We start from the raw sequence: 90,015 nt of genomic DNA, 5'->3' as shown, positions 1-90,015 counted from the left end.
GTTGACTAACCTTTTTTTGTGTTTAATAATTTTTTAGATTACAACCAACAAACTATTTTAAGCTCTAACTTGAATCTCTGGAGTTGAGCTATTCATAAAGACTAAATTAAAATCATGCTTAGTAAACTATTGTATTATACTACTAAACTCTTTTGGGCAACGACTCTACTTTTAGGTATTATTTCTTGTTCAGAAGATGAGACTATTTTTAGTCTCGATGATACTTATGAATCATCAAAAATCGAACACTCTAATATTAGATTATTCACAACTAGTGGAGAAGTTATTGAAAATTCAGTGAAATTGAGCTTCATTGAAAGGTATAAAGAGTATGTTGGTGGAACAGCTTTCTTAGAAGAAGATGTATTGGATGTAGATGATACCCAATCTTCGAAAATTTCATTTCAAGATGATAAAATCAAAATGGAAACAGTGTTAACTTCTTCAAACTATACATATACAATGGAAGATGATCTCATAAGGGTTTCTACTGGCGATACACTGTCTTACATCAAAGAGAGAAATAATGAAGTTCAGGCTAATATTGAATACTATAAACCATTATATGAAGAGATGACTATAATATCTGGTGGCTTGAATTTATCAAATACTATGGTACGGTTTTCTGAAGAGAGGTACATCAATATTTATGGTGGAGTTTTAAGAGCTCCTTTATTGACTTATTTACTAGTACAGGAGTATGAAGGGTCTTTTAGTCGCAGTATATATAGAGTCACTAATCTGAATAATAAATTGAATGAAAGTGTTTATGAACACTTAGGTACTAAAGATACATTACTAGTACAGCAAAATTGGTTGATTTATGATGTACTTTGAATAAGTTATGTCCTTTGTCATCCTTTAAAAAGCAAAATGTGAATAACTTTTTGAATTCTACTTTATATATTCAAAAAGTTATTCACATTTTATGTGTTTATACACACGAATTGTTTTTAAATGTTTACAAGCCTAAGAAGCTATAATACATTAAGCAGATAGCTTCCAACGTTTGTGGCTCCATAACCATAAGTCTGGCTGTAACTTGATATTCTGCTCCAATATTTTTGAATACTTTTCAACAACAGAAAACTTCTCAGAACTCTTAGGAGAGGAATCTAAAAGCACAAATTCTGTTTTATAAACACCTCTTTTGACTTTAGTACATTTTGGGTAAACCACTGCACAATCACTTTTCTTTGAAATGGCATCAGCACCAACAAGAAAAGCTGTTTTTTGATGTAGGAAGTCAGTCCAATACTTCGTAGAGTTCCAAGCAGGACATTGGTCACCAATCAAAAGGTTAAAGGTTAATTTCTTTTCAGCCTTTAGTTTCATAAGGGTTTTGTATCCTTTTTGAGAAGGAATACAAAGGACACCTAATCTTCCTCTGATGATCTGCATCAGTTCATCGAAATATTTATTCGATAAAGGTTGGTAAAAGGCTGTTACCTTGTGATCTGATAGGTATTGAGGGAAAAATGCTTGCCATTCCCAATTACCGAGGTGTGCAGAATAAAGTAAGATACTTTTATCTTGTTGAAATAATTCTTTTATCAATTCAGGGTTCTGTAATTGAAATCTCTTTTGAATACCTTTCTTATTCATGGTTAGTGTTTTTACACTTTCAAAAGCGAGATCACAGAAGTGATGATAGAATTTCTTCTCAATTTTGAGTAGTTCTGTTTTCGATTTCTCTGGAAATGCCTTTTGGAGGTTTTCCGATACTACATCTCTTCTATATTTTATGAACTTATATATAATTACATAAGTAATGTCAGATAGAATATACAATATTTGTATTGGTACGATGGACAGTAGATAAAATGGAAAAAATTTGATTTTCTTCATGACTAGATGTTAGATCGTAAAAAAGTTTGTACACATTTATTAAACTAAGAGACGTTTAATGACTGTCTCTAGAAGTGAGACACTTAATACGCTATTTTCCCCTATCATTGTCCTTTAAAAAATTTAGAGTATTTGATTTAGGTTGAAATAAAATAGCGACAATAAATCAGCTACATGAGGATTGATGATTAGTTTATTTATGAAATGTAACTGAATGATCAAAAAAATAGATCTATGATACTGAGGGCAAATTTACTCAATGATCTATAATAAATTATTAAGATATGATGAATACTTTGGAATTATATTGTTAATAAAGAAGGGAATGCAGTTAAAGTACTACATTCCCTTTTTCTATATCTTGTTTCAGAATGAGGATTAATTCTCATTCCACATGTCAAATGAATAGACTGTGTCGTCTAATTTCAATGTTCCGTCATTAAATTCAGTAACGAATTTCACGATTGCTTCCTCTGTTATTGAAGTCACATTTAAACATACATCTAAAGGAATACCATCCTCGTCTGCATCTTCAGGTCTTTCTTCAATAAACTCAGCTACATCATACTCATCTGATTTTGCTAATTCAGCAGAAATTTCTTCTAATGCTTCGATGTGTGGCCCATCCATAACATCAAAATCAGCACCTTTGAACTTAGGATTTTCGTCAATCACTAATTGAGTAGCCTCTTCATGTATTTTTGCAAAATACTCCATCTCAAGTGTGTATAAGAATGCGTCATACACTACTTCTTTTCCGTCTTTAGAACCTAAAAACTGGAACTGCACTTGACTTTCGTCGTTGTCTTCTGGAGCAGTAAAAACAAAAGGTTTACCCGTTTTCTGGATCAGACCTTTAACTTTTGAAATTAACTTTGTGTTCATCTATGAGAATCAATGTTTTATATGCTGCAAAGGTAAAAGAAATTCTCAACTAAAGGTAAGGTTGCATGGCATCTGTTGAAATTATTGACCATTGTTTAATTTTTTTCTTGAAGTCGAAGAAGCTTTGTGCCACTTTTTGAGCAAATTCATCACTTTGTATTAACTCTTCCATGGAATCATCAGCATGTTTTTTAAGGGATTTCATTACGTCATCAGGGAAGGGAAGGATTTCATTTTTATTTTCAGCTCTGATTTTCTCTAGGTATTCTGCATTGTACTTTTCAAACTCTGACATCATGATGCCATTGTGTTTTAGTGAAACCGATCGGATTAATTCTTGAAGGTCTTCCGGAAGTTCATCATATGCCTTTTTATTACAAACCAACTCTAAAGTCGCAGAAGGTTCATGCCAGCCGGGGTAGTAATAATACTTTGCTATTTTATGGAAGCCCATTAAATAATCATGATAAGGACCGATCCATTCTGTAGCGTCAATTACTCCTCTTTCTAAGTTGGTGTAGATTTCCCCTCCAGGAACAGTGACAGAAGTGCCCCCCGCTTTAGTGAATACTTTTCCTCCTAAACCAGGAATTCTCATTTTGATTCCTTCCAAATCTTCAGTTGTCTCTAATTTCTTATTGAACCAACCACCCATTTGTGTTCCTGTGTTGCCACAAGGGAAAGGTTCTAATCCTATACTATTATATAACTCCTTCCAAAGTTCGTTTCCACCACCATATAATAGCCACGCATTATGTTCTCTTGTACTCATTCCAAACGGAACGGCCGTAAAGAAGATAGAAGCTGGAATTTTACCAGCCCAATAATAAGCGGCACCATGCATCATTTGTGCACCACCGAGCTGTACAGCATCAAAAGATTCCAAGGCAGGTACCAATTCACCTCCGCCATATACCTTTATATTAAGCCTTCCGTTGGAAAGGTCTCTTAATTCATTCGCAAGATTGACCACACTTTCACCAAGAATAGGAAAGTTAGGAGGCCATACGGTTACACATCTCCAATTATAGACTTTGTTGGATTTTTTTTCTTTAATTTTTTGATCCTTAGAAGAAGTCGCACAAGAAGAAATAAGGGAAGTAGAAAGTGCCGCTCCGCTGAGTGCGGTCATATTTTTAATGAAATCTCGTCTGTTGTTGTTTTTTGCCATAGTAAATCGTCCAAAAAAGTATCAATCTAGCCTTTAAAAGGAAAAAATATACGGTAAGTTAATGCATCTGTTAATAAAAGCTTCCTATCTCACTGTTTTTTAGCTATATATGAATAAAAATTTGTGTTGTTATAAATTCTTCTTACCTTTGCAAGCCGTTTGGAAGCTGTACTATGTCGTAACAGCTCTAATTTGAGGCACTAAAAGAAGGACCAGACGGGGAGTTCAAGCAGTGTTTCGGATTAAATGAGTTGGATGTTTATGAGCTGACAATCAGGTTATTTATTAATTTAATTAAGTAAAATACAATGCCAGGACTTATTGCAAAAAAAGTCGGTATGACTAGTATTTTTGATGAAAACGGCAAGAACATCGCTTGTACGTTGATTCAAACTGGTCCTAACGTTGTGACTCAGGTTAAGACGGTAGAAACTGATGGCTATACAGCTATTCAAGTAGGCTTCGACGAGAAAAAGGAGAAGCGCACGTCCGCTGCTATGAAAGGTCACTTCTCAAAAGCGAGTACAACGCCAAAGCGTAAAGTAATTGAATTCCGTAACCCAGTTATGGAGCGTCAATTAGGAGACGAGCTTAAAATGGAAGAAATCTTCTCAGAAGGTGAATTCGTTGACGTAGTTGGTACATCAAAAGGTAAAGGTTTCCAAGGTGTAGTTAAAAGACACAACTTCGGTGGAGTTGGACAAGCTACTCACGGTCAGCATAACCGTTTGAGAGCACCAGGTGCGATTGGTGCATGTGCTACTCCATCACGTGTATTCAAAGGTCTTCGTATGGCTGGACGTACTGGTGGAAAGCGCGTTAAAGTGATGAACTTACGTGTTATGAAAATGTACCCAGAAGATGGTTTAATCCTTCTTTCAGGTGCAATTCCAGGTGCTAAAAATTCTTACGTAATCCTTGAAAAGTAATCAGTAGATGGAAATCGCAGTATTGAACTCAAAAGGCGTTGAGACTGGTAAGGTAACTTTACCAGAAGCGGTATTTGGTATCGAGCCAAATGATCACGCTATCTATCTTGACGTAAAAGCGTATTTGGCGGCTCAACGTCAAGGTACGCATAAAGCAAAAGAGCGTGCGGAGATCGTAGGATCTACTCGTAAGCTTAAAAAACAAAAAGGTACTGGTACAGCTCGTTCGGGTTCTATCAAGTCACCTGTTTTCAGAGGTGGTGGACGTATCTTCGGACCACGCCCAAGAGACTACCGTCAATCTCTTAACAGAAAAGTTAAGCAATTGGCGCGTCGTTCAGCGTTATCTTACAAAGCTAAAGAAGCTAATGTAACTGTTTTAGAAGCATTATCATTTGATGCTCCTCAAACTAAAGCTTACAAAGAAGTTTTAGCTAACTTGAAATTCTCTGACGTAAAAACTCTTTACGTTGTAGCGTCTCAAAACGATAACGTTTACAAGTCTTCAAGAAACTTGCCTAAAGCAAATGTTGTAGTTGTTGATTCATTAAACACTTACGACATCTTGCACGCAGACCAGTTAATTCTTGCTGACGACGCAGTTGAAAAATTATCAAACCTCTAAGCCCCTATTAAGATGCAAGTATTGGTAAAACCTATCTTGACAGAAAAGGCAGCTTTAGCTCACGAGAACGGTGTTTACACTTTCAAAGTGGCAAAAGGTGCTAATAAGGTTCAGATCAAACAAGCTGTTGAGGCGAAGTATGGTGTTAACGTAGAAGCAGTTCGTACTGCAATTCTACCAGGTAAATCTAAAACTCGTTACACAAAAGCAGCTGTAATTAGCGGTCATACTTCATCGTACAAAAAAGCGATGGTACAAGTAGCTGAGGGTGAGATTATCGACATCTACGAAGGTCTTTAAGATCTGAATAAAAAAATTAAAAATATTGTTCGGAGCTCATTCGGGCTCCGGATATTTATTAAGTTTAACCAAATTTGTTGTCTATAGTATCTAGGAAAACCTATCTAGAGACTGTAAAAGCAAATTACGAAAGTTTGTAAAATGGCTGTTAAAAAGTTAAAGCCCATCACTCCGGGACAGCGATTCAGAGTCGCTCCTACTTTCGAGGAAATCACGAAAAGTACACCAGAAAAGTCACTGACAGTTGGTAAGCACCGTACAGGTGGTCGTAACAACTCAGGTAAAATGACTGTTCGTAACGTAGGTGGTGGTCACAAGCGTAGATTACGTTCGATCGACTTCAAACGTAACAAGCATGGTGTTCCAGGTATCGTGAAATCTATCGAGTACGATCCAAACCGTACTGCTCGTATTGCCTTAATCTACTATGTAGATGGTGCTAAAACGTATATCGTAGCTCCAGAAGGATTACAAGTTGGACAGACTATCTTGTCTGGTTCAGGTGTAGCTCCTGATTTAGGTAATGCACTTCCATTGTCTGAGATTCCTGTAGGTTCAATCATCCACAACGTGGAGTTGAAGCCTGGTAAAGGTGCAGCGATGGTACGTTCTGCTGGTGCTTACGCACAATTATTAGGACGTACAGGTAAGTATGCTACACTTAAATTACCTTCAGGCGAGACTAGATTAGTACTTATCGAGTGCTACGCTACAATCGGAACTGTTTCTAACGGCGATCACATGAACGTTCGTTTAGGTAAAGCAGGTAGAAAGCGTTGGTTAGGTCGTAGACCACGTGTTAGAGGTGTTGCAATGAACCCAGTTGATCACCCTATGGGTGGTGGTGAAGGTAAATCTTCAGGAGGACACCCTCGCTCACGTACTGGTGTTTACGCTAAAGGTCAAAAGACACGTAACGCTAAGAAGTATTCTAGCAAGCTGATCGTTTCAAGAAGGAAAAAGTAATTTAAGTCATGGCAAGATCGCTAAAGAAAGGACCTTATATTGATTTTCGTTTAGTAAAGAAAATCGAGGCGACTAATGAGTCTGGTAAAAAAGCAGTAATCAAAACTTGGTCGCGTAGATCAATGATTTCTCCAGATTTCATCGGTCATACATTTGCTGTACACAATGGTAACAAATTCATCCCTGTTTATGTAACTGAAAACATGGTAGGTCATAAATTAGGTGAATTCGCTCCAACACGTACTTACAAGGGTCATATCAATAAAAAAGATAAAGGCAGAAAATAATGGAAGCAGTAGCAAAACTTAATAATTGCCCTATCGCTCCACGCAAGATGATGCTTGTAGCGGACGCAGTAAGAGGTGTGCAAGTTATTGATGCACTGAATACACTCCGTTATGCGCAAAAAGCTGGTGCTCCTCTAGTAGAAAAGTTAATTCTTTCTGCAGTGGCAAACTGGGAAAACAAAAACCCTGACGAGTCTGTTGAAGATGCAGATTTATATGTGAAATCAATCTTTGTAACTGGTGGACGTCAATTAAAGCGTTTCCGTCCAGCTCCACAAGGACGTGCTCACAGAATCCGTAAGCGTTCTAACCACGTAACAGTGGTAGTAGACGCTCGTAGCACAAGCCTTATCGACGTAGTCGCTGAGGATACAACAGAATCAAACGAGTCAGATAACTAAAATAAGTTTTTCCCATGGGACAAAAGATAAATCCAATTGGTCTTCGTTTAGGCTATATCAGAGGATGGGAATCTAGCTGGTATGGTGGAAAAGATTTCTCTGACAAATTAGTAGAGGATAACAAGATCAGAAAATATATCGCAGTTCGTTTACCGAACCCTCGTGCGGGTATCTCACGTGTAGTTATCGAGCGTACTATCAAGCGCGTTACGTTAACTATTCACACGGCTCGTCCAGGTGTAGTAATCGGTAAAGCAGGTGCTGAGGTAGACAAAATCAAAGAAGAGTTGAAGCGTTTAACTGGTAAAGATGTTCAAATCAACATCTCTGAAGTTAAGCGTCCTGAGACTGATGCAAAATTAATCGGTGAGTCAATCGCTCAACAATTGAAAAGCCGTGTATCTTACCGTCGTGCGATGAAGCAAGCAATTGCTAACGCTGTTCGTCACGGTGCGCAAGGTATCAAAGTAAAGCTTTCTGGTCGTTTGGGTGGTGCTGAAATGGCTCGTACTGAACTTTACAAAGAAGGTCGTATTCCATTGCATACATTGCGTGCGGATATCGATTATGCTTTATCTGAAGCTCTTACTGTATATGGTATCATTGGTATCAAAGTTTGGGTATTCAAAGGTGAAGTTTTAGGTAAGAGAGACCTTTCTCCTCAAGCTGAAACTGGACGTCGTGACAACCGTAGAGGTGGTAACGATAGAAAGCGTGGCGGAAACGATCGTCGTAGAGGCGGACGTGGAGGCAGAAAAGGTGGTGGAAACAAAGGTGGCGGAAACGCTCCAAAAGCATAACACCTAGATAACCTTATCTAAGCCGACAGGTGGACCCAAGTAATCCAATTAGGATTGCTTGGGTCTTTATTTTTATATGGATTTTGGTATTCTGTAGAGGCGTAGCCTGTTACGTTAAAAGTACTGTAAGTTGTCGTCACCTTTCAACCGACATTTCTACAAGCTTTTATGTTCTACTTTCAAACTTCCTTCTTCTTCATTTTTCCATCGATGAAAAACGAAGCAAAAAATCTAGGCTTCGAAGTCAAAAGCTAAATTCCATTCCTCTCGCCTAAATGATTTTAAACTCGCTTTGCTCAAACAAGAAAATCATTTTTAACGGCTCAATCCATAAAATTCTTAACGCTTTTCCCTTCAAGGCCGGAAAATACCACCCAACTAATTGAGTAGGCAATCTCCTTTCAGACCTTCACTAATAGGACTACGTGCCTACAATAGAACAATTGCTTTATCTCTTAATCAGGCATAATATTGAATTTTTTGTACTGTATTAAGGTAATTCAATTTGAAAATCATATCTTTCCAACTTCAATTAATACACTCTCAAACAATTATTACATCTTAAAGAATAGTATACTACTGTCTGAAATTTAATTTTAAATAATAGCTTTTTTAAAAAATATTATTTTGACTTTTTTGAAATAATTTATTCATCATCAGATAAGTATTAAATAAATCCATATAAAAATGAATAATTAGAACATAACAATGTATCCTTGCAAGAAAGTTATAGACTAAACAATTTCATTGATTGATTTACACTATTCGTATTCTATTATTTAAACGATTATGGCTAATATCCAAGAAAGCAGTCGAGGAGGCTTTTCAAACAAACTAGGTTTCGTTTTAGCGGCAGCAGGTTCAGCAGTTGGACTAGGAAATATATGGAAATTCCCTTTTGAAGTAAGTGATGGAGGTGGAGGTGCCTTTGTGGTAATGTACCTTGCATTTTGTTTTATGCTGTGCTTTCCTGTGATGATGGCAGAGATTGCATTGGGCCGTAAGACGAATAAAAACGCAGTAGGTGCATTTGCTGAAAACGGGCATAAGAAATGGGCTCCAATAGGAATTTTAGCCGTATTAAGTGGCTCTTTGATTTTGTCTTTTTATAATGTTGTTGCTGGATGGGCATTGGGCTATGCTTGGGAAATGTTCTCAGGTAACTTTTCTGTAGGACAACATTTTGGTGAATTTGTTGGAAATTGGCATATCAATATGGCTACCTCTACAGCCTTTATGTTTGTAACGATTTTTATTGTTGCCAAAGGTGTATCGGGTGGTATTGAAAAAGCATCAAAAATATTAATGCCTTCTTTATTGTTCTTAATCTTAGCTTTAATGACGTATTCATTGACGCAAGAAGGAGCCATGGAAGGAGTGAAGTTTTATCTGATTCCAGATTTTAGTGAAATCACTTTTGAAACGGCTTATGGAGCAATGGGACAAGCCTTTTTCTCATTGTCATTAGGTATGGGTGCCTTGATCACTTATGGTAGTTACGTTGGAAAAAGAGATAATATGGTGTCGGCTACATCTATGATTTTATTAGCGGATGTAGGTATTGCCTTTATTGCAGGTCTGATGATGTTCTCATTTATTTTCTCTCAAGGTCTTCAAGGACAAGGTGGAGGTGCCGGCTTGATTTTTACAGTATTGCCAGGTGCATTTGAGTCGATCGGGCCAGTATTGGGTAGAATCATTGGAGGTTTCTTCTTTGTTTTATTATCATTTGCTGCTTTAACTTCTACGGTATCACTATTAGAAGTTCCTGTATCTTATGTAGTGGATGAGTTTGAAGTAAGAAGAAATAGAGCGGTATGGATTGTAGGGTTTGTGATTTTCCTTTTTGGCGTACCTTCTATGTTGGGTAATGGAACCGTAGATTTCTTTACAAATTTTGTACACTATCATGGTGCAGAAAAAGCAGTGAACTTTATGGACTTTATTGAAGATCTAGCATCAGATACTTTCCTACCATTAGGTGGATTCCTTGTGGCGGTTTATACAGCTTATGTTTGGAGAGGAGATAAATTTAAAGAGGAAGTTGAGAAAGGAAATCCAGAGTTTGGAAACTCTCTAATGGGGAAGTATACCATTTTCGCATTGAAGTTCTTAGCTCCATTAATTTTGGGTTCAATTACGATTGTAACCATTTTATCGAAGTTTTTTGGGATACACCTTATTGGTTAATTCTATTATTATATAGATTAGAAAGGAGGAATAGGTCAGAGCGATGTATTCCTCTTTTTTTATTCAGTTAAGAAGATTATTTCGTAAAAATACAGTGTCGCAAACTTTTAAGGATATTCAACATAACAAGTGATAATATTTTAATTGTGATACACTAATTTATTGGCCCATAAACATATAAGTGCATATATTGCGGTTTGATTTACTACGTCTTCAACACTATTTGTACGAGGATACTACAATGAGCTCATTGTAAACTAAAATTATCAGACTCAACTTTTAAAATTATATGGCGGGGATAAAAGACAGCAGCCGAGGAGGATTTTCTAATAAGATTGGATTTGTACTAGCCGCAGCGGGGTCAGCTGTAGGACTAGGTAATATATGGAAATTTCCATTTGAAGTAAGCGATGGAGGCGGAGGAGCTTTCGTTGTGATGTATTTAGCGTTTTGCTTTATGCTTTGCTTTCCAGTAATGATGGCAGAGGTGGCAATCGGACGAAAAACCAATAAAAATGCAGTAGGAGCCTTTACTGAAAATGGTCATAAAGCATGGTCAGCATTGGGCAAATTAGGTGTACTTACAGGGATATTAATCCTTTCGTTTTATAACGTAGTAGCCGGTTGGGCATTAGGTTTTGCCATCGAGATGTTTGCCGGAAACTTTGAGCTAGGCCAGAACTTTGGAGCCTTTATCGGAAACTGGCAATTGAACTTAGTGTTCTCTTCTATTTTCATGGTGGTAACAATTTATATTGTAGCCAAAGGTGTATCAGGTGGTATTGAGAAAGCATCAAAGATTTTAATGCCTTCTTTATTGATCCTTATCTTATCATTAATGGCGTATTCATTGACGCAAGAAGGAGCAATAGACGGTGTGATTTATTATCTCGTACCGGACTTTAATGCCATTACTTTCGAAACAGCTTATGGTGCAATGGGGCAAGCCTTTTTCTCATTATCATTGGGTATGGGTGCCTTGATTACTTACGGTAGTTATGTTGGTAAGAAGGACAATATTGTAACTTCTACTACTATGATCTTATTGACAGACGTAGGTATTGCCTTTATTGCTGGCTTGATGATGTTTGCTTTTGTATTTTCTCAAGGGTTGCAAGGACAAGGTGGAGGAGCCGGTCTTATCTTTACGGTATTGCCAGGTGCGTTTGAATCTATTGGTCCAGTATTGGGTAGAGTGATTGGAGGTTTCTTCTTTGTATTATTATCCTTTGCCGCTTTAACTTCAACCGTTTCATTATTAGAAGTGCCAGTTGCTTATGTAGTGGATGAATACGAAGTAAGAAGAGAAAGAACAGTTTGGATTGTAGGTTTAGGTATTTTCCTTTTAGGTATCCCATCTATGCTAGGTAATGGTACAGTACCTTTCTTTACAGAATTTGTACAATACTCAAGCTCAGAAAACCCTGTATCTTTTATGGACTTCATTGAAGATATGGCATCGGATACCTTCTTACCTTTAGGTGGATTCTTGATTTCTGTTTATACCGCTTGGGTATGGAGAGGAGACAACTTTAAGAAAGAAGTAGAGATTGGTAATCCAGGATTTGGTGATTCATTAATTGGAAAGTATACTATTTTCGCATTAAAATATTTAGCACCATTTATTTTAGGTTCTATTACAGTAATTACGATTTTATCTAAATTCTTTGGAATCCATATTTTGGGTGCGTAAGTCTTAGTACTTAAGTCAAAAGAATTGATTTATAGATATAAAAACTTTGAAGTGATCTCATCATGGTCATTTCAAAGTTTTTCTTTTTTGTAGCAATAGTGAATGAACCTCTCTTACCTATTGATGTATCTATTAGTACATTAACCTCTCAATTCGAGTACTTATTTAAAATAAAAAGTGCAAATGTGCCTTCTAGAGAATAAATTGCATATCAACTTTTTAATCTTCTAAAAACTAGATGAAATGATTTCCTTCCTACTAAGTATTATTACTTTAATCGTAGCCTATTTTGTTTACGGAAAATATGTCGAAAAACAATTTGGTGCTGATCCTTCATTAGAAACACCCGCCATTACAAAACAAGATGGAGTGGACTATGTGCCCATGAAGTTGGGTAAGATCTTTTTGATTCAGTTCTTGAATATTGCGGGTTTGGGGCCAATTTTTGGAGCAATCGCGGGAGCACTTTGGGGACCGGTAGCTTTCTTGTGGATTGTCTTCGGATGTATTGTTGCAGGAGCAGTGCACGATTATTTTTCAGGAATGTTGGCAATTCGTCATGGTGGAGCAAGTATTCCAGAAATTGTAGGAAAATACTTAGGGAATGGAGTGAAGCAGTTTATGAGAGTTTTCTCTGTGATTTTATTGCTTTTAGTTGGAGTTGTTTTTGTGAAAGGACCAGCCACTATTTTAAATGGGCTGACGGGAGTTGATGTGACTATTTTGATTACAGTAATCTTCTTATATTATTTGTTGGCGACGATGATTCCTATTGATAAATTGATTGGTAAGATCTATCCATTGTTTGGACTGTCACTTTTAGTGATGGCAGTAGGATTGTTTGGGGCATTAATGATAGAAGATTATACAATTCCAGAATTGTCAGTGGCCAACTTACATAATATGCAGGCTGATCCTGATAAGTACCCCATCTTTCCATTATTATTTATCACTATTGCCTGTGGAGCAATTTCAGGCTTTCATTCCACTCAATCACCATTAATGGCTCGTTGTATTTCTAATGAAAAGGATGGCAAAGTAATCTTTTTCGGAACAATGATTACAGAAGGAATTGTGGCGTTGATTTGGGCTGCAGTAGCAATGGCATTTTTTGGAGGAGTAAGAGAGTTGGGAGATACAATGGCAATAGAAGGTCATAATGCTGCTTGGGTAGTGAATACAATTTCATCTACAATGCTAGGTAAAGTAGGTGGATTTATGGCGGTGTTGGGTGTAGTAGCGGCACCGATTACTTCCGGTGATACGGCCTTCCGTAGCGTTCGTTTAACAATTGCAGATTCATTTAAATTCAATCAAGATAAATTAGTAAAACGATTAATGGTCACTATCCCAATTTTTATTGCTGGGGTGGCGTTGACGCAGATCAATTTTGGTGTGATTTGGAGATATTTCGGGTGGTCTAATCAAGTATTGGCTACGATTGTTTTATGGACAATTGTAAAGTATTTGATGGATCAAAAGAAGATCTATTGGTATGTCATTGCACCTGCATTCTTTATGACATCAGTGGTCGTCACTTATATATTGGTAGCCCCTGAAGGTTTTGGTTTGGATTATACTTTTTCTGTGGCGGTTGGAGTAATTACAGGGTTGCTGGTAACAGCTGGATTCGTTTATTTCGATTATCAGAATAAGAAGAAAAATAAAGAGCAAAAAGTGAGTACAATGGCTTAGTTGTGAATGACTTTTAACGCTTAAAATAAGCTCATAAAGAAAGGGTTTGCATATTTATTTGTTCATGAACAATAAATTCAAACTCTTTTTTTATGGATTTCAGAAAAATTAGGATGATATATTGAAGAATGAATGGTTTAATGGTTCTGATTTGCTAATTTTGGGGCTGAATTTTTGAACAGATCATTGAAAATGGCAAAGCAAGACAAAGAAAATATGTTCCAAAAAGTTGTCTCTCACGCAAAAGAGTACGGCTTTGTATTTCCTTCATCGGAAATTTATGGTGGACTTCAAGCAGTATATGATTACGGATCGAATGGTGTTGAGTTAAGAAACAACATTAAGAAGTATTGGTGGGCATCTATGGTACAAATGCACGAGAATATCGTGGGTATCGATGCTTCTATTTTCATGGACCCTAAAGTCTGGAAAGCTTCTGGCCACGTTGATGCGTTCAATGATCCATTGGTTGATAACAAAGACTCTAAAAAGAGATATAGAGCAGACGTTCTTATTGAAGATTTAATGGCTAAATATCAAGCTAAAATCGAAAAAGAAGTAACAAAAGCTCAAAAGAAATTTGGTGACGCGTTTGACAAGGAGCAATTCTTGGCTACGAATCCAAACGTTCTTAGAAACCAGAAGAAAATCGACGAAATCGAAGCGAAATTCAAACAAGCTTTAGAGGACGAAGATATGGAAGGATTAAAGGCGATCATTGAAGAAAACAATATCGTTTGTCCTATCTCTGGTACTTGTAACTGGACGGATGTTCGTCAGTTTAACCTTATGTTCTCTACTGAACTAGGTGCTGTGGCTGGTGACTCTAACAAAATCTACCTTCGTCCTGAAACGGCACAAGGTATTTTTGTGAACTTCTTGAACGTAATGAATACTTCAAGACAACGTCCTCCATTCGGTATCGCTCAAATTGGTAAAGCATTCCGTAATGAGATCGTTGCACGTCAGTTTATCTTCAGAATGCGTGAATTCGAGCAAATGGAGATGCAATTCTTTATTCAGCCAGGTACAGAAATGAAATGGTATGAATACTGGAAAGAGCAACGTATGAAATTCCATACAGTTGTAGGTAATCCTGACAATTATGTATTCCATGATCACTTAAAAACAGCACACTATGCTAACGCCGCTGTTGATATTGAGTTTAAATTCCCATTCGGTCAAAAAGAATTAGAAGGAATTCACTCACGTACTGATTTTGACTTGAGTGCTCACCAAGAGTTATCAAGCAAAAAATTACAGTACTTTGATCATGAGTTAGGGAAAAACGTTGTTCCTTACGTATTGGAAACTTCAGTAGGTTTGGACCGTATGTTCTTATCGATCTTGACAGGTGCTTACACTGAAGAAGAGGTGGAAGGTAAAGCAAGAACATTCTTGAAACTTCACCCTGCTTTAGCCCCAATCAAAGCGGCGGTATTCCCATTGACAAAGAAAGATGGTTTACCAGAAAAAGCAAGAGAAGCAATGAACGAAATCAAGTTCGATCACAACGTTTCTTACGAAGAGAAAGATGCTATTGGTAAGCGTTACACTCGTCAAGACTTAATCGGTACTCCTTACTGTATCACTGTAGATCACCAAACATTGGAGGACAACACAGTAACAGTTCGTGAAAGAGATACAATGGACCAATTCCGTCTTCCGATTAGCGAATTGAAGCAATTCTTAGACGAGAAATGTTCGTTAACAAGTTTATTAAAGCAATTGCTTTAATAGATAAATATTAATACATTGAAGCTCAAGTTTAATTTTAGACTTGAGCTTTTTTTTATTTTATTTTTTGAATGAGAACATCTAAATTTTTTATCCCAGCTTGTGCCGCTGTTTTCTTATTTTTTACGTCATGTGCAAGTTTGAGTCAATACACTTACTCTAATAGAGTAGAAAAGAGAAATAAAAAGCTTTTGGCAGAGAATGGAGGTAATGCGAATAATAATTACGTTCCTGATACTAAAAATGAAACGGCAAAAGCCAAGAAAGGAGTAGAGGATAAAATTCCTCCTGGTAAGAAGCTAACGGTACAGGAATATATTGATATGTATAGTCCCTACGCTATAGAGTCTATGCATAAGAAAAAAGTCCCTGCAAGCATTACTTTGTCTCAAGGGTTATTAGAGTCTGGAGTTGGAAATAGTAAACTCTCAAGAGCTACTAATAATCATTTTGGAATTAAGTGTGGCGGTAATTGGAATGGAGATTCTTACCGCTATGATGATGATAGACCTAATGAGTGTTTCAGAGTATATAACTCTGTATTGGATTCTTATGAAGATCATGGTGATTTCTTAAGAACAAGATCTTGGTATGCTCCATTATTCAATTTAAAGATAACAGATTATAAAGGTTGGGCTAGAGGATTAAAAAAGGCAGGGTATGCCACAGATCCAAAGTATCCTTCCAAATTGATAGATATAATTGAAAAGTATCGATTATACGAGTACGATATCAAGTAATAGAACAGGCATGTCTGAACATAAATTTTCAGACATGCTTCCATACTTAATGATTCATCAATAACTAACTATTCAGCATGAAAAGTCAATGGTTGAAAGACCTCTCTCATCAGTTTTCTTCAAACAGAAGGGAAATTGCTAGCCTTCTTATTCTCATTCCATTTGTTTTTATAGTTCTCTATTCTCATCAGATTTATTCTTATCTATTCCCCGGTGACGCTGAAGTAGCTTCTCATAAAATTGAAGTTCATTTCTTAGATAAAGAACATGAAAAAAATGACTTTTCATTATTAGGGCAAGTGAACCCAAATCATCTTAAAGTAAAAGACTGGATGAAGCTTCATTTCTCAGAAGAAATAGCCAATCGAATTGTTAATTATAGATTAAAGGGAGGACACTTTTATTCCAAATATGATCTTTATGCGATTTATAACATTGATAAAAGTAAAGTGGATGAACTTCTTCCGTATCTAATTTTCCCCAAAAAGAAGGTTTATGAGAAGAAATTTTCAAATGTCTCTTCCTCAACTTCTTTCGCAACAATGAGAAAGAAAAAAAGTAAAGCATTAGCATTACAAAAGTTTGATCCTAACACTGTTGAAGAACATTCTTTAATTGCAATGAATCTTTCTCCTTACTTTATCAAAAGCTTGATTAATTATAGAGCGAAGGGTGGTAAGTTTTATAAAGCAGAGGATGTATCAAAACTTTACGGTGTTGATTCGTCATTATATTATGTCATCAAAGACTATATCTCTATAGAAAACATAGAACAGAAAGCTGTTGTTGTTGAAAAACTACTAAGGATAAACCTGAATACTGCCAGCCTAGATCAATTGAAACAACTAAAGGGGATTGGTAATGTGAAAGCTCAAAAAATTCTGGAGCATAAGAAAAGGTTAGGAGGAAGTTTTTATCAAAAAGAACAGTTGAAAGAAGTGTATGGTATTGATTCTTTATTGTTTGAGTCAGTATCTTCTCAGGTGTTTGTTGTTCCAGAAGATTTAAAGAAAATTCCCATTAATACTGCTACTTATGAGCAACTCGCTACGCATCCTTATTTGAGCTATAAGCAAGCAAGATGGATTATAAAATACCGAGAACAGCATGGAAAATATGAAGATATTGAGGATTTATTGAAAATAAAGATGATTAAATTAAAAGATATAGAAAATATTCTTCCATATTTATCCTTCCGATAAATGATTTTTTATGTCCGCTTTTAGAGTATTTCTATCTTTAACCATATTTTCAATCACTTCGATTTGTTTTGCACAAGAATCAAGAATTAATTCGGTCTCTTTATTAACAACTACCAGAGTTTTGTCATCTGATGCTTTCGAAGGTAGGAAAACGGATACTAAAGGAGGACGAATGGCTCGTGATTTTATTGTCGATAAGTTTAAAGAAATAGGTTTAAAACCTTTAGATTCTTCATATGTTCAGACTTTTCAGTTTTATTATAGACTGTATAATGTAAAACCTACAGGACATAATATCATAGGTTATTTAGAAGGTACAGAAATTAAAGATCCTCATCAAGGGTGTATTGTAGTTGGTGCACATTATGATCATTTAGGAGTTTACGCAGGAGATATTTACAATGGGGCAGATGATAACGCATCAGGCGTGGCAGCTTTATTGGAAATAGCAACAGAACTAAAACTTAATCCCGCTTCACTTCCTATTGTATTTATATCATTTGATGCTGAAGAAATGCGATGTGCTGGATCCAATTATTTTGTCAATAGTGGCTTGCTTCCTAAAGCATCAATACATCTTTTTGTTAATATGGATATGATTTCTAAAAGCGATGAGGAGAAGTTATTTGTTACAGGAACTAACTTTTACCCAGAGTATAAAAAATACATTAATGCTACTTTAGAATATTGCGATCTTTCTATCAAATATGGGCATGATCGAAAAAGAGATGATGGATTGAATAATTGGGTATTTCTTTCAGATCATGGAGAATTTCATAAGAAGGGGATACCTTTTATTTATTTCGGAGTCGAAGAGCATGAACATTATCACCGACCTACCGATACTTTTGATAATATCAATATTGGCTTTTTTGTAGAAGCAAGTAATGTCGTATTATCTTTCGTACAAAGTGTCGCAAATAAAAAAAGCCTCCTAAAAGAATCTAGGAAGCTTAAATTAAAGCTGTAAGGGAAGGATTCGAACCTTCACGGAGCACTTAGCCTCTTGACAAATCGTGTGTGCATCGCACGTGTAGTGGTCAACCCATTACCAAGTGTTTATCGTAAACTCTCCACCCCCGAGACAGGAGGGCATGTCTGCCAGTTTCATCACCTTACAGTGTATTTCAAAAGTTATGCTCAACGTCGTTACGTTAAGAATTGCTGTAAGGGAAGGATTCGAACCTTCACGGAGTACTTAGCCTCTTGACAAATCGTGTATGCATCGCACGTTTAGTGGTCAACCCATTACCAAGCGTTTATTGTGAACCTCCACCCCCGAGACAGGAGGGCATGTCTGCCAGTTTCATCACCTTACAGTGTATTTCAAAAGTTATGCTCAACGTCGTTACGTTAAGAATTGCTGTAAGGGAAGGATTCGAACCTTCACGGAGTACTTAGCCTCTTGACAAATCGTGTATGCATCGCACGTTTAGTGGTCAACCCATTACCAAGCGTTTATTGTGAACCTCCACCCCCGAGACAGGAGGGCATGTCTGCCAGTTTCATCACCTTACAGTGTATTTCAAAAGTTATGCTCAACGTCGTTACGTTAAGAATTGCTGTAAGGGAAGGATTCGAACCTTCACGGAGTACTTAGCCTCTTGACAAATCGTGTATGCATCGCACGTTTAGTGGTCAACCCATTACCAAGCGTTTATTGTGAACCTCCACCCCCGAGACAGGAGGGCATGTCTGCCAGTTTCATCACCTTACAGTATTATTTCAATTTTTTTGAAGGGTTTTTGCGATTCGTTTAATCTATTTCCCTTTTCGTTGATACAAAGTAAGAGAATATTAATTTTAAATACAAACTTTTCAATAAAATAATTTATTATTTATGATAATGGTAAAAATAAAGCTTCATATTTAACGATTTCGTAATTCACTAGTCTTATTTTAAGTGTTAATTAGTGAATTATTAAAACAGGAAATTGAGGCATAAAAAAAAGCTTCCAAATTCAATTGAAAGCTTATAAATATTGTAATGAAATAATCAGAATAATATTATTCTGATAACATTCAGTATTAATTCATGATAATTATAGTAGTATGGAACTATCCTTATTTATCATAATTATGCCTGAAGGATGAAAATAGTCGGTTTTTTATGGATATCCACCTTTTTAGATTTCCACTCTTTCAGGGTGAATGTTTTAATATATTCATCTTCTGCTTGTATGTTGGAAGCAACGCAAAGTTTTGTGTTGGGATTTAAGTGCTCACAAAGGTCTTCTAGCATCGCTGTATTTCTAAATGGAGTCTCCATGAAAATCTGAGCTTGATAGAATTTAGTTGACTCAGTTTCCAATCTTCTAAGTGCTTTGATTTTTTCAGTTTTTTGAATTGGCATATAACCATGAAAGGCAAATTTTTGACCGCTCAATCCAGAAGCCATTAGGGCAAGTAAAATAGAGGACGGACCCACCAATGGTTTTACCTTGATTTTATTTTGATGTGCATACTGAACGGCTAATGCACCAGGATCTGCAACACCTGGGCAACCTGCTTCAGAAATTACTCCAATATTTTCACCTTTAGGAACATTCTTGAATAAGCTTTTAACCTGTTCTGGTTTTGTCTTTTTGTCTAAAATCTGAAAATGAAGATCTTGTACTGTAATACCCTCAATTTTCCAACCACCAATAAACCGGCGTGCCGTTCTTAGGTCTTCTACAAGATAGTATTTTGTACTTTTTATGGCCGCTTGGGTTTCAGGGGGTAAAACATCGTATCGATCGGCGGCAAGCAAACTTGGTATTAGATATAAAAACACAAGAAAAATGGTTTAAATGGTAAGAAAATTGATGTTTAACTGATTACTCTAAATAAATATTAATTCATTTTTTATTAATATTACAGAGAGTAGTTACAACACTTCTTTTATTAATTTTACAAACTTACGAAATAGACTAGGTTTTATACTTGAAACAGGCAATAAATAATATAGACTTGGAGAATGTTGATTATAGAGTTATAGCAAAGAAGACGATATTTGTGATTTGTGCGTTCTACTTGATGTTCATTTCATTTGGAACAATGAAATTTGCTTTCACTCTTTTAGGAACAGGGTTAGCGGAAGAATTAGTAGCAGTAGAGCATAATCCATTTATCTATTTTTTTATAGGCCTTTTAGGGGCGGCAGTTTTTCAGAGCAGTTCGGCAGTTACCGCTATAGTAGTAGGAGCAGTTGGATTAGGGAAATTGTCATTAGACGACGCTGTTTTTATTGTAATGGGGGCTAACATTGGTACTACTGTGACGAGTACTATTGTGGCATTGAGTTATATAGATGATAAAAGTATTTTCATGAGAGCACTTTCAGGAGCAGCTCTGCATGATTTCTTCAATATATTTGTGGCCTTAATTTTCTTGCCGTTAGAGCTATCAACCGGATTTTTGTCTAACTTATCACAATCTATTGCAAGTAATTTCTTTAAACAAGATCTCTCAATAGCGAATACTAATACTCGTTTTGAGGGTTTAAATATAGGTATAGATCAAATCAGTCACCTTCTTTTTGATTCTCTTACGGATTATCCATGGGCTATTTTAGGGATATCAGTTCTTATGTTAATTGTTTCTCTGAAGTTAATTGGAGGAATGACCAAAGAAGTTTTTATCAACAATTCTCAAGTACAATCTGTTAATGCACTTTTTAAAAATGATGCAGTGAGTTTATTCTCTGGGATATCTCTTACCGCTATTGTACAGTCAAGTTCTATTACATCATCTCTTATTGTTCCTTTGACAGCAAGTAAAAAAATTACGCTTCCAAGAGCTTATATGTTTATTATGGGGGCAAACGTTGGTACAACTATTACCGCTTTATTTGCAGCACTAGCCACGGGTACAGAATTTGGTGTTGAGATTGCACTGACACACGTCCTTTTTAATGTATTGGGGGTAATCATTTTTACTACTGTACCAACTTTGAAAAGAGTTCCAGTATGGTACGCTGGTAAGTTAGGCTTTTTTGCTGCGAAGGAAAGAATTTTTGGGTTTGTATACTTGTTTCTTCTCTTCTTTGTATTACCATTTATATTAGTTTGGTTGAATACTTAATTCACCTTATCGCTATTGATGAATTTTCTTCTGATACTTTTATACATGATTAAATTAAGACCAATTGTCATGAAAACAGTATCAGTAATAGTTCTACTCCACTCTTTTGAATCGTTTTGGTAGTGAGTGAGTGGTAACCAAAAAATAAAACCTAGCCCTAAGACAAGAAACCATTTATAAACCTTTACCCTCCAAGCTTTTTGATTTTTTAATTCCATATTTCAGCTTCTTCTTTAGAGTAAGTGTACTTTATAGGTTTTTCTTTCATGCTGTTTGACTTCCCTTTTGTAGTTCTTTGAGGAATATCTTTGAAGTGAGGGGCAAAACGATGCTTCTGAACAAACTTATAAGAGTTTTTACCATGACCTTTGCCGTAATACATCTTTGTGAGGGTAAGCTGTTGCTTCACTTTTATATAGTTAGGTTTAAAGTTTGCGGCTTGTCTTGCAATTCTTCGATTTCTTGAACGGTCGATAACAACATACCCTTTATAGTGTGCGGCTTTTTTACCTACTCTTCTTCCTTTATTTTTTTCAACAACTACATATCCTCCTTTGTAGCTGGCTGCAGCTTTATTAATTCTTTTTCCTTTATTTCTTTCTACAATTACATACCCTTTATGGTTTGCAACTGTTTTATTCATCTTTTTTCCTTTATTCTTATCAATCGTTACTTCTACAGCATTACCAAGCTTTTTCTTGTTGTTTTTGGTTTTTTGTTTTGCAGAAGTCGCATTGATATAAGGTTTGAATTTTTTCATGTCTTTAGAGACATTTTTACGAGCATTGTCAGACAGTCTTACATCAGAATCAACCTTGCCCGCTGTTTTCATGTTACGTTTAGATCGCTGTTTATCTAATGGCGTATTAGTTACCTTTTTCTGCTTGTCTAGGTATTCCTCATAAGTATTTATTTCCTCTTCTTTTTCTTTCTTTTGAGCACTAGCGTCATTCAATGCGAATAGTACGAAAAAAGCGAAAAAGAGTACGGAAAGTTTTTTTATTGAAAACAATTGATGAGCCATGTTGTTAGATGAAACATTTTTAATATTGAGATAACAACCATAGATACTAGAAGCCATTTAATGAAAGTATTGGCTTTTTCAGATCCTGATGCAAACTTACCTGCAAACCATGTGCCTATCACCTGACCTATAGCTAATAAGATAGCGGCTATCCATACTACTTGTCCTTTTAGAAGAAAAACTATAAATACAGGAAGAGTGTAAGTGGCAATAATTAGCATTTTGATTGCATTAGCTCTAATCAACGTCATTTTTCCCAATTTTGAAACTCCCACCAAAATCATGATTCCAATCCCTGCTTGAACAAACCCGCCATAAAACCCAATCGCAAAGAAAATAATATTATCTCTCCAGTATTGAAACTTAGGTTTTTGGCCAACTTTCATAGCAAATGTTTGAGAGGATTCTCCTCCTTTAAAGATCGGTATGAGCATCAGTACCATCAAAGTACCAATAACATATTGTAAAGTTTCTTCATCTATATCAGCTACAGTAAGTGCTCCAAATACAGCACCTATAAGTGATGGAATGAGGTATTTAAGAGAAGAGGGAATATCAAGAAGTTTATTTTTATGAAAAGTATAGGCACCTGTGAAGTTTTGAAATAGTATTCCTAATCTGTTTGTACCGTTGGCTATGCCTACAGGCATCCCTAAAAACATCAATAAAGATAATGTAAACAATGACCCTCCACCCGCAAGTGTATTAACTATACCTGCAACAATTCCCGTAATAATGTAGGCAATGATTGATGTGTATTCCAGTAAGTGAGGATCCATGGATAGTTTTTAGGGTAATTTCTCTTTTTTCACATGAGTTAAGTAAGTTCTCCACCTAAAAGTTAACTATATTTGCAGTCAAAATTCAAATAATACAGAACAAAATGTTATTAGTTTCATATATATCTGAAAATAAAGCGGAAGTAATCGAAGGGTTAAAAAAAAGATTCTTCGACGAACCTGAAGCTACAATAAATAAAGTTCTTGAGTTAGATGAGGAAAGACGTCAAACTCAAAAAGATAGAGATGATGCTCAAGCAGAAGCCAACAAAAGCGCTAAGCAAATTGGTATGCTTATGAAGTCAGGTCAAAAGGACGAGGCTGAAGCAGCGAAGGCATCTGCTGCAACAAATAAACAAAAAGCAAAGGACTTGAGTTCAAGAGTATCTGAGCTTGAGGGAGAATTACAAAAATTACTTTATCAAATACCAAATATTCCAAGAAAACAAGTTCCAGTAGGGAAAACTGATGAGGATAATGAAGTAATGTATGAGCGTGGTGAAAAACCGACTTTACCTGAAAATGCAAAACCTCATTGGGATTTGATAGAGCAATATGATATTGTTGATTTTGAATTAGGAAATAAAGTAACTGGAGCAGGATTCCCATTCTACAAAGGGAAAGGAGCTCGCATGCAAAGAGCCTTGATTAGTTTCTTCCTAGATGAAGCAACTGACGCAGGTTATATGGAAGTACAACCACCAATCCTTATCAACGAAGCTTCTGGGTATGGTACAGGTCAGTTGCCAGATAAAGAAGGGCAAATGTATTATATGGGTGCAGATGACCTTTACTTAATCCCAACAGCTGAGGTGCCAATCACCAACATGTTCAGAGGAGAGTTATTACAAGAAAATGACCTTCCAAAGAAAATGGCAGGGCATACACCTTGTTTCAGAAGAGAAGCAGGTTCATGGGGTGCTCACGTAAGAGGATTAAATAGACTTCACCAATTTGACAAAGTGGAGATTGTTGAGATCCAAAAACCAGAGGATTCTGAGGAAGCACACGAAAGAATGACAAAACATGTAGAGATGCTTTTAGAAAAATTAGAGCTTCCTTACAGAAGATTGTTATTATGTAGTGGAGATTTAGGTGTGAACGCCAATCTTTGTTACGATTTAGAGGTGTGGTCTGCAGCACAAGGACGTTGGTTGGAAGTAAGTTCAATCAGTAACTTTGGAAACTACCAAGCTAACCGCTTGAAATTGAGATATAGAGACAATAATAAAAAGACGTCTTTACTGCATACTTTAAACGGATCAGCATTAGCCTTACCAAGAGTTTTAGCCGCAATTCTTGAAAATAATCAGACTGAAAAAGGTATAATGATTCCTAAAGTATTGCAAAAATACACGAATTTTGAGGTAATAGACTGATAGATAGTTGATATTTATCGTTGTTAACGGGTAAGTTACTTGTTTATTAATTATAAATACGATATTTTTGCATTCCGTTTGGGAGAAGTTCGTGAGGATGGTATTCCAAGCTTTATCTAAGAATTTTAATACATATATATAATGGCAAATCATAAGTCAGCAAAAAAGAGAATTCGCTCTAACGAAGCGAAACGCTTGAGAAATAGATATCAACTAAAAACTACTCGTACTTTTGTTAAGCGTTTACGTGAAACAAAAGATCACGGTGAGGCAGTTGAGCTTTATAGCAAAGTTGCATCTATGATTGATAAGTTAGCTAAGCGTAACATCATTCATAACAAAAACGCAGCGAACAAGAAATCTAAATTAGCGAAGCACGTAAACAAACTTGCTGCTTAATTTTAGATTAGAAGCTAAAGTTGAAAAACATTGAAGCCAAGATTTATTAAATCTTGGCTTTTTTTTTATTTTTACTATCAATCTCTTCTTTTAAATAACCCAATTATCAATGATATATTTAAAGCACTTTCTCACTATTTGTCTATTCTTTTCCACTTTAACTCTCTATGCTCAGACTTGGGATTTCCTCAAAGCGGATACTACCGATGCAAATAAAACCTACCCAAGGCAAATATTTGGACAAACTAAAGTACATTTTGGTGGGCACTTTTCAACAGGAGTCGATGGCTTGGAAGAAGTAGAACAAAACTATTTCTCTGCTTTAGAATTGAGGGTAGGATGGAAAGGGTATGGTAGAAAAAAATGGCATAAACTATTTGGTTACCCTAACTATGGATTCGGTTTGTATCAAGCTACATTCTTTCCTGAGGCTAATATTTTAGGGAGTCCTTCGGCAATGTACGGCTTTTTTAATGCTCCTTTTAGAAGGTACAAAAAATGGAGTTTAATGTATGATTTAGGCGTGGGTTTGGCTTATGACTTCTTTGGCTATGATCCAAAGGATAACCCAGATCAGACCGCAATTGGTAGTGAGTTCAATGTTTATTTTACTGTAAGTGTAGAGGGGGAGTTTAAGATCTCACCGAGAATAGACGGTACCGTAGGTCTTTTATTTACTCATTTTTCAAATGGAAGAACAAGAACACCTAATAAAGGGGTAAACTTATACGGTTTGAATGCGGGTATTAAGTATAACTTCAATACCTATATTCCCAAAAAAGGGAGTCAATTTGTAGATAGTAAAAAGGACCCTCGATTGGCATATATTGATCACACTTTTGGAGAGTTTAAGCCGTTTTGGGAATATTATACTTTTGTTGCTGGTGGTTGGAGTACTTCACCTTATGATATTCAAGATCGTGAACTGTATTATGGTGTGGGTACAATAGCATTTGATGTGGCAAGACATTATAGCTATAAGGGTAAATATGGAATAGGTATAGATGCCTTTCATGATGGGTCATTGGTTGAAGAATATCAATCTCAATATCCCAATGGCGTACCGAATAGTAAGTTGTGGTATGCAGGAATTCACTTTTCACATGAGTTATTGATCCATAGAGTTACCTTGGTGACACAAGTCGGAATTCCATTTACAAATGTAGAAGGCCGTGGAGGATGGTATGCAAGAGTAGGAGGCCGCTACGATTTTTCTCGTAAGTTCTTTGCTCATTTAGCTTTAAAAACGCCTGGAGGTTTTATAGCAGACTTTGTAGAGTGGGGTGTAGGGTTTAGAATGTATTCTAATAATAAAGATCCTAGAATGTAGCATTTAAAACAATTGCTTCCATGTACCTTTCCATAAGTTGTATTTGAAGGTGCTTGGAAGTGATTGCCAAAAATATTTGTTGATCTCAACACTAAAAGAAGGTTGCATATAGCAATTGATAGCACAGCCTTCACATTCAGGAAGTCGTCCTTCATTTTGGATGATTTCCTGAATTTTTTTTGATTGATATAATTCAGTAAGATTATTATCAATAGGAAAGGATTGAGTCCCTAAATGATAACAAGGAAGGATCAATTCATTTTTAGGGGATATTACAATACAGCTACTCGCTGCTTTACAGATTGGCTTTTCAATTTTATTGCCTCCATCTTTTCTGAGATTGATTAATGCATCATTCAAAAATACCCTCTTCTTATTTTTCCATTGGTCTAATGCATTTAAGGTACTTTCAGAAAGCCCCCCACCAATATCTCCATATGAAAAAAGAGGGTTGAGTATTAATACAAGGTTTTTAGGAAAAGTAATATTCTGATAAACCATTTCAATCTCCCCTACATTATCATCCATCACCGTAAAAAGAATATCAGGTTTTTCCCCCAAAGATAGAGCAATGTCAATGGACTCCATTACTTTATCATAACACTTTACGCCCCTTCCTTCATCATGCGTTTGAGCATCATATGAATCCAATGAAAAGTGAAGCATATCAATCAACCCTTTCAGTTGTTTAGCTCTTTTAGGGTAAAGCAAACCATTGGAAGTAACAGTCGTTATAAAGCCGTATTTTTTGGCTAAAGCGAGAAGTAAATGTAGTTCTTGATGTAACAAAGGTTCGCCTCCTGTAAAATCGATGACGCGAACACCTAGCTTTTTTAAAGCTTTGAAATTCTCTTCCGCCTGTTCTAAAGTGATATAAGGAGAAGGTTTTTCCCATATATCACAAAAATGACATTTGGCATTGCACCTATACGTGACATAATAATTACATAAAACCGGATGGGAGATAAGTCTCATGGGAGGGAAGAGGGATGTAGGGGTAGAGCTATATGTCTACCCTCTAGCTAGTTTCAAACGAATTCACTGAAATTGAAACGGCTAATTCAAATTCTATATTTCCTTCGCAGGCATGCCAAATACCGTAGTATTCGCTTTCACTTCTGTCATTACTAATGAACCTGGAGCAACTTTAGCATTTTCTCCTACAATAACATTAGAAGAAATAATAGCACCCGAACCGATAAAAGCACCTTTACCGATTTTAGCTCCTGATCCGATAATAGCACCCGAACCAATAGAAACGAAGTCATCAAGCGTTACATTATGCTCAAGAACAGCGTTACTGTGAATAATACAGTTGTCAGGAACTTTAGCATCGTAACCAATTCTAGCACCTGCATTAATGAAGTTACCATAACCTAAGAAGGCAGATGAAGAAATACTGGAATCTTTATGAATCGCGTTTACAGGCATCACTTTACGACGTTCTTTGAGCGTCTTCACTATTTTTTGACGAGTGTCATGATCTTCAATAGCAACGAAAGCATCACATTTTTTGCCGATATGCTTTAAGAATCCTCCATCTTCAGGAGATCCCATTACAGAAACTTCACCAATTTCAGCACCATGAAGTTCTTCGTCTGCATCAAGAAAGCAGTAAACAATAATGTCTTGACTTTTGAAAATGTCTAGAGCGGCTTTACCCATGCCACTAGCACCAAGTATAATTACTGGATTAAGATGGTCCATAATTTTTTATTGTTTTAAAATACTGAAAGAAACAAAACGGATAGTATCTGTAATTTACATATACCATCCGTTTAATATAATTTTTAGCTTATGATTTTAGGCACAAGCTTTATTTTTATCTGTATTAATAAGCCTTAGCAAAAAGAACTCTTTGCGTAGAAGGTTTGCCAGTGTAGATACAAGCACCCTCTTCTTGCTCATTATTTAAAGGAATACAACGAATTGTCGCTTTTGTCAATTCTTTGATTTTATCTTCTGTCTCGCCTGTTCCATCCCAGTGTGCTGCAATGAAACCACCTTTGTTTTCCAAAAGATCTTTGAACTCATCAAAAGTATCTGCCTTTGTGATATGAGACTCACGGTAGTCAAATGCTTTTTGGTAGATGTTCGCTTGAATATCCTCTAAAAGTTGTTTTACCGTCTCCACCACGTTGTCTAATTGATACGTATTTTTCTCTTTAGTATCACGACGAGCAATCTCAACAGTACCGTTTTCAAGGTCACGTTGTCCCATTGCCATACGTACAGGAACACCTTTCAATTCCCAATCTGCGAATTTGAATCCTGGACGTAATGAGTCTCTGTCATCAAACTTCACTGAGATATTTAAAGCTTGTAATTCTTTTTGAATCACTTTTACTTTCTCTGAGATCGCATCCAATTGCTCTTGTCCTTTGTAGATAGGAACAATCACCACTTGGATAGGAGCTAATTTTGGAGGTAATACTAAGCCTTCGTCATCTGAGTGAGCCATGATTAATGCTCCCATCAAACGTGTACTTACACCCCAAGAAGTACCCCAAACGTGCTCTAACTTGTTGTCTTTGTCAGAGAATTTCACATCAAATGCTTTCGCGAAGTTTTGACCTAAGAAGTGAGAAGTACCCGCTTGTAATGCTTTACCATCTTGCATCATGGCTTCAATACAGAACGTATCAACAGCACCTGCAAATCTTTCGTTAGCCGTTTTTACACCTTTAACAACTGGAACTCCCATGAAGTTTTCAGCGAAGTCAGCATATACTTCTAACATTTGTTTTGTTTCAGCAACTGCTTCTGCTTCAGTAGCATGGGCCGTATGACCTTCTTGCCATAAGAATTCAGAAGTACGAAGGAATAAACGCGTACGCATTTCCCAACGCATTACGTTAGCCCATTGGTTTACCAATAAAGGAAGATCTCTGTACGATTGGATCCAGTTTTTATAAGTACTCCAGATCACTGTTTCAGATGTGGGGCGTACGATCAATTCTTCATCTAACTTTGCTTCGGGGTCCACAACTACGCCAGAACCGTCCTCTGCATTCTTAAGACGGTAGTGTGTTACTACAGCACACTCCTTTGCGAAACCATCCACGTGATCCGCTTCTTTACTTAAGTAAGATTTAGGAATTAATAAAGGAAAATAAGCATTAGAGTGTCCAGTATCTTTGAACATCTTGTCTAATGTCTGTTGCATTTTTTCCCAGATCGCATATCCGTAAGGTTTCACAACCATACATCCACGTACTGCTGAATTTTCAGCAAGATCTGCTTTTTTTACCAACTCGTTATACCAAGCTGAATAATCGTCGCTTCTTTTTGGTAAGCCTTTTGCCATGATCTATTATAAAACTTTCTGAAAGTGGTTACAATCAAGTATATAAATTGTCGTTTGAACTGTTAAAGATTAGTGTAATATTGCTTATAATTCTTATATTTGTTTATAAGCTAATGCTAACCTATTTTTTTGAGTTCAATCGGAACACAAATATAATAGAATTTTGCTCCCATTGATGTTTTTATAAAATAGTAACCACGTTTATTATGAATAAATGGATATATACGGCTATTAGTGCATTACTTGCAGTGTCTTCTGCCTTCGGTCAGGAGTTCGATGACATGTATTTCACAAAAGCTGACAGAGAAGCACTTAGTGCAAAACCTGCAATGTTACCTTCGGATATTGCAAATCACGATTTTCCTAACACCCCTGAAAGACAAGAACAACTAAGTCGTTTTTCAAACCCGGATGGTGTAGGCACAGGATATGGATATCCTTATTATGTAACAGATGAAGGTGTTATTCCTTCATCAATTCCTACTACAGGAAATGCCTACATGGAAGCGACTCAAGGAATGAGTATTGCAGAGCAACAACAAGGTGGTAAGAAGAGTGGAGGTTTCTTCTCTAACCCTTCAGTATCACTAGGAATGTCTGCTGGTACATTTGGTACTGGTACAAGTATTGGAATTGGTTTTGGAAACAACTCCGCTTTTAGCTTAGGCCTTGGTATAGGAATGGGCATGGGTATGGGAATGTATCCAGGATGGAGGTACCCGATGTATGGCATGGGCATGGGAGGTATGTACCCATGGGGACACCCAATGTACGGCATGGGCGGCATGTACCCAGGATATGGTTATGGTGGTATGTATGATCCAATGTATGGAGGTATGTATCCGGGTTATGGCTATCCAGGATATGGTTATGGAAGATATCCAATTTATGTTCCTGTTAATCCAGGCAGTGATGTTAGACGTAGACCTTCAGTGGCTAGACCAAATGGGGTTGCTTCAACGAATAGAATCAAGTATCCTGAAAGATATAGAAAATCTATTGCTTCAAATGGGGTAGGTACAACAAGAAGACCTTCTGCTACACAAACAAGACCTAATACTAGTTTTGGTTCTTCAAGACCAAGTAGCAGTCCGTTTAACAACAATAGTTCATTTAGAAGACCAACGAACAGTAATTCATCATTCAGAAGTTCTTCTCCATCATCTATGGGAGGACGAAGTACAGGTTCTGCAGGTCGCTCAGTGAGAAGAAGATAATTTATTCAGATAAAAAATATTGAAGGATGTTTCGTAAAGGGACATCCTTTTTTGTAACTTTAATTTAAGAATCATCAGTATTACTAAGCTGATGATTCTCATTTGGTCAATTATTCATCATTAAGTACTTATTCAAATTGTCTAAATCAACTTATTAACTAACTTTGAATAGGTATTTAACTCGATTCTATTACTAAATATCACTTAGAATAATATATTCTTATCCTTAAATAGAAGAATGTGTTTTTGACTCCCAATTTTTTGAGAATACATCAAACTAATATGAATACAAAAGATCTTATCAAACCTATTTTATTAATCGCACTATCCTTATTCTTATCATTTTCTGTTAGTGCACAGTCCGGAGCGGATTTCTATCCCGTAGGGTATTACAGAGATGCTGTTCGTTTTTCACAGCAAAACCCTACAGGATCAGCCCGTATTAGAGCATTAGGTGGAGCGGGAGTTTCATTGGGAGGTGACGTATCGCATGCAATGTTAAACCCTGCTGGATTGGGGTTTATGCGTAAATCAGAATATCATTTATCGGCTGGAGTTGGATTGACAAATTCTTCTGCTTCAGGAGAAGGTATATCAGGAGATGCGGGGCAAACACGATTCTTCTTGCCACAGCTAGGCGCCGTTTTTTCTAGTTCAAAATCATCGAATGGAGACGGAAGTAAATGGAGAGGAGGAGCATTTGCAATTACTCTAAATCGTATTGCAGACTTTAATTCTGATGTTTCTTATACGGATAGAAGTGGTAACCCAACTTCAATATTAAATTCGTTTGAGGAGTCAGCCTATGGATCATCTCAAGCGTTTATGGATGTAGAAAAGCGTTTTGGGGCTTCTTCATTTGGAGGAATGGCTTACGAATTAGATTTAATCAAACCGATATTTTACACTGATGCCAACGATCCTAGCTATCAAGATCCAAATGCTTATTATTATAACATAGGGCGTGATGCAGATGGTTTTACGACATCAAGGATAACTCAAAGATCACAAATGATTGAAACAAGAGGTGGTCAATACGAAGCTGCCTTTGCCTACGGTGGAAACTTTGATGATAAACTCTATTTAGGGGCGAAGATGGGTGTTCAGAATGTGAGCTATTCTAAAAATAGTCAATACGTAGAATTAAGAGATTCAGAATTGACTTATTTAGGATTAGGAGAATCATTTAGTACCACTGGTTGGGGTATCAACTTTCAGGCTGGTTTAATTTGGAGACCTATAGATGCTATTCGAGTAGGAGCTACATTCACTTCTCCAACTTGGTATGCATTAAATGATTATTACAGTGCTTCATTACAAAGAACTGCAGATTACACATGGAATGATTCAACATACCAAGCGAATCATTTTAAAGATGGTCAATCTTATGTGTACAACCCTGACGGTTTAGATTTATATAATCCTAATGCTGTCAATGATACTCAAAGATATTCCGGAACAAGAGTTTCTAATCATAGTGAAATCAGAACACGTTATAATATGAATACGCCTTGGAAAGCTTCAGGTGGTATTTCAGGTTTCCTTGGTAAGAAAGGTTTCATTACTCTTGATGTAGAATATGTAGGCTATTCGGCGATGAAAATAAGCAATGGTACGACTTATTATTTTGAAAATACCATCAATGAAGAACGTATAGAAGAAAATTTCGCTGGGGATAATTATATCTTGGGTGAAGAATATAGAAATACAATTAATCTTAGAGTAGGTGGTGAGTATCGCTTGAGTAGAAACTTTATGCTTAGAGCAGGTTATGCTTACTACCAAGATCCGACAAAGGAAGAGTATCGTTTTGTAGATCAAAGCAGGTCTTTCTACTCAGGAGGTTTAGGGTATAGAAATAATAATTTCTATGCTGATTTTGCAGTAATTTATAGTCAATGGAAAAGTACTGAAAGCCCTTATCAGTTAGAAGATAACTTTGTTGATGGGGATGGAAATACAATTTTGATTTATCCAATTATTGATATGGATTACAGCCGTACAGAATTTCAATTGAGTGTTGGAAAGAGGTTCTAAAGACATCATAATTAGAATGTAATTCTTAAAACGTATTTCATATTTTGATATATAAACAGGTTTTGATCTTGAATTGAAACCTGTTTTTTGGTTTAAAGTAATACATATTGAGCACTTAATGCTTAAAAAATACCATAACAATTTTCTTTGTTTTATTTTTGATAAGTACTTAAGTTACTTAGAAACAGATTTTTTATATATGGTATACAAGATGATAAACGATCCTATTTATGGGTTTGTGACTATTGATTCAGAGCTGATTTTAGAGTTGGTGAATCACCCTATATTCTTAAGATTAACAAGGATCAAACAGATGGGAATGTCTAGTTTTGTATACCCTGGAGCTCAGCACACTCGTTTCAGTCATGCATTAGGTGCCATGCACTTGATGAAGCTGGCTTTAGAATCTCTAAAAAGGAAGGGGACAAAAATTACTAAAAAAGAAAAAGAAGCTGCAATGATTGCAATCCTCCTTCATGATTTGGGACACGGCCCTTTTTCTCATTCATTAGAATATATACTTATCAATGTTCATCATGAAGAATTGACTTCTCTTCTAATGCATAAATTGAATGCAGAGTTTGATGGTGCATTGAATCTTGCGATTTCAATATTTGAAGGAACATACAAGAGAAACTTCTTTCACCGTTTGGTTTCTAGTCAATTGGATATGGACCGACTGGATTATTTACAAAGAGATTGTTACTTCTCAGGAGTTGTTGAAGGGAGCGTAGGTGCGGACCGTATCATTAGAATGCTGGATGTACATAATGATGAGATTGTAGTTCTTGAAAAAGGAATCTACAGTATTGATCGTTTTCTGAACGCCAGAAGAATGATGTATTGGCAGGTATATCTTCACAAAACAGGATTAGCAGCTGAAATTATGCTTCAGAGTATTATAAAACGAGCTAGAGAATTGATGAAGGAAGGGAAGAACATGTTGTGTGATCCTGATCTAAACTTTTTTATGACCAATGATTTCACTAAGGAGGATTTCATGCGTAATGATCAATTACTTGAGCACTTTTTACAATTAGATGATTATAATGTTTGGTCGGCGATTAAACAGTGGAAAAACTCTGGAGATAAGGTCTTAGACTATTTGATTGAAGGTTTACTTCATCGAAAACTGTTTCATTTAGAAATGTCTTCCAAAAAAATATCACAAAAAAAGTTAAAATCAGTAGAGAAAGATTTATTAGCAAAAGGTTTTTCGAAGAAAGATTTGACCTATTTATCGTTTATAGGTGAAGTGAGTAATTCGGCGTATACTTCTGGTAGACAGAATATTAAAGTAAAGATGAACAATGGTGATGTGATTGATATTTCTGAGGCTTCAGACCTGCCTAACATAGAAGTATTGACGAAAATTGTTACAAAGTATTATCTATGCCAACCCAAAATCGTATCTTAGCGTGATTTTTTGACTAATATTCCTTATTGGCTCAAAAAAATGAATAAATTATCTATAAAAGATACATAGGAACCTTACTATGAAGTTAGAGATTACAGTTCAACAAATTGCGGCATTACTACAAGGTGAAGTCGTAGGGGGTGACCCAAATGCAAAAATATCAGCAATCGCTAAAATTCAAGAAGGAGATGCCAATGCAATCTCATTTCTTGCAAATATGAAATATGAAGAATATCTCTATTCAACTAAAGTTAGTGCTGTAATCGTCAGTAAAGGCTTCGAACCAAAACAGGAAGTGCCGTGTGCTATGATTGTAGTAGAGGACGCTTATTCTGGTTTTACCGATCTTCTTACTGAATACCAAAGAATGCTAAGCTTAGCGAAAGTAGGAATTGAACAACCTGCTTTTATTGATGAGTCTGTAGAAATGGATAAGGCAACAGCTTATGTTGGTGCATTTACTTATATTTCTAAGGGTGCAAAAATTGGTAAAAATGCAAAAATTCATCCTCAAGTATTTATTGGAGAAGGGGTTGAAATAGGTGATAATTGTGTGATTTATGCCGGAGTAAAAATCTGTCATGGATCAAAGTTAGGAAATAACTGTACCCTCCAAGCTGGTGCCGTTATCGGTTCAGATGGTTTTGGATTCGCTCCTCAGAAAGATGGAACTTATAAATCCATTCCTCAAATTGGAAATGTGATCTTGGAGAACAACATAGACATTGGTGCTAACACTGTAGTGGATAGAGCAACAATGGGATCAACGGTATTAAAAAGCGGCGTGAAATTAGATAACCTTATTCAAGTTGCACACAATGTTGTCATTGGTGAAAATACTGTGATCGCTTCACAAACGGGTGTTTCTGGTTCAAGTGAAATCGGTGCAAATTGTATGATTGGTGGCCAAGTAGGCGTTTCAGGTCATATTCAGTTGGCTGACAGAACGATGGTTGCTGCCCAGTCAGGAATTGCACAAACTGTAAAAGAATCAGGTACAAGAATCATGGGATCGCCTGCCATCTCTCAAATGGATCACTTAAAAGCATTCGCTGTATACAGGAAGCTACCTGAGTTACAAAGAATTGTGAGAGATCTTGAGAAAAAAGTATTAAGTTTGTAGTCGAGTTTTATACTCGACCGCTAATATATTAGAAATTAACCAAGTAGTTAGGCAATTTCAATTTGCCAATTCTATTTTATGATGTATACAAAACAGCATACTATAAAAGCGCCAGTGACTGTAGAAGGCGTTGGTATTCACACAGGAGCAATCAGTAAGATGGTTTTCAATCCAGCTCCTGAGAACCATGGATTTAAGTTCCAAAGAGTAGATATTGAAGGAAAACCTATCGTTGATTGTGACGTTGACAACGTTGTAGACGTGTCAAGAGGCACAACGATCGAACAAGATGGTGCAAGAGTAAATACTGTTGAACACGTATTAGCTGCATTGGTTGGTCTTCAAATTGACAACGTTTTAATCGAAATTGATGGTCCAGAACCTCCAATTATGGAAGGTAGTTCTATCAAGTTTGTAGAGGCTTTAATGGAAGTTGGTGTAGAGGAACAATCTATGCTAAGAAACTTCTTTGAAGTACCTGAAGGAGTATTCTACAAAGAAGATGATCGTAAAGTAGAAATTGCGGCCTTACCTTTAAATGATTATAGACTTACTGTAATGGTAGACTATAACTCACCAGTTTTAGGTAGTCAGCATGCTGCTTTAAATAATATTGAGGATTTTGCTGCAGAAATTGCTTCATCAAGAACATTCTGTTTCTTACACGAAGTTGAAGCATTACGTAAAGCAAATCTTATTAAGGGAGGTAACTTCAACAACGCTATTGTAGTAGTGGATCAAGTGGTTTCTCCAGAGACATTAGACGAATTAGCAGAGTTATTTGAGTTACCATCAGTTGAAGTAGCTGAAGAGGGTATCTTAAACAATGTTCAATTACGTCACCCTAACGAACCTGCACGTCACAAATTATTAGACATGGTTGGTGACTTAGCATTAGTAGGTAGACCAATCAAAGGGCAGATCTTAGCAGCTCGTCCTGGTCATGCAGCCAACGTAGCATTTGCTCGTAAGTTAAAGAGCTTAATGTTGAAGTCAGCACGTAAAAACGTTCCTTCTTACGATCCATCAGTACCTCCGGTTTATGATGTAAATCACATTGAGGAAATGTTACCTCACCGTTATCCATTTAGATTGGTAGACAGAATTACTGAGATTACTGATAACTATGTAATTGGAGTTAAGAATGTTACAATCAATGAGCCATTCTTCCAAGGGCACTTCCCAAGCAACCCTGTAATGCCAGGTGTATTACAAATCGAAGCAATGGGACAAACAGGAGGTATCTTAGTGCTTAACACAGTAGATAATCCTGCTAATTACTGGACTTATTTTGTTGGTGTAGAAGAGTGTAAGTTCCGTAAGATGGTGATGCCAGGTGATACATTAGTGATCAAATGTGAACTTTTGATGCCAATCCGTAGAGGAATTGCTAAGATGAAAGGTCAAGCTTATGTTGGTGATAAGTTAGTGACTGAAGCAATTATGACCGCTAGTTTGGTTAAAAAAGATAATGCATAAATATTGAGAAAATGAGTTGAGAGTACACTTACTTTCAACTCATATTTTTATTCGATATATTTGCACCCTATGACAAAAAAATTTCTTGTCAAAGGTCGTAATGTTAAAAAATCGAGGTAATATTCGTAAGAATAGGCTGATATTATCACCACAAATAGAAGATGACTAAAAATCCTTATACTGAGAAATATCCAATGACAAATATCCACCCGGATGCTAAAATAGCAGACAATGTTGTGGTGGAACCTTTTGCTACAATTCAAGGAGATGTAGAAATCGGAGAGGGGACTTGGATTGGACCAAATGCTGTAATCATGGATGGCGCAAGACTAGGTAAAAACGTAAAAGTTTTTCCTGGTGCAGTAATTTCAGGTATACCTCAAGATTTAAAGTTCAAAGGCGAAAAAACACTAACTTATATCGGTGATAACACTACCTTGAGAGAGTGTGTGACAGTAAGTAGAGGAACGACAGATAAGATGAAAACAGTGGTAGGCAGCAACTGTATGTTGATGGCTTACGTGCATATTGCTCATGACGTAATTATGGGTGATCACTGTATTTTATCGAATGCAACACAAATTGCAGGGCATGTTGAGATCGATGATCATGTGATTATTGCAGGAACAGCAGCCGTTCACCAGTTTGTGAAAATCGGTCAACATGCATTTATCGGTGGTGGATCTTTAGTAAGAAAAGATGTTCCTCCATTTGTAAAGGCGGCAAGAGAACCACTAAGCTATTGTGGTATTAACTCTGTAGGACTTAGAAGAAGAGGGTTTGAAGGGGATACCTTACAAGAGGTACACGAAATGTATAGAATGATCTATACTAGAGGTTTTACAATGGCTGAGGCAATTCGCCAAATCGAAGAAGAAATTGAGCAATCTGAAGAGCGTGACATCATTTTAGAATTCCTGAAGAAATCAGAAAGAGGAATTATCAAAGGATATTAAGCTAGGCTTGACATTATATTTAAAGCCCCATTATCATTTTATAAAATGATAATGGGGCTTTTTCATATCAAAAGGAAAATGAATATTCATTCTATTAAGCAAATTGTAAACTAAGTTCTCGATAATAATAAACTCCTTTACGAGTAGTAAATGGTTATACATTATGGTTCGTGAGGACGTTTTAGTAAAACGTTCCTACGGCACTGCACTCTAGAAGATTAGTATAAAACACTTTTCTTTTGATCTGTAATCAAACAATCATTTAGTAGTAACTTCCTCGGCCTTGAAGGAAAATTCTTAACGCTTTTCCCTTCAACGCCAGGGAGAGTACAGTCAAACTAAAATGGTAGAAAGCTCAATGGCGCGAATGTTAAGCGTTAGCGTCATTCGTGTCCTTCAGATTATCAGAAATCTCCTGATTTCTAAATACTATAAATAACGAAAACTTAGTTTACAGTGTGCTTGACATTATTCTTCCTCTTCACTTATTCAATTTCATGAAGTTGATTATCCAGTGCTTTATATTTAGGAACGATTAAATGCATGATGAATAAAATAGATATATAAGAACATCCTGCTACTAAAAACATCCAGAAGTAAGCCTCTTGCCCTGTTGAATCTAAATTTTGTCCCAAAATGATATCAATCAACATTCCTGATAAGGCACCAAACATTCCACCTAACCCTACTACAGATGCAGTGGCACTTTTAGGGAATAGATCAGATGAAACTGTAAACATATTAGCAGACCAAGCTTGATGCCCTCCAGATGCCAAAGCTATAAAACAGGCAGCGATATACGGGTTGTTGGTAAGCGTTGCTGTAAAAACAGGAAAAACAGCTAAGGCACAAATCAGAAGTGATAACTTTCTCGCGACATTCAAACTATATCCTCTGTTGATAAAGAACTTGGACAAATAACCACCTCCAATACTTCCCAAATCAGCAATGAGGTACATGACGGCATAAGCAGCACCTAATTCTTTTATACTCATACCAAAGCGATCTGTAAAAAACATCCCAGACCAGAACATAAAGAAATACCATACGCCATCTGTCAATTTACCAATCGTAAATGCAATAGTCTGTTTTTTTAAGAGGATCTTTTTGAGTGGTATTTTTACTTCATCTTCCTCATTGTTCACTTCTTCGCCATCTTGCTGAATATATCTCAGTTCTTCTTCACTGACGCTAGGATGTTGTTCTGGTTTCTTATAAAATTTAAGCCATAGTAATACCCATATTCCACTAAAAACACCAGTAATTAGGAAAGTGAAAGGCCATGACTGAGTACCTCCAACTGTAAGTATTGTAGTCACTGCAATAGGAGCTAAAAATGCACCTACGTTTGAACCCGCATTAAAAATACCTGTAGCAAAAGCTCTATCTTTTTTAGGAAACCATTCGGCAACCGTTTTGATTGCGGCAGGGAAATTTCCCGCTTCACCAAAGCCTAAACCAAAGCGAGTAGCCATAAAACCTATCAATCCGAAACTGGGGCGTAATAATGCATGGAACATTCCAAAAATAGACCAAATGCCAATAGCAACAGTATAACCTATTCTTGTTCCAAACCGGTCGATAATTGTTCCCATAGAAATCATACCGACCGCGTAAGCCATTTTAAAGGCAACGTTAATAGAAGCATAATCCGATTTTGACCATGCAAAAACTTTTTCTAAAGTTGGAGCCAATACACCAATAATACTTCTATCCATATAGTTGATCGTTGTAGCCATAAAGAGAAGTGCAAGTATTCTATACCTGTATCGGCCTACTGGTTTTACTTCTTTTTCTTGAAGTCGTTGAGGTTGTACCACTGACATAATTGTGTTGTTTAATTAGTTTTAAAAAAAGAGATAGTAGTAAGTGCGTTGTAAACTAAATTACCGCGTAATTTCAATCGCCTATTGAAAGGATAACTCTATGATCATATCAAGCGACTATTTTGAATCACTAAAAATTGAAATACGATTTAGCATTGTTGTAACATATATCTTGAATGATTTTGCCAACGTGCTTTATATCATTGGGAAGAAGACCTGCTTCAATGTCTTTTCCGAATAGATTGCATAAAATGCGTCTGAAATACTCATGCCTTGAGTAAGAAAGAAAACTTCTAGAGTCTGTTAGCATTCCTATAAATCGACTTAAAAGACCAAGGTTTGATAAGGCATTAATTTGCTTTTCCATCCCTTCTTTTTGATCTAAAAACCACCATCCGGACCCGTATTGTAACTTACCGGCTACAGAACCGTCTTGGAAATTGCCAATCATAGTTCCAAATACTTCATTATCTGAAGGATTGAGATTGTAGATAATAGTCTTTGTTAAGCTGTTAGTGTCATCAAGTTTATTTAAGAATCGAGATAAACTTTCTGCTTGGGAAAAGTCACCTATAGAGTCAAAACCGGTGTCGGGACCAAGTTCTCTCATCATCCGAGTAGAATTATTTCTTAATGCTCCAAGGTGAAACTGTTGCACCCAACCCTTTGCATGATCCATTATGGCGAGATCATAAAGCATTGCCGATTTGAATAGTTCAATTTGAGATGGGGTTAAAGTATTTCCTTTTCTGATGATTGAAAATATTTCTTCAATTTCTGATTTAGTATAATCGGAGGCTGAAATGTAGTTCAATCCATGGTCAGAAAGACAACATCCGTTTTCATGAAAAAAGTCATGACGCTTCTGTAAGGCCTCAAGAAGAGATTGGTAAGAGTTGATTTCAATTCCTGAAACTTCACTAAGCTGCTGAATATATGCATTGTATTGTTTCGGATGTTCCACTGCCATTACATTATCAGGGCGCCAAGCGGGAAGCACTTTTACATCAAAGTCAGAAGATTTGATTTGTTGATGATAGCGTAAATCATCTATAGGGTCATCTGTAGTACAAATGATTTCAACGTTCGCTTTTTTGATGAGTCCTTGAACAGTAAAATGTTCTTGTGCCAATTTTGCATTACACTCCTTGTAGATTTCAGATGCAGTAGAAGGTGAAAGTACCTTGTCAATACCAAAAGGCTGTTTCAGTTCAAGATGTGTCCAATGGTATAATGGATTCCTTAAAGTATACGGAACAGTTTCAGCCCATTTATTGAACTTTTCCTCAGGAGTTTTATCGCCAGTACAGAAGGCTTCATCAACACCATTGGTTCTCATTGCTCTCCATTTATAATGATCTCCTTCTAGCCAGATTTCAGTGATGTTATTAAATCTTCTATTCTCAGCGATATCTTTTGGAGAAATGTGACAATGATAATCAATGATAGGCATAGCCTTCGCATACTCATGGTAAAGGATTTTTGCGGTTTGATTTTCCAAAATGAAACTATCATCTAAAAAAGGTTTGACATCTTGATGATCATTACTCGTTATTTTTTGTTCGATTACGGCTTTCATTTCTACTGTTATAGTTGTTTTGAAACAAGTTTGAAGAAGTGATCCGCATCTTCATAATGAAGAAAACAGATGCCGCTATTTACCTATATTACCTCTGAAGTAGGCGGTTTAACGGGTCACAAACGGTACCTATAACGGTTAAAGAACGATTCTAATAACGGAGGACGTTAGTATTTACCCATTATGTAATGACATTAAGTACTTTGGTAATCTAATAGTAAACTTGCTTAGTAGGTGAAAACTATTTGGCATAAAAAGAGGTCTTTTTCAGTAGAGGAAAAAATATAAACCTATTTCATTAAGTTTTTTTCTTTTGGATAGTGAGACAAATTATTGGTTGAAAGTAAGGTGAGAAATTTCATACAGTTCATTTACAAAAAGCTTTATTTTCTGTTTTCATCATTAATTTCTACCTAGCAATGTGACACCTAAGCAAGCTAGAAATGAAGGAATTTGCTCTTTGATGGACCATTAATAATCCCTTTATGTAGCGTATTAAGAAGTACAACTATTGAGAAATAAACTATTCTAATGAGATGAAAAAGAAAGTTACTTTTAGTTTTCTACTATTGTTTTTAAGCTTATCTATCTATGCACAAAATGATTGGAGAGCGGGTTATATTATTAAAAAAAATGGAGATAAGGTATACGGGCAAATAGACTATCGTGCCCCACGTTCAAATAGTGCTTTTTGTCTTTTCAAAGAAAATGAGGAACAGCTAATGGGTAAAAAATACTTACCGGAAGAAATCGAAGGTTATCGGTTTGTTGATGGTAAATATTACATCTCAAAATCAATTCAGTTAGGGAAGAAAGTAAAAATGGTTTTTCTGGAATACCTTATTGATGGAACTGTAGACATTTTCTTTTATACAGATGATAGAAAAGACCGGTATTACATTCAAAAGGGAGATCAATTTCTTGAATTAAAAAATACGGAGACGGAAGTATATGAAGGTAACATCAGGTATAATACAGAATTGAAAGAATATGTTGGTGTCATGAATTACCTTTTTGCAGATGCACAAATGAATACCACTATAAACAGTACATCCTTTACGCATAAATCATTAATTAAGACCGCAAAGACATACCATGATAAAGTTTGTTTTGATCAGGAGTGTGTAATTTATGTGAAAGAGAAAGTTCCCTGTAAGGTTGACATTGGATTGACAGTAGGCAGTTTTAGTAAAACATTATACTTGAATGAGAGTCAAGGCTATTCCTATAATAATAGTTTGAGTCAATACGCTGGTGTCGCTATAAACATCCGAAACATGTCAGGTATATACGAACGCTTTTCTATACACTTTGAAATGTTGGTTGCAGAGTATTATCTAAATGATGAGAAAAGATACCATTTTAATGTTCCTTTTTTAGTGGACTATAAATTATTAGCAACTAAGGTTTATCCTAAAGTGGAAGCTGGGCTTTCTATATATTTCACCTCTAATGAAGAGTATTCTGTACAAAACCTACGATTAATGGCAGGAGTGAGTTTAAATTATGACTTTTACAAAGACAATAGAGTGTATATTAATACCAGGGTAGAAGGAGGTGGTATTGTCCGCTTTGGAGGTGGAGTGATGTTTTAACGGATTGGTTCCTGAGTGATTTTAAGAGCAGATGCTTCTAAAAAATAGAATGTGATGTATATTTGCTCAAACACTTATATCAAAGAATGGAAATAATAGTAGAACAATTAGGCAAGAAGTTTAGTAGAGAGTGGATTTTCAAAGGCATTGATTACACATTGAAAAGTGATCAAGCTTATGCGATTGTTGGAGGTAACGGTAGTGGTAAATCTACTTTATTAAAAGTGATATCTGGTATTAATGATCCTTCTAAGGGAAAAGTGATTTACAAAAAGAACAATAAAGAAGTTCCTGTAGATGAAATCTGGAAAGAAATTGTCTTGGCAGGGCCTTATACAGAATTGGTAGAGGAATATACTTTAGAAGAACATCTAAATTTTCATAGACAATTGAAACCAATGGTGAAATCAAACGAGGAAATCATTGAGATATTGGATTTTAAGGCAGCAAATAAAAAACAAGTGCAGGCATTTTCTTCAGGAATGAAGCAAAAATTGAAGCTTGCGTTAGCCTTTTTCTCTGAGGCGTCAATGCTTTTATTAGATGAACCTACAAGTAATTTGGATCATAAAAATATAGAATGGTATCAGCATTGGTTACCCATTTGTAGCAAAGGAAAAATCACTTTAATCTGTAGTAATCAGCCGTATGAATACGAATTTTGTGATGAAAGAATTTTCATGGAAAATTATAAATAATAATATATTATGTTATATTTGCTATGTCGGTCTCCTTATTTCAATTGTCTCTATTACATTCTAAAACTTAAAAATCTATTGTAATGAAAAACATTTGGAAAAATGCAATTCTTTTTCTTTCGCTAATCGGCTTAATGACATTTGTATCATCTTGTAGTTCTTCTGATGATGGTGGTGATGTAATTCCAGACGTAGAGTTTAATTACACTGCGGATGTAAGTGCAACTAACCCAGCAGAGGTAAATACAGATTTTAAATTAGCTGTTAATGTGACAACAACAACTGTTACATTCTCTGGTTACGATTCAGCTTGGCCAATGCCAGAAGGTTTTAAGACATCTATGTCTTTCACTGAAATGTTGGCTTTAGATTGGGATGCTGAATCATCTGTATCTAACATTTCTACAGGAGGTGATGTTGTTACTTTAGTTTACACTGAAACAACAACAAATTCAGCTGCAAGAACTAGAGAAACAGACATTACGTATACTTACGTGTTCAATAAAGACGCTAACTAGTTTACGAATGTAAGGAAAGACCTTTTGAAATTTAGACCCTATGACGGTAACGTGATAGGGTTTTTTTTATGCATTTAAATGCAATAACACTCACAATAAAGCAAGTTTAAATACAATCTATTAACTTTCGGGAACACAATTATTTAAATCATACTAATCGATTAACATGAAGTTTTTTAAAATAGATCTTGGTATTGCTATTCTTATTGCCATGATTCTAGGGGTACTATTAGGCGTTATCTTTGGGCCTGAAGTATCGATTATTGCTCCTGTCGGAAAAATATTCATCAAGCTATTGTCAATGCTTGTAGTTCCTTTAGTTTTCTTTTCAATCATAATGGGTGCTCAAGCATTAGGAAAATCAAAAAATGCTGGAGCAATTGGGACATTAACTTTTACGTATTTTGGCGTCACCTCTTTCATTGCCGTCTTTTTTGGTATTCTCTTACCCGTATTATTTGAACCAGGAAAAGGACTTGATTTGTCAATTTTGGCAGATGGTATGATGGATGCAAGCCTTGCAGAAAAAGGAGAAGTAGCAGGCTTCTGGGATACAGTATTAGGTGCAATTCCTTCTAACCCTTTTAAATCCCTAATGGAAGGAAGCGTATTACAGATCATATTATTCTCTTTGTTTTTTGGAGTAGGAATAGGCAAACTTTCAGAAGAAAAAAGAAATATAGTAAGCCAGTTTATTGAAGGTGTCAATGATGTTTTAACATGGATGATTATCAAAGTAATGTGGTTAGCACCATTTGGTGTGTTGAGTTTAATGGCTGATGCAGTGGGCACTTTCGGTTATGATGTTTTATTCAATATCGGAAACCTTTTTATTTTATATATGGTAGCACTTCTGATTGTAACCTTCCCCGTTTTTGGCGGTTTAGTTCATTTATTGAGTAATGTGTCAGGAAGGAAGTTTATCAAAGAGATGATTACCCCTCAAATTTTCGCCGTCTCTTCAGCATCATCACTCGCTACACTTCCACTCAACTACGAAGCTTGTGACAATATGAAAGTGAAGCGTTCAGTCTCTTCCTTTGTTTTGCCACTTGGAGCAACTGTAAACATGGCAGGAAACGCAGTATTCAACCCAATGGTAGCTATTTTCTTTGCTCAGATGTATGGTATGGAACTTGGTTTTGGAGATTATATTGCCATTGCCATCACCTCAGTATTAGGTGCAGTAGGAACGGCAGGTGTACCTGGTCCAACTTTATTGTCAGTGGCAGTATTAATGGCTGTAGGGATTCCAGTAGAGGCATTGCCGTTGATTTTTGGTGTGGATAGAATTTTCGATATGTTCAGAACTGCAGTGAATATCACAGGAGATGCTTCGTGTGCAGTCATTATGGAAAAAATAGAAGAATTTTAATAATGTAGATTCATTACAAAATATCTAATATAAACAAAGGCTACTCTAATTTTTAGGAATAGGAGTAGCCTTTATTTATATTAGATTGAACAATCCTTTTTTACGTACTTCATAAAAACTATATGTCTAATACATCCAAAACTTCAAAAGAAAAGAAACCAATGACCTTGTCAACAAAAATCCTCATAGGTTTATTTATAGGTATTGCTGTCGGTTTATTTTTTGGTGAATATTGTGAGCATCTTGGGATTTTTGGCGATGCTTTTATTGGTTTATTACAGATGACCGTACTGCCTTATATTGTTTTCTCTTTAATTGTAAATATTGGACGCTTATCCTTAGAAGAAGGGCGTAAACTGATAATAAATGGCATTCGTTGTTTAGCACTTTTGTTGGTTATTGGGATTGGAGTTGTATTAATTCTTCCTTTTGCCTTTCCAGAATGGAAATCAGCCAATTTTTTTAGTACGAGTTTTATCACACCTCCACCTGAGATTGATTTTCTGAAGTTATATATACCTTCGAATCCATTTTTTTCATTAGCTGAAAGCAAAGTTCCTGCTGTTGTATTATTTTCTATTTTGGTGGGAATTGGCGTAATGCAGATTAATGGAAAGGATAAAGATGTTTTGCTTAATAGCTTAGACGCTTTTAATAAAGCATTAAACCAAGTCAATAAATTAGTAGTCAAGTTGACTCCCGCAGGTGTTTTTGCTATTGCGGCAAGTACGGCAGGGACGATGACATTGGATGAATTGGGTAAAATGCAGGCGTATTTACTGACTTATATTGTAGCAGTTTCAATTATGGTATTTTGGGTGTTACCTATGCTAATTTCAGCGTGTACCCCATTCAAGTACAAAGATATTTTTAAATACACTAAAGCAACGTTGATCACGATCTTTGCAACAGGTAAAATCATTGTAGTGCTTCCACAACTCATTGAAGATTTAAAAGCGTTATACAGAGAATATGATTTAGGGAATGATGAAAATAATGCAGGAACAGATATTTTGATGCCACTCGCTTATCCTTTTCCTAACCTTGGGACGCTGGTCATATTTGTATTTGTTCCATTTGCCGCTTGGTTTGTGGGCAATGAAATCACGTTGAAAGATTACCCTATGTTTGTTGGAGCTACACTGTTGAGTAGTTTTGTAGCCCCAGTTACTGGTATTCCTTTTATGCTCGATATCTTGAAAATTCCAAAAGATATGTTTCAGCTTTTTGTGGTTTCAACTGTATTTACGGATAGAGTTAGGGTGGTTTTAGGAGCGATGCATTTGATTACACTTACAATACTAACGTTAGGTACTTCTCATGGCTTTTTCAAAATAAAGAAGCGTAAAATCTCCATGCTGATCACTGTATCCGTGGGTTTATTTATAGGTACATTAATTCCACTTCGATATTTTCTGGCTTACTCTCTCAAAGATGTTTATCAGAATGATAAAGTGATTGCGAATATGCAACTAGTACATCAATTAGTTCCTTTTAAAGTATTGCCAGAAGCTTCTCCTAACCCTGTTCCATTAGAAGAAGGAGAAGGGGTTTTAGATCGAATCAAAAAACGAGGTATCCTAAGAGTTGGTTTTTATGAAAATGAAATACCATTTAGTTATTTCAATGCCAAAGGAGAGTTGGTAGGTTTTGGTATTGATATGGCACACGAGTTAGGCTCTGTATTGGATGTTGAAATCGAATTTGTACCTATTACAGTAGGAAACATGCCTGAAGAATTGAAAAATGACAACTTTGATATTGTGATGTCAGATATATTTATGTCAAGTCAATATTCGGCAGAGTTGGCTTTCTCAAAACCTTACATCGATGTTACAATGGCCTTGGTGGTAGGGGATCAGGCAGATCAATTCAAGACATTTGATAAAACAGCCGCTTTGGATTCTTTTAATATCGGATATTTTGAGAGAAGTGATGTTGCAGAGAAGTTTTTAAAATATTTTCCGAATGCCAAAGCAGTTCGATTGGATACAGTTGATGAATTTTTTGATAATCAGCCAGACAGTATACCACTCAGTGGTTTGCTGACAAGTGCTGAAAGAGGAGCAGCATTAACATTATTACACCCTGAGTTCCAAATTGCCAATCCATTACCGTATAGTATTACATTACCACTTGCCTATCCTATAGGAAATAATGATGAAAATATGGCCAATTTTGTGTCAGATTGGATTGAAGTGAATCGTAAAGATGGAACAATTCAACGTTTTTATGATTATTGGATTTTAGGTGAAGACCCTACTAGTACAGAAAAACATTGGAGCGTAATTCGAAACGTTTTGCATTGGGTTGATTAGTATATTTAATTGACTTGATACGTTAAAATCCAAGATGTAGCATTTATCTCATCTTGGATTTTTTTTATAGAACTTTTTAATGCCTATTTTAGTAATAGAAATAGATTTTAAGACGCTGTATATTAGATAGTTTTCGTTAATTAATGCGATTACTTTTATGAAGGGTAAATGGTAGTGTATGATGGTTCGCGAGGACTTTGCAATGCAATGTTCCTACAGAACTGCATTTTAGAAAATTATTATAAAACCTTTGTCTTTTGATATGTAATCAGACCATCATTTAGTAGTATCTCCCTCGGCCTTGAATTTTTTGCTTCGTTTTTGTTTCAAGACAAAAATGAAGAAGAAGGAAGTTTGAAAATTGATCTTATAGATGATGCTTGCAGAAAGATCGATTAAAAGTTGACGATAATTTAGTTTACAATGTATTGAACTCTACTTTCTAATAGAAGAGATAGCAAACTCCTCTTTAGCTTAAAAAATATTGTATTCAAAACCACTAACTAATGAGAACCCATATTGGCAATTTTATTATTCTGACCTGTTTTATTCTATGTTGTTCATGTGCGAAACAGTCATCAAAAAAGACAGGTGATTTCACTTCTTTTTCTTCAGAAGATTTCAATTGGAAAGCATTAACAGGGAAAGCTGTTTATGTAAGTTCGAGAGGAAGTGCACCAGCTAGCGTCAAGGAAGAAGTGTATACAATTCCTGCTATTCAACAGTTGGAAGAAGCTAGAGTATTAATGCCTGAAAGTCTGGGGCAGCTTACACAAAACTTCATGAATCAATTATTAGAGCAGTATCCTGATCTGACAGAACATCAAAAGGAAATGCTACACAATGATGCAAAATGTGGAATGCGTGTTTTGTCGAAGAAATCGGATCCAAAATACTTTTCATTTGTACATCACAAACTTCAAAAGGCATTTTTATACCTAAGAGATACGAAGGGAATTCAATCAGGCTATGCTTTTGTAGGGAATATCTCCAAGAAAAATGTAGGTGGGCAAAAGGGATATATTATCAATATGTCGAATGGAGAATTGGTTGAAATTGATATTTCATCAGCTTGGAAAGGAGTAGGCTTTGAAAATGATTCAGGACAAACACCTTTAGGGTATTTTTTAGTTTATAAAGATTATCATCAGAAAGGTTGGCAATCAAAGACAATCACAACAGATCCAAGACATATTTTTTATAAACTTCATCGTCAGGCGTATGATGGAGAAGCGATGTATATTTTTAGAAAAAGTACCAAGGTTGAAAAGGCATTTATATGTAGTAATCAATTTGGTTTAATTGGACAAAATTTTGGTTCCGAATATATAGATCTATCAGCACCTCAATACCTCCAAAAATCACCAGAAGATGTTTGTTATATTGACAATAGTAATTCGGGAAAAAGGCAGCTTTACATTCATGGTTCTAATAGAGTAGATCAATTGGGTTTTGCTCTTTCAGGGGGGTGTGTAAGGGTGTCGAATATCAATTCTTTTATCATTAAAGAAATTGTAGCGAAACAAGGTACGATGCCTGTTTTTTTAGATGCAGTAGCTTTTCATGAGCCAAGGCCTGTTAAGGTACCTGGATTTGATGATTCAGATTTAGAATCAATTTATAATTCGCAATCAATTGTACTTAGAAAACAAAACCTATTAGATTCTGTTTCATTACTGAAAAACCTCTACGCAAATGTACTTCCTGAATTAGCCAATTCGCTTGCTTATAGAATGTCGAAGGTAGAGAAACAACATGCTAATGTTGATATTTATGTGACCGTACCGTTCCCTGAATCAGCCATGAAGTATTGGCTTACATTACATCAGAGCGATGAGTATGCGAATATAATTTTTCAGCAACATTTTGGTTTTAGAGGTGAGTATTTTAAAAATGTAAATAGAAAGACTCAAAACCCGTTTTTTAAAGCATACCATTCCCAAGAAATCAATAGCTATTTTTCGAATAGAATTTCAGATACAAAGAGTGCATTACATGCAGATCTAAGTAAGGCATTAGTTAAATATGAATTGGATACTGTATTACTTTCGTCTGTAGAAATTAATGATCAAACACTGACAGACGATCACTTTAATGTCTTGACTGATTCTTTAGAACCTTTGGAATATTTTTCAATATCAAATGAAAGAAAAAGAGTACTGCATTATATGGAAATGATCGATTCTTTGACTCAGTCAAATCCTGAAGTATTTTCAAATTGGGAACATTTACAGTGGGTAAAAAAGTATATTTCATTTAGGGGGAATTCTCAGATGGTAGCAGAAAGTAATGGTATAGACTATAATGATGTGGTATTAATGCAAGCTTATATCTATGCTCTAGGTGAAGATGAATTATACAGAAGAGGTGTAAAAGCGGGAGAATTGGTATCCGTAAAAGGTCAATATTTCCAAGATAAATTATCGAATAGACATGGTGAAGCTGAAGCTATGAAAATGATGGATGAAGCGGGCTTATGGGTTCTCTTTCAGTATTCTCATAGTTCAGAGAATAGAACATTGATGAAAATGGTTTCAGTAGCTTATCCAAAAGAAGATATGCTATATGGTATGCAGATGCTGGCAGAAGCGTATTATAGTAAGTACAAATGGAAGGCAAATCAATATGTAATCTCTTCAGAGGTAGATGGAGAAACAATTTCGCTGGCCGATTAACAGTAAGTTTGTACAAAAAACTAATTACATTGTAAACTAAGTTTGCGTTATTTATATTGTTTAGAAATCAGGAGATTTCTGATGATCAATAGGACACGAATGACGCTGACGCTTAACATTCGCGCCAGTGGTCTTTCTACTCAATTCGTTAGGTAGTACTTCCTTCGGCCTTGAAGGGAAAAGCGTTAATAATTTCATGAATTGAGCCGTTAAAAATGATTTTCTTGTTTGAGTATCTCAAAACGATGAAGTTTTGATCGAGTTACCCTTTCAATAGACGAGAGGAATGGAATTTAGCTTTTGACTTCTAACCCTAGATTTTTTGCTTCGTTTTTCATCAATGGAAAAATGAAGAAGAAAGAAGCTTGAAAGTTTACGGTAGTTTAGTTTACAACGTACTAGTTGCCTAATAAAAAAGTAGCCCTTTCTAAAAAATAGAAAGGGCTAATTGTTTCAAAAGTAAAATAGTCTTTGGATTATAATATACTAGCAAGGTGGATTTAAAAATTCACATCGGCTAGATGTTATAATTTCTTTTATGCGATCACTCCTTCTAGTTCGATATAGAAATCGACCACATCTTCTAAGTTTAATAATTTTTCATGATACTTTTCATCTTCAGTAAGATCAGTTGAGGAAGACTCGAAAAAAGTTTCTTCTGATTCGTCATTATAGTAAAGTGTAATTTGAAAGCTCATTTCTTTCGATTCCGCTTTTTCAAATCCACCTTCCCATAGGTACTGTTGTTGGTTTACTAAACTCATAATTTCAATTTAATTGGGCTTTGACACTATTAATATACTACTCTTCTTTTTGTGAAAAGTACTTTTGGGGAGAGTTCATCGAAAGGTAAAGTAGGCTTAATGATGAAAGAGAAAGTTATGAACAGATAGTTAAATAATACTTAATGAAAAAAGCTTCCTATACGCTAAAAATGCAGTATAGGAAGCTTTTTATATTTTGACCTAGTTATAGATTAGAATTTCCAACCACCATAAAAACCAATTACAAATGATCTTGTAAGTCCATCTGGACGAGCAGTTCTTGCCATTACAGGAAAACCAAGGTCAGCTCCAAGAGTATAATCTCCAAATGCCTTTGAGATACCACCTGTCAGGTTCAATGTCAATCCACTAGAACCATCAATTTCTTTTCTAACGCCATCCGTATCTACGAAAGAGTCATTTCCCATATGTACAATTCCAAGTAATCCTGCTTTCCAATTTATTTTATCAGGATTCTCTTTTGAATACTCTGCTCTAATCGCTAAATCAGCTTGTCTTTCAAATTCGTTGGTACTCCAAGATTCGTTGTCGGGGTCAGACCCTGTTTCAAAAAATGCATTTTCATTTTGTGTTAGAGGCTGTTGATAACCGGCAGAGAATAAAAACTGTTTATAACTTACTGCTACACCGCCAAGAATATCGTACGTACCTAAACTTGGTTGATAAGCCATTGGTAGCGGAGCTCCATTATAAAGAACATTGCCATCTTGGAATGGGATTTTAGTACCTCCGAAAATAGTGGTAGTCACCTCATCTCCTTTATAAACAGGAACGGAAAGTGATAAGGTTAAATCACCAAACCCATTTGTATTTCCCAATCCACCGGTGGTAATAATGTACGGCAATTGGAATTGGAAATAGACTACATCCTTGATGTTATAATCACCTTCTAGTTGTAACCCAATGACACTCACTTGTTTTTCGCCTAAACCATAAGAGGGACGAAAGCGGAGTTCTCCATGTGTAGGTGTTTCATTAAAAAATTCGCTACTTTTCATTGGGCCAATACTGCATAGTCCAGCATCGGCACAACCTTGTGCATTAGACCGTAGAGAGAAAAGAGCACAAAAAACAATAGCTAGAAGTGTTTTAGAAAAAATGTATTTCATAATAATGAGAGTTATGTAAAAAGTGATGCATCGTACAACACTTTAGTTAGATTGATAATGTTTGTTTAACTGAAAGTTGTTGTAATTTACAATTTACTTTTATTAACTACCATTTTTTTGAAGTAAAATGTAGCTTCTTCATTATTATTTTCTGAAAAATAGAGGTCTGTAAGGTTATTTTGAGATTCTATTGTGATGGATATCTCATTTGGTTTTTTGATTTGAGTATACAGTTTATAGAGTCCACTTTTGTCTTCAAATACATTCGGTTTTACCTCAAAAAGTTCTTCAAAGAGGAAATCTTTTTGAATACATTCAAAAGCAATGAGTTTATTTTTTTCAAAAAAGAACTGCCATTCTTCCAAAGAATGTGTCAAAGTGATAATGTTTCTTTCTTCAACATCACACTTGTCCAATAGCCCTTCATCTTCAATTAGGTAAATAGTTTTATAAGAAGTGCTGACTTTTTGAGATTGTGCAAATAAGCTGTTTGATAATAATAACATCAGCAGGATAATGAGGTAGGGCATTTATAAAATTTAGTTATGTGGTACTCGATTGTTATGTTCTCTTTCTAAAAATAATAACTTAAAATTTCTTAAAAAATATAATTTGATATTTAATGTCGTTTTGCCAAGAAATTTCTGATGCTGAATAATGTTATCCTAAAATCATGAATTAAAATAGATTATTAATGCTATTAATATTGTTTTGTTGCCGAATTCAGAAAACAAGAATACAAGGTGATCTTCATGAAAAAGGGAAGCTTAATCTGAATTAAGCTTCCCTCTACTCTTTATATCATTTGATGTTAGAAAATAGACTGTCTTTGTGCTTCGTGCTCATCGACAAGTAATATCTCTTTTTCACTTTCTTCGTCAATCACTACGTGTGGTCTCAAACCGATAATCAACATATCATCAATTTGTTTTTGATTGCCATGTAGCATCCATTGTTCCATGAATTGATCCAATGACTTATTTTGAAGATCCATCTCTTTATCATGTATAGAGTAAAGAAGATCTTTAAATGGCTTCTGCATCAACTTACGTCCATTAGGTCCACCAAACTGATCTTGGTAACCATCAGAACAGATATACATTACTTTGATATCTTCTAAAGGTAATGAGTACGAATCAAACACCTTTTTCTTTGTGGCTTTACCACCAATACCAAATTTACCACCTTTCAAACGTTTAAGTTCTTCTGGCTCGTTGTTGTCAATGTAGTAAAGTGGTCTACCGGCACCCGCAAATGTCAATGTCTTACGTTTTGGTGAGACAACACAAATAGCGATGTCCATACCATCACGGCTATTTTCGTTTTCTGCTTGATTCAAGGCTTGACGAATCATATCATTCATCAATTTTAAAATTCTACCTGGATCAAGAATACCTCTTTCGTATACAATTTGGTTGAGAAGGTCATTACCAATCAGTGACATGAATGCACCAGGAACACCGTGACCAGTACAATCGGCTGCTACAATGATATGGTTTTCGTTTTTCTCACCATACCAGTGGAAGTCACCTGATACAATATCTCTTGGTTTTAAGTAAACAAAACCATCCCAATGCTGTCCAATACCTTTCATTTGCTCAGCCATTTCAGAAGGTTGACCGAATACGGCAGTTTGCATTCGTCTTGCATAATTTACGGAGCTCTTTACTTTGTCATTGTGTTGAGAAAGTAGAAGGGCTTGTTCTTTTACAAGCTCGTTTTGTCTCAGAATTTGCTCTCGGTGACTCTTCATCTCTTGGTGCTGTTCACGAATAGTACGAGAAGTCTCCTCCAGCTCGGTATTTTTATCTTTCAGCTTAGAAACGGCCTTATCAGCCTCTCTCTTCGCTCTTTCTAGTTCTTTGGTGTTGTGATTAAGAATAGCCTCTGATCTTTTCAATCTGTTGAAGGCTTTTTCTAATTCATTGTTTTTATTTGTCAATTCGGAAGATTGTTGCTCTACCTCTTTTGTTCTAAGGTTTACTTGTTCTTCCAGTCTTTTTTGTTCTCTTCTACTTCTAAGAATGTTTAATTGTACGAAGATGAGTACAATTGTGATTGTTCCGACAACATAGATAACATAACTCCACCATTGTTTGTAGAAAGGAGTGAAAACTGAAAACCTAAAAGCTAAAGGTCTACTCCATGAGAAGTTACCTGTTTTTCTACCTCTAATTTCTAAAGTATAAGATGAGCCCGCTTCTAGTTTATCAATAAGTAAACCTTCGTGGTCTTTTTCGAAATTTGTCCATTCATCCAATCCTGGATATCCTAATATACGTTTCTGTAAGGCTACGTTTTCTGTAGGATATACTGGAATATGGAAATCAACCCTTAAATAGGAGTCAGATGCCACATCAGGTCTTTCATTCATATCAATTTTGTCACCACCTACGTGAACCTGTTCAATAAAAGGTTTTGGAGTTTCTTTTAGTACCTGTAAGTTGGGTGCGAAACCAATTCCTCTAGTAGTAGATATAAATAATTTACCGAAGTCATCAATGTATAAACCTCTATGGTTTAAAGAACCATCAGGAAGACCATCTTTATAAGTATAAAGTAAATATTCATCATGTTCGAAGTTGTAACGAATCAGTCCTGAAGGTGTTGCAATCCATAGTTGCTGTTCAGAAGGGTCGATGGCTAATGCGTTGTTCGAAATCGAAGTGAAATCACCTAAATTTAAACGCTTGATTTTTCCATCTTTCAAGATCATTGTACCATATGAAGTACCTAAAATGACGTCGCCATTAGAAAGCTTCTTTATATCATTGGTTTGAAGGTTTCCTCCCAGTTTAAAGCTTAACTCTTCTGTAAGGTTATCAAAAGCGTCAATTACGTCGTTGTATTGGAATACTAATCCTTCTTTGGTAGAACCACCTAAAAGGATTTCATTTGTACTAGTGATTTCAATACTGATCGCTCTACTAGAAACTCCTTCCTCCACACTGTAGATCTTAGTTTTTCCATTAGGCTGAATCTTAATAACACCAGCAATACCATCTTGACAGATCCATAGGTTACCATCTTTGTCTTGTTTCATCACAAAGATGGCTCCTCCTAAGTGGGATAAGTCATATTTCTTTACTTCTCTTTTACCTCTCCATAAAATAATATGTCCTTCCGCATCAGAAGTCCAAACTCCTTGGCTTGTTGGTAAAATTCTTAAGAAAGAGTTGCCTGAAGGCTTAACTTTAATTTTTTGTTCTAACTTGAATTCATTGATAGAGTTTAAGCTACCAGTATAGAAGTTGTCACCATCCGTGAAATACAAGTTTTTATCATCACCATTGATATGTTGAATAAATGAACTTGTAATGTTTTGAGCAAACTGATTAAAAGGGAGTTTTTGGAACAATGAAACACCATTGTCTCTTGCAAGCCAAAGGTCTAAGTCGTTGTAATACATTGAGTTACCGTTGTATACACCTAATTCTGGATCTCTATGTAATTTAAAACCCTCATAAGTACTTTCTAAACGGTACATACCTTTTAACCATGCAGATACCATATAAGTATCTGTTCCAATTTCTTGAATATAAGAGGCATCAAGCTTCTGTCCGATTTGTTGTCTTGATACTCGGTTTCCTTTAATTTCTACAAGAGAAATACCTTTACCGGCATCAGCCACTAAGAATGAAGAACCATTGTACCAAATCGCATGTTGAATATTAGTTAAAGACAGATTTGCATTCATATTGCGGAATTGGTTTGCCTCTTCATCAAATTTCAAGACAGCACCTGTATGATGAAAAGCGAACAATTCACCATCAATATTTTCTACAAGTTGAAAAGATCTATTTTGAGCCTCGTTGATTAAGTCAAAATCACTAAATGTCAATTCAAACTTACCCGAAGCATTTTGTTTAAAGATTTGAGAATTGTCAGCAGCCCATAGTACATTATTTCTATCTTCATAAAGCATTTTACCATAAAACAGGTCACCTGTATCTGCTTCTGGCGTTTTGGTTTGCAATAATACTTTGAAAGAAACCTCATCTGGAGTACTGAAAATCTGAACAACTTCTTTATCAGTAATCGCATATAATGAACCGTCTTTTTTCTGTAAAAGTTGTTTGATATAATTACTATGAAGTTGACTACTTCCGTAATTTTTAAATGATAAGCCATTATAGCGGACTAAGCCATTGTCAGTACCCATCCATAAATAGCCAATGGAATCTTTAGCAATACTTTTAATATACTCTGACTTCAAACCATTATCCTTAGAGTAGTGTGTACTTAGGATATTTTGAGCTGAAGTAGTAGTACTAATGAGAAGTAAAATTGAGGTAACAAGTTTTATCAAAAAATGAATACGAAGATTCGAATTTGTTGCTCTAACCATAACAAAAAAATGCGATTATGATGTATAGTTCAAATGAACAGTCTTTGATATGTTAAAAAATAAAGACTAATGGTAGCTGTATATTACAGTTTTTTCCCAAAAAAATCAAATATTAGAATGTTTAGATTCTAAATATGTAATAGAATACTTATTGTTCAACAATTACAGGTGTTAATACCTTAAAAAAGTAGGGAATGTTTTACTTTCAATATGTAAATAAAAACAATTAGAATATAAGAATAATTCTATTTCGGGAAGAGGAAATTTTATCCTTTACTTTCGCATGTAATGTAAATTTACACTGTCTTTAAAATTAATTTTAACCTTTCTATGTCCGCTGATTTTGGAAAGAATAGGGGCTAAATACTGTTTTGCGTTTTCTTTTGCTTTCTCTTCTAATTGCATTTCTTGCCCTGTTTTCTTCAGCTTTTTCTCTGCTTCGATATACAGCTGATTCATAGCTTCAGGACTTGCAAATTCGGAAGAATAGACTTTAACTTCTTTAGGGTTAACTCTTCCATCAATATTAAGCATTGGAAGGTCTACCACTACAGTGGAATCAATGATGTGTATATCATCTTCTTTGATTTCATTGAGATTGATATAGGCAACAATTTCACCACCAATAACTGCTAAGATTTTTGATTTAAAATAATCTTTGGCTACAGGTATATCAGCAAAATACTCACTTTCTTCTGTGTATTCGGCCACATCTCTTACGTGTGCCTTGTATAATTCAAGACGGCCAAGACCTTCTAATTCTTCTACAATTAATTGATGTTCATTAGTAGTATCAGCATAGCTTTCTGAAAATAAATCCCACACAATATAAGTAGCCATAAGTATAGCTAAAACAGTCAGGATTGATGTGTGTAACTTCGAGGACATAATCTTTATTTTGGATCGTTAGATTAAACGTAAATTTAAGTGCAGAAAAATCAAAACGCTAACATTCAGTAAAATGACTTACAAATGTTTACATAATTAATGTTAGTCAATAATCTTTTTTAAAGATGGTGATTTTTCTTAACATATTTTATGTAGTGTAAAAGTGCCAATTTATTGGGTTAGCCTTTTGTGTTATCCATTAAATGATTGAAAATAAGTAGGAAACAGTGTTGTGGAGAGCGGTTTTTGAAGTACCATAAAAGCCATTTTAATTGAAGGGTAGTCTGTCACTTTTTGACCCTACGATTTGTTGATAAGATTAATTATACTACTTTTGATGATTTAGAAATTGGAAAAATTGTTTTGTAAAAGAGTTCTGAGCGCAGATGAAAGTTTCCACATCCCAACCCTTTCAATTGGTTTTTTCGTTATTTGAACATCAATTTTTAGGCTATTTATTTGAATCCTTTGTAGTTCAGTTGAACCACGAAAATAAGTTAACCCTTCAACATCAGAATATTTCTGCACGGAATGCTCATGAGTTTTCAAGCAGGTTGGATGAGAAGGATTATGAACTTATTGACCTGATGGATAATATTCAACCGGATGCAGTTGCGCATCGTTTTGGTGGGAAAAAACGACAAAAAGCGAATGCATTTTTCTTATCAACTTTTGATGAGAAAAAGGGTGATGAATTACTTCAAAAGAGAATTTTGGATTATGTTGAAGAGGAAAGAATAAAAATTCTTAACCGACTTTCAGGGAAAATGGTCTTTGAAATGGGAAAAGATGGAAATCCGACCTACAAAACTATACGTGTTCAAAAAGAGAAAGCCTCTATTACTTTCCGATTCTGGAGAAATAAGGATAAAGAAAATACCAATTACAGGCCTTTCATGTTTTTCAACGGAGAAAAGGTCGAATTCCAATATAAACAAGCTGTTCTTCTTTCGAACAAGCCAGCTTGGCTACTTTTAGAAGGAAAACTTTACACTTTTGAAGGTGAAGTAGATGGAAAGAAAATAAAACCTTTCTTGTTCAAAAACTTTATAGCTATTCCTAAAAAAATGGAACCAAGCTACTACGAAAAGTTTATTACTCACTTGATCGAAGACTATAAAGTAAAGGCTGATGGTTTTGAAATTGTGAGATTGGAAGAAGAGGCCAGTGCTTCTTTGTTATTAAAAGAAATTGTCACTGCAGACAATGGTTCGGAAGAGAATGAGCCTGTTGTCAATGATGTAGAGTTGAGTTTGGTTTTCAAATATGGAGACCGTGTAGTGGAGGGCAGTACAATAGGAAAGAAGAGTCATGTAAATTTAGAATATGTAGATGATGAATTTACATTTTACAAAATGACCCGTAAGGTCAAATATGAAAAAGCTGTTAGAGACAATGTACATCAACTAGGGCTTGAACTTGGGAAAAAAGGGAAAGTAATTTTACCTAAAAATGATGCATTCTCTTGGATCTCCAATAACGCTCAAGCGTTAGAAGAAAGTAATATTATAATTGATCAGGATGGAGCCATTGAAAAGAAATATTTCATTGGAAAATCAGTGATCAATCTTGAAGTGGAAGAGGATAGAGATTGGTTTGATATCAAAACGAAAGTGCTCTTTGGTGAGTTTGAAATTCCATTTACTGTAATCAGAAAATTAATCGTTTCTGGACGTCACGAATTTGAACTTCCAAATGGAGAGATTGCTGTAATTCCAAATGTTTGGTTCTCTCAGTACCAAGAACTTTTCTACTTCTTAAACAACGATAGCGAAACCCCTCGCCTCCATAAACATCACTTAGCATTGGTACAAGAACTGAAAGAGGGTTCGTTGGCCAAAGTGAGCTTAAATGAAAGATTATCAAGGTTGAATGACTTTGATCAAATTGAAGATTATGATGTGCCAAAAGGCTTTAAAGGGAAACTTAGACCTTACCAGAAAGCAGGTTATAATTGGATGAGATTCCTTTCAGAATACAATTTTGGAGGTTGTTTGGCAGATGATATGGGATTGGGTAAAACGGTGCAGACACTTGCCGTTTTAGAGTATGAAAGAGGGGCTGAAAATGGCACTTCTTTACTCATTATGCCTACTTCTTTAGTGTACAACTGGGAGATGGAAGCCAAGAAGTTTACGCCAAAAATGAAAATCCTGAATTATACGGGTACGAACAGACAGAAGAATCCTGAAAAATTCGGATTGTATGATTTGGTGATTACTTCTTACGGGACGGCACGTATTGATGCGGAAATTCTATCACAGTATTTCTTCAATTATATTATTCTTGATGAGGCTCAAATCATTAAGAACCCTTCTTCTATTGTGACAAAGTCAGTCAATCAATTGAAGTCTAGAAAACGTTTATTGTTGACCGGTACTCCAATTGAAAATACAACGATGGATCTTTGGTCAGAGATGAATTTTGCCAATGAAGGGCTTTTAGGTGGTCAAAACTTCTTTAAGAAGGAGTTCTTACATCCTATCGAAAGAAAAAAAGACGAAGAAAAATATACAAAGCTGTACCGTTTGATCAAACCGTTTGTGATGCGTAGGCACAAATCGCAGGTGGCGTCAGAATTACCAGAGAAGATTGAGAAGGTGATGTATATTGACATGACAGCGGAGCAGAAGGCAAAATATGAAGAAATTAAGTCTTCTTACAGAAACGAGATTTTAGAACACATCGAAAGTACAGGAGTGAAAGGTTCTCAGTTTATGTTACTCAAAGGTTTAACAGAACTAAGACAGCTTGCCAACCACCCGGTATTATTAGAAGAGAAATATGAGCACTCTGCTGGTAAATTTGATGAAGTGATTCGTTCACTTGAAAATGCAACTGCTGAAGGTCATAAAATTTTAGTGTTTAGTCAGTTTGTGAAGCATCTAACACTATTTAGAAAAGAGTTGGATGAAAAAGGGTTTGATTATGCTTACTTGGATGGAGGAACGAAAGACAGAAAGAAAGAAGTCAACAAATTCCAAAACTCAAAGAATGTTCAAATCTTCTTGATTTCACTAAAAGCAGGAGGACTGGGATTGAACCTTACCGCTGCCGATTATGTTTTCATACTTGATCCTTGGTGGAACCCTGCCATTGAAGCACAAGCGGTGGATAGAGCACACCGAATTGGGCAGGAGAATAAGGTAATGGTTTACAAATTCATCACTAGAGGTACGGTAGAAGAGAAGATTTTAGCCTTGCAGCAAAGTAAAAAAGAGCTGGCTGATACTTTGATTACGACGGAAGAGAGCTTTATGAAAAAGTTGAGCAAAGATGATATCACAAATCTGCTTTCGTAATTTTTTTGAGATTGATATTTATTTTAAAATAAAAAATCATCTTTAATTTATTGAAAACTAAATAATTAGCGCTAACTTATAAGTTTTTGAGAAAAAAATAATAAAAAACCATTGCGGAATTAAAAAATGTACTTACCTTTGCATCGCAAGTCGGGTCGATTTGCTCCTCCGAATCCCCCAGGTGCGGAAGCAAGCAAGGGTAAGGAGTTGAGCGATGCGTTCCCGGCTTGTTTTTTTATATCCAAGATTTTATAAGGAAAAGGTCATTCTATCACATAAATAGAATGACCTTTTTTATTGTAAGAAGGAGAAGGGAAATTGTTTTCAAGAACTGTATCTTCATTCATACCTCTTCCCTCACTTTATCACCCAAAATCGTCTACAATGATATCTTTATTGGGAACCTGTAGGTCTTGCAATTCCTTTTGCATACCTAACACAAAAGATCTTCCTCCAACAATACAGAAACGGTATTGCCCTATGTTTTCGATTTTCCCTTTAATGTAATCCTTGTTCATTCTTTTTTCTGTAGCAGTTAAAACGGTATGATAACTGAAGTTTTCATTTTCCAAGCCAATAAAGTGATCATGATAAGCACAAGCTTCCAAAGTTTTATTGGAGTATAGCAAAGTGATGGGTGTATTTTGATGTTGTTTCTGATGCTCTCGAATTAAAGGAAGGATAGGAGTAATACCTATGCCTGATACGATAAATACAATTCCTTTGTTTTTCTGAGTTAATTTCTGATTTGTAAAGTCACCAATGGGTCCATAGCATTTACATTTTGCACCTTCACTGAGGGCCATCAAAGACCTTTTGTAGCTACTGTCGCTTAATCTTAATGCAAAACGCAGATAAGGTTCATCAGGATGAGAAACGAAAGATAATGCTCTGTGTGGAATTTCTACTTCATTGAATTTTGGATTGATCAGTTCTAATATACCATACTGCCCCGCTTGATAGTTGAACCCTTTAGGCTTAGTAAAAGTAAATTCGTAAGTGTTATCAGCAACACATTTCTTTCTAATCAGTTCTATGACGTTTTCATCTTCTAAAATACCATAATCCTCTACAGTAGTTTTAATACTCTTATTGACTTCTTGAGCACTTAAGAAGCCACTAATGATCGCCCCTGTAAAGCCTCCACCCGGAAAAGTCCAAGCACCAGCAAAATGTAAGTTTTTGATTGGTGAAGCCAAAGGAGTCCTATTTTTTCCGGCTTGATCAGCAGTTTGAGCAAAACCATAAGGCGTTCCCTCCGGATTCATGGTGTATCGTTGTATGGTTTTGGAAGTACCTACCTCATAATATTCAATTTCCTCCTTAATGCCCGGGAAATGCTCTTCTAAGCGATTAAAAAAGATCGTTGCTACTTCTTCCTTCTTTAGAGCGTATTCTTTTGTAGAGAGGCTCTCCCAGTCGGTCAGGTAATCGGCAGCACATATAGCACCAAATGATTTACCCTTAGGAGCTAATTGCGAATCAATCTGACTATAATCCACAAATACAAAGTTTCTCTTTTCCCAAGGCCCCTTACAATTGTTGTACACCTCTTTGATGCTCGTCATATTATCATCAGAAATGAATGTAGAATAATGATCAGTACCCAAGTCTTTGATTTCTCTTTTGAATCCAATGTAAATACTCAATAAAGAACATGCAGCTTTTAAGTTTTTGATTTTGCTGTTTAGTTTATTTCCTTCTTTTGGTGGAAGTAATTTTTGTACCAACGGTACAGCTGTATTCGCTATGATTTTTGAGGCAAAGACGGTATGCGTTTTACCAGTATTGTATTTATCTGTAAATTCCACTCCAACGGCTTTCCCATTCTCAATAATGATCTTATTGACCTTCTTTCCAACAAGGACTTGTCCACTACTCTGATCAATGACCGAGGCAAAGTAATCCGAAAGTTTTTGCGATCCTCCTTTGACAAAGTGTCCTCCCCCTTGAATATAACTTGATTGAGCGGCTGAGAAATAAATCATTGACATAGTATAGGGGTCATCATGATAATACAGCAGGTTGGCTTGAAGCAATAGTTTGAGGTCTTCGTCTTCAAAATAATGATCTAGCCACTCTCCAACAGTTTTGCGGGAAGCCTTTACAAGATGAGGGTGGGTCAAAGGCATAAAAGGTAAACTCAAATTTTGTTTCCACTTTTGATTCGGGAAACTAGGTAGTTCTTCCAAAACGCCATTCATCAAGGCCATGAAACTCCTTATGCCTTTTTCTTCCGAAGGAAACTTCTCAATCAAGGCATTAATACTTTCGTCATGTCCGTGAGGGAAAACAAAATCCAGGTTTTTAGATTTCAAACGATACAACTCTGGAACCTGAACCAAATCTACATGTTGGTCGACCTCCAGAAATTTGAAAATATCCATCTTCAAATCTTTTTCAAAAAGACCATCCATTTCATGTAACCCTACTTCCATGACAAAATCTTTCCTCTTGAAAGTGGTAGCACAACCACCTACTACGTAATGTTGCTCTAGCAATAATACCTTTTTACCTAATTTCGCTAATGTGGCACCAGCTGTCAGTCCTCCAAGACCACCACCGATTATAATTGTGTCAAATGTATTCTTGCTCATGATTAATTGAGTTTAATGGTTAATGAAATTGTTTTGTCTTGATTGAAATCAAAAGCGGCTTTCTCAAAAGAAGGTGCCCCAAACCTTGAGTCTGGATTATTAGAAAAACCATACTTCTCTTTTGGTATGCCTACCCAATTTGTATCTAATGATTGATTGTTATTTTCATCATGCCATACTGCAATGGCGTATTCACCTTTGGGAAGATTACTGAAGGTGCAACTCACTTTTCCTTTTTGAGCGGAAATAATTTGACCTTGATAAACTTCTTCGTACTTGGGAAAGGTGTTCTCTTTATTATAAAGCCCAATCACAAGTTTTCCTTTGTCAGATGAGACCTCTGTAATGGTAACTTCAACAGTATTTTTATCTTCCATTATGTTGAGATAAAAAGAGAAAAAAAGTGTGGACAATAAGAGTAGTGTCTTCATTTGTATTCTTATTTTTTGTGGATAACAATACAAACATAAAGGGGTAGGGTCGAGTTTGCCAGTATGAAGTTATAAGTGGGAAGATATGATGTAAAGTGACGTTTTTGAGTGATTAATGGGCGTTTTTGTGACGAATGGGAAGGCTTCTAGAGGTAGAAATCAATGAGTTCTTTTGAAAATGACCTTGATATAGGAATCGAAAATGGAAGGTTTTGAAGTTGAATCTCATAGTTGCGAGCATTGCCTGAAACTTTTTCAAGGTGTTGGAAATTGGCAACATATGATCGGTGGCAATGATGAATATCTTTCTCTTTTTCTAAAATAGATTTTGCAGTCTTCAGCGGTAAACGGATCACATGTTTTAATAATTGATCCTCTTTCCATTGATAGAGTTCTAAATAGTTGCCTTCGGATTTTATACATAAAAGTTCATGGGCCAAAGAAGTGACAAATTGCTTTTCAGTACCTATTTTATAGACCTGATGATCTTCTTTGACTGATTGCTGTTTATGTATTGATATATTTTTATTGATGGAGTCCGCTTTAGATTCTTTCTCTTCTCTTAGTTTTCTTTCTAGAAATAATACCAAAAATGCACATGGAAAAATGCCGACGGAAAGTGTGATGAAAATAAAATAAGGAAAAGAATGATCAGTGGCAGCAGTAATCTCAACTTGACAAGAAAAGTAATGGGTATAAGCCCAGTTTAAAATACTGATGAATAGTAATTGGAAAATAGCGAAGAAAATCGTTTTTCCGACGGTCCATTGATCTTTTTGAAAGGTTGTTTTGAATACTTTAGGAAGTAAAAATAAAGCAAAAAAGATAACCCCAAAAGTGATCAAACCATACCCTAAAATAAAAACAGGTTTATTGAATTGTATCTGATGTAATTCAAAAGGCTGGAATACAAGAAGGAAAGTATAGACAAACACTCCTGCTAAAGTAGCAAATAACCATCTCGATCGATGAGAATCTAGAAAAGGAAAGGGGGCATTTAGCAGTTGTTGTATCATTTACTTCCGTTTTGGTTGTTTTTCCGAAGTAAACTTAAAAAAAAAGTGATGAAATTTCATAATCGAAATGCATCACTTTCTATGTTCTATCTCTAAAATAGAGCTTATTTCATTTTATCTTTCTTACTAAAATCTAATGCTTTACTAAACATTACACCCCAGAATTTCACTCCTGAAGAAGTAACCCCTACTTCAACCCCTATTTGAGCTCTCCACTCAATAAGGTTGTAATAAGCATCAAACCAATAACTTTGAGACCATGCTGAATAAGTACCTTCAGGACGTTCAGATGTTCCTCTCATTGTTTCATGTTGGTTAAGTGTCCAACCAATAGCCCAATCCCAACGTCCGCCAGGAGCCCAATAATATCCGTTTGTAAACGAGTAATTATTTAACTCAGAAGTAACGTCTTTGTTAAAGACCAAATAAGGTAAGAACTCACCAAAAAGACGTCCATATCCAATGGACATACTTACATTTTCTTCAGCAAAATCCTGATAACCAACACGAAAGTTCAATAAGTTATTATCGTCAATATTCTGCCAAACAGAAATTTGTTGAACATTGCCCATACCATAGTAGTATTGAATACTTGTCTGTGCGTTAGCATCGTTTTGGGAAGTAAATAAGCCCAGCAACATAATGCTGGTGATTAGTAGTAGCTTTTTCACGTAAAGTAGTTTAAATATTGATAATGACGGTTACATAAACGAATGATTAGATTGTCTTTTGTTTATGTATGTACAAAGTAACGTGACTGATTAACAAAGAGCTATTGATTAAATTAAATGATTTTGAACATAAACAACTGTTATGTTACAAAATATAAAAGCTTCATTTTAAGGAGTGAAAATCTCTTAAAATGAAGCTTTTAGTGAATATATCCTTCCTTAAAGGAAGTTGTTATTGCTATTTATGGCTTATTCTTCCATATAAATGTCTAGTAATCCATCAGGAATATCAGTGTATAATTCCTTCTTTTCTAGATCTGCTTTGATGATGATTTCATCATTGATAGGAATCAAGACCTCTTTACCTTTGTATTTCATTTCTAAAATATCTTGAGCAGAGTTAGTGTACACTTTATGTACAGTACCCAAAGATCCTAAGTTATTATCTACTACAGTGAAGCCTTCAATGTCATGGTAGTAGAATTGCCCGTCTTCTAATTTAGGCAAAGCAGATAAAGGAAGGTAAAGCTGAGCGTCTTTTAATTCTGCCGCTGCTTCTATACTATCAATGTCCTCAAACTTTGCAATGTATCTATTATTATGAAGTGATAAGTATTCTAAGAAAAAAGGAACCAAACTTCCTCTTCTCTCTAAAAATACAACATCAAGACCTTCGTATTTAGAAGGATCATCCACGTCGAGGAAAAATAAAACCTCACCATTTAGACCATGAGTTTTGGTGATTTTACCAAACTCGAAACATTCATCTTTATGCATATCTTTAAACTTGTTCTCTTTTTATTTTTCAGTCATTAAAAGTGACATCAGCTGTAATTTCATTCCTGCCTTTTCACTATCTGTCAACTGATTGACCTGATCTACCTCCTGAATCATTTGATGAGCAATTGCCACAGCTTCATTCGCTGCTCTTTTCTTGCCTAACGAACGAATACTATTGAAGCGAGCACTTTCTAAATGAACACCTACTTCTTCTAGTTTTTTCTTGAGTGCAGTTGCGTAAGCATGATTCACGGTAGTAGAATGTAAGCGCAAAGAAACACGTTCTTCTCCAAAATCTTCATATGGATACATTTCTATTAACGTTTGAGCGGTTTCTTTCGCAATAGAAAGCACTGAATCTTTGATATCTGACATTCCATAATAGGCATTGGCAGCGTCAGCTACCTTCCATCTCAATTCAACACTCATTTCTAATTGTACACCATCTTTAGCAAAAGTATCCCATGGACCTACCATTTGCACCTCGTCTTTCAAAGAGATTTTTTGAATACTTCTGAATGGATGGTACCAATAAAAGCCAGATTTGTTGATTGTGCCTTTGTATTTCCCTAAAAGTGAAAGAAGAGCAGCGTTACCTTCACTTACAATAAAGTAACCTCTCAATAACACCACGTCTACAAAAAGTAGAAGCATGGAGATGGCTCCTAAATCAGGAAGAGATAAAACATAACCAGCGGCGCCAAACAAAACTGCTTGGACAATGATCATGATATATCCCGAAATGCCTTTTATATTTTTATCTGTCATATTATTTGTTGTATTGGGTCATCGTTCTTGATAAACCTATGGAAGCAAAAGAAAGACACATATCGGCTGACTTTTCAATTAAACCATCCAAATCAATTTTCTCGTCTTCTGTAAACTCACCCAACACAAAATCAACTTGTTTTCCTTTGGAATAATTATCACCAATACCGAAACGTAATCTTGGGTAAGCGGCTGTTTGTAACTGTGCTTCAATATCCTTCAAGCCATTATGACCAGCAGCACCACCTTTCCCTCTCATTCGTAGGCTAGTGTAAGGAATAGCCAAATCATCTACAATCACCAAAATATTTTCAGTTTTGATTTTTAATTGATTGGCCCAATATTTTACAGCTTTACCACTTAAGTTCATGTAAGTAGTAGGTTTGATGACTGTAATACTTCTTCCTTTATGTTTAAAATCAGCAACATAGGCTAAGCGATCCATCTCAAAAGAAGTGTCATGCTTTTTTGCTAGATAATCAGCCACCATAAAACCAATATTGTGACGAGTTTTTGCATATTCAGGACCAATATTGCCCAAGCCTACGATTAAATATTTCATTGTTTGTATTAAGAAATTTCTTGATAACGAATTTAATACGCAAAGGTACTATTTTCTATGAAGTACTAAACCAAAAATAATTCAGATTTCATTATCTATCGCTACTTATTATTTGAAAGTAAACTAAAAAATGAAGAAGCGATTAGAAAAGATAATCTTGTTTACCTTTCCACTAAACAGTACTTGTTTTTAATACAACGCCAACACCAATGCCTTATGATTGAGTTCAATTTGAACTATTTTTAAAGAACCATTGTTATTCATGGCTGAAGAGTAGAGATAAGACTTCTTATTGGAAGAAGTGATGATTTTTTGAATATTATCGTTGAGTGGTAAGTTGTTATCAAGGTTATATTGATAGGCTTCCCAAACGCTTTTCTCAATTTCATCAGTAGGCGTAGAGCATTCTATCCAAGCTTTTTTGATATAGGGCTTTAAGCTATCAGCAAAAATATCTAAAGACAGGTCACCGCAAGCTTGATCAATTGAAATAGTCTTTATGATAGAGCTTCCAATTGAAAAACCTTTTTCAGCAATGTCATTTTCTTTAATCTGCTTTATCTTACGTTCTTTGATTTGCTTGTTTACACTGTTGGCATCAATCTTATCTGAAGTTCTCAACCCACAAGATATCAGGGACAGGAATAAAATTAAATACGCTACAATTGATTGATTTATAAATTTCATTTGTTCTCTTTTAAAGAGGATGTTTTTTTTATTTCTCCTCAAAACTACATCTTTACATTTTCTAATTAAAATTTCATATATAATGAATTTGTTTTACAGAGAAATTGGTGAAAGAGGAAATAAACCATTAATCATACTTCATGGACTTTTCGGACAATGCGATAATTGGATGACATTAGGGAAGCAATTGTCGGAAAAATTACATGTTTTTTTGGTCGATCAACGTAATCACGGTCAGTCGCCACATAGCGATGACTTTAATTATCAGTTGATGGCAGAGGACCTAAAAGAATTTATAGAGACACATCAGTTAGAAAAGCCGATTATATTGGGGCATTCAATGGGAGGAAAGACTGTAATGCAGTTTGCTGCCAATTATCCTGAAATGGTCAGCAGAATGATTGTAGTAGATATTTCACCTCGTTTTTATCCCGTACATCACCAAACTATTTTGGAAGGATTGAATGCTTTACCAATCGATTCTATAAAAACTAGAGGTGAAGCGGATAAGTTATTGGCAGAATATATACCAAACTTCGGTGAACGATCGTTTCTATTAAAGAACATCTACCGAAAGAAAGAAGGAGGTTTTGCTTGGAGAGTCAATTTACCTGTCATTACGGCCAAGATTGAGGAAGTGGGCAAAGCTTTAGCAATGACACATTCCATCGAAGTACCAACATTATTTATTGGAGGCACGAACTCCAACTATATACAACAAGCAGATCAAGAAGAGATTAATGAAAAATTTGCCTCCGTTTCAGTCGAAATGATTGAAGGAGCAGGGCATTGGGTACACGCTGAGAAGCCTCAAGAACTACTTTTGGCAATTAATAGCTTTATTTTTTAATTTATTAAAGTTTTTATTGTATTTTTAGGTGTTATAAATACTTTTATTCGTTCAACCCATTGACATATATGCACGCTGTGGAAGATTTTATACCATACAATTCTTTAGAAGTTCCAGAAGAACAAATGCTGAAGAAAACGCAGGAATACTACGATAAGATTAACAAAAGACGATCACTTAGGGACTTTTCTGATAAAACAGTGGAGAAAGAAGTGATTGAAAATATCATTAAGGCCGCAAGTTGTGCACCGTCAGGAGCCAACAAACAGCCTTGGACTTTTTGTGCTGTTTCAAGCCCAGAAGTTAAAAAGAATATTCGTATTGCTGCAGAAAAGGAAGAGTATGAAGGCTATCACGGCAGAATGAGTGAAGAGTGGTTGGATGACTTAAAACCCTTTGGCACGGATTGGAATAAACCTTTTTTGGAAAAGGCTCCATGGCTGATTGTGGTTTTCAAGCAAGTATATGAAATTGATGAGCATGGTATACGTCACAACAATTACTATGTAAATGAATCCGTAGGTTTGGCCAGTGGTTTTTTATTGAATGCCATTCATGAGGCAGGGTTGGTGGCTTTGACGCATACTCCCTCTCCAATGAACTTTTTGGCAAAGGAATTAAAACGCCCGGCGAATGAAAGACCTTATCTATTAATACCGGTAGGATACCCAACAGATGATGCGAAGGTGCCTAACATTACAAGGAAACCGCTAAATGATATTGTAGAGTGGTACTAGATCACTTTAGAAAGATAAAAAGAAGCAATGTATCGAAAGGTGCATTGCTTTTTTTATACCTTATTTTATTATATTGAGCCCAAATTAAAGCACTATATTTTTTTCAAAATGAGCAAACTATTTTCATGCCTAAGCACTTTTGTGTTATTAGTTTTACCCTACTTTTCTTACTGTCAATATGTATTGGAGGAAGGTCAACCTTTAAAACAAAATGAATATTCAGCTTTAAGATGGTTGGATAAAGATTTCGAACAAATGTCTTTCAGCAATTATTCTAAAGGAGTTTTCTATTTTAAAGTACGCTATAAAACGGAAGAATCTAAAGAGTATGATTTCACATTCGACATATATTCTGATGACTTGATAAGTATTAATGAGGTGAAATCAGGTGAAAATCATGGAGAATACTTTTTATTTGATAGGAGTAAACGCTTGAGAGTACAAGGTAATTATATGGAAGGGGTAAAAACAGGGAGATGGGTTGACTATTTTTTTTATGATTCTTTTATCAAAGAATATATTTACAAAAATAATGAAGAATTTGTAAATACAATTCGAACTCATCAAGGAGATACTATAGTGATAGAAGGTGATGGGACGATTAAATTTCAAGTCGAAAAAGATTTCTATTATCATGAGTTATATAAAAATGGTGTTGTAGATTATTCTTATATTTTTAATCAGAAAATGGATACCACATATTTAAAGACAGACCAACCGGCTGTGTTGAGGTCAGAGTATGAATTGAAAAAACATTTGAAACAATATCTTAAAGGAATTAGGTATGAAATTTATCATCAGATGGAATTGAAAATGTGGATACTTGTAGATAAAGATGGTAATGTTACAGATGTCGAGATGAAAAAAGGTTTCACTGATCTTTTGAATCGAAATCTTATTAAAGGTTTGAAAGAAACAAAAGGTTTGTGGAGTGGAGCTACACTTAATAATGAAGTTGTACCTTCTTTTTATGAGTATTCTGTTTTATTGTTTGATATAGTAAAACCTATAAAATCAAAAGATTTGAATACACCAATGGTAACAGCTGGTCCTGCCTTTGAGGGACAAAATACTGATAAACCATTAGATTTTTTAAAGGGTGACAATATAAACACTAGAAAACAAACTGTATATAATAATACTTCTCGTGATGGAGTACTAAGTCACAATTATGGTAATACCTATATAAGGTCAGATAATTCATCATCATTAAAACAAGATAGGAAAGCTAGACGCTTAGAATTAAAGGATCTTACTCAGAAAAAGCTGAGAAAAACAAATTTTCAAAATTTACTAAAGCAAAAAAATATTATTCCTCATCAGTAACCTCTATTGTTAAACATTTATAAAAATGTAAAACAAACACTTAAATAGATACCTTCATTATCAATTATTAACGTATACCCTAAAGTACTTATTTCAACTTAATACTTTAATTGTTATGTCGGATAAAGAAAAACTATACGAGATTTTAGGCGAACTATTATTTGTGGTGGCAAAAGCGGATGGTGTGATTCAAGAAGAAGAAAAAGCAGTTTTGGAAAACTACTTTAAAGACCATCCTTATGGTGAAGATATCAGATGGTCTTTCAATTATGAAGCTCAAAAAGATACACCTGTAGAGGATGTTTACAATAAGGTTATCGATTATTGTAAACATTACGGCCCTACCAATGAGTATCAAGAATTTATAAAAGCCATGGAAGTAGTAGCAGAGGCGGCTGACGGTGTAGATGATAACGAAACAGCCGTGATGCAATCCTTCTCCCATGACCTTTTGACAAGGTTTAAAAAAGACCTTGAGACAATACAATCTTAAAGAGTATCAACTTAGCGATACATTAAATATACGGCAGCTTTTTTCTTAAAGGCTGCCTCATCTTTTCTCCAGTAATTTTTTATCCCATCGAAAGTATAAGAAGCCATAAACCCTTCTCTGATTTTGTTGCTTCCACAGACCTTGTCAAACATTCCCCATCTATTTTGATGAGCATTGAAAAGATCCTTAGCAGGGTGCAATTGATGATGAACTGCTAATACATGAAACTGGATTTCAGATAATCGAACCTTATCGTAATCGGTGATATACACCTGGACTCCATGTAATTTCATCCCTTTTTTCTCTTTATAATAAGGCGTAAACGAAAGTCCTCTGAAATACACACCTTCTAAGTTTAATGCATTTAAATGTTGAGCAAACTGAGCAGTATTGATATATTCCGCACCAAATAATGTAAAGGGCAGAGTGTATCCGATTCCAATAAAGTTTCCTTCCAGTTCTCCGATAATTCCACTGGCAGGGTAAAGTTCAGCTACTTCAGGAAATGGAATATGTGGTGAAGTAGGCACCCAATGTCTCCCTGTATCTTGAAAACGCATCTCTCTTTTCCAGCCTTTCATCGGAATAACATTGAGCTTACATTGTATCTTATTTTTTAACCATCCTTCATAGTTCATCATATAGGCTAACTCACCTACTGTCAAACCATAGATATAAGGAATAGGAAATTGACTGACAAAAGAAAAGTAACCCGGCTCAACAATGTTTCCTTCAATTTTATTTCCCCCTAGAGGATTAGGTCTATCCAATACAATGACTTCTTTATTATTTTCAGCCGCTGCTTCCATTACCAATCCCAATGTACTGATGAAAGTATAAGACCTTACCCCAATATCTTGGATGTCATAAACAATTACATCTACGTTTTGGAGCATAGCTGCTGTAGGTTTTCTTGTTTTTCCATAAAGTGAATAAACAGGAAGTCCCGTCACTGCGTCCGTATTACTATCCACATGAGCACCGGCATCTGTATCACCACGCACACCATGTTCGGGTCCATAAAGTGCTGTTAGGTTGACGTTTTTTGCTTGGAATAATATATCTACAGTAGAGACAAAATCATGATCAATTCCTGTAGGATTCGTCACTAATCCTACTCTTTTCCCTTCTAATGCTTTGAAATTTTGATCCCTTAATACCTCTATACCTACTTTAACAAGCGGTGTAGAAGTTTGAGAAAAAGTGATGATGGAGTTGAAAAATAATAAGGTAAATAGTAATAACGTTCTTTGAGGATAATATTTAGAGGATTTCATTCAAAATAGGTAAGTTAAAAATTATATTGAGATACACTTTTTAAGAGTGATAAAGTCGAAGTATCAGGACAGAAGAAAAGGAACAAAACACCATATTCCATGACTTGAAGTCATGTGCTTTTGGGAAGCTATCCTTTTTTTCGACACTCATTATGAACTTGAAATGTTTCAATAATTTACAAGTTCTGACATCCGTTTTAATACAGATTAAGACAAATTATATAATCAAAAGTTGATCATTGAGATGTCTTCCCAAAAGCCCATAATTTCAATTATGGGTCTACGAAATGCTCGTTTTCTTCTGTCCTAGTACTTATCGTCAAATAAATATAGCCAATAAAAAATTGATTTGTTAATACAGGTTTGTCTTGAAACAAAAAAACGTCTGAGATTTCTCCCAGACGTTTCTAATTCAATCTATTTTATCGCACACTTTATATATCTCTAGATGAAGTGGTAGCGCACAAATGCTTCCATTGCTTCATATTCTGCAAGACCAAGTGCATTGTATAATTTCGCAGTACCCGAATTACGCTCTTCTGCTCTTTGCCAGAATTCACGGTCATCTGTTCCTTGGAATACTACGCCATCTTTTTGTGACTCATGGAAGAAAATAGCTTTTCTTTTTGTAAGAACTTGCTCAGGTGACATTGGTACAGCCATTTCGATTTCGTCGATTGGCCACTCATGCCATGCACCTCTGTACATCCAAACCCAACAGTCTTTCATGTATTCTTCTGATTTCAACTCTTCCAAAGCAGCGAAAATAGCATCTAAACAAACACGGTGAGTACCATGTGGATCTGCTAAGTCACCTGCTGCGTAGATTTGGTGAGGCTTGATGTCAGAAATGATATTTTTGATGATCTCAATGTCCGCTTCACCTACTGGGTTTTTACGAACTTTACCTGTTTCATAGAAAGGTAAATCTAAGAAGTGTACTTGTTCTTTTGGAATACCAGTGTAACGACATGCTGCAATCGACTCGTCTCTACGAATCTGACCTTTGATTTGTCTTACTGCTAATGAATCGATATCACCTTCCTCTTTTGCATCTAAGAAACCAGTGATTTCTTTGAACTTCGATTTAGATTCAGCAGATCCAAAACCAAATTTGTCCATCAATGAGTTCGCAAAAGTAGCATATCTACGAGCATCATCATCAGAAACGGCAATGTTACCAGAAGTTTGGTATGCAACGTGTACTTCATGTCCTTGGTCCACTAAACGTTGGAATGTACCACCCATTGAGATTACGTCATCATCAGGGTGAGGAGAGAAGATAATTACACGTTTCTTCGCAGGAACAGCTCTTTCAGGACGTTGTGTATCGTCTGCTGAAGGCTTACCGCCTGGCCATCCTGTAATTGTATGTTGTAAAAGGTTGAATACTTCGATGTTCAAATCGTAAGCAGAACCTTTAGTGGATAATAAGCTATCTAAACCACTTTCCAAGTAGTCCTTATTTGTTAATTTCAAGACCGGCTTACCCGTTTTGTAAGCTAACCAAACTACCGCTTTCTTTACCATAGCAGTGGTCCACTCTACTTCAGAAACTAACCAAGGAGTTGTGATACGTGTCAATTGTTCCGTTGCACCTTCGTCTAGAAATACAGAAACGTTATCGTGTTTTTGTAGGAAAGTTGCAGGTACTTGCATTGAGATATCGCCCTCTACCATTTTCTTTACGATAGGTGCCTTACCAGATCCCCAAGCCATCATAATGATTCTCTTCGCTTGCATGATTGGTTTTACACCCATTGTGATGGCACGTTTTGGAACGAAATCCAAACCACCAAAAGAAGGAGCGGCATCAATACGAGTGATCGCATCTAAAGTTACCATACGAGTACGGCTGTTTTCAGTTGAACCAGGCTCATTGAAACCAATGTGACCTGTACGACCAATACCTAATATTTGTACATCCAATCCACCTGCGTTTGCAATCTTAGACTCATAGTCTTTACAGAAAGCATAAACATTTTCGATCGCTAAAGTACCGTCAGGAATGTGGATGTTTTTTTCTTGAATATCAATGTGGTCGAATAAGTTTTCCTTCATGAAACGTACATAAGAATGTACTGAATCAGGTTGCATAGGATAATATTCGTCCAAGTTAAAAGTAATTACATTTTTAAATGACAATCCTTCTTCTTTATGTAAACGAATTAATTCATCATAAACCTTTAAAGGAGAAGAACCTGTTGCTAAGCCTAATACTGCATTTTCACCTTTTGAAGCTTTATCTCTAATAAGATCAGCAATTTCATGTGCAATCACAGTAGATGCTTCAGCATTTGTTGAAAAAGTGTAGGTTTGAAGACGTTCAAATTCTCTGTCCGTCATTACTTGTTGGTTCAACAATATTGTGTTCATAGTCATTCAATTTTACTTTGTAGTGGTATTATAAAATCAATGGTTGAAATTGATTTATGCTCAAATTTAGGAAGTGCTCACCGCCCCACATAAGTTTTTCGGCACAAAACATTCGTCTATAGTTAAACGCCGTTTATCTGAAAAGAGGCGTTGTTTGACGTAGTAATTAATGTTAATACGCTAAAAGGGGTGTTAACTTCCTATGATAACCACGTACAGATTGAATTCTATGTTAACCGCACATGAAGTAATCCGTAACCGAAGCACTTTATAAGTTGTTGAACAATGAAAGTATGAGTTTTTTTAGCCTACACTCGGCGTTAGAGTTTGGCCTTTGACTAAAAAATTAGCCTCTAACTTATCTCAAGTTCTAAATGTGTAACTGCTTATTACTTTTTGCTCGGCGTTTTTTTCTTTTTCTTCGGGTTCGATGATTTTTTCTCAGTGAAAAGTGTTTTTCGTCCATGTTTAGAGCAGATTGGGCATTCATTTGGATCATGGCGCTGTGCAGGACAATATTCTCTACCAAAATAGATAATCTGAAGATGAAGATCATTCCAGTCTTTCTTATCGAATAGGCGTTTAGCATCTTTTTCCGTTTGCTCCACGCTTTTTCCAGTAGACAATCCCCAACGGTACATCAATCTGTGAATATGCGTATCTACAGGAAATGCCGGAACACCGAAAGCTTGTGACATCACGACCGAAGCAGTTTTGTGTCCTACAGAAGGTAATGACTCCAAATCCTTAAAATTATCAGGTACCTTACCTCCAAACTTCTCTACTATGATCTTCGACATCCCGTAAATGCCTTTTGATTTCATCGGTGAAAGCCCACAAGGTTTGATGATCTCTCTGATTTCCTCTACGCTTAATTGCATCATATCATAAGGATTGTCTGCTTTGGCAAACAATAGAGGGGTAATTTTGTTTACTCTTTCGTCAGTACATTGTGCTGATAAGGCCACTGCGACAAGTAATGTAAATGGATCTTTGTGGTCTAATGGAATGGGTGGATTAGGGTATAAACCTTGTAAAGTTTGAACGATATCTTGAACTTTTTCCTGCTTAGTCATTGTTTATAGTTTTAATTGAGACAGCAATTTATGAAAGTATCAAGGTTTTATATAAACATCGAGGTAACGAATAATTCATTTTTTCACTATGGAGGTTTATAATACACTATTTTTTAAATATATTGTGTGATTATAGCTTCAGAATAAATAAGAAGTGCTAAGATAGAGGTGATCAGAAATCGTTGATTTTGTTTTTCATTCAAATGAGAGTTGAACTGGAAGCGTGAAACCAAATAAGAGTGATAAACGAGTATTCTAATGAATTTTTAGAAGAAGTTAACGAGTAACGGGCAACATTTTTTAGTACTAAAATCAATAAAAATCGATATTTAATCTAATGAATTTCGAAAACTTAGAAGAAGAGGCATTGATTGACCTTGTGAAGGGGGGTGATCGTTTCGCTTGGGAATATATAACAAAGGAATACTATCAGGCAATCCTCAACTTTATCAATGGAATGGTAAAAGACTGGGAAACTGCCGAGGAGTTGGTGCAGGATATATTTGTCAATTTTTGGAGTAAAAGAGAATCTTTAAATATAAATCTTTCATTAAAAGCGTATTTGTACCGTTCTGCAAGAAATCATACATTGAATTTTATCAAGAGAAGAAATTTTGAACGTGATTATCAGAAAGGGGTTGCTGAAAGAATGGTCATTTCAAGTAATGACACGGAGGATACTTATCATTTTTCAGAACTAGAAAAGCGCCTGTCGGAAGCGATTGAAGAGCTACCGGAAAAAATGAAGGAAATTTTTAAGATGAGTCGTTTTGAGGATTTGACTTACAAAGAAATTGCAGACGCATTAGATATTCCTGTAAGAACAGTGCATTATCAAATTGGCTTAGCATTAAAACAATTAAGAGAAAAATTAAAAGGGCATGTAGACCCTAGTCTAATGGCGTTGGAAGGTGGAATAGTGATTGGCTTGATCATTGACTATTTATTACAATTCAATTTATTTTAGATTTTTTTTGTCTTGCCATGCATTTCAATTGTCTTGGCTTTAAGGACGATTATATTGTGTGATTCCGCTATGAAGAGTCATAAAAAATAAAGGACTTAAAATGAATATTCATCATGACTTGTCCTTACGATTATTATAGAGTAATAAAGAATTTATCATATTTATCCGATACAACATGGATAAGGAAATTAACATTGATTGGACACTGATTGCAGAAAGTTTAGGAGGTGATCAAATGGCTGTTGTTAAAGCAAAGCAGCTAGCTGAAACCGATGAAACTTTTAAGAGTGTTCTTTCAGAAGTAACAGAGATCTGGATTCAATCCACTACTATAGGTCAAGAAAAGAAGCGTATACTAAATGCTTCTCGATTAGATGCTAAAGTAAACGAAATCTGGGATAAGATTTTGGAAGTTGAATCTGAAGAAACAAAAATTGCTACTACATTAGAAAATCAATCTAATGAGGTGAGTGAGGAAGTATTGGACATTTGGTCTACTGCGAGTTCGCTTGGTAAGAAACAACGTAAAGACGTATCTTCTGAAGACATGGATGCTGCAATGGCAAAAATGCTATTAAGAATGAATGTTTCTGCTGAAGAGAAAAAGGAAGCTCCAACTTTTAAAGTGGAGAAAAACCTTGCAGCAAAGAAAAACAATACTTCAACATGGTCATTCCCTAACAGTATGGCTGCAGCTGTAGCTATTTTGTTGACATTAGGCTTGTCAATGTTCTACTATTTAGACAGTGATAAAGTACAGATGTTGCAAAAAGAAACAGGCAATACTACTGCTTTGGTAAAACTACCTGATGGTACAAAAGTTTGGCTGAACAAAGAAAGTTCTATTCGTTACCCAGAATCTTTTGGTGACAACGATAGAGTAGTCTCCCTTGAGGGTGATGCATTCTTTGAAGTAAAAAGAGATGAAGAACATGCGTTTAATATCATCACTTCAGAAGCGACAACTACAGTATTAGGTACATCTTTCCACTTGACACAAAATCAAGTAGAGGTAGTGACAGGTAAGGTAAGGTTCGAAAGTAAAGAATCAGGAGAGTATGTTGTTTTAGTTAAAAATGAAACAGGTGCTATTGCAGATGGTACAGTGAGTAAAACTGTTTATGAGCAAGAGCTTAATGCCGCTTCATTAATGCAAACAGAACTTTCTTTCAAAGGTGCAGACCTTTCTGATGCTATTAAAGAAATTGGAAAAGCATACAACACTTCTATTGTTATCGAAAACAAACAATTAGAAAAACGTAAATTCACTGGTACTTTCAGAAATAAAACGTTGGAAACAGTGATTGAACAAGTTTCAGAAGTTGTTGGTTGTGATACTGAAAAATTAGAAGATGGAACAGTGGTTTTAAAATAATTAAAACCTTACTTAAAATTCCAGGAAGTCACTCTATCTTTAGGGTGACTTTTTTTGTTTCCTATTTTTGTCTTAGTCCTTATGATGATTGAAAATAATATAATTCCCTTTCAAACTATTACAAAAAGTCTTCAACTCTATCAATCTTTTCATGCACCTCAACCCACGTTTGGAGTTGATATTTACAATGATACCATCACTGATAATGATGTTGTGATTTTATCCAACAATGGACAAGGAAACAAAGGAGTACCCATGAGATGTGATCATTATATAGTCATCAAATGTTTGCAAGGTTCAGCTTTTAGAAGGATCAATCATCATAATTTTTCCATTTATCCTCACTCTATTCATATCATCAAGCCAGGTCAAATTGCATCTTTAACCAATATATCTTCTGATTTTGAGATCCAAGTCTTATTATTTCATCAAGATCACTTTCAAAAGTTAGGACTTCAATATGAGACCATTGAGAATTTATTGACATTCAACGAAAGCTGTATACCTTACTTTGAATTGGATAAAGAAAATCTTGAGGTCTATCATCAATTGTTTCAACAGATCGAAAACGAGGTGAAAAACAAATATTCTTTTAAAACAAATATTCTCAATGGCTATTTGTTGGCACTGATGGGGTATATACAGCGTAAACTGTACTTTCATAAGAGTGAAGAAGAAGGTACGAATTCCCAGCAAAATCTCTTTTTGAGATATAAAAAAAGCATAGAAACTCATTTTATAGTAAAGAAAACCGTTCAGGAATACGCAGATCTATTGGCAATTACTCCTAAACATTTAAGCGAGACGATAAAACAACTTACCGGTCAAAGAGCACTCTACTTTATACATGAGCGTCTAATTAACGAAGCAGAATACCTTTTGACATACACCAAGGAACCCATCAGTCATATCGCATTTACATTAAATTTTGATACCGTTTCTCATTTCGGTCGTTTCTTCAAAAAGTATAAAGAAATCACTCCAGTGGAGTATAGAAAAAGACTTGTTTAATTTTATTGGTTTCTATTTTGGCTAATAAATTCTGTTTTAATCGTATGATACGACTTATTGGTTCTTTTTGACTGCTTTTTGGTTTAATATCTCCTTCTTTAATACTACACCTTTGTAATGTAATCAAAACAAAAACTTAAACATTACGAAGATGAACAATAACAGATTCTCAGATTTTTTATCGACAGAGAAAAAGTCGGGTTTAAAAATTAAAGACCGCTCACAACAACATGCAGTATCTCTTTTTGGAGGGAAATTACACGAAAATAAACCATTGGCAGGAGATCCATTATACTCTAATTTAATTTATTGGGCACACGTAGAAGCCAATGAAGAAGGGACTTTCCCTATGCACCCTCATGAAGGGATAGAAATCCTTACCTTCATTTTCGAAGGTGGTTTAGAACATTTTGATACCGCTACAAATAAATGGACTCCATTACCTGGAGGTGGTGTTCAGCAAATCTATGCTGGTAATGGTGTGTATCATTCAGAAAAATACTTAAAAGGGTCACGAGCTTTCCAAATTTGGTTTGATCCAGATTTTTCTAGATCACTTCATCAAAAAGCAAGTTACAGAGATTTCCAGTTTAATGAATTTACATGGACAACAGAAAATGGGTTGGAAGTAATGGTTTACGCCGGGCAAGAGGGACCTATTCAGACCAATGCTCCAGAGGTGGAGATTAAGCGATACAAATTACCCAGCGGAGAGGGGGAGTTTGATTTAGACCCAACAAAAGTTTATTCTATTTATGTGATGGAAGGTAATGTAAAAGTGGCAGGGGAGTTAATGGAAAAAGATGCCTTTGTAAAGGTAGAAGGTCAAGAGCTATTGACTTGGGAAACTTTGGAAGAATCAGAACTTTTTATACTGTCTTCACCTTTAAATCTAGGCTATAAAACTGCTTATTAGTCATGAACAAGAATAATGAAAATCCGGTGTATTGGAAGCAGGTGTTGGTGACTATATTTACAGTTTACCCATTAATCGTCATTGTAGATATGTTGCTTCAATACTTATTTCCAATGGCTAGTGTTCCTCCAAAGTTAGCGATCTTCTTTACTGTTGTAATTGTTGGAGCGTTAATGGCAAATCCAGTCATGCCTCTTGTTTATCGCTATTTGGGGAAATGGTTGTATACTAGATAAAATCAATAAGGTGAGGCCATAAAAGTATTTTGAGCCTCACCTTGATTTACATTCTGTCTTATTTTACATTTCTATGAAGAGTGAATTGATTATTTTTGTATAATGAAATCCATCGCAGAAATTTTCAAAGGTTTAGAATTAACCGATTCAGAATATCAATTTATAAAAGAAAGGTGTCAGAAATTAGAGCTTAGCAAAGGAGAAATTTTATTGGAAAAAGGGCAGCCAACGTTATCACAATATTATGTATTGGAAGGTTGTTTACGTTCTTTTTTTGAAGATGCACAGGAGCGGGATCATACATTACAGTTTGCCATTCATGATTGGTGGATTAGTGATTACACAGCTTTTTTTGATGGAAATCCAGCGGTTTTAACGATTGAAAGTATTCAGAAAACAACTGTATTAGAATTTACAAGGAAAGCCCAAATAGAGATTTTTGAAAGTATTCCTAAAGTGGAAAGTTTCTTCAGAGAAAAAATGGAACATAGTTTTGGTGCCTTTCAAAAGAGAATCATTAATGATCTATCAAAAACAGCCAAAGAGAAATACCTTGATTTTCTTCAAACCCATAAAGAAATCGAAACCCATATTAAAAACTACCATATCGCTTCATTTTTAGGAATTACGACGGAAAGTTTAAGTAGGATAAGAAGGGAGTTGGCGAAGCATTAGTTGTTCTAATAGACCTTTCATTTTTTCTTACCATAGATCAATTTTTTCAATGAAGTTTTTTTTTGAGCTTTGCATCATCAAAAAATAAAAACAGTTATGATCAACATTAAAGACTTCTTAATCGGTTTATTATCGTTCCTAATTTTCACATCATGTGGAACAGATAAATCCACTCAATCAAAAGAGACAGCGGAAGAAACAACACAAGTAAAAAAAGTGTTATTTGTTTTAACAAGCCATGATCAATTAGGTGATTCAGGAGAAAAAACAGGCTTCTGGATTGAAGAATTTGCTACACCTTATTATTTCCTAAAAGATAAAGGCGTTGAAGTTACATTAGCGTCACCAAAAGGCGGACAACCTCCATTTGATCCGAAAAGTGATGCAAAAGATAGCCAAACTCCATCGACAGTTCGTTTCAAAGCAGATGAAGAAGCGAAAGCTCAAATGGCGAATACATTAAAATTATCTACAGTCAACGCAGCAGACTATGATGCAGTATTCTACCCAGGTGGTCACGGTCCATTATGGGATTTGGCAACAGATGAGAATTCAATTGCATTGATTCAAGACTTTTACAATTCAGGTAAGCCCGTTTCAGCCGTTTGTCACGCACCGGCTATTTTCAAAAACGTAAAGGCAAAAGATGGATCACCATTGGTAAAAGGTAAAAAAGTAACAGGTTTCTCTAACACAGAGGAAGCAGCTATCCAATTGACAGAGGTCGTACCTTTCTTAGTAGAAGATATGTTACAAGAAAACGGTGGTACTTACTCAAAAGGAGCAGATTGGTCAGCGTATGCAGTAGAAGATGGTTTAATCATTACAGGTCAAAATCCAGCTTCATCAGAGTTGGTAGCTGAAAAATTATTAAAGCAATTGAACTAATTTCAAGCGTACTAGATTCTAGGTCGAGAGAATAAATTCAATAGATATTTAAAAGTGGTAGAGCTATTTTGATATAGTTTTACCACTTTTTTATTGGTAGAATACGAATGACTTTGAATAAAAATGACCTTAAAGAAATTAACTGTATCTTTGCACTGAATTTAATATCAACCTAATGCATAATACGTTAGAATTAGATACAATTGTTGCTTTAGCAACAGTACCAGGGCAGTCAGCCATCCATGTCATTCGTTTGTCAGGACCTGATGCCATTAAAATTGTCAACAAAGTTTTCAAAGGGAAAAACCTAGAAAAACAAGAAGGTCATACGGCACACTTCGGTACTATCCGAGAAGAGGATGGAACCATTGTAGATGAAGTTTTGGCGACTATTTTCTATGGCCCTAAGTCATATACAGGTGAGAATACCGTGGAAGTTTCATGTCACGGTTCTCAGTTTATCGTCGATCAATTGCTCCAGCTTTTTATGAAGACAGGAGCCCGCTACGCCAAAGCAGGTGAGTTTACCCAACGTGCATTTGCCAATGGAAAACTCGACTTAGCACAAGCAGAAGCCGTAGCCGATTTGATCGCGGCCGATTCACATGCCTCAAGAGATGCCGCTATGCAACAAATGCGTGGAGGGTTCTCAAAAGATATCAAAGCACTTCGTGAAAAGCTGATCCACTTCGCATCCATGATCGAATTGGAATTGGACTTCTCAGAAGAAGATGTGGAATTTGCTTCAAGAGATGAGTTAGTCGATTTGATCAACGAATTAAAACGCGTGATCAAAGCCTTAATCGATTCCTTCTCTATGGGTAACGTGTTGAAAAACGGTGTACCTACCGTAATTGCAGGTAAACCCAATGCCGGAAAATCAACTTTATTAAACTCCCTTCTAAACGAAGAAAAAGCAATCGTATCAGACGTTGCAGGTACCACTCGTGATTTTATCGAAGACGAAATCAATATCGGTGGCGTAACTTTCCGTTTTGTTGATACAGCCGGATTACGTGAAACAGAAGATAGAGTAGAAGCCATCGGTGTGCAGCGTTCTTATGAAAAGATGAAGAAAGCCTCATTGATCATGTACATGTTCGATGCTGCCACTTCCACTTTTGAAGACGTAAAAGCCGAAGTAGAAGCTTTAGAACAACTAGGTGTACCGTACATTTTAGTAGCCAACAAATTGGATCAACTAGAAGGAGGACTAGCACCTGAGTTCAAAGAATTCTCAGAGCACCTTTTAGAAATTTCAGCTGATAAAGGAACTGGAGTAGATGACTTAAAAGAGCGTGCGCTACATCTCGTTAATCTTGATAAAGTACAATCAGGAAATACAATGGTCACCAATGCCCGTCACTATCAATCTCTCCGTGAAACCATGAAGGCATTAGACGATGTAATCAATGGTGTGGAAATGGGCATGACTGGAGATTTCTTAGCATTGGATATTCGTACATCGTTACATCACCTTGGTGAGATCACTGGTGAAGTGACAACGGATGATTTGTTGGAGAATATTTTTAGTAAGTTTTGTATCGGAAAATAATGTAATACTAAAAATAGTATGTAGACATTTGAAAGAGGGTTTTGGCCCTCTTTTTTTGTGATATAATTTGTATACAGAAAATTATAAAGACTTAATGGAGTATCTACTCCTCAAAAATGGCATATTGTATGAATTTACCTAATGATAAAAAACTATTCAAAGAGGCTATTGGGTCTGCGAGCATATCACTGATATAATCATGCTTTACCATTCTAAATGGAGGTGTTACGAATTGTTTTCTATAATGATGGAATGGTAAGCTAACCGAAGTTTTTCAAAGAAAATGGTTTTTGCTTCTGGAGCGTCACTATTTCCATATATATCCAAAAGATCATTTAAAGATTGATTAAATCCAGATAACCACTTGGGGCGATCTCCCAAATGTCCAGACCAAACAGTAATATTCCCAATCACTTCTCTAATAGTGTTAAGGTCTTCTTCTTTTAATGCATTCTTGATCACTTCAATAGATCCTTTGAAGCTACTATCTAGGGCATTTTCAGCATTTTGTTCTTCAGGTGTAAGCATGTTAATCATTTAGAATTTTAATAAATATACAAAATGAGAAGAAGTTTTTGTATTAATTGTCTTATTAATGTCGGTATAAAAAAAATAGCTTTAATGATATTGAAAAGAGGGTTGTCGCCCTCTTTTTTTGTACTTCATAATTTTTTTGATGGGAATTTTAATCTCAATGAATAATTAGTGGATTTATTGATACTCTTACTTAGTCGAAGTCAGGTTAAGTTAATACATTGTGAAATGCACTTTTAGTTGTGCGTTTTATTGATTTATTGCACTTTCAATTATGCTTTCTTTAAGTTCATTTTTTGCAAACCTTTCTATTCCCTTTGAGTTTTGTTTCATATTAAATGAAAAATCAGGTGACAACTGTTTTAGTCTTTTATTGAAACTTCTTTCTTCACCTCTGAAATGGTTAATGTGATAGTATTGTTCTTGTAAAACTCTTGATCTAATTCTTGAAGTCGATGATTTAGGTATTTGACATATTTGTACTTTTTATGGTTGAGATCAAGAAAGGTCTTTAGTTCTTTTCTTACAGCGGAATAATTTTTTTCTGATACTAATGCTGTACTTTTTATTAAATCATAAACCGATTGATGGACTAGTGTTTCACGGAAGTCGATAATAATTTCATATTTATAACACAATTCTAATAACTCCATTAAATAGGGTAAGGCATTAATTGAAAATGTTTTGTATGATTTTACAAAGTCTTTAAGAATTCGAATATTATTTTCTCTTAGATGTTCGGTAAATCTCTTCAACCCATCAATATTACCGATACTAATTAGATACTTTAAAATTATAAGTTCTTCTTCTTGGGAATGAGGGTTATGGAGTAAGGTTTTAAGTTGTTTAAGGCAGAAAGAAAATTCTCCTTGATTAAGAAGTATATCTAAAATATACCACTTTATTTTGGAGTTAGATTTAGTAAATAGTTCTTTAAAAACTTCAATGTTTTTCGTTTTTTCCCAATATGAAGTTAGTAAGCCATAATCATCTTCATTTAAAACTTCTGATTCTATAAATTGATAACTATCGATTTTACCTTTTTCTAGTAGGTACTCCAAATATTTGCTTCTAATAATTTTATTCTTTAATCCATTTTCAAGATTGGTTAGCATCCTTTCAATCATTAACTCTGAACTTACCCACTTGCTGATGTAATTAATATTACTATTATTTTCTTCATTGTCAGTCCAAACAAATAACAACATATCTAACATGATACTGTTAGAGTGTTTTAAATTTAGTTTTAAAGAAAAAAAGTAAACCCATTGAGCTAAAGAATTTACAGAAAATGAGTCATTTGATTTGAAAGTAATAGCAGTACTGAAGTCAATTTTTAATATTTTTTTATTCACCCAATCAACAAGCCACTTTTTTTGGAAATCATTTAATTTTTTATCGAAGTCTTCTCTAAGTAAGGTATTGTATAACCTCCTGATTAAATATTCCTCGACATTTTCAGTGTTATCAAACCACTTTAGAACTTCTTGTAGAGTAACGACTTCTTTCTCTTTATTTACAAATTTCTCTAATATTTCAAATACTAGATTGGAGTCAAAGTATTGTAGTTTACTAATCTCTTTTCTGTAATAATGCATATCTCTTATTTCAGTTTTGCTAAACTGACTTTTTTCAGCAAGTTCAAATACACTGATTATTTTATCTTTTACCTTTTTGGGATCAAAAAGTAAATTAAAATCCTTTTCTATGATTTCCGTGAAAATATCTTTGGTTTTTATCTGAGGTAATATGATCTGATCATTGACTCCTTCTTTTAATGTCTTGGCATATGGACTTTTAAGAAAATAAAGAATATCATAAGTAAATATTGTAGTCTGATGATCAATTTCATTCGCTAATATAGCTGATATTAGTATTGAAATATTCTCTTCATCGACAAGGTATGTAATAGCATCAGATTTGTTACTTCTACACATTTTAAGATTTTCACCTTGTATGATATCTTTTAAAGCTTTGTTTTTGGTGGAAGTTTGCTCAAAAAACAATCTAATTATTAATCCTTCATTAGAGTCGTAATAATTCATTTTGGAGCAATACCAATTTAATATAATTGGGAAAATTGAATGATGATTTTTACGGTATAAATCAACTGAATGTTGTATTATCTTGTCAATTAGATTTTTAGATTCTGAGGTGTATCTCAACGTATGATATGAAAGTTCCATTACATACATAATTAATACTTCTAATGATTGTGGAGCATTAACTAGTAGAAAACATTCAATAATTTGACTTTCTTCTCCTACATTAAAACTAGTCATCCGATCTATTTCCTCAAAACCTGATGATCTTTGCGTTAATTTGTATCCTTCAATTAGAAAATGAATTTGCTCATTACTTAAATTATTCTTCTTGATTAATGAATAGACTGCCTTTCTGATATATTGATTTTTTCTATGACAAATAGACTGGATTAATTGATTTGCAAACTTATTATCTATTCCAATTTTAGTTAAAGCTTGAATACAATCAGCGACATATTCCGATACTTCTTGACCCAAATCATTCACATGTGTTTTTATTTCTGTCATTAAAAAATCACATGCTTCGGAATGATTTTTCCCTTTGAAATCAAAGTATTGAAAGATGCGAATTGCACTACTTTTGACTTCCAAATTATTCTTTTCATTAGTGATTTGTTTTTTGAGATAATGAATGACTTCATCAGATTGCCCAAAGTTAGCAAGTCTACTTTCATTGAATTTGTTAGAGTTGAGCCAAACTTGATATTTTTTGGTACGTTTGAATATTTTTTTGAAGACTTTTACCCTGAGTTCAGTTGGAATTATCTCCTTTTCAGCTGTAACAATTGAGTCTGGATCATTATTTATCAGCCAATCTATTAGTTTTGAACGAACCTTTTCATCCTCTATTACACTAATCAGAAAACCAGTAATATTAATCCACGAAGGTTTAACTTTTTTCCAATTTTTGTAAGTAATAAATGATATAATCCTTTCAAAGGAATATCGACACAATGCTTTAGCTGATAGGTATTCTTGAAAAAGTCGATGATCAAATTCCCAAGAAACGAGTTGAGTATCTTTCTTATAAAACTTAGTGTATTGGATTATTTGGAACTTTCCAGCATCCTCATCGAGAAATTGTTCAAGTTCATGTTCTTTCAAAGCTGAACGTTGATATAGTTCCATTGATAAAGCTAATTGTTCTAGTATTCTTAAAGTTGTTCTAATAAACTGCTTTTTATCGTGTGTGGTAACATATTTATCTTTGTCATATTTAATGTTTTTCTTAATCAATGCGTCAAATAAATCTGTTCGATTCTTATTTAATTGAACATTACCGGAATACTCATCTAGTAAATGGGACAAGTAGAAAGGATTATCAATCAAGTCCGTATAGCCCATAAGGTAAATTTGATCGCGGAACTCATCAAGATTAATGTCATAGTATTTTTGAACAAAAAACTTTACATCCTCTGAATATAAACTAAGCGGAGCTAAAGATATGTTTGTAAAATTATCTCCTAAAATTGAAGAAGTAACCAAGTGATTTGTTCTACATGAAATCACAATTTTGACATTTGGGTAGTTTTCTGAAAAACTTATTATTTCTCTTACCGCTATGTTAAAATCACTACTTCTTACTTCATCCAAACCATCTAAAATAACGACTAAAGAACCTTGAATACTCTCCCAATTTTTTGGTAATAAGGAGCTAATTGTTTTGCCTGTATATCTTCGAAAAGAATAATAAAAGGAATATAGGTTGTTATTTTCTTCAAGGATGAGTTTTAGTCTTTTAAGTTCTACAGTTTTCCCGATTCCCCCATTTCCAAGTATTAAAACTCTCTTTTTTTCAAGAATAATTGATTGTAAATCGCCCTCATTTTTAGAATAGGTCTGATAAAAGTTTGAATCTTGATTCTCTTCAAGAAGATAGTAGCTTCTAGGAATATATCTTTTTAAAGTTTGCAGATCATCTGTAGAAAAAGATTGCTTGAATAATGAAAAGTCAATTTGTTTGTCTTCATCTAACTTTTGAAGAATTGAGTCAGAATCATTTTGGAGTCGATCAATCCCATCACTAATTTCTTCTGTATTAATTAATACATCATCAACTTTACTATCAACCTTTTTATTGGTTTCTATTAATTCTTTTTGATGTAAAGAAAAGGATTTTGAATAGTTTTCTTTAAAAATCTCCATGAAGAGCGAAACTTCTTCTACGAAGTTTACTTTTGAGGAATCTAAAGTGGTGGGATTATGGTAAAATAAAATGTTTTCTATTTTACTTTCTAGGCTTTTATGATGACCTGATATACATGCATTTTCAATTAGTTTTAAAAGTTCTTCTCCTTTAAAAAGAGAAGCTAACTCTTTTCCTTTCTTTTGTTCGTACTGGTATAAGCTGTGATTGAAAATAGAATGTATTTCATTGGAAAGAGAGCTATTAATCTTTAGTTTTTTGAATAATCTAAAGATTGAAAAACTCTTTTTTTCTAAATAGGGGCGAAAGTTTAGGAAAGTGGTTCTTGCTTTTTTGAAAGATACAATTGCAGTTGATACATCACTCATTTCAATGGGGTTTGCTTGTTTTCTGATGTAATTTAAGACTAAATAAGATCAACAACAATACTTGTGTATTGATAGACTACTTGAATTGAATATGTTATTTCCAAAAAATGTGAATCTGTATTTTATATTTCCATTTTTTGGCAAACCTAATTATTGACCTTATTTGAATCAAGAGTATAATAGAAGTGATGTGTATTGTCAGAGGAAGAAAGTATTTCATTGGTGTTCTCTTTTTCTTTAACTATTTCATAAGCTGAAAAGTCATTGTACAATGATATTTCCCAATTAATGTCTTTGTTCATCGCATCATATATAAATTTTTTCTGAACTTGGTGATCAATAATAATTGATATTGAATCACTATCATAAGGGAAACTTTTTCCATTATTGTAATGGTCAACCCTAAAAAAAGAAGATACAGGTTCAGCAGGTTCTATAATTCTTACCCAGTACGTTGAAGTATCATTTGGATTTAGTTCCAGAGAAGTAATAATATCATTACTGTATATTTTGATTAGAACATCTTTATTGAGTGTATTAACAATTTGATATTGAGAAATACTCCCTTTATTATTATCATCACAATGATCACATTCGCTCTTGCACTGAGTAAGGAAGAGTAATGTTAAGTACATTGTAAACTAAGTTTTCGAAT

At 35.2% G+C, this 90,015-nt stretch carries 76 protein-coding genes and 1 other RNA gene; 45 read left to right on the top strand and 32 right to left on the bottom strand.

The genetic code is table 11. The features are described 5' to 3' along the window. Window positions 1-114 precede the first annotated feature (114 nt). Window positions 115-837, top strand: coding sequence for a hypothetical protein (locus PL77_RS19500; protein WP_044209133.1), 723 nt, complete (start codon window positions 115-117; stop codon window positions 835-837). Between the two features lie 150 nt (window positions 838-987). Here the strand turns inward: PL77_RS19500 and PL77_RS19495 are convergent, their stop codons facing one another. The 3 genes from PL77_RS19495 to PL77_RS19485 all read right to left on the bottom strand — a co-directional run bounded on the left by PL77_RS19495 (window position 988) and on the right by PL77_RS19485 (window position 3,904). Continuing rightward, window positions 988-1,848, bottom strand: coding sequence for a lysophospholipid acyltransferase family protein (locus tag PL77_RS19495; protein ID WP_044209130.1), 861 nt, complete (start codon window positions 1,846-1,848; stop codon window positions 988-990). Between the two features lie 378 nt (window positions 1,849-2,226). Continuing rightward, the gene (locus tag PL77_RS19490) at window positions 2,227-2,733 is read right to left on the bottom strand and encodes a hypothetical protein (protein ID WP_044209128.1); all 507 of its coding nucleotides are present in this window, start codon (window positions 2,731-2,733) and stop codon (window positions 2,227-2,229) included. Window positions 2,734-2,782: 49 nt separating this feature from the next. Then, on the bottom strand, window positions 2,783-3,904 hold the full coding sequence (locus PL77_RS19485) for a TRAP transporter substrate-binding protein (protein WP_044209127.1): 1,122 nt from the start codon (window positions 3,902-3,904) through the stop codon (window positions 2,783-2,785). A gap of 308 nt (window positions 3,905-4,212) precedes the next feature. On the opposite strand from PL77_RS19485, the gene rplC reads away from it, so the two are divergent. The 14 genes from rplC to PL77_RS19415 all read left to right on the top strand — a co-directional run bounded on the left by rplC (window position 4,213) and on the right by PL77_RS19415 (window position 18,439). Next, on the top strand, window positions 4,213-4,833 hold the full coding sequence (gene rplC, locus PL77_RS19480) for a 50S ribosomal protein L3 (RefSeq protein ID WP_044209126.1): 621 nt from the start codon (window positions 4,213-4,215) through the stop codon (window positions 4,831-4,833). 7 nt (window positions 4,834-4,840) lie between these two features. Beyond that, window positions 4,841-5,458 (top strand): 50S ribosomal protein L4, encoded by a 618-nt coding sequence (gene rplD, locus PL77_RS19475; protein WP_044209124.1) that lies wholly within the window; start codon window positions 4,841-4,843, stop codon window positions 5,456-5,458. Between the two features lie 12 nt (window positions 5,459-5,470). Continuing rightward, the gene (rplW, locus tag PL77_RS19470) at window positions 5,471-5,758 is read left to right on the top strand and encodes a 50S ribosomal protein L23 (RefSeq protein ID WP_044209122.1); all 288 of its coding nucleotides are present in this window, start codon (window positions 5,471-5,473) and stop codon (window positions 5,756-5,758) included. 141 nt (window positions 5,759-5,899) lie between these two features. Beyond that, entirely contained in the window at window positions 5,900-6,724 is an 825-nt protein-coding gene (rplB, locus tag PL77_RS19465) for a 50S ribosomal protein L2 (RefSeq protein ID WP_044209120.1), read from the top strand. Window positions 6,725-6,732: 8 nt separating this feature from the next. Continuing rightward, the gene (gene rpsS / locus PL77_RS19460) at window positions 6,733-7,011 is read left to right on the top strand and encodes a 30S ribosomal protein S19 (RefSeq protein ID WP_044209118.1); all 279 of its coding nucleotides are present in this window, start codon (window positions 6,733-6,735) and stop codon (window positions 7,009-7,011) included. Beyond that, window positions 7,011-7,412, top strand: coding sequence for a 50S ribosomal protein L22 (gene rplV, locus PL77_RS19455; RefSeq protein ID WP_044209116.1), 402 nt, complete (start codon window positions 7,011-7,013; stop codon window positions 7,410-7,412). Before rpsS ends, rplV begins: the two co-directional genes overlap by 1 nt. 14 nt (window positions 7,413-7,426) lie before the next feature. After that, window positions 7,427-8,212, top strand: a complete 786-nt coding sequence (rpsC, locus tag PL77_RS19450; protein WP_044209114.1) for a 30S ribosomal protein S3 — start codon at window positions 7,427-7,429, stop codon at window positions 8,210-8,212. A gap of 789 nt (window positions 8,213-9,001) precedes the next feature. Continuing rightward, window positions 9,002-10,402 (top strand): sodium-dependent transporter, encoded by a 1,401-nt coding sequence (locus tag PL77_RS19445; protein ID WP_044209113.1) that lies wholly within the window; start codon window positions 9,002-9,004, stop codon window positions 10,400-10,402. Between the two features lie 289 nt (window positions 10,403-10,691). Then, window positions 10,692-12,095 carry a sodium-dependent transporter gene (locus PL77_RS19440; RefSeq protein WP_044209111.1) on the top strand — a complete coding sequence of 468 codons (1,404 nt, stop codon included), beginning with the start codon at window positions 10,692-10,694 and terminating at the stop codon, window positions 12,093-12,095. A 243-nt stretch (window positions 12,096-12,338) separates the two neighbouring features. Further along, window positions 12,339-13,790, top strand: coding sequence for a carbon starvation protein A (locus tag PL77_RS19435; RefSeq protein WP_044209109.1), 1,452 nt, complete (start codon window positions 12,339-12,341; stop codon window positions 13,788-13,790). Between the two features lie 192 nt (window positions 13,791-13,982). Then, window positions 13,983-15,527 carry a glycine--tRNA ligase gene (locus tag PL77_RS19430; RefSeq protein ID WP_044209107.1) on the top strand — a complete coding sequence of 515 codons (1,545 nt, stop codon included), beginning with the start codon at window positions 13,983-13,985 and terminating at the stop codon, window positions 15,525-15,527. Between the two features lie 71 nt (window positions 15,528-15,598). Further along, window positions 15,599-16,267, top strand: coding sequence for a glycoside hydrolase family 73 protein (locus PL77_RS32415; RefSeq protein WP_052444566.1), 669 nt, complete (start codon window positions 15,599-15,601; stop codon window positions 16,265-16,267). 77 nt (window positions 16,268-16,344) lie between these two features. Further along, complete coding sequence (locus tag PL77_RS19420; RefSeq protein WP_044209104.1) at window positions 16,345-17,469, top strand: ComEA family DNA-binding protein; 1,125 nt, start codon at window positions 16,345-16,347, stop codon at window positions 17,467-17,469. A gap of 10 nt (window positions 17,470-17,479) precedes the next feature. Continuing rightward, a complete protein-coding gene (locus tag PL77_RS19415; RefSeq protein WP_052444565.1) occupies window positions 17,480-18,439 on the top strand; it encodes a M20/M25/M40 family metallo-hydrolase in 960 nt (319 codons plus the stop codon). A gap of 1,107 nt (window positions 18,440-19,546) precedes the next feature. Here PL77_RS19415 and PL77_RS19410 read toward each other — a convergent pair. After that, complete coding sequence (locus tag PL77_RS19410; protein ID WP_044209101.1) at window positions 19,547-20,245, bottom strand: SAM-dependent methyltransferase; 699 nt, start codon at window positions 20,243-20,245, stop codon at window positions 19,547-19,549. A gap of 149 nt (window positions 20,246-20,394) precedes the next feature. On the opposite strand from PL77_RS19410, the gene PL77_RS19405 reads away from it, so the two are divergent. Beyond that, window positions 20,395-21,534 carry a Na/Pi symporter gene (locus tag PL77_RS19405; protein ID WP_156152440.1) on the top strand — a complete coding sequence of 380 codons (1,140 nt, stop codon included), beginning with the start codon at window positions 20,395-20,397 and terminating at the stop codon, window positions 21,532-21,534. Here PL77_RS19405 and PL77_RS19400 read toward each other — a convergent pair. The 3 genes from PL77_RS19400 to PL77_RS19390 are packed head-to-tail and all read right to left on the bottom strand — an operon-like array spanning window position 21,531 to window position 23,337. Continuing rightward, window positions 21,531-21,752, bottom strand: a complete 222-nt coding sequence (locus PL77_RS19400) for a hypothetical protein (RefSeq protein WP_044209098.1) — start codon at window positions 21,750-21,752, stop codon at window positions 21,531-21,533. The genes PL77_RS19405 and PL77_RS19400 overlap by 4 nt on opposite strands. Continuing rightward, window positions 21,743-22,558: a hypothetical protein gene (locus tag PL77_RS19395; protein ID WP_044209096.1), complete on the bottom strand. Its 816-nt coding sequence runs from the start codon at window positions 22,556-22,558 to the stop codon at window positions 21,743-21,745. Before PL77_RS19395 ends, PL77_RS19400 begins: the two co-directional genes overlap by 10 nt. Next, window positions 22,534-23,337 carry a sulfite exporter TauE/SafE family protein gene (locus PL77_RS19390; protein ID WP_044209094.1) on the bottom strand — a complete coding sequence of 268 codons (804 nt, stop codon included), beginning with the start codon at window positions 23,335-23,337 and terminating at the stop codon, window positions 22,534-22,536. Before PL77_RS19390 ends, PL77_RS19395 begins: the two co-directional genes overlap by 25 nt. A gap of 104 nt (window positions 23,338-23,441) precedes the next feature. Between PL77_RS19390 and serS the strand changes: the two genes are divergently transcribed. From serS to PL77_RS19375, 3 genes are all read left to right on the top strand, one after another. After that, window positions 23,442-24,716 carry a serine--tRNA ligase gene (gene serS, locus PL77_RS19385; RefSeq protein ID WP_044209091.1) on the top strand — a complete coding sequence of 425 codons (1,275 nt, stop codon included), beginning with the start codon at window positions 23,442-23,444 and terminating at the stop codon, window positions 24,714-24,716. Between the two features lie 141 nt (window positions 24,717-24,857). Then, a complete protein-coding gene (gene rpsT / locus PL77_RS19380; protein ID WP_044209088.1) occupies window positions 24,858-25,115 on the top strand; it encodes a 30S ribosomal protein S20 in 258 nt (85 codons plus the stop codon). A gap of 109 nt (window positions 25,116-25,224) precedes the next feature. Then, entirely contained in the window at window positions 25,225-26,445 is a 1,221-nt protein-coding gene (locus tag PL77_RS19375; RefSeq protein WP_044209086.1) for an acyloxyacyl hydrolase, read from the top strand. A 3-nt stretch (window positions 26,446-26,448) separates the two neighbouring features. On the opposite strand, the gene PL77_RS19370 is transcribed toward PL77_RS19375, so the two are convergent. The 3 genes from PL77_RS19370 to proS form a co-directional block, all read right to left on the bottom strand. Continuing rightward, window positions 26,449-27,420, bottom strand: coding sequence for a radical SAM protein (locus tag PL77_RS19370; RefSeq protein WP_044209083.1), 972 nt, complete (start codon window positions 27,418-27,420; stop codon window positions 26,449-26,451). 93 nt (window positions 27,421-27,513) lie between these two features. After that, window positions 27,514-28,152 carry a NeuD/PglB/VioB family sugar acetyltransferase gene (locus PL77_RS19365; RefSeq protein ID WP_044209080.1) on the bottom strand — a complete coding sequence of 213 codons (639 nt, stop codon included), beginning with the start codon at window positions 28,150-28,152 and terminating at the stop codon, window positions 27,514-27,516. A gap of 124 nt (window positions 28,153-28,276) precedes the next feature. Next, on the bottom strand, window positions 28,277-29,752 hold the full coding sequence (gene proS / locus PL77_RS19360; protein WP_044209077.1) for a proline--tRNA ligase: 1,476 nt from the start codon (window positions 29,750-29,752) through the stop codon (window positions 28,277-28,279). 206 nt (window positions 29,753-29,958) lie between these two features. Here proS and PL77_RS19355 point away from each other — a divergent pair, with 206 nt between their 5' ends. From PL77_RS19355 to lpxA, 6 genes are all read left to right on the top strand, one after another. Then, entirely contained in the window at window positions 29,959-30,969 is a 1,011-nt protein-coding gene (locus tag PL77_RS19355) for a hypothetical protein (protein ID WP_044209075.1), read from the top strand. A 282-nt stretch (window positions 30,970-31,251) separates the two neighbouring features. Beyond that, window positions 31,252-33,006 carry an OmpP1/FadL family transporter gene (locus tag PL77_RS19350; RefSeq protein ID WP_044209072.1) on the top strand — a complete coding sequence of 585 codons (1,755 nt, stop codon included), beginning with the start codon at window positions 31,252-31,254 and terminating at the stop codon, window positions 33,004-33,006. A gap of 211 nt (window positions 33,007-33,217) precedes the next feature. Further along, entirely contained in the window at window positions 33,218-34,423 is a 1,206-nt protein-coding gene (locus PL77_RS19345; protein ID WP_253274000.1) for an HD domain-containing protein, read from the top strand. A 79-nt stretch (window positions 34,424-34,502) separates the two neighbouring features. Continuing rightward, the gene (gene lpxD / locus PL77_RS19340; protein ID WP_044209069.1) at window positions 34,503-35,546 is read left to right on the top strand and encodes a UDP-3-O-(3-hydroxymyristoyl)glucosamine N-acyltransferase; all 1,044 of its coding nucleotides are present in this window, start codon (window positions 34,503-34,505) and stop codon (window positions 35,544-35,546) included. Window positions 35,547-35,627: 81 nt separating this feature from the next. Next, complete coding sequence (locus PL77_RS19335; RefSeq protein ID WP_044209066.1) at window positions 35,628-37,025, top strand: bifunctional UDP-3-O-[3-hydroxymyristoyl] N-acetylglucosamine deacetylase/3-hydroxyacyl-ACP dehydratase; 1,398 nt, start codon at window positions 35,628-35,630, stop codon at window positions 37,023-37,025. 161 nt (window positions 37,026-37,186) lie between these two features. Beyond that, window positions 37,187-37,981: an acyl-ACP--UDP-N-acetylglucosamine O-acyltransferase gene (gene lpxA / locus PL77_RS19330; RefSeq protein ID WP_044209064.1), complete on the top strand. Its 795-nt coding sequence runs from the start codon at window positions 37,187-37,189 to the stop codon at window positions 37,979-37,981. A gap of 485 nt (window positions 37,982-38,466) precedes the next feature. On the opposite strand, the gene PL77_RS19325 is transcribed toward lpxA, so the two are convergent. Together PL77_RS19325 and uxaC are read right to left on the bottom strand one after the other, a co-directional pair. Beyond that, window positions 38,467-39,807, bottom strand: coding sequence for an MFS transporter (locus PL77_RS19325; protein WP_044209061.1), 1,341 nt, complete (start codon window positions 39,805-39,807; stop codon window positions 38,467-38,469). Window positions 39,808-39,937: 130 nt separating this feature from the next. Next, window positions 39,938-41,386 carry a glucuronate isomerase gene (uxaC, locus tag PL77_RS19320; RefSeq protein WP_044209058.1) on the bottom strand — a complete coding sequence of 483 codons (1,449 nt, stop codon included), beginning with the start codon at window positions 41,384-41,386 and terminating at the stop codon, window positions 39,938-39,940. Window positions 41,387-41,922: 536 nt separating this feature from the next. Here uxaC and PL77_RS19315 point away from each other — a divergent pair. From PL77_RS19315 to PL77_RS19290, 6 genes are all read left to right on the top strand, one after another. Beyond that, the gene (locus PL77_RS19315; RefSeq protein ID WP_044209055.1) at window positions 41,923-42,981 is read left to right on the top strand and encodes a hypothetical protein; all 1,059 of its coding nucleotides are present in this window, start codon (window positions 41,923-41,925) and stop codon (window positions 42,979-42,981) included. Window positions 42,982-43,067: 86 nt separating this feature from the next. Continuing rightward, entirely contained in the window at window positions 43,068-43,679 is a 612-nt protein-coding gene (locus tag PL77_RS19310; RefSeq protein ID WP_044209052.1) for an ATP-binding cassette domain-containing protein, read from the top strand. Between the two features lie 83 nt (window positions 43,680-43,762). Next, window positions 43,763-44,197 (top strand): hypothetical protein, encoded by a 435-nt coding sequence (locus PL77_RS19305; RefSeq protein ID WP_044209049.1) that lies wholly within the window; start codon window positions 43,763-43,765, stop codon window positions 44,195-44,197. 166 nt (window positions 44,198-44,363) lie between these two features. Then, window positions 44,364-45,572 carry a dicarboxylate/amino acid:cation symporter gene (locus PL77_RS19300; protein WP_044209046.1) on the top strand — a complete coding sequence of 403 codons (1,209 nt, stop codon included), beginning with the start codon at window positions 44,364-44,366 and terminating at the stop codon, window positions 45,570-45,572. A 122-nt stretch (window positions 45,573-45,694) separates the two neighbouring features. Next, entirely contained in the window at window positions 45,695-47,890 is a 2,196-nt protein-coding gene (locus PL77_RS19295; protein ID WP_044209043.1) for a cation:dicarboxylate symporter family transporter, read from the top strand. A 506-nt stretch (window positions 47,891-48,396) separates the two neighbouring features. Then, window positions 48,397-50,565 (top strand): L,D-transpeptidase, encoded by a 2,169-nt coding sequence (locus PL77_RS19290; protein WP_044209040.1) that lies wholly within the window; start codon window positions 48,397-48,399, stop codon window positions 50,563-50,565. 60 nt (window positions 50,566-50,625) lie between these two features. Here PL77_RS19290 and PL77_RS31830 read toward each other — a convergent pair whose 3' ends face one another. From PL77_RS31830 to PL77_RS19265, 6 genes are all read right to left on the bottom strand, one after another. Continuing rightward, the gene (locus tag PL77_RS31830; RefSeq protein ID WP_156152439.1) at window positions 50,626-50,763 is read right to left on the bottom strand and encodes a hypothetical protein; all 138 of its coding nucleotides are present in this window, start codon (window positions 50,761-50,763) and stop codon (window positions 50,626-50,628) included. A gap of 338 nt (window positions 50,764-51,101) precedes the next feature. Further along, on the bottom strand, window positions 51,102-51,329 hold the full coding sequence (locus PL77_RS19285) for a hypothetical protein (RefSeq protein WP_044209037.1): 228 nt from the start codon (window positions 51,327-51,329) through the stop codon (window positions 51,102-51,104). A gap of 212 nt (window positions 51,330-51,541) precedes the next feature. After that, window positions 51,542-52,459 (bottom strand): hypothetical protein, encoded by a 918-nt coding sequence (locus PL77_RS19280; RefSeq protein ID WP_044209034.1) that lies wholly within the window; start codon window positions 52,457-52,459, stop codon window positions 51,542-51,544. 86 nt (window positions 52,460-52,545) lie between these two features. Then, the gene (locus PL77_RS19275) at window positions 52,546-52,965 is read right to left on the bottom strand and encodes a hypothetical protein (protein ID WP_044209031.1); all 420 of its coding nucleotides are present in this window, start codon (window positions 52,963-52,965) and stop codon (window positions 52,546-52,548) included. Window positions 52,966-53,270: 305 nt separating this feature from the next. Continuing rightward, on the bottom strand, window positions 53,271-56,768 hold the full coding sequence (locus tag PL77_RS19270) for a SpoIIE family protein phosphatase (RefSeq protein ID WP_172665904.1): 3,498 nt from the start codon (window positions 56,766-56,768) through the stop codon (window positions 53,271-53,273). Window positions 56,769-57,080: 312 nt separating this feature from the next. Next, window positions 57,081-57,647 (bottom strand): DUF4230 domain-containing protein, encoded by a 567-nt coding sequence (locus PL77_RS19265; protein WP_044209026.1) that lies wholly within the window; start codon window positions 57,645-57,647, stop codon window positions 57,081-57,083. A 434-nt stretch (window positions 57,648-58,081) separates the two neighbouring features. Here PL77_RS19265 and PL77_RS19260 point away from each other — a divergent pair, with 434 nt between their 5' ends. Then, entirely contained in the window at window positions 58,082-60,997 is a 2,916-nt protein-coding gene (locus PL77_RS19260) for a DEAD/DEAH box helicase (protein WP_044209024.1), read from the top strand. A gap of 144 nt (window positions 60,998-61,141) precedes the next feature. After that, window positions 61,142-61,232, top strand: an RNA gene (ffs, locus tag PL77_RS31360) — signal recognition particle sRNA small type. 130 nt (window positions 61,233-61,362) lie between these two features. Here ffs and PL77_RS19255 read toward each other — a convergent pair. The 8 genes from PL77_RS19255 to PL77_RS19220 form a co-directional block, all read right to left on the bottom strand. Further along, entirely contained in the window at window positions 61,363-63,594 is a 2,232-nt protein-coding gene (locus PL77_RS19255; RefSeq protein WP_044209021.1) for an FAD-dependent oxidoreductase, read from the bottom strand. 2 nt (window positions 63,595-63,596) lie between these two features. Continuing rightward, window positions 63,597-64,025 (bottom strand): DUF2141 domain-containing protein, encoded by a 429-nt coding sequence (locus PL77_RS19250; RefSeq protein WP_044209018.1) that lies wholly within the window; start codon window positions 64,023-64,025, stop codon window positions 63,597-63,599. A 146-nt stretch (window positions 64,026-64,171) separates the two neighbouring features. Continuing rightward, on the bottom strand, window positions 64,172-65,041 hold the full coding sequence (locus PL77_RS19245) for a LytTR family DNA-binding domain-containing protein (RefSeq protein WP_044209016.1): 870 nt from the start codon (window positions 65,039-65,041) through the stop codon (window positions 64,172-64,174). A gap of 104 nt (window positions 65,042-65,145) precedes the next feature. Then, window positions 65,146-65,712: a hypothetical protein gene (locus tag PL77_RS19240; RefSeq protein WP_156152438.1), complete on the bottom strand. Its 567-nt coding sequence runs from the start codon at window positions 65,710-65,712 to the stop codon at window positions 65,146-65,148. A 249-nt stretch (window positions 65,713-65,961) separates the two neighbouring features. After that, complete coding sequence (gene rimM / locus PL77_RS19235; protein WP_044209013.1) at window positions 65,962-66,489, bottom strand: ribosome maturation factor RimM; 528 nt, start codon at window positions 66,487-66,489, stop codon at window positions 65,962-65,964. A 21-nt stretch (window positions 66,490-66,510) separates the two neighbouring features. Beyond that, complete coding sequence (locus PL77_RS19230; protein WP_082026631.1) at window positions 66,511-67,260, bottom strand: SPFH domain-containing protein; 750 nt, start codon at window positions 67,258-67,260, stop codon at window positions 66,511-66,513. 1 nt (window position 67,261) lies between these two features. Further along, the gene (pth, locus tag PL77_RS19225; RefSeq protein WP_044209008.1) at window positions 67,262-67,822 is read right to left on the bottom strand and encodes an aminoacyl-tRNA hydrolase; all 561 of its coding nucleotides are present in this window, start codon (window positions 67,820-67,822) and stop codon (window positions 67,262-67,264) included. 189 nt (window positions 67,823-68,011) lie between these two features. Next, window positions 68,012-68,509 (bottom strand): hypothetical protein, encoded by a 498-nt coding sequence (locus PL77_RS19220; RefSeq protein ID WP_156152437.1) that lies wholly within the window; start codon window positions 68,507-68,509, stop codon window positions 68,012-68,014. Between the two features lie 82 nt (window positions 68,510-68,591). On the opposite strand from PL77_RS19220, the gene PL77_RS19215 reads away from it, so the two are divergent. From PL77_RS19215 to PL77_RS19200, 4 genes are all read left to right on the top strand, one after another. After that, the gene (locus PL77_RS19215) at window positions 68,592-69,359 is read left to right on the top strand and encodes an alpha/beta fold hydrolase (RefSeq protein WP_044209003.1); all 768 of its coding nucleotides are present in this window, start codon (window positions 68,592-68,594) and stop codon (window positions 69,357-69,359) included. Between the two features lie 77 nt (window positions 69,360-69,436). Next, the gene (locus PL77_RS19210; protein WP_371199246.1) at window positions 69,437-70,096 is read left to right on the top strand and encodes a nitroreductase family protein; all 660 of its coding nucleotides are present in this window, start codon (window positions 69,437-69,439) and stop codon (window positions 70,094-70,096) included. Between the two features lie 108 nt (window positions 70,097-70,204). Beyond that, a complete protein-coding gene (locus PL77_RS19205) occupies window positions 70,205-71,422 on the top strand; it encodes a hypothetical protein (RefSeq protein ID WP_156152436.1) in 1,218 nt (405 codons plus the stop codon). 115 nt (window positions 71,423-71,537) lie between these two features. Beyond that, entirely contained in the window at window positions 71,538-71,915 is a 378-nt protein-coding gene (locus PL77_RS19200) for a TerB family tellurite resistance protein (RefSeq protein WP_044208997.1), read from the top strand. Between the two features lie 11 nt (window positions 71,916-71,926). Here the strand turns inward: PL77_RS19200 and PL77_RS19195 are convergent, their stop codons facing one another. From PL77_RS19195 to nth, 3 genes are all read right to left on the bottom strand, one after another. Continuing rightward, window positions 71,927-73,192, bottom strand: a complete 1,266-nt coding sequence (locus PL77_RS19195; RefSeq protein WP_044208995.1) for an exo-beta-N-acetylmuramidase NamZ domain-containing protein — start codon at window positions 73,190-73,192, stop codon at window positions 71,927-71,929. A gap of 444 nt (window positions 73,193-73,636) precedes the next feature. Next, entirely contained in the window at window positions 73,637-75,568 is a 1,932-nt protein-coding gene (nagB, locus tag PL77_RS19190; protein WP_082026633.1) for a glucosamine-6-phosphate deaminase, read from the bottom strand. Window positions 75,569-75,957: 389 nt separating this feature from the next. Beyond that, the gene (gene nth / locus PL77_RS19185) at window positions 75,958-76,644 is read right to left on the bottom strand and encodes an endonuclease III (protein WP_044208991.1); all 687 of its coding nucleotides are present in this window, start codon (window positions 76,642-76,644) and stop codon (window positions 75,958-75,960) included. Between the two features lie 337 nt (window positions 76,645-76,981). Here nth and PL77_RS19180 point away from each other — a divergent pair, with 337 nt between their 5' ends. From PL77_RS19180 to mnmE, 8 genes are all read left to right on the top strand, one after another. Next, on the top strand, window positions 76,982-77,611 hold the full coding sequence (locus PL77_RS19180; RefSeq protein WP_044208989.1) for an RNA polymerase sigma-70 factor: 630 nt from the start codon (window positions 76,982-76,984) through the stop codon (window positions 77,609-77,611). Window positions 77,612-77,786: 175 nt separating this feature from the next. Further along, window positions 77,787-78,986: a FecR family protein gene (locus tag PL77_RS19175; protein ID WP_044208988.1), complete on the top strand. Its 1,200-nt coding sequence runs from the start codon at window positions 77,787-77,789 to the stop codon at window positions 78,984-78,986. An 81-nt stretch (window positions 78,987-79,067) separates the two neighbouring features. Next, entirely contained in the window at window positions 79,068-79,997 is a 930-nt protein-coding gene (locus tag PL77_RS30840) for a helix-turn-helix transcriptional regulator (protein ID WP_052444562.1), read from the top strand. A gap of 151 nt (window positions 79,998-80,148) precedes the next feature. Next, the gene (locus tag PL77_RS30835; RefSeq protein ID WP_052444561.1) at window positions 80,149-80,913 is read left to right on the top strand and encodes a pirin family protein; all 765 of its coding nucleotides are present in this window, start codon (window positions 80,149-80,151) and stop codon (window positions 80,911-80,913) included. 2 nt (window positions 80,914-80,915) lie between these two features. Then, window positions 80,916-81,149, top strand: a complete 234-nt coding sequence (locus tag PL77_RS19160; RefSeq protein WP_044208986.1) for a hypothetical protein — start codon at window positions 80,916-80,918, stop codon at window positions 81,147-81,149. Window positions 81,150-81,251: 102 nt separating this feature from the next. Then, window positions 81,252-81,824, top strand: coding sequence for a Crp/Fnr family transcriptional regulator (locus PL77_RS19155; RefSeq protein ID WP_044208984.1), 573 nt, complete (start codon window positions 81,252-81,254; stop codon window positions 81,822-81,824). Window positions 81,825-81,920: 96 nt separating this feature from the next. Further along, window positions 81,921-82,712, top strand: a complete 792-nt coding sequence (locus PL77_RS19150) for a type 1 glutamine amidotransferase domain-containing protein (protein WP_044208981.1) — start codon at window positions 81,921-81,923, stop codon at window positions 82,710-82,712. A 175-nt stretch (window positions 82,713-82,887) separates the two neighbouring features. Beyond that, window positions 82,888-84,267 (top strand): tRNA uridine-5-carboxymethylaminomethyl(34) synthesis GTPase MnmE, encoded by a 1,380-nt coding sequence (gene mnmE, locus PL77_RS19145; RefSeq protein WP_044208978.1) that lies wholly within the window; start codon window positions 82,888-82,890, stop codon window positions 84,265-84,267. A gap of 225 nt (window positions 84,268-84,492) precedes the next feature. Here mnmE and PL77_RS19140 read toward each other — a convergent pair whose 3' ends face one another. The 3 genes from PL77_RS19140 to PL77_RS19130 all read right to left on the bottom strand — a co-directional run bounded on the left by PL77_RS19140 (window position 84,493) and on the right by PL77_RS19130 (window position 89,995). After that, window positions 84,493-84,804 (bottom strand): hypothetical protein, encoded by a 312-nt coding sequence (locus PL77_RS19140; protein ID WP_156152435.1) that lies wholly within the window; start codon window positions 84,802-84,804, stop codon window positions 84,493-84,495. A gap of 359 nt (window positions 84,805-85,163) precedes the next feature. Then, window positions 85,164-89,360: an NACHT domain-containing NTPase gene (locus PL77_RS19135; protein WP_044208973.1), complete on the bottom strand. Its 4,197-nt coding sequence runs from the start codon at window positions 89,358-89,360 to the stop codon at window positions 85,164-85,166. Window positions 89,361-89,506: 146 nt separating this feature from the next. Next, a complete protein-coding gene (locus PL77_RS19130) occupies window positions 89,507-89,995 on the bottom strand; it encodes a hypothetical protein (RefSeq protein WP_044208970.1) in 489 nt (162 codons plus the stop codon). Window positions 89,996-90,015 lie beyond the last annotated feature (20 nt).

Origin of the sequence: Flammeovirga sp. OC4 (assembly GCF_000812565.1) — a bacterium.
GTDB lineage: Bacteria > Bacteroidota > Bacteroidia > Cytophagales > Flammeovirgaceae > Flammeovirga.
This window is presented reverse-complemented; position numbering and strand designations above follow the sequence as displayed.

What these genes read in the sequence shown, in the direction of transcription:
- PL77_RS19500 (WP_044209133.1), top strand. Translation starts at nt 115, where the DNA reads ATGCTTAGTAAACTATTGTATTATACTACTAAACTCTTTTGGGCAACG.
- PL77_RS19495 (WP_044209130.1), bottom strand. Translation starts at nt 1,848, where the DNA reads ATGAAGAAAATCAAATTTTTTCCATTTTATCTACTGTCCATCGTACCA.
- PL77_RS19490 (WP_044209128.1), bottom strand. Translation starts at nt 2,733, where the DNA reads ATGAACACAAAGTTAATTTCAAAAGTTAAAGGTCTGATCCAGAAAACG.
- PL77_RS19485 (WP_044209127.1), bottom strand. Translation starts at nt 3,904, where the DNA reads ATGGCAAAAAACAACAACAGACGAGATTTCATTAAAAATATGACCGCA.
- rplC (WP_044209126.1), top strand. Translation starts at nt 4,213, where the DNA reads ATGCCAGGACTTATTGCAAAAAAAGTCGGTATGACTAGTATTTTTGAT.
- rplD (WP_044209124.1), top strand. Translation starts at nt 4,841, where the DNA reads ATGGAAATCGCAGTATTGAACTCAAAAGGCGTTGAGACTGGTAAGGTA.
- rplW (WP_044209122.1), top strand. Translation starts at nt 5,471, where the DNA reads ATGCAAGTATTGGTAAAACCTATCTTGACAGAAAAGGCAGCTTTAGCT.
- rplB (WP_044209120.1), top strand. Translation starts at nt 5,900, where the DNA reads ATGGCTGTTAAAAAGTTAAAGCCCATCACTCCGGGACAGCGATTCAGA.
- rpsS (WP_044209118.1), top strand. Translation starts at nt 6,733, where the DNA reads ATGGCAAGATCGCTAAAGAAAGGACCTTATATTGATTTTCGTTTAGTA.
- rplV (WP_044209116.1), top strand. Translation starts at nt 7,011, where the DNA reads ATGGAAGCAGTAGCAAAACTTAATAATTGCCCTATCGCTCCACGCAAG.
- rpsC (WP_044209114.1), top strand. Translation starts at nt 7,427, where the DNA reads ATGGGACAAAAGATAAATCCAATTGGTCTTCGTTTAGGCTATATCAGA.
- PL77_RS19445 (WP_044209113.1), top strand. Translation starts at nt 9,002, where the DNA reads ATGGCTAATATCCAAGAAAGCAGTCGAGGAGGCTTTTCAAACAAACTA.
- PL77_RS19440 (WP_044209111.1), top strand. Translation starts at nt 10,692, where the DNA reads ATGGCGGGGATAAAAGACAGCAGCCGAGGAGGATTTTCTAATAAGATT.
- PL77_RS19435 (WP_044209109.1), top strand. Translation starts at nt 12,339, where the DNA reads ATGATTTCCTTCCTACTAAGTATTATTACTTTAATCGTAGCCTATTTT.
- PL77_RS19430 (WP_044209107.1), top strand. Translation starts at nt 13,983, where the DNA reads ATGGCAAAGCAAGACAAAGAAAATATGTTCCAAAAAGTTGTCTCTCAC.
- PL77_RS32415 (WP_052444566.1), top strand. Translation starts at nt 15,599, where the DNA reads ATGAGAACATCTAAATTTTTTATCCCAGCTTGTGCCGCTGTTTTCTTA.
- PL77_RS19420 (WP_044209104.1), top strand. Translation starts at nt 16,345, where the DNA reads ATGAAAAGTCAATGGTTGAAAGACCTCTCTCATCAGTTTTCTTCAAAC.
- PL77_RS19415 (WP_052444565.1), top strand. Translation starts at nt 17,480, where the DNA reads ATGTCCGCTTTTAGAGTATTTCTATCTTTAACCATATTTTCAATCACT.
- PL77_RS19400 (WP_044209098.1), bottom strand. Translation starts at nt 21,752, where the DNA reads ATGGAATTAAAAAATCAAAAAGCTTGGAGGGTAAAGGTTTATAAATGG.
- PL77_RS19395 (WP_044209096.1), bottom strand. Translation starts at nt 22,558, where the DNA reads ATGGCTCATCAATTGTTTTCAATAAAAAAACTTTCCGTACTCTTTTTC.
- PL77_RS19390 (WP_044209094.1), bottom strand. Translation starts at nt 23,337, where the DNA reads ATGGATCCTCACTTACTGGAATACACATCAATCATTGCCTACATTATT.
- serS (WP_044209091.1), top strand. Translation starts at nt 23,442, where the DNA reads ATGTTATTAGTTTCATATATATCTGAAAATAAAGCGGAAGTAATCGAA.
- rpsT (WP_044209088.1), top strand. Translation starts at nt 24,858, where the DNA reads ATGGCAAATCATAAGTCAGCAAAAAAGAGAATTCGCTCTAACGAAGCG.
- PL77_RS19375 (WP_044209086.1), top strand. Translation starts at nt 25,225, where the DNA reads ATGATATATTTAAAGCACTTTCTCACTATTTGTCTATTCTTTTCCACT.
- PL77_RS19370 (WP_044209083.1), bottom strand. Translation starts at nt 27,420, where the DNA reads ATGAGACTTATCTCCCATCCGGTTTTATGTAATTATTATGTCACGTAT.
- PL77_RS19365 (WP_044209080.1), bottom strand. Translation starts at nt 28,152, where the DNA reads ATGGACCATCTTAATCCAGTAATTATACTTGGTGCTAGTGGCATGGGT.
- proS (WP_044209077.1), bottom strand. Translation starts at nt 29,752, where the DNA reads ATGGCAAAAGGCTTACCAAAAAGAAGCGACGATTATTCAGCTTGGTAT.
- PL77_RS19355 (WP_044209075.1), top strand. Translation starts at nt 29,959, where the DNA reads ATGAATAAATGGATATATACGGCTATTAGTGCATTACTTGCAGTGTCT.
- PL77_RS19350 (WP_044209072.1), top strand. Translation starts at nt 31,252, where the DNA reads ATGAATACAAAAGATCTTATCAAACCTATTTTATTAATCGCACTATCC.
- PL77_RS19345 (WP_253274000.1), top strand. Translation starts at nt 33,218, where the DNA reads ATGATAAACGATCCTATTTATGGGTTTGTGACTATTGATTCAGAGCTG.
- lpxD (WP_044209069.1), top strand. Translation starts at nt 34,503, where the DNA reads ATGAAGTTAGAGATTACAGTTCAACAAATTGCGGCATTACTACAAGGT.
- PL77_RS19335 (WP_044209066.1), top strand. Translation starts at nt 35,628, where the DNA reads ATGTATACAAAACAGCATACTATAAAAGCGCCAGTGACTGTAGAAGGC.
- lpxA (WP_044209064.1), top strand. Translation starts at nt 37,187, where the DNA reads ATGACTAAAAATCCTTATACTGAGAAATATCCAATGACAAATATCCAC.
- PL77_RS19325 (WP_044209061.1), bottom strand. Translation starts at nt 39,807, where the DNA reads ATGTCAGTGGTACAACCTCAACGACTTCAAGAAAAAGAAGTAAAACCA.
- uxaC (WP_044209058.1), bottom strand. Translation starts at nt 41,386, where the DNA reads ATGAAAGCCGTAATCGAACAAAAAATAACGAGTAATGATCATCAAGAT.
- PL77_RS19315 (WP_044209055.1), top strand. Translation starts at nt 41,923, where the DNA reads ATGAAAAAGAAAGTTACTTTTAGTTTTCTACTATTGTTTTTAAGCTTA.
- PL77_RS19310 (WP_044209052.1), top strand. Translation starts at nt 43,068, where the DNA reads ATGGAAATAATAGTAGAACAATTAGGCAAGAAGTTTAGTAGAGAGTGG.
- PL77_RS19305 (WP_044209049.1), top strand. Translation starts at nt 43,763, where the DNA reads ATGAAAAACATTTGGAAAAATGCAATTCTTTTTCTTTCGCTAATCGGC.
- PL77_RS19300 (WP_044209046.1), top strand. Translation starts at nt 44,364, where the DNA reads ATGAAGTTTTTTAAAATAGATCTTGGTATTGCTATTCTTATTGCCATG.
- PL77_RS19295 (WP_044209043.1), top strand. Translation starts at nt 45,695, where the DNA reads ATGTCTAATACATCCAAAACTTCAAAAGAAAAGAAACCAATGACCTTG.
- PL77_RS19290 (WP_044209040.1), top strand. Translation starts at nt 48,397, where the DNA reads ATGAGAACCCATATTGGCAATTTTATTATTCTGACCTGTTTTATTCTA.
- PL77_RS31830 (WP_156152439.1), bottom strand. Translation starts at nt 50,763, where the DNA reads ATGAAATTATTAACGCTTTTCCCTTCAAGGCCGAAGGAAGTACTACCT.
- PL77_RS19285 (WP_044209037.1), bottom strand. Translation starts at nt 51,329, where the DNA reads ATGAGTTTAGTAAACCAACAACAGTACCTATGGGAAGGTGGATTTGAA.
- PL77_RS19280 (WP_044209034.1), bottom strand. Translation starts at nt 52,459, where the DNA reads ATGAAATACATTTTTTCTAAAACACTTCTAGCTATTGTTTTTTGTGCT.
- PL77_RS19275 (WP_044209031.1), bottom strand. Translation starts at nt 52,965, where the DNA reads ATGTTATTATTATCAAACAGCTTATTTGCACAATCTCAAAAAGTCAGC.
- PL77_RS19265 (WP_044209026.1), bottom strand. Translation starts at nt 57,647, where the DNA reads ATGGCTACTTATATTGTGTGGGATTTATTTTCAGAAAGCTATGCTGAT.
- PL77_RS19260 (WP_044209024.1), top strand. Translation starts at nt 58,082, where the DNA reads ATGAAAGTTTCCACATCCCAACCCTTTCAATTGGTTTTTTCGTTATTT.
- PL77_RS19255 (WP_044209021.1), bottom strand. Translation starts at nt 63,594, where the DNA reads ATGAGCAAGAATACATTTGACACAATTATAATCGGTGGTGGTCTTGGA.
- PL77_RS19250 (WP_044209018.1), bottom strand. Translation starts at nt 64,025, where the DNA reads ATGAAGACACTACTCTTATTGTCCACACTTTTTTTCTCTTTTTATCTC.
- PL77_RS19245 (WP_044209016.1), bottom strand. Translation starts at nt 65,041, where the DNA reads ATGATACAACAACTGCTAAATGCCCCCTTTCCTTTTCTAGATTCTCAT.
- rimM (WP_044209013.1), bottom strand. Translation starts at nt 66,489, where the DNA reads ATGCATAAAGATGAATGTTTCGAGTTTGGTAAAATCACCAAAACTCAT.
- PL77_RS19230 (WP_082026631.1), bottom strand. Translation starts at nt 67,260, where the DNA reads ATGACAGATAAAAATATAAAAGGCATTTCGGGATATATCATGATCATT.
- pth (WP_044209008.1), bottom strand. Translation starts at nt 67,822, where the DNA reads ATGAAATATTTAATCGTAGGCTTGGGCAATATTGGTCCTGAATATGCA.
- PL77_RS19220 (WP_156152437.1), bottom strand. Translation starts at nt 68,509, where the DNA reads ATGAAATTTATAAATCAATCAATTGTAGCGTATTTAATTTTATTCCTG.
- PL77_RS19215 (WP_044209003.1), top strand. Translation starts at nt 68,592, where the DNA reads ATGAATTTGTTTTACAGAGAAATTGGTGAAAGAGGAAATAAACCATTA.
- PL77_RS19205 (WP_156152436.1), top strand. Translation starts at nt 70,205, where the DNA reads ATGAGCAAACTATTTTCATGCCTAAGCACTTTTGTGTTATTAGTTTTA.
- PL77_RS19200 (WP_044208997.1), top strand. Translation starts at nt 71,538, where the DNA reads ATGTCGGATAAAGAAAAACTATACGAGATTTTAGGCGAACTATTATTT.
- PL77_RS19195 (WP_044208995.1), bottom strand. Translation starts at nt 73,192, where the DNA reads ATGAAATCCTCTAAATATTATCCTCAAAGAACGTTATTACTATTTACC.
- nagB (WP_082026633.1), bottom strand. Translation starts at nt 75,568, where the DNA reads ATGAACACAATATTGTTGAACCAACAAGTAATGACGGACAGAGAATTT.
- nth (WP_044208991.1), bottom strand. Translation starts at nt 76,644, where the DNA reads ATGACTAAGCAGGAAAAAGTTCAAGATATCGTTCAAACTTTACAAGGT.
- PL77_RS19180 (WP_044208989.1), top strand. Translation starts at nt 76,982, where the DNA reads ATGAATTTCGAAAACTTAGAAGAAGAGGCATTGATTGACCTTGTGAAG.
- PL77_RS19175 (WP_044208988.1), top strand. Translation starts at nt 77,787, where the DNA reads ATGGATAAGGAAATTAACATTGATTGGACACTGATTGCAGAAAGTTTA.
- PL77_RS30840 (WP_052444562.1), top strand. Translation starts at nt 79,068, where the DNA reads ATGATGATTGAAAATAATATAATTCCCTTTCAAACTATTACAAAAAGT.
- PL77_RS30835 (WP_052444561.1), top strand. Translation starts at nt 80,149, where the DNA reads ATGAACAATAACAGATTCTCAGATTTTTTATCGACAGAGAAAAAGTCG.
- PL77_RS19160 (WP_044208986.1), top strand. Translation starts at nt 80,916, where the DNA reads ATGAACAAGAATAATGAAAATCCGGTGTATTGGAAGCAGGTGTTGGTG.
- PL77_RS19155 (WP_044208984.1), top strand. Translation starts at nt 81,252, where the DNA reads ATGAAATCCATCGCAGAAATTTTCAAAGGTTTAGAATTAACCGATTCA.
- PL77_RS19150 (WP_044208981.1), top strand. Translation starts at nt 81,921, where the DNA reads ATGATCAACATTAAAGACTTCTTAATCGGTTTATTATCGTTCCTAATT.
- mnmE (WP_044208978.1), top strand. Translation starts at nt 82,888, where the DNA reads ATGCATAATACGTTAGAATTAGATACAATTGTTGCTTTAGCAACAGTA.
- PL77_RS19140 (WP_156152435.1), bottom strand. Translation starts at nt 84,804, where the DNA reads ATGATTAACATGCTTACACCTGAAGAACAAAATGCTGAAAATGCCCTA.
- PL77_RS19135 (WP_044208973.1), bottom strand. Translation starts at nt 89,360, where the DNA reads ATGAGTGATGTATCAACTGCAATTGTATCTTTCAAAAAAGCAAGAACC.
- PL77_RS19130 (WP_044208970.1), bottom strand. Translation starts at nt 89,995, where the DNA reads ATGTACTTAACATTACTCTTCCTTACTCAGTGCAAGAGCGAATGTGAT.